Source organism: Saccharococcus thermophilus, assembly GCF_011761475.1.
In the GTDB taxonomy this organism is placed as follows: Bacteria; Bacillota; Bacilli; order Bacillales; family Anoxybacillaceae; genus Saccharococcus; species Saccharococcus thermophilus.
In genome coordinates this window covers 2762742-2878084 of sequence record NZ_JAASRS010000001.1, presented here as the reverse complement: position 1 = coordinate 2878084, position 115343 = coordinate 2762742, and the positions used below count along the sequence as shown (strand labels likewise).

The following is a 115343-nucleotide window of genomic DNA, read 5'->3' as shown; positions in this document are numbered from 1 at the left end:
GCTATTATCATTTATTTACAATCCAGCAACTCCATCAATAGATAAAAGAAAAATATTTATATTATTGGAAAATAAAAGATAAAAACGGTTTTACGCACTGTAAGACCGTTTTTTATTATTGTTCCTTCTATTTCGATAATTTTAATTTTTTATAATATTATATTGTCTTATAAAAAAATGCATGGCATAATTTTAATTAAAATAAAAATATTTCATCAATTCAACAGGGATGGGAGGTGAAATAATGGCAGGCGCACGTGTGCTGGAAGTGAAAGGATTAAAAACGTCCTTTTTTACCGATGAGGGAGAAATTCCTGCCGTAGACGGCGTGGATTTTTACATAAATGAAGGAGAAATTTTAGGAGTCGTTGGCGAATCAGGATGCGGAAAAAGCGTCACTTCGTTGTCCATTATGGGGTTATTGCCAAAAGGCATCGGGCGTATTGTCGATGGCGAAATCCTTTTTAAAGGCGAAAACCTTGTTCATGCTTCGGAAAAACGAATGAAGCAAATCCGCGGCAATGAAATTGCCATGATCTTTCAAGAGCCAATGACCTCCTTAAATCCGCTGTTTACGATTGGCAATCAGTTGGTCGAGGCTATTCGCATACATACGAACATAAATAAAAAGGAAGCGAAAACAAGAGCAGTGGAAATGTTAAAACTTGTAGGCCTGCCGCGCGCGGAGCAAATCATCGACGAATATCCGCACCAACTCTCCGGCGGAATGCGCCAGCGCGTCATGATTGCGATGGCGATGGCATGCCGTCCGGCGCTGCTGATTGCCGACGAACCGACTACGGCGCTCGATGTAACGATACAGGCGCAAATTTTGGCGTTGATGAAAGAACTGAATAAAAACTTTCGCACTTCAATCATGATGATTACGCACGATTTGGGGGTTGTCGCGGAAATATGCGACCGTGTGATTGTCATGTATTCGGGAAAGATTGTGGAAGAGGGAGATGTACGGACTATTTTCAAAAACCCAAAACATCCGTATACGATCGGTTTGATTCAATCGGTCCCGGATATTCGTGACAAAAAGGAACGGTTGTATTCGATTCCGGGCAATGTGCCGAAGCCGGGATCGGTTCGCCAAGGCTGCCGGTTTGCGGCAAGGTGCGAGCATGCTTTTGACCGTTGTTTCCAAGAAGATCCGAAACTATATGAAGCAGAAGAACGCGGCCATCGCGTCCGTTGTTTTTTGCCGCTCGGAGAGGAGGAACAAAATCGTGAGCGAGCCGCTGTTGCAAGTGAAAGGGCTTAAAAAGTATTTTCCGATTACGGGAGGAGTGTTTGGCAAAAAAGTTGGCGAAGTGAAAGCAGTCGATGATGTTACTTTTACCGTCTATAAAGGGGAAACGCTTGGCATTGTCGGGGAAAGCGGCTGCGGCAAGTCAACGACAGGGCGGATGCTACTTCGTTTAATTGAACCGACAGCAGGGTCGATCGTTTTCGAGGGAAAAGAAGTAACGACATTGCCGAAAGCAGAATTACGAAAAATGCGGCGCGATATGCAAATGATTTTCCAAGATCCTTTCGCCTCGTTGAATCCGCGCCATACGGTGGAAAAAATTTTGGAAGAGCCGCTGATCGTACACGGAGTAGGTTCCAAAGAGGAACGAAAAAAACGCGTTCGGGAAATGCTGGAAGTGGTTGGGCTTGGATCGTATCACGCCAAGCGCTATCCACATCAGTTCAGCGGTGGGCAGCGGCAGCGCATCGGCATCGCGCGCGCTTTGATGACAAATCCAAAGTTGATTATCGCCGATGAGCCAGTATCAGCGCTGGATGTGTCGATTCAGGCGCAAGTGTTGAATTTGCTTGAAGACTTACAAAAAGAATTTGGGCTTACCTATATTTTTATAGCCCACGATCTAGGAGTTGTCCGCCATATCAGCGATCGCGTCGGGGTCATGTATTTAGGGCGCCTCGTCGAATTGGCGGATAGCGACAAATTATACCAAGCGCCGAAACATCCGTATACGCAGGCGCTGCTTTCCGCCGTGCCAATTCCAGACCCAGAGTATAAGAAAGAACGCCAACTTTTATCAGGCGATTTGCCAAGCCCGGCCAATCCGCCGCAAGGATGCGCGTTTCATACGCGTTGCAGCGCTTGCATGGATATTTGCAAACAAAAGCGGCCGGAGATGAAAGAAGTAGAAAAAGGGCATTACGTTGCTTGCCATCTATATGAGATGGATGGCAAACAACGAAATGATAGAAATTTCATTTAAGGGGGAACAAAGGATGAGGAGAAAAACATGGATGACATTGCTCGCTTTGATGCTTGCAGTGTCGATGGCGCTTGTTGGCTGCGGGAAGTCAGAAACAACAAGCGGAGGCGCAAAAGGAAAATCATCTCAAGACACGCTCGTTTATGGGCGCGGCGGCGATTCTGTCTCGCTTGACCCGGCTACGGTCACGGACGGGGAATCGCTAAAGGTAACGAAAAATATTTTTGATACACTGCTAGACTATAATGACGAAGATACGACGGTAAAACCGGCATTGGCGACCGAATGGACGATTTCCAAAGACGGACTGACCTATACGTTTAAGCTCCGCAAAGGGGTGAAGTTCCATGATGGAACGGATTTCAACGCCCAAGCGGTTGTCTTTAACTTTGAACGTTGGGCCAACGGCAATGCGGACAAATTTCCGTATTATGGCTCGATGTTCGGCGGTTATAAAAACGATGAAAGCCATGTCATTAAAGAGGTAAAAGCATTGGACGATTACACGGTTCAATTCGTGTTGAAACGTCCACAAGCTCCATTTTTGAAAAATCTTGCGATGACGCCGTTTGCGATCGCCAGCCCGGCGGCGATTAAAAAATATGGCGACAAGTTTGGCGAGCATCCAGTGGGAACCGGACCATTCGTGTTTAAAGAATGGAAGCGCAACGAGCGCATCGTTCTCGAAAAAAATAAAGATTATTGGGAAAAGGGCTATCCAAAGCTAAATCAATTAATCTTTGTTTCGATTCCAGATAACTCTGCCCGTCTAAACGCATTGTTAAAAGGTGAAATCGATTTGATGGAAGATTTGAATCCAACCGATTTGAAACAAATCGAAGGAAATAAAGATTTCCAAATCTTCAAACGACCGTCGATGAACGTCGGTTACGTCGGGTTGACGGCGACGAGAGGACCGTTGAAAAACAAATTAGTCCGTCAAGCATTAAACTATGCGGTGGACAAAAAGGCGATTATTGACGCGTTCTACGCCGGCCAGGCGGAACCGGCGAAAAACCCGATGCCGCCAAGCATTCCTGGCTATAATGATGCCATTAAAGATTATCCGTTTGATTTAAACAAAGCGAAAGAACTGCTCGCAAAAGCAGGATATCCAAACGGATTCGAAATGGAATTATGGGCGATGCCAGTGCCGCGTCCATATATGCCGGACGGGAAAAAAATCGCAGAGGCACTGCAAGCGAATTTTGCAAAAATTGGTGTCAAAGCGAAAATCGTTACGTATGAATGGGCTACTTACTTAGAAAAACTGGCCAAAGGAGAAGCGGATGCGTTCTTGCTTGGCTGGACCGGCGATAACGGTGACGCCGACAACTTCTTGTACGCGCTGCTCGACAAAGACAGCATCGGCAGCAACAACTATACGTATTACTCCAATGATGAGCTTCATAAAATTTTAGTCGAGGCGCAAACAATCAGCGACGAAAATAAACGAAATGAACTGTATAAAAAGGCGCAAGAAATTATTAAAGAGGATGCACCATGGATTCCGCTCGTTCACTCGACACCGCTGCTTGCCGGCAAAGCAAACATTAAAGGCTTTAAGCCGCATCCAACCGGTTCCGATAAATTTACAAAAGTCGAATTCGAATAATGATATGCGGAGGGGAAAGGAGTGCATCCTCCCCTCTTTTTCATGATCGGCAAAAGGAGGGACAGTGCGTGCTTTCATATGCAGTCAGAAGAATACTCATGGTCATCCCTGTATTGTTTGGAATGTCACTTGTCGTTTTTTTCATGATTCGCGCGATACCTGGCAATCCCGCGCAAGTCATTTTAGGACAGAAAGCAACGAAGGAAGCGGTTGCCGCGCTAACGCATAAGTTAGGATTAGATCAACCTTGGTATGTGCAGTACATCAAATATTTAGGCGGCCTGTTGCATGGAGATTTAGGAGAGTCGATCCGCACGGGTGCCGCGATATCGGATGAAATTTGGCCGTATTTGGCGGCGACGTTGGAGCTGTCGCTTGTTGCGATGATCATCGCGGTTGTCATAGGAGTTAATGCTGGCATTATTAGCGCATGGTTTCAAAATTCCTGGTTTGACTATATCGCGATGGTCTTAGCGCTTATCGGCGTTTCGATGCCGATTTTCTGGCTTGGCCTGATGGAACAGTGGGTGTTTTCGATTCAATTAGATTGGCTTCCGACATCGGGGCGTGAAGAAGTGCGAAATCCGATTGAGCCGATTACCCACTTGTATTTGCTTGATACGCTCTTACAAGGAAATACGGAGCAGTTTATGCAAGTCGTGCAACATTTAATTTTGCCAAGCGTCGCCTTAGCGACGATTCCAATGGCAATTATCGCGCGGATTACGCGCTCGAGCATGCTCGAAGTAATGAAATCGGATTACATCCGCACGGCAAGAGCAAAAGGGTTAAGCATGTTTTGGGTCGTGTACAAGCACTCATTGAAAAATGCAATCATTCCGGTGTTGACCGTTATTGGTTTGCAAACAGGCCTGTTGCTTGGCGGCGCGATTTTAACGGAAACGATTTTCAGCTGGCCTGGCATTGGCCGCTACATTTACGATGCGATAGGCTATCGCGATTATCCGGTTATTCAATCGGGAATTTTAGTGATCGCCACCATTTTTATTTTTATTAACTTAATCGTTGATTTGCTTTATGCGGTGATCGATCCGCGCATTAAATATAACTAAGGAAGGGGGAAGCGGATATGGCCGAACTAGCACGCAGTCAAACACCGATGCATACGGTGCAAGAGCAAACCGAGTCTACTTCCCTGTGGAAAGAAGGATGGCGCCAATTTCGCAAAAACAAAATCGCTCTTGTCGGACTGGGCATCGTCGTCTTTTTTATCTTGCTGGCGATTTTTGCTCCACTGCTGGCGCCTTATGACTTTAAAGATCAAAATTTAGCAGAGCGGCTGCAGCCGCCGTCATCGAAACATTTATTTGGAACGGACGATTTTGGAAGGGATATTTTCTCGCGTGTCCTTTACGGGGCGAGAATCTCGCTGTGGGTCGGCTTTTTCTCTGTGCTTGGCTCAGTCATTGCCGGCTCGCTGCTCGGCATCATTGCGGGGTATTACGGGCGCTGGATTGACGGCATTATTTCGCGTTTGTTTGATATTATGCTCGCCTTTCCAAGCATTTTGCTAGCCATCGGCATTGTCGCCGTGCTTGGACCGTCTTTGCAAAACGCATTAATTGCGATAGCGGTCATTAATATTCCAAACTTCGGACGTTTGATCCGATCGCGCGTTTTAAGCATTAAGCAAGAAGAATACATCATGGCGGCGAAAGCGATCGGGATGAGTGATATGCGCATTTTGTTCCATCACATTTTGCCGAACAGCATGGCGCCGATTATCGTGCAAGGGACACTGGCGATTGCGACGGCCATCATTGAAGCGGCCGCCCTTGGATTTTTAGGATTAGGGGCGCAGCCGCCAAATCCAGAGTGGGGGAAAATGCTTGCCGATTCAAAAGACTTTTTGACACAGGCGCCATGGACGATGATTTTTCCGGGACTAGCGATTATGCTTACCGTGCTTGGCTTTAACTTAATGGGCGACGGATTGCGCGATGCGCTAGACCCGCGCATGAAAAGCTAACGAAAAAGGCTATCTCCCCAGCGGAGATAGCCTTTTAGTCATTGGTTAAATTTTTCAATAAGGAAGAATCATGATGATAATGATGGAAGCTGTCAATAAGCTTATCAAGATGTTCCAATTGCTCGCTATAATCGATAATCGTGCCGATCAAGGAGAAAAGATAGTATTCGTTCGATTGGTGATGATGCGCGTAAAACGCCTCGATTAATCGTATTCTCTCTTGATGCGCTTCATCAGCGGTTTCCGTGCGTGGCTGATGTTTTACTTTACCAATAAACTTTAGAAGTAGTTGTTCATGATAATAGAGAAGACAGTCTAACTGCGAACGGATTACTTGCTGAAATTCACACGGCATGTGATACAGTTCGTTTTCAAAGCGATGAAGAAGTTTTAATGTATCGAGCGCTCGGTTAGCCGCGACGATCATTTGCCGGTATAACACGAGCTTTCGCGATTTTTGGAAGCGGTTTTTGCGGAAATAGGTGCGCTCTTCTTTGTACATTAAGTAAAGATGTTCAAGCTTCGTCATATTTTCTTTTATTTTTTCAATATCTTCTTTTAAAATATGATGCTCCGATGCGTGTCTGATATGGACTCGAATCCACTTTAAAATGTTTTCCGTGTTTTCGCTAATTTTCTCATATAGTTTCTTTTCATATTTTGGCGGAAGAAAGATTAAATTGACAATAAAGGCAGCAAATATGCCAAGCATAATGGTGAGAAAACGGATAACGGCAAATTCGATGAACTGTTTATCTGTATATTCCATAATCGCGATAACCGTCACTAACGCCACCGAGATGGTAGATTCAAGGCGCATTTTTAAGCAGAGGGCGATAACAATCATGAGCGTAAGGCCGATAATAAATGGATCGCGTCCCAATAACAGGACGGCGATGATCGCAAAGACGGCCCCAATGATATTCGCCTGCACTTGTTCGACCAATGAAAGGTAAGAGCGATAGATCGTCGGCTGCATCGCAAACACAGCCGAAATTCCCGCAAATACGGGAGAAGGGAAGTGTAGTAACGTTGCGAGGAAAAGCGCTAATGTAACGGCGATTCCCGTTTTAAAAATGCGGGCACCGAGCTTCATAATATCTCAAACCTTTCCTCCTTCATTATCGTAAACAATTAGTACTATACACGCTTTTTATATATGATATCAAGAAGGAAATATACATGGAAAATATGGTGACCCCCCTTCTAAGTGCTTCGCGTGATAGAAGGGGAATGTGTCCGGGGATTTTGGTTCAAAAATCGGAAGGAGAGGTCGATGGATACGTAAGAAATGGGGAATAAGGGCAAATCCAAAAAGAGAGCATCCCACCAATGCGGGATGCTCGTTTCATCATTCTGTCGAAATCGAAGGATCAGCTTGTTCTTTCGTCGGCATGACTTGGAAGAAATGGTCTTCCGGTTTTTCAAGAAGCGGCTGTAATGATTGCGCTTCTTCGTGCTGATCGTGTTCTTTCAATAGTTCAATGTATTTCGATAGTAGCTCTTGTACATCCGCTTTTCCGCGCTCGCTCAATGGCTCGAGGCGTACTTGCGCTCCTTTGGCGATACGGCGTTCTAATGCCGTTTTCGTTAAGCCCATTTCGGGCTGATGGCGCAAGTAGACGACACCGCCGGTCATGCCGGCGCAAATCCATGGGCCTGGGTCGCCAAGGACGAGACCGCGGCCATTTGTCATGTACTCAAAGGCGAATCCTTTAATATTCGCGCGCGCGCCGATGTTTCCGTGTTCTTCTTCAGGAAGCGGGGCGGTTACTTGGCCGCCGATAATCATATCCGCACCGGAGAGGCGGATACCGGCGCGTGCATCGGCGTTTCCTTGCACAACGAGAAGTCCTTTTTGTGCGCCGTATCCAAAGCCCTTGCCAACAGACCCATTATAAAATTTTCCGTCTTTTCCTTTTGCTTTAAAAATCAAGATGCTACCGCCGAGAGCCGTTTTTCCGACGCCGTCTTGGCCGCCGCCGTCAACATGGATATGAATGCCGTGAGTGTTATAAGCGCCAAGGCCGTTGCCTGGGATCGAGCCTTTCATATAGCGCAAGGTGACGTTCGGTAATTTTTTGTACGAACCATCAAGACGTCCGCGCACACGATGACACGAAACACGACTGCCGAGAACGCGCTGTTCTGACGTGATGGTCGTAAATTCACGGGAGCGATGCAAATCTTCCACATGATAATCGAGATATTCTGCTCCGGCTGCCACGAGCAACTCTGGTTCTTCCGCGCTTGCGGCCGCTTCTTTTTGCGCCAGCTGCGCGACTTCGAGCACTTTAAGCAAGTTTGCCAGATTCATTTGCTCTAGCCCTCTTGTTTGCTCTAATAAGTCGGAGCGGCCGACAATATCTTGCAGACGGGTAACACCGAGGGATGCCGTCAATGCTTTTAGCTCATTTCCGAAGGCGGTGAATAAGTTGACTAATCCTTGCACGGCCGCATCGAATTGCCGTGGTACGAAACGGCGCAATCCGTGTTCTTTTGCTTGCGCTACCGATTCAATTTGCGTGGCGATTCCGACATGGCACGTATCTAAATGACAGCCGCGGCACGTCGTACAGCCGATCGCGATCATCGATAGCGTGCCAAAGCCGATGCGGTTGGCCCCAAGCAGCATCACTTTAAGAACGTCCAGCGCGCTTTTGATGCCGCCGTCCGCCCAAATTTCGACTTTGTGTCGTAAACCAGCTTCTATGAGCGCGTTATGGGCCGCTTTTACCCCGATTTCTACCGGCAGGCCGACATGCTGAAGGGCGTGGATGCGAGCTGCTCCAGTGCCTCCGTCAAAGCCGCTTAGCGTAATAATGTCCGCTCCTGCTTTGGCGATGCCGACGGCAATTGTTCCGATGTTTGGCACAACTGGGACTTTAACGGCGACCTTTGCCTTGTCGTTTGCCGTTTTTAACTCGGCAATCATTTGTGCTAAATCTTCGATCGAATAAATGTCATGGTTATTGGACGGTGAAATTAAGTCGGAACCGATTGTCGCGTTCCGTGCTTCGGCGATTTTTGCCGTCACTTTTGAACCCGGCAAATGCCCGCCTTCGCCCGGTTTTGCTCCTTGGCCGATTTTAATTTCGAGTAGATTCGAAGAGTTCAACAGCTCCGCGTTGACCCCAAAGCGGCCGGAGGCGATTTGCTGGCCGCGAGTGCGCGGGTATTTGCCGAGCATATCTTTAATTTCGCCACCTTCGCCGTTTAAGCTGACCATGTTCAGCCGGTCTGCCGCTTCCGCATAAGCGCGGAACGCTACTTCATTTTGCGAACCGAACGACATCGAAGCAATGACAAACGGCAGGCTATGTTCACCAACGCTAATATCGACTTTCTCTATTGGAACCGGTGCGTTGGATTTCTTGATATCTAGCAAATGACGGATCGTTGTCGGCGTTTCGGTTTCAAGCTCGTTCATTTTTTCTCGATAGTTATCATACGATCCTGTTTGTGCGACTTCTCCGATCGCTTTCCAAATGCGCGGAAAGAGGTGGAACGTTTTTCCTGGTTTTGCGTTTTCATTCGCGTAGTCTTCCGCGCGTGCGATGGCGTCTCGTTTCAGCGCTTCGAAATCGTATTGCAGCGAATCCGAACCAAAGAAGTTGACGATGTTTAACACATCGGCAATGTCATCATGCAGACCAATTGATGAGAAGAGACGGCTATATCCGCGCAATTCGTGAATGCCAATCGTCGAAATCACTTTTTCTAATCCTTTATTGAGCGCTTTAAATAGGTTAACAACAGGTGTAATCGACTCTTCTGACGCAACCGTCGCAAACATGAGATACGGGCTGATAGCGTTTGCTCCTAATCCATAGGCGACGACAAAATCATGAAGGGAGCGAATCGCTCCGGAACGAAGCAAAAGCGAACAGTCGCGGCGCAGCCCTTGTTTCGCTAACGCTTGATCGATGGCCGATGTGATAAGCAGTGGGTCAATCCATAAGTTTCCGTTTTGATGTGCCTCTGCATCATCAATAACAAGCAAGGTTTTGCCGGAACGGATCGCCTCACATGCTTCGGTAGAAAGACGCTCTAGCGCCTGCGGGATGTTTTCTTCCGCCGTAAATGTCGCGGACAGGATGTGTGCTAATTGTTTTTCTTGGAACGAATGGACGATTTGATCGTACGAAGGATGATGTAATTCTGTCGCACAGTCGTTTCCGATTTTTCCTTCGATGAGAATCGGCGAGCTAAGCTCGATGGCGTAGGATGTTTCTGTTTGAGCAAAAAGAGACGGCCGTTTGCCAATCACTGTTCTTGTTGAGAAATGTTCCATCTCACGGTCGCGGTCAATGGCTGGATTGGTGACAACAGCGACGCTTTCTTTAATGAAGTCAGCAAGATTTTTGCGATTCGGATCAATCGCTGCCAGCGGCGCGTCATGACCGAGCGAGCGAATCGGTTCCGCCCCTTTTTCCGCCATTTGTTCTAAAAGCTGAATGTGTTCTCTGTCCCAGCCGAACGCGGCATATTGACCGTTATGCACTTTTGTCAGCGCTGAAGCAAATAGGTGATTTTCCAGTTTCGGAACATCGAGGCGGTTCCGGAAGTTAGTAAGATCAAACCGTTTCGAAAAACGGACATATACTTCTTCCTGGAACTGTTCGTATTCCAACACTTGAATGGCCCCGCTGCCAGACCACATTAGGCCGATTTTTTCCCCTGGCGCAAGCGGTTTTGGTTCACCGGTATATTCACACGTTGGAATAATTCCCGGTTCTGATGTAAACACAAACCGCTTTTCCGTTTCTAATTTCCAAAGCGGCCGCAAACCAAGGGCATCGACGCTGAATACTGCTTCATCCCCGTAACGGGAGATAATTGCCGCCGGTCCTTGGGCGAAATGCCCCCATGCTTCGCGGATGTACGTATACAAATCTTGAAGATGCTCCGGATATGCTTTCATTTCATTCACAATAGGCGGGAACAATATATCCATCGCTTCAAATAAGCTATAGCCATAGCGGCAAATGAGCGTTTCGATCGTCCGGCTTAGGTCTTGGGAGTCGCTGCCGTCTTTTGTCAGCGGAACGCCGATCATCGCTGCTTCTTCGCGCAGCTTTGCGATCGTGTTGATTTCTCCGTTATGTCCTAATACGCTAAACGGCTGAACGCGGAAAAAGTTAGACAGCGTATTGGTCGAGTAGCGGTTATGTCCTAATGTCATGGTCGATGCGATAAACGGATGGGCTAAGTCATGATAGTATTTTGGCAAAATATCTCCGGCTCCCATCACTTTATAGACAACGTGGAAATTGCTTAAAGAGGCAACGTGGACATTTTCATCTTGCTCGATGTCAATAAGCAGGTCAAATAACCGTTTCGAAAGATGCACATTGTCGTTTGGCAGCAAGGCGATTTGCCAAAATACCGGTTCTTGTTGAAGTGCGATTGGTCCTAATGCGCTCGAAGAAGTGACGCGGTCCGATTCAAAAATCAATGAGAAACCATGATGTTTACAAAGCTGTTTGATATGTGATTTCATATAATCTATGTCTGCAGACCGATGAATGAAAAGATGACCGACGGTAAAACTTTCGTCGTTTGCTATTTCTGGATTTTGACCGGCGTTTGCGAGTTTTTCCATCCAAAGTTTTCTTGGAATATCCATATGGATGCCGACGCCGTCTCCCTCGCCATTAATAAATCCGGCGCGATGATTCATTTTGACAAGCGCATCAATGCATGTCATAATGTTATCTCGGGTTGGAATACGTCGTTTTTCGATAGCGGCGACAATGCCGCAAGCATCATGCTCCGCTTGATGGAAGTTTTTAAAAAGGTTAGGGTTCCAACGCTGTTTCATACGTAAGTGGCGCTAAAGCGGGAAAACTCCTGCTTTTCGCCATTCACCTCCCGTGTTCAACATAAGCAGCAAGTTTTGGTCTTAATTTTCAGAATTTATAACCTATCATATCATGCTTGCATATTCAAATCAATTATTTATTCATTTTTTAGATTTCATATTCACCATGTTATGATGTTTATTTGTAAGCGTTTTCAATAACTTAACAACAATCCCAGGAGGGTATTCCTCCTGGGATTGTTGCATAATTATTCATTTTTTAATTGCTTAAATGCATTTTCCACCGCTTTGAGCGTATATTCAACGTCTTCTTCGGTATGAGCAAGCGTAACAAACCATGCTTCATATTTGGAAGGAGCGAGGTTAATGCCTTGTTTTAACATGAGTTTAAAGAACTTCGCGAACATTTCTCCATCGCTTCGTTGTGCTTGTTCATAGTTTTCGACTTTTTCTGTGGTGAAGTAGACGGTGAATGCGCCTTTCAAACGGTTGATCGTTATAGGGATGCCGTATTTGTTTGCATGAAGAAGTATGCCTTCTTCCAGCATCGCGCCGAGCTTATCAAGGTATTCGTACACGCCGTCTTGCTGCAGCACTTCAAGGCAGGCGATACCGGCAAGAATCGATGCTGGGTTTCCCGCCATTGTCCCTGCTTGGTATGCCGGACCGAGCGGCGCGACTTGTTCCATAATGTCTTGGCGACCACCGTATGCGCCGATTGGCAGACCGCCGCCAATAATTTTTCCAAGCGCGGTTAAATCGGGTTCGATACCTAATAAATTTTGCGCCCCGCCATACATAAAGCGGAATGCCGTAATCACTTCATCGTAAATGACGAGCGCTCCGGCTTGATGGGCAATTTCATTGATTGCCTCTAAAAAGCCTGTTTTTGGCGTAACGATCCCAAAGTTTCCGACAATTGGTTCCACAAGCACCGCGGCTACTTGGTCTCCCCATACGTCCATTGCTTGTTTGAACGAGTCGACATCGTTGTACGGTACAGTAATTACTTCTTGGGCGATGCTTTTTGGCACGCCGGCGGAATCTGGGGTTCCTAACGTTGATGGACCGGAACCGGCAGCGACAAGGACTAAATCAGAATGCCCGTGGTAACAGCCGGCAAATTTGACGATTTTATCGCGGCCCGTATAAGCGCGCGCCACGCGAATGGTCGTCATGACCGCTTCTGTTCCTGAGTTGACAAAACGCACTTTTTCTAAGGATGGAATCGCTTCTTTCAACATTTTCGCAAATGTAATTTCATGCGGTGTCGGTGTACCGTAAAGAACGCCAGTTTCCGCGGCACGCTGAATCGCTTTCGTGATGTGCGGATGAGCATGGCCAGCAATAATCGGTCCATATGCCGCCAAATAGTCAATATATTTATTGCCATCGACGTCCCAAAAATAAGCGCCTTGCGCGCGTTCCATGACGACTGGCGCCCCGCCGCCGACCGCTTTGTACGAGCGGGAAGGGCTGTTGACGCCGCCGACGATATGCTGCAATGCCTCTTGATACAGTTGTTCGGATTTTGTAAATTGCATCGTTCCAAGCCTCCTGTCATTTCATTGCCGGCTTTTATTTTAACATAAAGCATACTATTTGTTTCATGTTTTCATTTCGGATAAACTATTGCCTATGTGGAGGGAGTGTAACATGAACGCCATTGAAGTAGAGAAACTGCGAAAAGAATTTAAATCGCATTTGAGTCGCTCTGGCTTAGTTGGAGCGTTTCGCGATTTATTTACACGAAATTATCAAATCATCCGCGCTGTCAACGATATTTCGTTTACCGTAAAACAAGGAGAAATGGTTGGCTATATTGGCGAAAATGGCGCGGGGAAATCGACAACGATTAAAATGCTTACGGGAATTTTGACGCCGACATCCGGAAAAGTGCTCGTCAACGGCATGAATCCGCATAAAGAGCGGGAAGCGTTCGTGCGGACCATCGGAGTTGTATTCGGGCAGCGCTCGCAACTTTGGTGGGATATCGCCGTACAAGAGTCGTTTCGGCTGTTGAAAAAAGTGTACCGTGTATCGGATAAAGACTACAAGGAACATATGGAACATGTCATTGAAACGCTCGATATCGCTCCGCTGTTGGACAAGCCGGTTCGCAAGCTATCGCTTGGACAGCGGATGCGCTGTGAGCTGGCTGCCGCGCTTATTCATAACCCGCCGCTTTTATTTTTAGATGAACCGACGATTGGCTTAGATGTGCTTGTAAAACTGAAAATCCGCCAGTTTTTAAAAGAAATTAATGAGAAATACAACACAACTATTTTATTAACGACCCATGATATTTCCGACATCGAAGCGTTATGTGAACGCGTGATTATGCTCGATGAAGGAAAAATCATTTACGATGGTTCGCTTAAGCGTCTCAAAGAAAACTGGGGAGAAGGAAAACAAATTCAATTTACGTTCGCAAACGAAATTACATTAGATGCTTTAAAGGAATTGACGGACGGTTTACAAGTAACATGGAAAAAAGGGGAGCAAGCAAACGTCTGGACAGCAAATATAGCGCCATCGCTGTTGCCAGAAGTCATTAATCGCGTTGTTTCCCGCTATTCGATTCAGGATATGAACATTAACGAAATTTCTACAGAAGAAATTATCCGCAACATCTATGAAGAAGGTGTTGTGCATGGATAAATATATTGAAATGATCCGCATCCGCTTTTTAATGATGCTTGCCTACCGGACAAATTATTACACCGGTATTCTCATTTACGCCATTAATATCGCGGCGTACTATTTTCTTTGGTCGGCGATTTATGGCGGCAAATCGACGATGCAAGGAATGTCGATGGAGCAAATGACAACGTATGTCGCCATCTCATGGATGGCGCGGGCGTTTTATTTTAATAATATCGACCGTGAAATCGCCATGGAGATTAAAGAAGGAAGAGTGGCGACAGAGCTTATCCGTCCTTACAGTTATCTTGGAATGAAAACGATGCAAGGATTAGGGGAAGGAATCTTTCGTTTGTTGTTTCTTTCGCTTCCGGGAATTTTTCTTGTCGCTTTATTTTTGCCTCTCCGTTTTCCAACCGATGTTCATACATGGATGTTTTTCGCCTTGTCGATTGGGTTCAGCTTTATTATTAATTCGGAGCTGAATTTGCTTGCGGGCATCATCACATTTTTTACCCTTAACAATGAAGGGTTATTGCGGGCAAAGCGATTTGTGATCGACTTGTTTTCCGGGCTTATTTTGCCGATCAGCTTTTATCCGGATTGGGCGCAAGAGGTAATGAAATACTTCCCGTTTCAAGGGATCAGCTATATTCCAAGCATGATTGTGACAGAAAGCTTTCAAGGGCAGGCAATTATCCATGGCCTTTTGTTTCAGCTTGTATGGTGCGTGCTGTTGCTCATCCCGATTCAGTTATTGTGGCGAGCGGCGAAAAAACAGCTTGTCATTCAAGGAGGGTGAGTCGTGTTTTACGTATCGATCTTTTTTCAATATATGGCGCAGTACATGAAAACAAAGTTGCAATATCGCGCTGATTTGCTTGTCGAGTTTATTTCTGATTTGATGTCACAGGCGGTCAATCTTGTTTTTCTTCTCGTCGTGTTTGGGCATACGTCATTATTGCACGGCTGGACGCGTGATGAAATTTTATTTATTTACGGATTTTTCTTAGTCCCATATGCGGTGTTTGGAGCATTTTTTAACGTGTGGGATTTTAATGAGCGCTATATTGTGCGTGGAGAAATGGACCGTGTATTGACACGCCCGGTGCACAGCTTGTTTCAAATTATTCTCGAACGCATGGAGTTAGAGTCGCTTCTTGGCGGGGTAACAGGCATGATCATTATGGTGTATGCGGGTGCGCGCTTGCATCTTTCGCTGCATTGGTATGATATTTTTATGTTTATTTTGTTTGTACTAGGTGGAACGTTTATTTATGCGGGAGTATTTGTGTCATTGGCGACCATTAGTTTTTGGGCCGATGCTCGTACATCCATCATGCCGATGATGTACAACATCAGCAACTACGGGCGCTATCCGATTGATATTTATCATCGCGCCATCCGTTATATTTTAACGTGGATTTTGCCGTTTGCGTTCGTTGGCGTGTATCCGGCGTCCTATTTTCTCGGCAAAAAAGAATGGTACGGATATGCGTTTTTTACTCCAGTCATGGGCATCATCTTTTTTGCGATTTCCGTGTTTTTGTGGAACGCAGGGGTAAAACGATATCGAGGTGCAGGGAATTAAAAAGAGGGAGAATCCGAAAGGAAGTAAAAATTCCTTAAAGGGATTGCCCTCTTATTTTTTATGAAAATGAGTATATGTAGTATGTATTATGGTTAATATAATGACAGACCATTTTTTTCGTTTATTGGATTGCTTGCTGGAACTGAATGTAGTGATACAAAAATACTGTTGTGCGGCCAAAATGTTACTCACATTTCGCACCCTCTCGACGAAAATCGGGAGGATTTTTTCGTTCCGATGTCGAATGAATCCTTGACACACAAGGAACGTAAAGGAGTTTTTCACTTATGAACGTTCAAGTCAAAAAGGTCTATCGCAATTCTTATTTGAATATAATAAGTGCCCTATTCAAGAAACTGGGTCTGCCTCAATTGATTGACCATCTCGTGCCCGTCGATCCGCAGTGCCAAACGCGAGTCAGCGATGCCGTTCAGGCCATCCTCTACAATGTGTTTGACGGCCGGCAAGCCCTTGTTCACTTGGAACATTGGGCTCAGGAGGTCGATTGTGAGAAACTCATCCGTCCCGATCTCCATCCTTCCTGGTTGAACGACGATGCGTTGGCCCGTCATCTCGATCGCCTGTATGAGGCTGGCATTCACAACGTCATCAGCACTTGCTTGATTCATATTTATCGAAAAGAAGGCCTTTCCCTCCGAGCCTTCCACGCCGATACGACGGACAAGACCGTTTACGGCGCGTATGAATCGGCCTCGTTAGAGGCCTTACAAATCACACATGGCTACAACCGCCATCATCGTTGGCAAAAACAGATCGGTTTCGGACTGGTCGGCAACGAGGACGGCATCCCGTTTTACGGCGATGTGCACGATGGCAACCTGCCCGATAAAACATGGAATCCCGAGGTGCTGTCTCGTGTCCATGAACAGCTGAAGCAGGCCAAAATCGAAGACGAATGGATTTACGTGGCCGATTCCGCCGCGATGACGAAAGAGACCCTGGCGCAAACCAAAGCGGCCAACGCCTTTTTGATCACCAGAGGCCCTTCGTCGCTCCGGATCGTGAAAACCGCGCTGGCCGAAGCGGATGCTGAGGACACGACGTGGAGCGATCCCTTTACGTTGGCGGAGAGAAACGGCGCCACGTACCGGGTATGGGAAACGGCCTCGACGTATGAAGGCCACCCCGTTCGGCTGATCGTTGTTGAATCGAGCGCGCTCGACCAGCGAAAAGGAAAGACGCTTGAAAAAGAACGAACCAAAGAAGCGGAGCTTCTTCGCGAGGAACAAGCCCGTTGGGAGCGTCACCCCTTCTCCTGCCGGGAAGATGCCGAACAAGCCTTGGCGTCCCTCAAGGCGTCCCTTCGCCCCCGGTTTCATCGGGTTGAGGCCGCGGTCGAAGAGATCGTACGCCTGAAAAAACGGCGCGGACGGCCGAAAAAAGGGGCGGAACCCGAGGTGGAGACGCTGTATTTCTTGCACCTTGACGTCGAATTCGACCAAGACGCGTGGGAACAGGCGAGACGGAAAGCGTCCCGGTTTGTCCTTGTCACGACCGTTCCGAAGGAATGGAAGGGCCAACCCATGGATGCCCAAGAGATCTTGAAGCTGTATAAAGGGCAGATCTCGGTGGAAATGAACTTCGCTTTTTTGAAAGATCCGTTTTTCACGGATGAGATTTACGTCAAAAAACCAGAACGGGTCGCAGTATTAGGCTATTTGTTTCTGTTGGCCTTGGCTATTTACCGCGTTTTTCAGCGCCGAGTGCGTCAGTTTATTACTCCAGAACACCCGTTGAAGGGTCCTGGAGGCCGCAAGCTGACCCGGCCGACGGGACAGGCGATTTTTCAGCTGTTTCAATATGTGAACGTCGTCCTGTTCAAGCTGCCGGATGGGCGCATCCAACGCTCACTGGATCGCTCCCTTACCCCTGATCAGCGAAGGATTCTGCAGGGATTGGGCATGGATGAGAGCATCTACGTGTAACGTGATACGGAACGACCAGCGATGGTAAAAAAAGGATTGCCATCGCTCGTTGTGTTGGTCAAAAAGTTATTCTGAAAAACTAAATAAAAAATCCTTTGTTTTGACCTTGTTAGGGTGCGAAATGTGAGATGTTAACAAAAAAGACAAATTTCTCTTATAGTTGATACTTGATAAAGTTTGTGAAATAATGCACAATATATTTGTGAATAATTTCACAAACTAATTTTGGGAAAGGATGACAGACAACGATGAAAAGACAATGCATGAATCGAGTGGCACTTATAGGAACAGGATTCGTTGGGGCCAGCTATGCATTTGCCCTTATGAATCAAGGAATCGCGGATGAATTAGTGTTGATTGATGTGAATAAAGAGAAGGCGGAGGGCGACGTGATGGACTTAAATCACGGAAAAGTATTTGCGCCGAAGCCAATGAATATATGGCATGGAGATTATCAAGATTGTCAAGATGCCGATTTGGTGGTAATTTGTGCAGGTGCTAACCAAAAGCCAGGGGAAACAAGACTCGATCTCGTTGACAAAAACATGAATATCTTTAAAACGATTGTCGATTCTGTCATGAAATCAGGTTTTGATGGAATCTTTCTTGTCGCGACGAATCCAGTAGATATTTTAACGTATGCCACTTGGAAATTTAGCGGGTTACCGAAAGAACGAGTGATTGGCTCGGGAACGATTCTGGATACGGCAAGATTCCGCTTTTTGCTAAGCGAATACTTTCAAGTAGCTCCGACTAATGTACACGCGTATATTATCGGAGAGCATGGGGATACAGAATTGCCTGTTTGGAGCCATGCGGAAATTGGAAGTGTTCCAATCGAACAAATATTGTCGCAAAACGATCGCTATAGAAAAGAGGATTTAGAAAATATCTTCGTCAATGTTCGTGATGCGGCATATCAAGTTATTGAGAAAAAAGGCGCAACGTATTACGGCATTGCGATGGGACTCGTCCGCATTACACGTGCTATTTTGCACAATGAAAATGCTATTTTAACCGTTTCTGCTTATCTAGATGGTCAATATAATGAGCAAAACGTTTATATTGGTGTACCTGCTATTATCAACCGAAACGGTATTCGCGAGGTAATGGAATTGAAGTTAAATGAAACAGAACAACAGCAATTTCATCATAGCGTAACTGTATTAAAAGACATTCTTTCGCGTTATTTTGACTTAGAATAACAACAGGTGATCATTGTGTGGATACAACATTACAATCCTTTTCATAACGTATATCTTTCTGCGTTTATTGCGGCGCTTCCAATTGCTTTATTTTTACTATGTTTAACAGTGTTTAAGATGAAGGGAGTAAAAGCTGCTTTTCTCGCTCTTTGTTTCGGTTTAGTGACAGCTGTTTGTTTTTTTCATATGCCGGTTTCAAAGGCGATTGCCGCTTCCATCTATGGAATCGCGAACGGTTTATGACCGATTGGCTATATTGTGATCATGGCTGTCTGGCTATATAAAATTGCTGTGAAAACAGGGAAGTTTGATATTATCCGTGGGAGTATCGCAAACATTTCTGAGGATCAGCGGCTTCAACTCTTGCTCATCGGCTTTTGCTTTAACGCATTTTTAGAAGGTGCTGCGGGATTTGGCGTTCCGATTGCCATTTCGGCTGCTTTACTTGCTGAACTCGGATTTCATCCATTAAAAGCGGCTGCTCTTTGTTTAATTGCCAATGCTGCATCTGGCGCGTTTGGAGCGATTGGGATTCCGGTTATTGTCGGAGCGCAAATGGGAGATTTAACTCCGATTGAGTTATCTCGTACACTTGCTTGGGTTTTACCGTTTATCACGTTTCTTATTCCTTTCTTATTAGTGTTTATTTTAGATAAATGGAAAGGTATTAAAGAAACATTGCCTGCTCTTTTAGTGGTAAGCGGAAGTTATACCATTGTACAGGCATTGACAATCATTGTGCTCGGTCCGGAATTGGCCAATATTTTAGCGGCGCTTGTCAGTATGGGGGCATTAACTATTTTCTTAAGAAAATGGCAGCCGTCACATATATATCGAGTGAATAAGGATGAGAAAGTTGTTGAAAAATCTAAATACAGCTTGAAAGAAATCATCAATGCGTGGTCTCCTTTTTATATTTTAACGGTAATCGTTATAATATGGAGTCTGCCGGGTTTTAAAGCACTGTTTGCTGAAGGTGGAGCGCTTCATAAAACTACGCTTTTGTTTAAAGTGCCATTTTTGCATGGGGAAGTCGTAAAAACTCCTCCGGTGGCACCGGCACAGACGGCATTAGATGCAATATTCAAGCTGGATCTTGTATCAGCAACAGGTACAGCGATTTTATTAGCGGTGCTGTTGACAGTGATGTTCAGCAAAAATATTACGTTCGCTGAGGGAATACAAAGTTTAAAAGAAACATGTAAAGAACTTTCGATTCCTGTATTGACTATTTGTTTTATCATGGGGTTTGCCAACTTAGCCAACTATGCGGGTTTATCCTCTACGATTGGTTTGGCATTAGCGAAGACAGGGGATGTATTTCCGTTCGTTTCCCCGTTATTAGGATGGCTCGGTGTGTTTATTACAGGATCTGTCGTAAGCAACAATGCTTTATTTGGCCATTTACAAGTGGTTACAGGGGCTCAAATAGGGACAAGCTCTTCGTTATTGCTTGCTGCCAATACTAGCGGGGGAGTGATGGGAAAACTCATCTCTCCGCAATCCATCGCCATTGCAACTGCTGCAGTGCAAGAAACTGGAAGAGAATCTAACTTGTTTAAAATGACGATTTATTATAGCTTGATCCTGCTGTTGTTTGTGGGAGTATGGACATACGTTCTTTCGATCATAGGAATGTAGATAATTATAGCTTGTTATTAAGTTAAGCACGGTGTATAGATAAAAAAGATATATTCTGCGGCCTTTTTCCGAATCTATGTACTGGGAAAAGGCCGCATTTAATTTACATTACTTGCTCCACCTTTTTCGTGTAAAGCGAACGAATCAAGAAATAGTAACCAAGTTGAACAACGAAAAAGACGCTAATGACAAGCACGCTTGTTTTCACGACAGATCCGGACACCATGTTTTGCAGCATTTTAAAAGCAAAGCCGGCATGGACGGTGGCAACGGCAAACGGAATGAAAAAGAGAATCGCTACTTGCTTCGCCGCGATTTGTTTCATTTCTCTTAATGTCAAACCGAGTTTGGATAGCGCTTCGTATTGCTTGCTGTCCTGTTCCAAATCGTTATAAAGCTTAAAATATAAAATGCTGTCGGCTGCCAAAAAGAAGAGAACGCTGACGAAAAAGCCGATGAATAGCATTAAGGAAAAGATTTTCTTCATCTCGTAAAAAAATTCAAAACGATTAACAAAATCGACGTCGTCATCTGTTTTTAAGGAGCGGTTTAACTTCTTGATGATGGAAGTTTCTTTTTCCCAATTTTGATATGATGCGCCGAAGTAATATTGAATCGCTTCTTTTGTAGCAAATTGACGCGCTGTCGCAAAGACATGATCGGGAACGACTAGCATGTATCCGGCGAATGCAGAAGGATTGATGACCGGCTGGTAAATCGGTTTTGTCAATGAAACGGTTATCGTTTTAACGCTATGTTGGGCGGCAAACGTAATTTGTTTTCCTTGAATTGGCTCGTAGCCTTTATCAGGTGTAGGATGCATATACGCTGCTGTATTTGCTGGCAGCGATATATGCGGCTGACCGGTCAAGTCCGCGAATCGATTGTAATCTGTTACACGCATAAGAACAAGGTTTTGCATTGCATAATCCTTAGGTTTCTTCGGATTATATGCCCGGATGAAAGCGGCCTTATGACTTTTGAAAGGGATATGCTCATCACGCAAAGCATTTTTCAGTATTTGCAATTTGTTTTCAAAGGCTTTCGGTTCTTTTTTCGATATAAGCGCAATCGCATGCGGAAATCGCGCTTCTGCTTCTGCTTTTTTGCCAAAATAAAGGTTGGCAAGCACCCCGGTAGAAGTAAAGGCCACCGCTGTTAAAATCGTCACCATGCTTAAAATTCTTGCGTTATCTTTCAGTTTATATGTCAGTTCTGCGGCGGTAATTAAGTTTGTGCCGCGATAATAAGAGTGTTTCCGCTTTTTATAATATCGCAGCAGCCCGATGCTCGCTTGCGTATATAGAAAGTACGTTCCAATCATGACGAGCAACAAAATGGGAAGGACGCGTTTCATCATTTGCATGATGTTGGAGGTATAGGCTAAATAGTATCCAATCGCCAGACAGATAACGGCGAGCAGCGAAAGCCAGATCGAGTAGACAGGCGGTTTTTTCGGCTTTTTCGCTGACTTTAATAAATCAATAATTTGTGAAGAACGGATCGTGATGAGCGTTATAATCGTAATCGCTTCAAATGTCGCGAGAAACACGGCCGCGGTAGAGGCGAACGCTTTCCAATGGATATAGTAAGATAGCGGCGATGGCAAGTCTAAAATAACGGAAAACATCATGAAAAAGATTTTTGTCAGTAAGGCGCCAAATACCATTCCTGTTGCAATCGAAAGCAGGGCGATGATCGAGTTTTCGATTATGATTAATTTATTCAGCTGACCGCGCGTAATGCCGAGCAACGTGAGCAAGCCAAAATCTTTTTTACGCAATTTTAAAAACGAGCTTGTCGAATAAAAAATGAAAAATACAGCAAAGAGAAAGACGATGACTTCAGCGGAAAAGATTCCTCTTCTTACTGATGGACGAATCGTTCCATTTACCACATCGGGATGGAAAATAAATGCAGCGTACATAAAAAAGACAGTGACGGCGAAAGTGCTGCTCAAAAAATAAGCGGCATATCGGCCAAAGTTACGTCTCACATTATGAAGGGCGAACTGTCGAAATGTCATTGACGTCCCCTCCTAATAGTGACAGCATGTCGAGAATATCTTGAAAAAACGCCTGCCGGTTATGTCCTTTGCGTATCTCTGTGAACCATTTGCCGTCTTTGATGAAAATAATGCGCTCACAATAGCTCGCTGCAAAAGGATCGTGCGTAACCATCATGATGGAAACGTTCTTTTCCTGATGCAATGCTGTTAATGTTTCCATCACATCTTTTGAAGATTTTGAGTCCAGATTCCCGGTCGGCTCATCGGCAAAAATAAGCAGCGGTTCATGAATAATCGCCCGTGCAATTGCAACGCGCTGCTGCTGTCCGCCTGAGACTTCGTATGTCCGCTTATCGAGAATCCCTTCAATACCTAAAGTGGCAGCGACCGTTTGCAATCGCTGTTCCATTTCTTTAACGGGAATTTTGTCCAATGTAAGTGGAAGAATGATATTTTCCCCAATGGTTAACGTGTCTAGCAAGTTGAAGTCTTGAAATACAAAGCCGAGCTTCCGTCTGCGAAGCAAAGCAAGTTCTTTTTTCGACAGCCGCGATAGATTTTTCCCCTCCACCAACACTTCTCCCGTAGTAGGCTGGTCGATGGTGGCCAAAATATTAAGCAAGGTTGTTTTTCCGCTTCCGGATGGCCCCATGACTCCGACAAATTCCCCTTTTTCAATCGATAAACTGAAATTATCTAACGCCCGGTGCGCAGCCGATTGGCTGGAACGATATATTTTCGTAATCGAGTTGGCTTGCAGGATCGTCATAAAAAGCCCTCCTTTATTGTTCTATTGTCGATTATACGGAGGGAGAACGCGTGAACATATCGATTTTCCTTACAATGTCCGCTTGTTTTCTTACATTTTTGTCACATTGTAAAAAGTGATCGTGACGGTCGTTCCTTTTCCTTCTTCAGAAGAAATGGCAATTCCGTGGCCAAGATGGTCAACAATTTGTTTGACAAGGTATAATCCCATTCCGGTGGATTCGCGAAACCTGCGCCCATTCATTCCAGTGAAAAAAGGTTCAAATACGCGTCCGATATCTTGTTTTGGAATGCCGACTCCAAAGTCTTGAACGGACAAAAATACGTTGTTTTCGCGTTGAACAGCAGAAAGCAAGATTTGGTTGCTGACGTTTTTTGAATATTTGATGGCATTGGTGACGATTTGGCTAAGAGCGAACTGAAACCATTTTTGATCCGTTTCTACGAAAATCGTTTCGGGAATTTCCACGATGGGGTGAATGCGATTGCGAATCAAAGAGCGTTTGTAATGTTCAATGACATGGTTGACCATTGTTTTCAGCGGCAGCCGCTTTACATGAAAATCGTGGGAAAACCGCTTTATTCGTTCCGAATACAGGGCCAGCTCCAATCCATGCTGCAATCGTTCGAGTTCTTCGCGCATGCTATTAACAAACTCCCGGTCGGATTGGTCTTGAATGTCAAAGTTTTGCAAAAGCAAATCCATGACAGAAACCGGCGTTTTCATCTGATGAACCCATTGGTTCATAAATAATGACGTATCGTCCATTTTTTTATGCAATATTTGTATTTCTTGTATGTAATAACGATATTGCGAGTGGAGAAGTTTTTGAAAAGCAAGCAGTAGCGGAGACCCGCTAAAAGGGTGCGTGCTTGTGTCTAACTGCCGCAAGTTGGACGATAAAAAACGATATGCATGGGATTGCCGCCAATAACGCCATGCTAAAAACATTACAATGCACACAAAGCTGATAACAAAAAGATAAGCAAACATGCCAAAAGATGGATGAAAGGATTGTTCGAGCATATATAAATACACAATCGATAGCAAAAATACAGCGTGAAGGAGATGAAAGACGGTCAGCGGAATATGTTCGCGCAAAAACAATTTCATTATGAATCCCTCCATGTTTCTACTAATTTATAACCGACTCCGCGAACCGTTTCAATTGCTTGTTCGATTCCAATTTGCTGCAGTTTTTTGCGAACGCGTGTAATATTGACGGATAGTGTATTATCGTCGACAAATTCCGTACCATCCCACAATGACTCGAGCAGTTCTTCGCGAGATACAATTTTTCCGGATTTTTTCGCCAACCGTTCTAATAAAGTAAACTCCTTTTTTGTTAGCTCGATCGTTTTCTCTTTCCATTGAACGACATGTCGATCATATAACAAGTACAATCCTGATACTTCATATACATGGGGCTCTGCAGGAGCAGCATAAGGACCGTATGTTCGCCGCAGTAAACTTTTGATTTTTGCCATGACCAGATCAAAATGAAACGGCTTGGTAATATAATCATCTCCGCCGTTTTCAATGGCCATAATTTGGTTCATTTCATGGCTGCGCGCGGAGATGAAAATAATGGGGCAAAGGGAAATCGTGCGGATTTGCCGGCACCAATAAAAACCGTCAAATCGAGGCAGATTAATGTCGAGCAGTACAAGATGAGGCTGACATTTTATAAATTCCTTTTTTATGTCGTCAAACTGTTCCGCAATATGTGCTCGATATTCATATTTCTCAATATGCTCTTTGAGCATGGAGGCGATTTTATCATCATCTTCGACAATCAAAATCGTATGCATCGTTTTCTCCCCCTTCATCCATTTTCTTCTTGTCTTTATTATACTGAATCCATCTTCAGTGGAATAATGAGCTTTTTCCTTTCGTAATATTTAGTTACGGACAAGTGTGGGGTGATGGTGATGGAGTATGCATTCCTCGGGATTATTACGACAGTATTGATTGCAAGCATTACGTCTATTTGGACGACAAGCGCAAAAGCGGCCCGTCGCATTTCCTTAGAACATTTATTTGTCCTTATTCAGTGGTATATCACGATGATGCTAGGTTTTGGGCTTATATATATGGTGCTTCAACTGAATGGGCATAACGTATTTACCCCATCCGCGAATGGAGCAGCGAATGAATGTTTTTCTATACTTCAAGATAGCCTTTATTTAAGTGGAATCACGTTGTTGTCAGTTGGATATGGAGACGTTACACCAATGGGGATTGGAAGATGGATTGCTATCATTGAAGCTTTGTTAGGTTATATTATGCCTGCTGTGCTTGTTGCTCGAACAATGCTGGACGAGGACAGCGCTAATCGTTGCAATTGATCGTCCCTTTCGTTACTCTAAAAGCGAAAGAACAATTATATTGGAGGGAAAACGATGTCATTGCAAGTTGGGCAACTAGCACCGGATTTTACATTGCCGGCAAGCAACGGGGAAATGGTTTCCCTTTCGGATTTCCGCGGCAAACATGTCGTATTATATTTTTACCCGAAAGATATGACGCCGGGATGCACGACAGAAGCATGCGATTTTCGCGACCATCACGAGCAATTTGCCAAGTTGAACGCGGTCATTTTAGGAGTGAGTACCGATTCACTCGAGCGGCATAAAAAGTTTATCGAAAAGTACGAACTGCCGTTTCTGCTGCTTGCCGATGAACATCATGAAGTAGCAGAAATGTACGGCGTTTGGAAGCAAAAGAAAAATTTTGGCAAAGAATATATGGGCATCGAGCGGTCTACGTTTATTATCGATCGTGACGGCAAGCTCGTAAAAGAATGGAGAGGCGTCAAAGTAAAGGGCCATGTCGAGGAGGCGCTCGAGTATATCTCTAAAAATTTGCATTAACGTACCGTTAATCTAGGTAAAAGTCCATACACAACAAAAAAGGCTGCGTATGATGGTTATTAACCTCCTCAAATGAATGAAAAGGCGACATCAGAGGCTGTCCCAAAAGGTCGGTAAAACGACCTTTTGAGGACAGCCTCCTGCTTTTGTTTTTACATTATTTGTCTATTTTTTACTTTCTCAAAGGATCTGCTTCTTCTTATCCCCGTATTTATCCCCGTATGTTCTCCCTTTTTCTTTTTATTGGGTGGACGGTGGCCGCCCACTTTCTCAAATTGTGGGCAGCACAAATAAGCCCCCATTCCACGGTAATTTTTGGGAGCCCTCTTAACAAAAAGCGCTGGAATTGCTGGTTATGCTTGATTTGCCCAAACACCGGCTCGTTTTCGATTTGCCGTCTTCGATATGTCGCCGCCCCTTCTTCCGTGGACAGCCGTTCCCGAATCTCCTGCCGTTGTTGTTGATTCTTCAAAGAAACGCGGATGGTTTTCGTGTCTTTGCCTTTGGCGCATGCCGTTTGAAACGGGCATCCGGCACATGCCGTACAACGATACGTCCGTTTGACGGTAACGTACCCGTTGTCGGTCGTTTCCTTCCGTTCATACACAAACACCAACCGTTCCCCTTTGGCGCAAATCCACTCATCCAGCTCCTCATCATACGTCATGTTCTCGATTCGGCCGATCTCTCTCGCCCACGCTTTCGTTTGTTCCCGGTCCAGCGTGTTGTACTTGATCAGGGCGACGATCTTCTTTTTCTCGCAGTACGTGTAGTTCTCCTCACTCCCATAGGCGGAATCCGCAATGGCCCGTTTGGGCATTGGTCGTCCATAGGCGGCCAATTGCTCCAAATGTGGAATGAAACATCCGGCATCCCCCGCCCGTTGATGCACGCTAAACCCAACGATAAATTGGTTTTCTGTTCCTATTTGTACATTGTATCCCGGTTTTAGCTGCCCATTTTTCATATGGTCGTCTTTCATCCGCATGAATGTCGCATCCGGATCCGTTTTCGAAAAGCTGTTCCGTTCGCCCAACACTTCTTTGTATTCTTCATACTTCTTCTTACGGGGGAGAAGATCTTGCTCCAATTGCCGTTTTGCTTTCTTTAACGTGCGATTCTTCGGCTCTTTCTTTAGGCGTTCTTCCACTTGTTCGATTACGGCTTCGATCTTTTCGGACGTAATCGGTGAAGCTTCCAGTTTTTCTTGAAAATCCCCTTCTTGTTCCGCCTCTTCATCTTCTTTCGCCACCTGTTCGATCGAGGCAACGATTTGCCGGAATTTCTCCTCCAGCTTCTGATCGTACTTTTCCGTTGATTTGCGCCAAACGAACGTGTATTTGTTGGCATTGGCCTCGATTTTCGTTCCATCCAGAAAGTAATCCTCTAGTTTGACGAACCCTTCTTGACGCAGAAGATCAACAATGGAGAAAAACGTTTCGTAAATGACGTCCTTCATCCGTTCCGAGCGAAATCGGTTGATCGTGCGGAAATCCGGTGTTTGATGGCCGGATAGCCACATAAAGTAAATGTTTTCTTTCAACTGCTTGGCGATTTGGCGAGAGGAGTAGATCCGATTGGCGTAGGCATACAGGATGACTTTCAACATCATTTTCGGATGATAGGCTGGGCGGCCTCCACCAGGATAGAGGGAAACGAGCAGAGCCGGATCCATTTTTTCCACTGCCAGATCCACGATCCGGCAAAGATGATGTTCCGGAATGAGAATTTCAAGATCCATTGGCAAAATGAGTTGATCTCGGTTATAATAAATGTACATAAGAAAACCGTCCTTTCTTGGTAGGGTTGTGGTGACTTTATTATACCAAAAGAGGAACGGTTTTCTTATTTTTTTTCGAAAAAAAGGAGGGTGTCCGAAAAGCGAACGCTATGCGAACACTTTTGGGACACCCTCATTTTTTTGCTAAAAAATATGGCAAGTTCATATATTAATGATACGAATATTGACAAATAACACGAAATACTTGTAGACTAATTATAAAAATTATAAAATAATAATTCTTTTTATTTTTTTAGAAAGAGAGGTGCATGACGGTGTCTGACAACCAGCAGTTAAAAGAAGCGCTTGATATGTTAAAGCAGACGGGAATACGCATCACTCCGCAACGTCATGCGATATTGGAATATTTGATTAATTCGATGTCACATCCGACGGCAGATGAAATATATAAAGCGCTGGAAGGAAAATTTCCAAACATGAGCGTAGCAACCGTCTATAATAATTTGCGCGTTTTTAAAGAGATCGGGTTGGTGAAAGAATTGACATATGGTGATGCATCAAGCCGTTTTGATTTTGTCACGTCAAATCATTACCATGTTATTTGTGAACAATGCGGCAAAATTGTTGATTTCCATTATCCAGCGTTGGATGAAGTGGAGCAGCTTGCCGCACATGTAATCGGATTTAAAGTAGATCATCACCGTATGGAGATCTACGGAACATGTCCGGATTGCCAGAAAAGCGGACATCGCCAACATTAAAAAGCTGATAGCGAGAAAGCGGCTATCAGCTTTTTCTTTTTTTTCTGTTATACTTTTCATCAAACTCTTTACCCTCTAATTTCGGATCCAATGTTAACGGCTCACTGCAAAACATACATAAATCCACCCTGCCAAGCATTTTTGTCACTTTGCCGCAGGACGGGCATACAACTTGCACGGCTCTTGTCGACAATGTTCCAATCCAGAAATAAACAATGCTGCTGGCGATCAGGAAAAGAAGGCCTAAGATCATAAACAGAGTCATCACTAAAGGAGAAGTACGGAAAAAAATGCCTATATACATGACGATGACGCCGACAAAAATTAAACTTAAGGCAAAGGTGCGAATTTTGTTGATTTTGCTCGAATATTTAATGCCCATTGCTTGTCCCTCCTATATACACCACTATACCATAAAGCGCGGAAAATACGTAATTTTAACCCGTGGTGCTAGTTGAGTTTTAACACTCAACTAGCCCAAGAACAACAAGGGAGTAAGCCAGTAAAATACCATCCAGCGCCGTTTCAAATCCAGAAACCGAGTTCGCTCGAATCTCGGTGATCCGATACGAATCGACTAAAATCGAAAACACGGTTTCCACCACTTTACGTTTTCGCTTCATCCACTGTTTCCATGCGTCCGATTGGCGAATTCGCTGATTTTTTCGAACGGGCGTCCAAAAAGCGACCCGGTGCTCTTCGTACAGCTTCTTTTGCAGCTTTTGGCTGATATACCCTTTGTCACCGAGGTTATACGGATGTGGAATTTGCGTCATGACGGTTTCAGCGGCCACCCGGTCGTGACAAGACGCTTCGGTGACAACATATCCCATCGGAAGCCCTTGGTCGGTGACCTGCAGGTGAAGTTTCAACCCATAGAAAGTGATCCTTTTGGAAGCACAATAGCCAATATCGGCAATTCCACGGAATCGTTTGACGCGATGCATTCGAGCTGAATGACACAGCTCGATCGGCAAGCTGTCCACGACCGCATACGCATGGTGTTGCCCGCGCTTGGCCAACTGGTGTCGAATCCACTTGATCGCAAAGCTAAGCGCTCGGCAGCGACGGTTGTACCGAGAACGCTCAGGGAACAAGGCCTTGGGAAACAAATTCCCAATCACAAACCGGTGCCAAGCCCGTTCGGAAGTGAAGCCCAACAACTTTCCAAGGACATGGATGGTGATGATGACTTCGTCTTTCTGTTTCAACAAATGACGATTTCGACGTTGAAGATGAATCTGGATACTCGATAGTTGAGCCGATACAAAAAGCAAAATCGATGCATATTGTTTTTGAAGTTTGACACGATCTGTTGTAAAATGAAAGTGCTCTTGCATGGGAACTTCTCCTTTTGATGTTTGGTTGCACTTTCATTTTAAGGAGATCCTCATGCAAGGGCTATTTTTATGCTTGTCTGATTTTATCTAGCACCACGGGTGTAATTTTAATATTTTTCTTCCTATGCATGTTTTTGTTTCGTTAGGCAAAACAATAAAGAGGATTTTTTTTGTTTTTGTCGAATAATCAACGACAGCATAAAGGAGATGGAGGAAATGGATATGGAGGATTTGCTTCGTCCCATCTACCAAAAATGGGCTAGCCGCCGGGATACATTAGGAATTTTAATGATTGAAAAGAAAGCAAATAATTCGGCAGTCACTGATACGTTTGATACCGTTTTATTAGTAGTTACCATTGATGGGTCTACTCCCGTATTTATGAAGCATTATGCGTTAGGGGAAGAAAAAGCGGCTTTATATGTAGTTAGTGAAGCGCAGCTAAATGAATGGCTTCTTCTTGGTTCCCATCGAAAAGTGATTGACTGGATATTCAACGGGAAAGTTTTGTTTGACCGAAATGATTATATACATCATCTACGAAACCGTATGAAGGAATTTCCAGAAGAAACGCGGCAATTAAAAATGGGATTGGAATTTGCAAAGTTGATTCGCCGCTATATAGATGGAAGGGCGTTTTTTCATGCAGGGCAACTGTTAGATGCATATAATCATGTTATTCATGCCTTACACCACCTAGCAAGACTGGCAGTTATCGAACAAGGGTTTTATCCAGAAGTAACGGTATGGAATCAAATAAAACAAATAGATGCACAAATTTACAAGTTGTATGAAGAGCTTGTGAGCGGCGAAGAACCATTGCAAAAACGGTTAGAGCTTTTATTTTTAGCAAGCGAATTTTTGATTCATTCGCGAATTTCATCAGGAGCTGCCCATTTGTGCAAAGTGTTAGGTGAAAAAGAAGGAGCATGGAGCATTGCCGAAATTGTGCAGCATCCGGCGCTTTCCCCGTATTCTGTAGATCTTATTATCATGTTGGAATATTTAGTGGAGAGAAAAATTTTGTCCGTAGAAGAGATACCGACAAAAAGTCGTCATATATATCATCGTTATTATTCAATGCAAAACAAATAGTAGGAGGAGAAATATAGCTGGTGGAAGATGATTTTGTTTTTGAAAACATGGCAGCCTTGCTTTTAACCGGTAAAAGGGCTGTTTATTTTTTTGTTATCATGAAAAAAATAAATAAAAAATGTTATTGACTTGTAAAAAAAGAGATGATATATTATGAAACGTCGCCGCAATCGAGGTTGTTGCGAGACGTCAGTAAAAAACAGTTGACAACAAAGAATGGAAATATTACAATAAAAAAGTCGCTTTGACGGAATGTTCCTTGAAAACTGAACAAAACGAAGCGTCCACATAGAAAAGCTGAAGCGCCGCGATCAGCTCTCGAAGCCAAATGTTCTTCACCCGCAGAAGTGCTTGCACTTCGAGGGGGAAGGTTATTTGGCAGAAGAGAGCTAGGCGCTGAAGCTAGACAGTATGAAACCGAAGGCGCAGGGCACCTTACGGTGCAGGCGCTGAAGCTTATGAAAATAAGCCAATCAACTTTCTATGGAGAGTTTGATCCTGGCTCAGGACGAACGCTGGCGGCGTGCCTAATACATGCAAGTCGAGCGGACCGAATAGGAGCTTGCTCTTGTTCGGTTAGCGGCGGACGGGTGAGTAACACGTGGGCAACCTACCCGTAAGACCGGGATAACTCCGGGAAACCGGAGCTAATACCGGATAACACCGAAGACCGCATGGTCTTCGGTTGAAAGGCGGCTTCGGCTGTCACTTACGGATGGGCCCGCGGCGCATTAGCTAGTTGGTGAGGTAACGGCTCACCAAGGCGACGATGCGTAGCCGGCCTGAGAGGGTGACCGGCCACACTGGGACTGAGACACGGCCCAGACTCCTACGGGAGGCAGCAGTAGGGAATCTTCCGCAATGGACGAAAGTCTGACGGAGCGACGCCGCGTGAGCGAAGAAGGTCTTCGGATCGTAAAGCTCTGTTGTTAGGGAAGAAGAAGTACCGTTCGAATAGGGCGGTACGGTGACGGTACCTAACGAGAAAGCCCCGGCTAACTACGTGCCAGCAGCCGCGGTAATACGTAGGGGGCGAGCGTTGTCCGGAATTATTGGGCGTAAAGCGCGCGCAGGCGGTCCCTTAAGTCTGATGTGAAAGCCCACGGCTCAACCGTGGAGGGTCATTGGAAACTGGGGGACTTGAGTGCAGAAGAGGAGAGCGGAATTCCACGTGTAGCGGTGAAATGCGTAGAGATGTGGAGGAACACCAGTGGCGAAGGCGGCTCTCTGGTCTGCAACTGACGCTGAGGCGCGAAAGCGTGGGGAGCAAACAGGATTAGATACCCTGGTAGTCCACGCCGTAAACGATGAGTGCTAAGTGTTAGAGGGGTCAAACCCTTTAGTGCTGCAGCTAACGCGTTAAGCACTCCGCCTGGGGAGTACGGCCGCAAGGCTGAAACTCAAAGGAATTGACGGGGGCCCGCACAAGCGGTGGAGCATGTGGTTTAATTCGAAGCAACGCGAAGAACCTTACCAGGTCTTGACATCCCCTGACAACCCTAGAGATAGGGCGTTCCCCCTTCGGGGGGACAGGGTGACAGGTGGTGCATGGTTGTCGTCAGCTCGTGTCGTGAGATGTTGGGTTAAGTCCCGCAACGAGCGCAACCCTCGACCTTAGTTGCCAGCATTCAGTTGGGCACTCTAAGGTGACTGCCGGTGACAAACCGGAGGAAGGTGGGGATGACGTCAAATCATCATGCCCCTTATGACCTGGGCTACACACGTGCTACAATGGGCGGTACAAAGGGCTGCGAACCCGCGAGGGGGAGCCAATCCCAAAAAGCCGCTCTCAGTTCGGATTGCAGGCTGCAACTCGCCTGCATGAAGCCGGAATCGCTAGTAATCGCGGATCAGCATGCCGCGGTGAATACGTTCCCGGGCCTTGTACACACCGCCCGTCACACCACGAGAGCTTGCAACACCCGAAGTCGGTGAGGTAACCCTTTTGGGAGCCAGCCGCCGAAGGTGGGGCAAGTGATTGGGGTGAAGTCGTAACAAGGTAGCCGTACCGGAAGGTGCGGCTGGATCACCTCCTTTCTAAGGATGATAAACGTGATTAGTGGGCGCGGAGTTTTGTTCAGTTTTGAAGGAATGTTGGTTATTCCTTCAAATGTTTTGCGCCTGCGTCTTCTAGTGAATTCGAAGAAGTTGGATTCCTCGGCGCAAGGCAGCAAAGAAGCTGATTCAAGGCAGTAGCCTTGTTCAGTTTTGAAGGAACATGTTATGTGTTCTTTCAATCAGTTTCGTTCCTTGAAAACTAGATAACCGAAAAGAAAAGCGGAGGCGCCGCGGTTAGGCGCCGAAGTTAGACAAAGGAAGAAGCCGAGAAGCGCTGTTGGTTAAGTTAGAAAGGGCGCACGGTGGATGCCTTGGCACTAGGAGCCGATGAAGGACGGGGCAAACGCCGAAACGCTTCGGGGAGCTGTAAGCAAGCGTTGATCCGGAGATGTCCGAATGGGGGAACCCACTGTCCGTAATGGGACAGTATCCATACCTGAATCCATAGGGTATGGAGGGCACACCCGGGGAACTGAAACATCTTAGTACCCGGAGGAGAAGAAAGCAATAGCGATTCCCTGAGTAGCGGCGAGCGAAACGGGAACAGCCCAAACCAAGAGGCTTGCCTCTTGGGGTTGTAGGACCACTCACATGGGAGTGACAAAGGAACGGGGTAGACGAAGCGGTCTGGAAAGGCCCGCCAGAGAAGGTGACAGCCCTGTAGTCGAAACTTCGTTCCCTCCCGAGTGGCTCCTGAGTACGGCGGGACACGGGGAATCCCGTCGGAAGCAGGGAGGACCATCTCCCAAGGCTAAATACTCCCTAGTGACCGATAGTGAACCAGTACCGTGAGGGAAAGGTGAAAAGCACCCCGGAAGGGGAGTGAAAGAGAACCTGAAACCGTGTGCCTACAAGTAGTCAGAGCCCGTTGATGGGTGATGGCGTGCCTTTTGTAGAATGAACCGGCGAGTTACGATGACGTGCGAGGTTAAGTCGAAGAGACGGAGCCGCAGCGAAAGCGAGTCTGAATAGGGCGTTCAGTACGTCGTCGTAGACCCGAAACCAGGTGATCTACCCATGTCCAGGGTGAAGGTAGGGTAACACCTACTGGAGGCCCGAACCCACGCACGTTGAAAAGTGCGGGGATGAGGTGTGGGTAGGGGTGAAATGCCAATCGAACTTGGAGATAGCTGGTTCTCCCCGAAATAGCTTTAGGGCTAGCCTCAAGGGAAGAGTCTTGGAGGTAGAGCACTGATTGAGCTAGGGGCCCTCATCGGGTTACCGAACTCAGTCAAACTCCGAATGCCAATGACTTATCCTTGGGAGTCAGACTACGAGTGATAAGATCCGTGGTCGAGAGGGAAACAGCCCAGATCACCAGCTAAGGTCCCTAAGTGCACGTTAAGTGGAAAAGGATGTGGAGTTGCCCAGACAACCAGGATGTTGGCTTAGAAGCAGCCATCATTTAAAGAGTGCGTAATAGCTCACTGGTCGAGTGACTCTGCGCCGAAAATGTACCGGGGCTAAACGTGCCACCGAAGCTGTGGGATGACCGTTGGTCATCGGTAGGGGAGCGTTCTAAGGGCGTCGAAGCGAGACCGGAAGGACTCGTGGAGCGCTTAGAAGTGAGAATGCCGGTATGAGTAGCGAAAACAGAGGTGAGAATCCTCTGCACCGAAAGCCTAAGGGTTCCTGAGGAAGGTTCGTCCGCTCAGGGTTAGTCGGGACCTAAGCCGAGGCCGAAAGGCGTAGGTGATGGGCAACAGGTAGAGATTCCTGTACCACCTCCTCACCGTTTGAGCGATGGGGGGACGCAGGAAGGTAGGGCGAGCAGGCTGCTGGAATAGCCTGTCCAAGCGGTTAGGCTGCCAGATAGGCAAATCCGTCTGGCGCAAAGGCGGAGCCGTGATGGCGAAGGGACCATCGGTCCCGAAGTCCCCGATCCTACACTGCCAAGAAAAGCCTCTAGCGAGGTGAGAGGTGCCCGTACCGCAAACCGACACAGGTAGGCGAGGAGAGAATCCTAAGGTGCGCGGGAGAACTCTCGTTAAGGAACTCGGCAAAATGACCCCGTAACTTCGGGAGAAGGGGTGCTCTCTTGGGTGAATAGCCCGAGGGAGCCGCAGTGAAAAGGCCCAAGCGACTGTTTATCAAAAACACAGGTCTCTGCGAAGCCGAAAGGCGAAGTATAGGGGCTGACACCTGCCCGGTGCTGGAAGGTTAAGGGGAGCGCTTAGCGCAAGCGAAGGTGCGAACCGAAGCCCCAGTAAACGGCGGCCGTAACTATAACGGTCCTAAGGTAGCGAAATTCCTTGTCGGGTAAGTTCCGACCCGCACGAAAGGTGTAACGACTTGGGCACTGTCTCAACGAGAGACCCGGTGAAATTATACTACCTGTGAAGATGCAGGTTACCCGCGACAGGACGGAAAGACCCCGTGGAGCTTTACTGCAGCCTGATATGGAATTTTGGTATCGCTTGTACAGGATAGGTGGGAGCCTGGGAAGCCGGAGCGCCAGCTTCGGTGGAGGCGCCGGTGGGATACCACCCTGGCGGTATTGAAATTCTAACCCGCACCCCTGATCGGGGTGGGAGACAGTGTCAGGTGGGCAGTTTGACTGGGGCGGTCGCCTCCCAAAAGGTAACGGAGGCGCCCAAAGGTTCCCTCAGAATGGTTGGAAATCATTCGTAGAGTGCAAAGGCACAAGGGAGCTTGACTGCGAGACGGACAGGTCGAGCAGGGACGAAAGTCGGGCTTAGTGATCCGATGGTTCCGTATGGAAGGGCCATCGCTCAACGGATAAAAGCTACCCCGGGGATAACAGGCTGATCTCCCCCAAGAGTCCACATCGACGGGGAGGTTTGGCACCTCGATGTCGGCTCATCGCATCCTGGGGCTGTAGTCGGTCCCAAGGGTTGGGCTGTTCGCCCATTAAAGCGGTACGCGAGCTGGGTTCAGAACGTCGTGAGACAGTTCGGTCCCTATCCGTCGCGGGCGCAGGAAATTTGAGAGGAGCTGTCCTTAGTACGAGAGGACCGGGATGGACGCACCGCTGGTGTACCAGTTGTCCCGCCAGGGGCACCGCTGGGTAGCTATGTGCGGAAGGGATAAGCGCTGAAAGCATCTAAGCGTGAAGCCCCCCTCAAGATGAGATTTCCCATCGCGTCAAGCGAGTAAGATCCCTCGAAGATGACGAGGTCGATAGGTCCGAGGTGGAAGCGTGGCGACACGTGCAGCTGACGGATACTAATCGATCGAGGACTTAACCACACGAAAAGCGGAGGTGCCGCGCTTAGCTCTCGAAGCCAAATGTTCTTCGCCCGCTGAGGTGCTTGCACCTCAAGGGAGAAGGTTATTTGGCGCAAGAGAGCTAGGCACCGGAGCTAGACATCATGAAAAGCGTAGGTACCTCCGGAGCTAGACACCACGAAAAGCGCAGACGTCTGGCTTCTTCCAAACAGACGGTTATCTAGTTTTGAAGGAATGAAATCCTCTTGACAATGAATATAGTTCCATTATAATAAAATTTGTCCATCGTTTGCCTAGTGACTATAGCGGAGAGGAAACACCCGTTCCCATCCCGAACACGGAAGTTAAGCTCTCCAGCGCCGATGGTAGTTGGGGCCAGCGCCCCTGCAAGAGTAGGTCGTCGCTAGGCAAGTTTATATGGAGGATTAGCTCAGCTGGGAGAGCACTTGCCTTACAAGCAAGGGGTCGGCGGTTCGATCCCGTCATCCTCCACCACGATTGTATGACTGATTTGGCTCGGTAGCGACGAGCAATACTTCCATGAATATGCTACGAGTTGTCCTGACGCATCTAACATCATTGAATCAGCTAGAAGAGGAAGGGACACAGAACATAAACTTAGCTAGTAGAGGAAGAGGCAACGAATAAAAGTTCGAAAATGTATATGGCTCGGTAGCTCAGTCGGTAGAGCAAAGGACTGAAAATCCTTGTGTCGGCGGTTCGATTCCGTCCCGAGCCACCACTTAAATATATCCTATGCCGGCTTAGCTCATTGGTAGAGACGAGCCTAAGCTTCTGTGAATATGCTACGAGTTGTCCCGACGCATCCACTTCTGTGAATAAACTGGTAGAGGAAGGGACACAAAAAAATTAAGGGTATATATCAATGTTTTTTATGCCGGCTTAGCTCAATTGGTAGAGCAACTGACTTGTAATCAGTAGGTTGCGGGTTCAAGTCCTGCAGCCGGCATCCCTATAATGTACGAGCCATTAGCTCAGCAGGGGAAGCAACGAGCCTAAGCTTCGATGAATCTGCTGCGAGTTGTCCCGACGCATTTGACACCTTTGAATTCGCTAGTAGAGGAAGGGACAACAAAAATACTGAGTGTCCTGATTTCATATATGAGCCATTAGCTCAGTCGGTAGAGCATCTGACTTTTAATCAGAGGGTCGGAGGTTCGAGTCCTCCATGGCTCACCACTTTGCGGGTGTGGCGGAATTGGCAGACGCACCAGACTTAGGATCTGGCGCCTCACGGCGTGGGGGTTCAAGTCCCTCCACCCGCATACTTAGGTGTATGCGGAAGTAGTTCAGTGGTAGAACACCACCTTGCCAAGGTGGGGGTCGCGGGTTCGAACCCCGTCTTCCGCTCCACCATTCGCCGGGGTGGCGGAATTGGCAGACGCACAGGACTTAAAATCCTGGGGTAGGTAACTACCGTGCCGGTTCGAGTCCGGCCCTCGGCACATGCGCTCGTAGCTCAATTGGATAGAGCATCTGACTACGGATCAGAAGGTTAGGGGTTCGAATCCTCTCGAGCGCGCCATAGCGGGAAGTAGCTCAGCTTGGTAGAGCACATGGTTTGGGACCATGGGGTCGCAGGTTCGAATCCTGTCTTCCCGATTTTAGTGAATATGGGGCCTTAGCTCAGCTGGGAGAGCGCCTGCTTTGCACGCAGGAGGTCATCGGTTCGATCCCGATAGGCTCCACCATTTCATTAACTAGTTCATGGCGGCGTAGCTCAGCTGGCTAGAGCGTACGGTTCATACCCGTGAGGTCGGGGGTTCGATCCCCTCCGCCGCCATTATAATGGACCTTTAGCTCAGCTGGTTAGAGCAGACGGCTCATAACCGTCCGGTCGTAGGTTCGAGTCCTACAAGGTCCACCATATTTTCAATATGTTGGAGGAGTACCCAAGTCTGGCTGAAGGGGTCGGTCTTGAAAACCGAGAGGCGCCACAAGGCGCGCGGGGGTTCGAATCCCTCCTCCTCCGCCATAAAGGAAATGGACAACTGTTTTGGTTTTGTATCGTCGCGGGGTGGAGCAACGAGCCTAAGCTTCTGTGAATATGCTACGAGTTGTCCCGACGCATCTAACATCGTTGAATCAGCTAGAAGAGGAAGGGACAGCGAAAGAATCCACTCCGAGTTGCCTCGACGCATTTGACACCTTTGAATTGGCTAGTAGAGGAAGAGGCAACGAATTTAATTAAGCCATTCTAAATTCAATTATTTTTATCGTCGCGGGGTGGAGCAGTCCGGTAGCTCGTCGGGCTCATAACCCGAAGGTCGCAGGTTCAAATCCTGCCCCCGCAACCAATATGGTCCCGTAGTGTAGTGGTTAACATGCCTGCCTGTCACGCAGGAGATCGCGGGTTCGAGTCCCGTCGGGACCGCCATTCCAAAATTCTCTATGTCGGCTTAGCTCAATTGGTAGAGACGAGCCTAAGCTTCTGTGAATATGCTGCGAGTTGTCCCGACGCATCTACATCTGTGAATAAACTGGCAGAGGAAGGGACACAAAAAAATTAAGGGTATATATAAATGTTGTTATGCCGGCTTAGCTCAATTGGTAGAGCAACTGACTTGTAATCAGTAGGTTGCGGGTTCAAGTCCTGCAGCCGGCACCAGAATGTGGCGACTATGGCGAAGTGGTTAACGCACCAGATTGTGGCTCTGGCATTCGTGGGTTCGATTCCCATCACCCGCTTTCTTGGGCCTATAGCTCAGCTGGTTAGAGCGCACGCCTGATAAGCGTGAGGTCGGTGGTTCAAGTCCACTTAGGCCCACTATTGCATTTTATCTTGTAGTAAGTTAAACTATAGTTAAGTTCGTTTTATCCCGTAATCGCTTACCGATGAAGAATACATCCATGAATCCACTCTGAGTTACTTTGACGTGTCTAGCTTCTTGGAGATGGCTAGCAGAGGAAGAGGCAGAGGATACGCTAAAGGCGATCTGTTGTTACGTTTTATTATTCCGCAATAGCTCAGCGGTAGAGCAACCGGCTGTTAACCGGTAGGTCGTAGGTTCGAATCCTACTTGCGGAGCCATACGGAGAAGTACCCAAGTGGCTGAAGGGGACGGTTTGCTAAACCGTTAGGTCGCAGTTTTGCGGCGCGCGGGTTCAAATCCCGCCTTCTCCGCCATCGAACATGGCCCGTTGGTCAAGTGGTTAAGACACCGCCCTTTCACGGCGGTAACACGGGTTCGAATCCCGTACGGGTCATCAAAGCACCGGAATAACTGGTGCTTTTCTTCTTTTCTCCTTTATGTATAAAATAGGAATAGCAGGAAAAACGAAATTTGTCGAATTTTGCGTTTTATCGTTGCAATATCTTACATTGTCTGTTATAATAATGTTAGTTTCATTTAAAAAAAGAAACATGGTACTGCGGGTTCGATTTTCATTACCCGCTCCATTACAAATAATGGTTATGGGGACAACGCAGTGTTTCGTTTCTAAAAAAGAACGAGGCATTGCGTTTTTTATTTTTTGTATTTTTATATTAATAATTTAAACGTTGCTTCTCCGCCATGAATTTGAAAAAACATGTTTTTCATTGACCCCAATATTCTTTCACATTGTTCTCGTGGCGTAGAAGGCAATAAATAGACAATTTGCAAGGCGTTTTTTGTTTCTTTTGTTACAGCGGTCCGCTCGGAATCGACAATCGGACTGCCGAAAGGTCCGCGCATATCTTTCGACACGAGTTTGCGGGAAAAGTTGACGGTGCGCCCATTAATCGCCATATATTCATCTTGCTCGGTTCCGATATCAATTGTAATAGGTCCTTCCAGTTTATCGAGGTCATAAATCCCGATTGGAATTTTATAATACAGCGAAAAGAAATTATTTACGTCGGCTGCGGAATGAATCGTTGAGATAAAACTTTTCTTCTGAATCCGCCGATATAAACTCTCAGAAGAAGGACGGTATCTGCTTGGGTCCGTACCAATGGTTTTAAAGACTTTACGCCATTCCGCTAACTCAGGAATATCGGCAATAGCAGTTTCCTGCAGATCAAAATAAATCGATTCTTGAAATAATTGGAGTCTTCCTTTTAGCATTTGCGGAGAATCGTCCACGACGATATGATGATAACGGATAATCCCAACTTTAAATTCGGGGATTATTTGTTTAAGCGTGTTGGCAACAATCGCTTCCATGCATTCTCACCTCGGATTTTTTTCTTTTATTGTAACATAGATCACGAGATTGGATGAAAGGAGGGCTTGCGATGAATGTGGTGGCACTTAAACAGGAGATTATTGCATATAGCAAAACAATTGGAATTGATAAAATCGGCTTTGCCAGCGCAGATCCGTTTGTGGAGCTAAAGGAGCGGTTACGCCGCCAGCAGGAATTAGGATATCAATCGGGATTTGAAGAGCCGGATATTGAAAAGAGAACAAATCCTTCCTTGCTTTTGCCGGAAGCAAAGTCGATTATTGCCATTGCTTTGGCGTATCCATCGAAAATGAAAAACGCTCCCCGCGGCACGAGGACGGAAAGAAGAGGAATTTTTTGCCGGGCATCATGGGGGAAGGACTACCACGATATTTTGCGGGAGCGTCTTGAAAAATTAGAAGCATTTATTTTGGAAAAAGTACCACAGGCCCGCGTCAAATCCATGGTAGATACGGGGGAACTGGCAGACCGCGCTGTTGCCGAGCGCGCAGGGATTGGCTGGAGCGGGAAAAACTGTTCCATTATTACTCCCGAGTTTGGCTCCTTTGTTTATTTAGGAGAGATGATTACCAATATTCCATTTCCCCCCGATGAACCGATTGAGAGCCGCTGCGGTACGTGCACAAAGTGTATTGATGCTTGCCCGACAGGAGCGCTTGTGCAAGGCGGACAGTTAAATGCGCAGCGATGCATCGCATTTTTAACGCAAACGAAAGGCTTTTTAGCCGATGAGTTTCGCGATAAAATTGGAAACCGTTTATATGGATGCGATACGTGCCAAATGGTTTGTCCGGAAAATAAGGGAAAAGATTTTCACTTACACCCAGAGATGGAACCAGATCCGGAAGTAGCAAAACCAAAGCTAATCCCGCTTTTGCATATCAGCAACCGCGAATTTAAAGAAAAATTTGGTCCGATTGCCGGATCGTGGCGCGGGAAAAAACCGATTCAACGCAATGCCATTTTAGCTTTAGCACATTATAAGGATAAAACAGCTATCCCGCATTTGTTAAAGTTATTAAGAGAAGACAGCCGTCCGGTCATTCGCGGTACGGCAGCATGGGCGCTCGGAAAAATTGGCGATACAAGCGTAATTGTGGATTTACAAGAAGCGAGCCAAACAGAAACAGACCCGGAAGTTCTTGCCGAAATAGAAAAAGGACTGCAATTGTTGCAAGCATCGAAAGAATAGGGAAAATTTCGCTCCTCCGTCACATAAGGTAGTAAAAAAAGAAAGTGGGGAGCGGCGTGAAAAAGCAACTACAACATTTGCTTACAAAGCGGGCGCAGCTATTTGTTTCCATAAGGGACGATATGATGGAAGAAGCGGTGGAGAGAAAACGGCAGCTATGTGAAAAACGCGGGGCGGAAATGGTTCGTTGTACGATCCATTGCCAAGTTGTAGGCAGGCATGTAATGGAAAACGAAGCAAGGCTTACTTATCTCGCACATTATCAGTTTTTGATCAAGCATGGCAGCAAGATGTATGTGGAGGAGCAAATAGAGGAAAGACAGGCGTATTTTATGCACGGAGAATTAATAAAGGATGAAAAGGTGAGCAAAGCGGATGAGAGAATGGATTCTCCGCGTTTAGAACGCGAGATGCCAGTGGATGAACGAATTTCGTATGAATATAATCGGGCAAAGGCGGTGCGTTATGCGGAAACATGGTGGAACAACTACAATCCAGCGTTTCCACGGTTTGAGGTAGATTGCACGAATTTTATTTCCCAATGTTTATACGCAGGTGGAGCGCCGATGACTGGATATCCAAATCGCGCCAAAGGATGGTGGTGCAAAAACAACAATTGGAGCTATAGTTGGGCGGTGGCAAATTCTTTCCGTTGGTACTTAAGCGGATCACGTGTTGGATTACAAGCGGTTGAAGTATCGTCACCAGAACAATTGATGGCTGGAGATGTTATTTGTTATGATTTTCAAGGGGACGGCCGTTTTGATCATTCGACGATCGTTGTGGCGAAGGATAAAGATGGGATGCCGCTAGTAAATGCACATACTACCAACAGCCGCATGCGTTACTGGTCGTACGAAGATTCTAGTGCGTACACACCAAAGATTCGCTACAAGTTTTTTCATATTATCGACCGAAAATAATCAAATCGTTTGAGGTGAAGCAACTATGCCACTACATGTAGTATTGTACCAGCCAGAAATTCCAGCAAATACGGGAAATATCGCCCGTACCTGTGCAGCAACAGACACAGCGCTTCATTTGATTCGTCCGCTCGGCTTTTCAACGGATGATAAAATGCTAAAGCGTGCAGGGCTCGACTATTGGCCATATGTTAATATTTCTTATTATGATTCATTAGATGAGTTATTTGAACAGTATCCGCACGGAGAATTTTACTTTATTACGAAGTTTGGCAAAAAATACTATGATTCCTTTGATTTTAGCGATACCGAAAAAGATCTTTTCTTTGTGTTTGGCCGGGAAACGACGGGATTGCCGAAAGATTTGCTGGAGGCGAATATGGATCGTTGCCTGCGCATTCCAATGAACGACAAAGTCCGCTCCTTAAATTTATCCAATACAGCGGCGATTTTGGTGTATGAAGCATTGCGCCAGCAAAAATTTAACGGTTTATTTTAATGAAAAAAACGACCTTCTGAAACGGAGGTCGTTTTTTTCCGCGTTAATTTTTTACGCCTGGCTTATCTTCATAACCAGCTGTAAAGATGGCAGTTAAGAAAGCGATCATGACGCCTAATACAAGCAATGTACGCATCCCTGCTTCCTCCTTTATGAAATGATGGCTCCATCTCTCATTATAGCGAATATGACAAGCGTTGTGAATGGAAGCACGGTTGGAACCATGTGACAAAATTTTTTTTGCAACGAATGATACAGGACATCCTTGCATACATTGTAATAATCCTGCTGTTAGACATCAAGGATAAGGAGGTCCTTTATGGATATTTTAAAGAAAATTGCACGATATCGGGAAGAAGAAGAGCGGTTAAGATGGGAAGGAACGTTTGCGGAGTATTTAGAGATTTTGAAAGAAAAGCCTTGGATTGCTCAGTCCGCACATTCACGCGTTTATAATATGATTAAAGATGCAGGAGTAGAGGAAGTAAACGGAAGAAAACGGTATAAATTTTTCAGCAATCAATTGTTTGGATTAGAAGAAGCGCTCGAACGTCTGGTGGAAGAATATTTCCATCCAGCGGCAAAACGGTTGGATGTGCGCAAACGGATTTTGTTACTAATGGGACCTGTCGGTGGTGGAAAATCAACGCTTGTTACATTGCTAAAACGGGGGCTAGAGGAGTATTCGAAAACAGAACGCGGTGCCGTATATGCGATTAAAGGCTGCCCGATGCACGAAGATCCGCTTCATTTAATTCCCCATCATTTACGTGACGATTTTTATAGGGAATATGGGATCCGCATTGAAGGAGAACTTTCACCATTGAACATGATGCGATTGGAAAAAGAATATGGCGGGCGTATTGAAGATGTCATGGTAGAGAGAATTTTCTTCTCGGAAAATAAACGCGTTGGCATCGGGACGTTCAGCCCATCGGATCCGAAATCCCAGGATATTGCGGATCTTACAGGAAGCATTGATTTTTCTACCATTGCCGAATATGGTTCAGAATCAGATCCACGAGCTTATCGGTTTGACGGAGAGCTAAATAAAGCTAATCGCGGAATTATGGAATTTCAAGAAATGTTAAAGTGTGATGAAAAGTTTCTCTGGCATTTGCTTTCCTTAACGCAGGAAGGAAATTTCAAAGCAGGACGATTTGCGTTAATAAGCGCTGATGAATTGATTATCGCCCATACGAACGAAACGGAATATCGCTCGTTTATCGCCAATAAAAAGAATGAAGCGCTTCATTCACGGATTATTGTCATGCCGATTCCGTATAACTTGCGCGTATCGGAAGAGGAACGGATTTACGAAAAAATGATTCGCGAAAGCGATGTCGCCGATGTGCACATTGCTCCGCATACGCTGCGAATTGCCGCTATGTTTACGATTTTAACAAGATTAAAAGAATCGAAACGGCCGGATGTCGATCTCATCAAAAAAATGCGTCTGTATGACGGGGAAATGCTCGAAGGATTTAATGAAGTTGATGTCGAGGAATTGAAAAAAGAACATCCGGATGAAGGAATGAGCGGAATTGATCCTCGCTACGTCATTAACCGGATTTCCGCCTGCATCATTCGCAAAGAAGTTCCATCGATTAATGCGCTAGATGTACTGCGCTCGCTCAAAGAGGGGCTTGACCAGCATCCATCCATTTCGAAAGAGGATAAAGAGCGGTATTTGAACTTTATTTCACTCGTGCGAAAGGAATATGATGAAATTGCGAAGCAAGAAGTGCAAAAAGCATTTGTCTACTCGTATGAAGAGTCGGCGAAAACATTGATGGACAATTACTTGGATAATGTAGAGGCATATTGCAATAAAACGAAGCTGCGCGATCCATTGACAGGCGAGGAAATGAATCCAGATGAAAAGCTGATGCGTTCGATCGAAGAGCAAATCGGCATTTCCGAAAATGCGAAAAAGGCATTCCGGGAAGAAATTTTGATTCGTATTTCTGCCTATGCACGGAAAGGGCAAAGATTTGATTACAATTCACATGAACGGCTGCGGGAAGCGATTCAAAAGAAATTATTTGCTGACTTAAAAGATATTGTAAAAATCACCACTTCTACAAAAACTCCAGATGAGCAACAGTTAAAGAAAATTAATGAGGTTGTGGCACGCTTGATTGATGAATATGGCTATAATTCCACGTCTGCCAATGAACTGCTCCGCTATGTTGGCAGCCTGTTAAACCGCTAGCATGCCTAAAGCCATTAGGCATGCTTTTTTGCACCTCATTTTGACATAAATGCAGAAGAAATCGGGATTGTCCACTTAAAATTGAGTTTGTAACTTTCGTAATAATTTGTCAATTATTTTGATTTTTTGCATAGGATAGAGTAAACAAACTGTCACTTATCCATTATGTTTTTTGACGCCAACATCAGTATATGCTGAAAAGAAAAAAGTGTGAAAATTATTTTGGATGAGGAGGGGAAAAAATGAAAGGAAACTTTGTTGTATCGAAAGAAGACTGGTCCCTCCACCGGAAAGGACATGATGATCAAAAGCGTCACCAAGAAAAAGTCAAGGAAGCGATTAAAAATAATTTGCCGGATTTAATTACCGAAGAAAGCATTATTATGTCAAACGGACGCGACGTGATTAAAATTCCAATCCGTTCTTTAGATGAATATAAAATTCGTTATAACTATGAGAAAAATAAACATGTCGGCCAAGGGGATGGAGACAGCCAAGTTGGCGACGTGGTGGCAAAAGAAGGAGCTGGGGAGGGACAGGGACCTGGAAAAGGGCAAGAAGCTGGCGACTTGCCAGGTCAAGACTATTATGAAGCAGAAGTATCGCTGATGGAATTGGAGGAAGCGCTGTTCAGCCAATTAGAGCTGCCGAATTTAAAAAGAAAAGAAGCGGATCAAAACGTTGTACAACACATCGAATTTAATGATATTCGCCGTACTGGTTTAACAGGGAATATCGATAAAAAACGAACGATGCTCGCCGCATTTAAGAGAAATGCGATGAATGGCAATCCAAGTTTTTATCCGATTTATCGTGAAGATTTAAGATTTAGAACGTGGAATGAAGTGGTAAAACCAGAGTCGAAAGCAGTTGTTCTTGCGATGATGGATACGAGCGGTTCCATGGGATTATGGGAAAAATATATGGCACGCAGCTTCTTCTTCTGGATGACCCGCTTTTTACGTACAAAATACGAAACCGTAGAAATCGTATTTATTGCACATCATACGGAGGCAAAAGTAGTTACCGAGGATGAATTTTTCACCAAAGGGGAGAGCGGCGGTACGATTTGTTCCTCCGCCTATCGAAAAGCGTTAGAGCTGATTGAAACGCAATATTCACCATTGCGCTATAATATTTATCCGTTCCACTTTTCTGATGGAGATAACTTAACATCGGATAACGCTCGTTGTGTCAAACTTGTTCAAGAACTAATGGAAGTGTCCAATATGTTTGGGTATGGCGAGGTAAACCAGTACAATCGCCATTCAACACTAATGTCTGCTTACAAAAACATTAAAGATGAAAAATTCCGCTATTATGTTCTCAAACAAAAATCTGATGTATTTCATGCGATGAAAACGTTCTTTCGCAAAGAAGAAAGTATGCAATTTGTATAATCTCCTACGAACAGATGATAGGAGATTTTTCTTTTGATTGGACTTTGATTTAAGGATGGCGAATCACACTGTTCCTGACACCAAAACAGAACAAAAAAAGAGAAAGCACTGGCAAGATCCTGGCAATAATGTTAGCGACAAAACAAACATTAAGGAAGTCTCCTTTCTATATCACTAGGATTACCAGAATTTAAAATTCTTAAACAAGAACTTCTTTTCTATGGTTATACGGTTCAAGGTTTGCTGACATAAGAAAAGGTCCCGTTTGCGTACAGAAACGGGACACATTTTCTTTTTAAAAAAAGTGGTTCATCACCAAATTTTGTGATTTAGTGACAAAAAAGAGAAAGCACTGACGAGATCCTGGCAATAATGTTAGCGGTGAAATAAACATTAAGGAGGTCTCGTAAGTGCTTTCTATACCACTAGGATTGCCAGAATTTAAAGTTATTAAACAAGAACTTCTTTCCTATGGTTATGCGATTCATGTAGAGAAAACAGAGACACAGGAACGTTGCCCTCATTGTGGGTTTGCCACTTCCTCTGTCCACGACAGACGGACAAGAAAAGTACGGGATTTGGCGATTTTCCATCAACCGGTGTACTTGTTCGTAAAGGTAAAGCGCTATCGGTGCTGGAATTGTTCCCAAGTGTTTTCCGCCTCTTTGGAATCGATTCCACCCAATCAACACTACACCAATCGATTTTGTGAGTACTTGTATGAACTTTGTGAAGGCTCCACCATTCAAGAGGTTAGCCGAAAGCACCGCATCCCATATACGACATTGGAACGCATCTATTACTCCATCGCATCGAAAAAAGCAAAAGAGCGCCAAGCAGCAAAGGGGGCATCTTTTCAGGAAGGGATGGTGCTTAGCTTAGATGAAATCGCGGTAAAAAAGGGACATCAGTATGAAACCGTATTGATGGATGCCAAAGCCGGATCGGTCATGGGAATGCATGCCGATCGCCAATGTGACTCCGCCATCAACTTGTTGAGCCAAAATGTCCTGTCGAAAGAAATGGTCCAAACGGTGATTCTTGACATGTGGGAACCTTATCATAAGGCGGTTCGTGCCCTGTTTCCATCTGCTTCGATTGTCATCGATAAGTACCATGTGGTTCAAAAAGTGACACAAGCCTTGGATCAAGCAAGAAAGGAATTTTCTCCATTGAAAAAGGCTCGATATCTTCTCTTAAAAGGATGTGAAAAGCTTCGTAAGGACCAACGGCTTCGATTAGACGATATCTTGGAGGAGTATCCGGCACTTTCCATTGCTTATTATCTGAAAGAGTTGTTTCGGGATTTTTACCGAACCGATGGATATAACGAAGCAAAGGAACGCTTGGAAGAATGGATTAAGTTAGCCAAACAGAGCCCTTTTGCTTCTTTTCAGGAAGCAGCCAACACGCTTGAAAGGTGGAAGGAGCCTATTCTTTCCTACTTTTTGTGCCCATATACAAATGCCCGGATCGAGGGGACGAATCACAAGATCAAAAACATCAAACGCCGGGCATATGGCTATCGAAATCTAGAACGGTTTCGTTTGCGTGTATTTCTGGAGTGTACAGGGAACACTACAGGTAGTCAGGCTGCTTAAGCGCTCCCTTCTTCCGCTATCGGTATGATAGTTGGTAGAATGGAACCCGTCAAGGAAAGCACTTGACTGTTTCCATTCTACCAACTTCGTGGTCTGTATGCGGAAGAAGGATACTGACTGATGAACCTATTTCATCCAGCTAACATGTTTCTAGGATTGAGTAGAAATCACAGAAAATGGTGAAGACCCAAAAAAGTATTCAATTGGACGAGCTGGTAGATTCATTGGAGTCTGCCGCTTCTCCGTCTGGCTTTGCTGAATCCGTTTTTCGTATCGTTTCAATCATTGCTAAAGCAGGCGCAAGCTCTTCTTTGTCTTTTGGCGTTTGAATCGTCACCAGCATAGGAACAGGGCTGCTTGCAGCGATGACATGAACCGTCATGTTTTCCGAGTGTGCTGTATACCAAGCGGCTCCTTTCAATGGTTCTGGAAGATTTGCGCTGTCCTGGCGAACGGCATCGGAAGACACTGCCTGTGCTTGTTCTTCAGCTAGTTTCGCATAATCTATTCCGTTCCCTTCCGCATGAAGGAGGCGGATTCTGACCAAGCTGTTATTTTGCATTAACACATCGGAATGCGGCTCTTCGGCGTCAAGCTCCCAACCTTTTAGTACATATAAGGAAAAGCCTTGGTTGTCGCTTGTTTTTAAAGAAGCAGTTTCTTTCACTTCTTTTCCATCAGCCATATAAGATAATTGCATTTCGGAAGGACGCGCTTCTTGTTGTTTGTTTTCTTTTGCATTAGCGGCACCGTTTTTGGAGGTGCTGTTTTCGTTTTTAGAAGAAGGTTGTGCTGTCTTTGATTGCTCTGTATGATTCGATTGCGTCGTTTCCGTTTGGTTTGTGCCGTTATTAGAAGGATTCGGTTGTTTTACTTCGTTTGTTTCTTTCGTTCCGCATCCTGAAACAAGAGCGATCACCGTGATGGCAGTTATCAATGGTTTCCAAGTTAATTTCATCCATCATTCCCCCTTACATTATATATCACTTATTATACCAGTTCGAATCATGAAGGAGGAATGTTAAGGCGATAAATGTTTTTTGCTACAATAATTAATTAGAGATTAGTAGTGCAAGGGAACGCGTTTGTGTCATGCATAATTTTTTTACAATCGCTGCGAATAGATTGCAAAAGTCATTGACGCCTCCACCATCGCTGCTTTTATTCCATACGTCTGTCCATAGTTTTTACGAAGTTCTACTGTTGCATGAACAATGTTTTAAATGGATCGTTTTTATTATAATATTCCCGCTTTGCTTTGGGATTGGCTTCTAAAGCTATATAGGCTCCAATCCATTCCACCGCGCATAGAAACAAAATCGACAATATTCCGCTTATCATTGTTTTTTTCCTCCTTTATGTTGTTTGAGGATACAATAATGTATGAAACGCGTTTCAATACAATAGTTTTTTGAAAAAAGGTGATAAGATGGCAAATATCCGCGAAATCGCCAAAGAAGCAGGGGTTTCCGTGGCAACGGTGTCAAGAGTGCTAAACGGCTATCCTTACGTGCGGGAAGAGAAAAGAAATGCGGTATGGGAAGCGGTAGAAAAATTAAATTACACGAAAAACATTAATGCGGTTCATTTAGCGAAAGGAAAAACGTCGATTGTTGGGGTCATGCTTCCCTACGTGAATCACCCGTATTTCGGCGCCGTATTGGAGGGAATATCAAAAGAGGCGCTTCGTCACCGGTACCACCTTTTGTTATTTCAAACGAATTATGATGTGGAAAAAGAATTAGAGGCGCTTGAGATGATGCGGATGAAACAAGTGGACGGGCTGATTGTTTGTTCGCATGTGGCAGGCTGGGAAATCATTGCACAGTATAAGGAAGATGGACCGATTGTTTTATGCGAGGATGTCGGCGATCAAGATTTTTTGTCCGTCTACATTGACCATTATGAAGCGTTTGCTAAGGCGTTGCGCTATTTAATTCGGAAAGGGCATCGGCACATCGGTTATTGCATTGGAAGAACGACAGGGACAAACAGCAAAGCTCGGGAAACGGCATATTATGACACGCTGCGGCAAGTTGGCGTCGAGCCGCGAAAAGAGTGGATTTTTGATCATTGTTTATACGTCGAAGACGGAAAGCGGGTGATCCAGCAATGGATAGGGATGTCCGAAAAGCCGAGCGCGCTGCTTGTATCGAGCGACCAAGTGGCGGCAGGCATTGTGTTGTGGGGGAGAAAAGAAGGGGTGAAGATCCCTGGTGATCTTGCGATTGTCAGTTTTGATAATCACCCAATTTCGGAACCGCTTCAGATCACAACAATGGAGTTGCCGCTTGCGTTGATGGGAACGAAGGCCTTTCGTCTCATTTATCATTACATCGAAACGGGGAATATCGTGAAGAAAAAGGAAAAACTGCCTGTCCGTTTCATGGAACGCTCATCGGTATAAGAACATGGCAGCTGTTTCCCTTATATGTGTTTCATTATGTATCGGTTTACTGGGCGTCCAATTCCGCCATATTGAACGTCGAGAGTGACTTTCCCTTTCTTTTCTAAGTATTCTAGATAACGGCGTGCTGTTACTCGCGCGATACCGACTCCTTCGGCCACTTCTTCCGCGGAAACCGGGCTTGTTTGTTTTTGGAGATAATGTACGATTTTTTGCAATGTCACTTCGTTTAAGCCTTTTGGCAGTTCATAGTGCGGCGTAGATGTTTGCTGTTCCGCCGTTTGCAAAAGAGCATCCAACTCTTTCTGGGTTAGCGTTTCTTTTTCGGCTAACGTTTGGCGAAAGGCATGGTAATTTTCGAGCGCCTGTTTGAGGCGTTCAAATTTAAACGGTTTCATAATGTAGTCAAAAGCGCCGTTTTGCAATACACGGCGTACGGTATCGATGTCACTTGCTGCGGTGATGGCAATGACATCGACTTCATATCCTTCGGAACGAATTTCTTTCAATGTTTCAAGACCATCCTTGTGAGGCATGTAAATATCGATAATCACTAAATCGGGATGAAGTGCGCGAATTAATTGTATCCCTTCCATACCATTTCCAGCGATGCCGATCACATGAAACCCTTTCACTTGTTCGATGAACTGACGGTTTACTTCCTGTACCATCGGATCGTCTTCAATAAGCAGTACGCGATGCATTTTTCCCCCTCCCTACATGTCAAAAGTAATCGTAAAAATGGTTCCTTTTCCTTTTTCCGATTTTACCTCAATATGCCCCTTTCCTTTTTCTACAATATGTTTTACCAAATATAAACCGAGGCCTCGCCCATTTTTGCCTTTCGTTGAAAACCCTTCTTCGAAAATACGATCGAGATGTTCTTCTTCAATGCCTTGGCCGTTGTCCTCGACTGAGAGAGAGCAAATTTCGTCATTTTGTTCGATACTGACGTATATTTCTTTTTCTCTATCGGTAATGCCGCGAAAAGATTCAAATGCGTTTTCAATTAGATTTCCGAGAATCACGACGAAATCATGATGGTCTAGCGCAGCCGGAAAGGCGTGCAGGCGGCTATGACGGTCGATGATGACGCGAATGCCTAGTTCTTTGCCGCGCCGGATTTTGCTAAGAAGAAGACCGGAAATACTTTCGTCCTTAATATGTTTGCTTAAAAACCGGGTCAGTTCTTCCTGTTCTTCTGTCACTTGAAATACGTATTCAAGCGCTTTTTCTTGATATCCTAATTGAATTAATCCGGCGATCGTATGTAGTTTATTCATATATTCATGGTTTTGTACACGCAAGGCATTGACAAACGCTTTAACACCTGTCAACTCTTCGGCCAGTTTCTTCACTTCGGTACGATCTTGGAAAATAGCGATGGCACCAACTGTTTTGCCGTTTACTCTAATTGGAATGCGATTGCTCCAAATCGTTAAGTTTCCTATTTGTAATTCTTTGTTATAAATAGGTTGATTAATTTCTAATATTTCAGGTAGACGTGTGTCTGGAATAATAGCACGAATTGGTTTACCGATAACGTCTCCTTCGATGCCAAACATCCGTTTAGCCCGGTCATTAAAAATCGTAATTTTTTCATCACTATCGATCGCGATGACTCCTTCATGCATGGCGTTAAATGCTTCGGTACGCTCGACAAGGAGCTTGGCAATTTCATGCGGTTCAAGCTGAAACATTTGCCGCTTGATATGAGAAGCAAGCAACCAAGCGCCAATACCGCCAATCAATAAAGAAAGGCTTATCGTAATGAAAATTTCTTCCTTTACAGCACCGATCGCTTCAAAAAAGGTTGGCAGCCGGTACGCGGCGATCACGACCCCAATTTGTTGGTGATCTTGACTCATAATCGGGACGAATGCACGAATGACGGTGCCAATTTCGCCGCGCGCTTTCGATGTGTAAGTATGTTCGGCGAAGGCAGGTCCTTCATCAGCGCCGTGAGAAACACGGCCAATCATTGATGGGATCGGGTGGGAAAGCCGGATTTTATTCATATCGAGCACAACAATATAGTCGGCGTTGTGAATAATGCGGACGCGTTCGACAATGATGTTGATCGAAGCGCGTTCTTTTTTGCTTCCCACTATATGCGATTTAATTTCAGGCAGTTCCGATACCGTACGTGCGGTTAACAAGGCGCGTTGCTGCAGTTCTTCTTCTTTCGTATGGAAGAAATCACCGATAACAAATATCCCGCTTAACAGCAAGGAGAAACTGACGATAAAGAAAATTAAGATCGTAATTTTCCAACGGATCGATAACCGATGCATTGTGCTAGACCTCTTTTGCGGCAAAGGATGAATATATTTGTATTTATTTTAGCATTTTCACAACAATATGATAAAATTTGAATAAAACAATCTCGGAAACGGTGTGGAAAATGAAAAAGCGATGGTGGTTGGCGTTTCTGATTTTGCCGTTTTGCATCGTCAGCGTCGTGTGGCTAGAAACGCAACATTTTCATAAAGAAAATATAGTGTATGACGATGAGCAAAAAGGGTTGAAAAAACAAATTGTCATTTATTTTAGCCACGTAGTGGCAGAAGATACTCCGAAGGGACTGGCAGCGCAAAAGTTTGCTGAGCTGGTAGAGAAAAAGACGAATGGACGGGTAAAAGTAGAAGTATTCCCGAACGGCTCGTTGTATTCCGATGACGAGGAAATCGATGCATTGTTGCGCGGAGACGTGCAAATGATTGCCCCTTCGTTTTCCAAAGTAACGGAATTAATTCCTGAATGGCAAGTGCTAGATTTGCCGTTCTTATTTCATGATTACAGCGATGTGGAACGGACGTTTACTGGAGAGGTCGGAGCGCAGCTTTTGGCAATGCTAGACCAAAAAGGAATTAAAGGATTAGCGTTGTGGAGCAACGGGTTTAAGCAAATGATGAGCACGACCCACCCGCTCATTCATCTTGACGATTTTCGCGGACTGCGCTTTCGCATCATGCCGAGCGCAGTGATTGAAAAACAATTTCGTTTGTTAGGCGGCGAACCGATTGCTGTTCCTTTTGACCACGTGTACCGATCTTTAGAAAAGCACGAGTTTGATGGGCAAGAAAACACCATTTCCAATATTTACTCAAAAGACTTTTACAAATTCCAGCCATATATAACGATCAGCAATCATGGGTATCTGGGTTATGCGGTGATGATGAATAAATCATTTTGGGAAAGCTTGCCGAAAGATATTCAGCAAAAAATAACCGAAGCTATTCAAGAAACAACAAAATGGAATTTGCGCGAATCGCAAAAACAAAATGAACTGCAGTTGGAAAAAATGAAGAAAAATAGGAATGTCTATATTTATGAGTTGTCAAACGAGGAAAAAGAGAAATGGAAGAAGAAATTTGCCCCGTTGTATCAGCAGTTTAAGGAAGAGTTTGGCGACAAACTGCTTCGTGAAATCCAACAAAAATAAAACGGAAAGCGGCCTTTCAACATAGGGCCGCTTTTTTGCAAGACCAAAAAGACCAAAAAGACCATTATTACCATAATATTTTTATTTTCTGAACATTACAGTAACATGATATTTGAAAGCGTTATCAAGACAACGAAAGGAGAGGGGAGAAATGCGGAGCAAGTTTAAAAACTTAACCGTGCAAGTCATTCTTGGAATTATATTAGGAATTATCGTTGGTTTTTTATTCCCTGAATTTGGCGCAAAATTGAAAGTGCTGGCGGATGCATTTATTAAGCTAATTAAAATGGTGATTGCGCCGATTATTTTCTTCACGGTTGTCATCGGAATCGGAAACATGGGGGATTTGAAAAAGGTTGGCCGCATTGGGGGAAAAGCGCTCATTTATTTTGAAATCGTCACGACGTTTGCGCTAGCGATCGGAATTATTGTTGTCAATGTGATTAAACCAGGGGTAGGGTTTAATATCCATGCCGTAAAAGGCGGCGATATATCGCAATATACGAAACAGGCGGAAGAAGTAAATCATGGCGTTATTGAATTTTTGCTCAATATCATTCCGGATAACGTCGTTGGAGCGTTAGCGAAAGGCGAATTATTGCCGATTTTATTCTTTGCCGTCCTATTCGGTCTTGCTGCGGCGGGATTAGGGGAAAAAGCAAAACCGGTTATCGCATTATTTGAACGTTTAGCAGATATTTTCTTCGGTGTTGTTAATATGGTCATGAAAGTATCGCCAATTGCTGCGTTCGGCGCGATGGCGTATACGATTGGCACGTTTGGAATCGGTTCGTTGGTATCGTTAGGAAAATTAATGGGTTCTGTATATATTACGATGGCATTGTTTATCTTTGGTGTGTTAGGTGTGATCGCCAAGTTTTATGGATTTAATATTTTTAAATTTATTGCTTATATCAAAGAAGAAATTTTGCTTGTGCTTGGCACTTCTTCTTCGGAATCGGCACTGCCAAGGTTGATGGAACGTCTTGAAAAATACGGCTGCTCGAAATCGGTTGTCGGGCTTGTTGTGCCGACTGGATATTCATTTAACTTGGATGGAACGTCTATTTATCTTTCGATGGCAGCTATGTTTATTGCGCAAGCTTACGGTATTGATTTAAGTATTTGGCAAGAGCTTACGTTGCTCGGAATTTTAATGCTTACTTCCAAAGGTGCAGCGGGAGTGACAGGTTCAGGATTTATTACACTTGCTGCAACGCTGGCCGCCTTCCCAATGATTCCAGTAGAAGGAATCGCTTTGTTGCTCGGTGTTGACCGCTTTATGTCGGAAGCGCGCGCCATTACGAACATTATTGGTAATGCAGTAGCAACAGTTGTTGTTTCCAAAATGGAAAATGAATTCCATCCTTCTGAAGAACAGAGCACAGAAAGAACAGAGATGATCATTGCCAAGTAAACAGACAGTATTCTATATGCTTTTCTGCCGACGGGTTATCCCTTTCGCTTTCATAGCGAACGAAAGAGGAGGGGGTTTTTCCAGCCAATGGCAGGAAAGCATCCTTTTTTGTTGTTGACAATAAACCCAAAATTTTTATATAATAAATCTCGAATTCAAGATTTATTAATTAAATATTTTGACAGTCTTAAAGGAAGAATGAATGAAAGAAAAAAACCGGACAAATTACTATTTGGAAAGTTCCAACAAGACTGCCAAACGCACAGAGAGCGAAAAATTGTACAAAGGAGAGAAGGCATCATGGCGAATGTAAAATTGGCGATCATTTATTACAGCTCTACAGGTACGAACTATCAATTAGCAAAATGGGCAGAAGAAGCGGCGAAAGAAGCAGGCGCGGAAGTAAAAGTAGTCAAAGTTCCTGAACTTGCGCCAAAAGAAGCAATTGAATCGAATCCAGCGTGGAAAGCGCATGTAGAGGCAACGAAAGATGTTCCGACAGCTACGTTAGCCGATCTTGAGTGGGCGGATGCAATTATTTTCAGCGTGCCGACTCGCTTTGGCAATATACCTTCCCAATTAAAACAATTTTTAGATACAACTGGCGGATTATGGGCACAAGGAAAGCTTGCTAATAAAGTGGTTAGCGCAATGGCATCCGCAGGAAACGCTCATGGCGGCCAAGAACAAACCATTTTGCAGCTATATACGTCAATGTACCACTGGGGTGCGATCGTAGTAGCGCCTGGATATACGGATCCGTCTATTTTCGCGGCAGGTGGAAATCCGTACGGAACGAGTGTAACGGTCGATCAAAATGGAAAAATGGTAGAAGATGTAGAGGCAGCCGTGAAACATCAAGCGCGCCGTACTGTTCAAGTTGCGCAATGGGTGAAAAACGGAATGCAGCAATAAAAGATGAGGTCTTCCCTCATCTTTTTTTTGCATATGGTTGCATTCTTCTTCCTGCACCAACATAATAAAATTAAATAAACTGGAGAAAGGGAGAGGAAAGATGAAACATTTGCAAGACCGAGTGACATTACATAATGGGGTGCAAATGCCGTGGCTTGGACTTGGGGTTTATAAAGTAAAAGAGGGAGAAGAAGTAATCAATGCGGTGCGTACCGCGTTGGAAATTGGATATCGCCATGTGGATACAGCGGCATTTTATCAAAATGAAGAAGGGGTAGGAAAAGCGGTTCGTGAATCAGGGATTCCGCGTGAGGAATTATTTATTACGACAAAAGTATGGAATTCCGACCAAGGATACGAAACAACTTTAAAAGCGTTTGAAACAAGCCTGAAAAAGTTAGGTCTTGACTATGTTGACTTATATTTAGTACATTGGCCGGTCAAAGGGAAATATAAAGAAACATATAAAGCATTAGAAAAATTGTATAAAGATGGGCGTGTGCGGGCGATCGGTGTAAGCAACTTCCAAATCCATCATTTAGAAGACTTAATGGCCGATTGCGAAATTAAACCGATGGTCAACCAAGTGGAATATCATCCGCGTTTGACACAAAAAGAGCTTCATGCTTTTTGCAAGCAGCATGGCATCCAGCTTGAAGCATGGTCGCCGCTGATGAGAGGGGAAATTTTACAGGAACCGACGATTGTTGAAATTGGCAAAAAGTATGGAAAAACGCCTGCTCAAGTCGTGTTGCGCTGGGATTTGCAAAACGAAGTCGTCACCATTCCAAAATCCGTAACGCCAGCGCGCATTAAAGAAAACGCGGATATTTTTGATTTTGCGTTAACCGCTGAAGAAATGGCGAAAATCGACGCGCTCAACATGAACAAACGAATCGGTCCAGATCCGGATAACTTCGATTTTTAATAATGAGAAAAAGGGGCTTTTCCATTGCGGGGAAAGTCCTTTTTTGCAAAACTCCATTGTTTATGCATGTAGACTCTATAGTTGCCTGTAAATTGGATTGTTTGACGTATGAATCGCCGGTAAAGTACAATAAATATTAGTATAAACATTTTTTATGATGCAGAAATAACGGAGGGGGCTGTCATGCTGCTATTCCATCCGATGGATTTTTTCATTCTCATTGCGTTTGGCATTTCGCTATGGGCGCAATTGAAAGTATCAAGCAACTTTAACACTTGGTCTCAAGTTCCGGCTTCTTCTGGATTATCGGGAGCGGAAGTGGCACGGATGATTTTAGATCGCAACGGTCTTTATGATGTACCGGTAGAGGTGATCCCGGGAAGACTAACGGATCACTATGATCCGATCTCGCGTGTGGTCCGCTTGTCGGAACCGGTATATTATGGCCGCTCTATTGCTTCGATTTCGGTAGCCGCGCACGAGGTCGGCCATGCGGTGCAACATCAGCAATCGTACGGTGCGCTAGTGCTCCGCCATCGCATGTTTCCAATCGTAAACTTTGCATCCGGAGTGGCGCCGTTTTTATTGCTGATCGGATTTTTGCTTCATCAATTTTCGCTGATTGGCTTAGGGATTATTTTCTTCTCCTTTGCCGTTGCTTTTCAAGTCATTACGTTGCCTGTAGAGTTTAACGCAAGCTCGCGGGCGAAAAAATTTATGTTAGCCGAAGGGATTATTTACTCGGATGAAAAGCGCGGCGTCAATAAAGTACTAGGGGCGGCTGCACTGACGTATGTGGCAGCAACGCTCATTTCCGTGTTAGAATTGTTAAAATACGTGTTAATTTTTACGCAAAGTAATAATGAAGAATAACGGAATGAACTTAAACTTGTCTGTAGGAGGTGTGATCCGGGCGCGGGACTCGCGTCCGGAAACCAGTTGGACATAGCCAGTTTATTTTTAGTGGCAGTGCTTATTGCATGTACCGCTTTTTTTGTAGCTTCAGAATTTGCGATTGTAAAGGTTCGCAGTTCGCGCATTGATCAACTAGTGAGCGAAGGAAATAAACGGGCGATTGCTGCCAAAAAGGTTATTTCCAACCTTGACGGTTATTTATCCGCTACTCAATTAGGCATTACCATTACTTCATTGGCTCTTGGTTGGCTCGGTGAACCAACTGTAGAGCATATATTAACGCCGCTGTTTGAACGTCTCCGTCTGTCGGCATCGCTTGCGCAAGTGTTATCTTTCGTGATCGCATTTTCGTCGATTACTTTTCTTGAAGTAGTACTTGGGGAGTTGGCTCCGAAAACGTTCGCTATTCATAAAGCGGAATCGCTTGCGTTATTCACGGCACAGCCGCTTATTTTGTTTTATAAAGTGATGTATCCAATTATTTGGACGTTAAATTCCACGTCCCGTTTCGTCACTAAACTGTTTGGGCTGCGACCGGCATCAGAGCATGACCTTGCTCATTCTCAAGAAGAGCTGCGCCTTATTTTATCGGAAAGTTATAAAAGCGGCGAAATCAACCAGTCGGAATACCGCTATGTCAATAATATTTTTCGCTTTGACGATCGCGTGGCGAAAGAAATCATGGTGCCGCGCAAGGAAATTGTCGCCTTGGATATCAACAAAAGCGTAAAAGAGAATTTGGAAATCATCAAGGAAGAAAAATATACTCGCTACCCGGTTATTGATGGCGATAAAGACCATGTGTTAGGGCTGATTAACGTTAAAGAAGTGTTTACGGACTTGGTAACCAATCCATCCGAAGAAAAACAAATGAAAGATTATATCCGCCCCATCATTCAGGTGATTGAATCGATTGCTATCCATGATTTGCTGGTGAAAATGCAGAAGGAACGCATCCATATGGCGATTTTAGTCGATGAATACGGCGGTACATCAGGACTTGTCACGGTCGAAGATATTTTAGAGGAAATTGTTGGGGAAATTCAAGACGAATTTGATGTAGATGAAATTCCGTTGATCCAAAAAGTCGATGAAACACATACGATTCTCGACGGAAAAGTGCTGATTAGCGAAGTCAATGATTTGTTTGGGCTCTCCATTGATGATGATGATGTCGATACGATAGGCGGTTGGATTTTAACGAAGCATTATGATATTAAAGCAGGCGACAGCGTGGAAATTGATGACTATTTGTTTACGGTAAAAGAGATGGACGGACATCATGTAAAGACGGTAGAAGTGGTAAAACAGGAGAAAACAGAAGAAATAACAGACGATGAGCTTAATGAAAAGGAGAAATTACACTTGTAAGGCAGACGTCAGAGGTAGAACGTCTGCCTTTTTTTGTTAACGATCATAAAACGATGCGAGGTCAAGATCATAAAACGATGCGAGGTCAACGGGAAAGTCATAAGCGGGGGCGAGGCAGGAAACCGGTTCATTGATAAAGGGATGGAAAAACGACAATTTCACCGCATGGAGCGCTTGGCGATGAAATGTTTCTTTTCCGCCGTACAAAACATCTCCGACCAATGGATGGCCGATGTAACTCATATGGACGCGGATTTGATGTGTGCGTCCAGTATCAAGGGAAAGCTCCACGAGCGACGTTTGTGTGTCCGGAAACGTATGTAAGACGCGATAGTGTGTTACCGCCTTTGCCCCCGTTTTGGACACACGCCGTCTTGTCGGGTGATGGCGGTCGCGCCCGATCGGGGCGGATATCGTTCCGGATTGCTTTTTTACTAGTCCATGGACGAGCGCTACATATGTTCGTTTAATTTCCCGTTTTTCGAGCATTTGATCCAGCGTCGTTCCGGCAAGCATATGTTTAGCAAACAAAATCGTTCCCGATGTATCACGGTCTAAGCGGTGGATATGACGCACTTTCGTGAAAATTCCTTGCGCCTGCAGATGGAAAGCAACCGCGTTCGCTAACGTACCCGTTTGAGAAGGTTCGGAAGGATGGATGTCCGTTCCAGCGTCTTTATTAATAATCAACAGATGTTCATCTTCCCATAAAACGGAGAGCTCCCGATATTCAGGAAGAATAGCGGAATGCTCAGGTTTATAAAGATAGAGCTGCAAACGGTCATTTTCTTGCAGCGGCGTTTGCCATGCCACTTCTTTTCCGTTTAGTTTGACTCCTTTTTCCATGCGCAGCTGATGGGCAAATTTTTTTGACGTGTACCATACTTCCTTTAGCAATGACTCAATCGTAAGTCCTTTCCAAACCGAAGGAATGATACATTCCAACCAGTCACCTTTTTTTGACCACATCGTTTGCCTCACTCCAAATTTTCAATAGCGTGGAAACACTTTCTATCTCTATGCATGCGTAATGTATGATACACTCATAGTATCTCTTTATTCGCATAGAGCGCAAGCGTTATGGAGTGAAAAGGTGGTATGAACATTGAAAATTGTTTACGCCGTAACCAAGGAACAAGAAGAATATATGAATTATTTAGTTCATTATTTTTACACCAACATTTTTCCGTATTATTTTCCCGACGAACAGATTCAAGAGTTTGAAAATTTGCAAATTCTTTCGCTCGATGGAGAACATGTTACATATAATGGAACGATGAAGGAAGCGTTTCAAATTATTTCCGCTCTGCAATCATTGATTACGATTATTGAACATATTGGAGAAAGCGGCGATTGTGAGCGGTACCGTTACTTATTTGAACGAAATATCGACATTCTTAGGCGGCACGGCATTACATTTCCGTTTATGATTGAGCAGTTTGCGAACAAACGGCGCTACCCGTGCAGCGCGTATTTTCCATCGCCGGGCAAATGGTTAATGTAATTGGGAAGAAATGCTTGCAGAAATGCACAAACGAGGAATCAAGTTAGTGATGGATTTAGTCGTCAATCATACGTCAGATGAGCATCCATGGTTTATCGAATCAAGAAAATCCAAAGACAATCCATATCGCGATTATTATATTTGGCGGCCTGGGAAAAACGGAAAAGAACCGAATAACTGGGAGTCAAATTTTGGTGGTTCAGCTTGGGAATATGATGAAACGACGGGAGAATATTATTTGCATCTTTTTTCAAAAAAACAGCCTGATTTAAATTGGGAAAATCCGAAAGTGCGACGCGAAGTGTATGAGATGATGAAGTTTTGGCTTGATAAAGGCGTCGACGGCTTCCGCATGGATGTCATTAATATGATTTCAAAAGTTCCTGAATTACCGGACGGAAAACCGCAAAGAGGAAAAAAACACGCTTCAGGAAGCCGATATTATAGGAATGGTCCGCGCGTGCATGAATTTTTGCAGGAAATGCAACGCGAAGTGTTATCGAAGTATGATATTATGACTGTTGGAGAAACGCCAGGAGTGACACCGAAAGAAGGCATTTTATATACCGACCCATCCCGTCATGAGTTAAACATGGTGTTTCAATTCAAGCATGTCGGTTTAGATTCAGGGCCTGGAGGAAAGAGGAGCTGACAGAAATTCGCTTGCGTCCATGGGAAGCGCGCGTGTATAAAATCCATTTGTCATAAAACGTTTCTTTTTTCCGATGCCAATACAAAGCGATACAAACAATATTTTCTACCTATATCCTCCCGCAAATCGGCCACAATAATCGGTGAAAGGGGAGGATCACATTGAATAACAACAGCAATAAAGTTCAAGACGTTATGACGAAAAATGTAGCGACAGTTTCTCCTAACCAAACGGTGCAAGAAGCTGCGCAAATCATGAGCCAAAAAAATATCGGCGCGCTTCCAGTAGTGGAAAACGGGCAAGTAAAAGGAATGATTACCGACCGTGACATTACGTTGCGTACGTCGGCGCAAGGAAAAGATCCGGCTTCCACTCCTGTATCGGAAATAATGACCAATCGCGTGGTCACTGGTACGCCGAATATGAGCGTGCAAGAGGCAGCAAATGTGATGGCGCAACATCAAATTCGTCGTTTGCCGATTGTCGAAAATAACCAAATTCAAGGAATTGTCGCTTTAGGTGATATTGCGACAAACAGCGCTTCCGATCAAGCGGCAGGACAAGCATTGACAAACATTTCTGAGCCATCGCAGCCACAAGGGTAAAAAAAGGAAGGATGTCTCTTTTTTTGAGACATCCTTTTTCTTTTCGAAGGTATATTGTATGATGATAACGAATACATAAAAAGAACGTATTGATTTGGAGGGATGTTGCCGTGGATTGGAAAAGCAAATATGAGCAATGGATGGCATACGAGCAGTTAGACGGAGAATTAAAGCGTTTATTGCAAGAACGTCAAGACGATCTAAAGTGGCTCGAGGATAGCTTTTATAAAGATTTAGAATTTGGCACTGGCGGCATGCGCGGAGAAATCGGTCCGGGCACAAACCGGATGAACATCTATACCGTACGGAAAGCATCAGAAGGGCTGGCGCGGTACATAGAATCGTTTGGCGAAGAAGCGAAAAAACGCGGTGTGGTCATTGCCTATGATTCGCGGCATAAGTCGCGGGAATTTGCGATGGAAGCGGCGAAAACGTTGGCCACTCACGGCATTCAAACGTATGTATTCGATGAACTGCGGCCGACGCCGGAGCTTTCGTTTGCTGTTCGCTATTTACACGCTTTTTCCGGCATTGTCATTACCGCCAGCCATAATCCGCCGGAATATAATGGATATAAAGTATACGGCGAAGACGGGGGACAGCTTCCTCCAGAAACGGCCGATATGGTGATTCGCTATGTCAGTGAAGTAGAAAACGAACTAACTATTTACGTAGAAGGGGAGACAACATTAAAAGAAAAAGGCCTCATCCGCATCATCGGCAAAGAAGTGGACGATGCCTACATCAACGCGGTAAAAACGATTTCCCTTCAGCCGCAACTTGCTGAAGAAGTCGATGTCAACATCGTGTTTACACCGCTGCACGGCACGTCCAATCAGCCGGTGCGCCGCGCGCTAAAGGAGCTTGGCTACCGCAATGTCTTCGTCGTCAAAGAGCAAGAACAGCCTGATCCGAATTTCTCTACCGTAGCCTCGCCAAATCCGGAGGAACACGCAGCATTTGCCTTAGCAATAGAACTCGGCAAACAAGTCAATGCCGATTTGTTAATCGCGACCGATCCGGATGCCGACCGGTTAGGAATTGCCGTCAAAAATGAACAAGGCGAATATGTGGTGCTTACCGGAAACCAAACGGGCGGTTTGCTCTTGCACTATTTATTATCACAAAAGAAAGAAAAAGGAATATTGCCGGAAAACGGCGTGGTGCTAAAAACGATTGTCACCTCCGAATTCGGGCGTGCGATTGCGCAGTCGTTCGGGATGCATACCGTGGATACATTAACCGGATTTAAATTTATCGGCGAAAAAATCAAAGAATATGAACAAACAGGGCAATATACGTTCCAATTTGGTTATGAGGAAAGCTACGGTTATTTGATCGGAGATTTTGCCCGTGACAAAGATGCGGTGCAGGCAGCGGTATTGGCCGCGGAAGTATGCGCATTTTATAAAAAACAGGGCATGTCTTTGTATGAAGGATTACTACAATTGTTTGACCAATACGGCTATTATCGCGAAGGACAGCAGTCATTAACGTTAAAAGGAAAAGAAGGAGCAGAAACGATTCAGGCAATTTTAACATCGTTCCGCAACGTCCCTCCAACAGAAGTAGCAGGAAAAAAAGTAACCGTGATCGAGGATTATAAAACGAAAGAACGGATCCATACGTTGACGGGCGAAAAAACAATGATTACCCTTCCAACTTCCAACGTATTAAAGTATGTATTGGAAGATGATTCATGGTTTTGCTTGCGTCCTTCGGGAACGGAGCCAAAAATCAAAGTGTATTTCGGCGTGAAAGGGAATTCGCTAGCCGACAGTGAGGCAAAGTTGCAACAACTTTCCAACGCGGTAATGAAACGAGTCCATCATTTTCTCGGCACTACTTCGCTATCTTAATCATAAACGAACGGACGCGTACAGAAAGGATAATGCCACATGCTAGCAAACCAAGTAGCGATTGTCACAGGAGCTTCGCGCGGAATCGGAAAAGCTGTTGTGTTTCAATTGGCGGAAGAAGGAGTTAAATTGGCGCTTGTAGGAAGTTCTGAAGGGGTTTATGAGACGGAAAAAGAGCTAAAGGAGAAAGGATTCCCTTACGTGAAGGCGTTCCAAGTGGACGTTGCCAATGAACAGCAAATGCAAGAGATGGTTGCAGAGGTATTACAAGCGTTTGGGCAAATCGATATTCTCGTCAACAACGCAGGAATCGGATTTTTTAAAGAAGTGGAAGAAACGACCGTTGAAGAATGGGAACGCATTTTTGCCGTTAATGTTCAAGGAGTGTTCATCGGAGTAAAAGCCGTGCTTCCGCATATGAAAGAAAGGAAATCGGGAACGATTATTACCATTTCTTCGGATGTCGGCCGTTACACGATTCCGAACGGAGCGGCATACACTGCGACCAAATATGCTGTTCAAGGTTTTTCTGGTTCGCTTGCGCAGGAAGTAAGAAAATACGGCATTCGCGTTGGTACGATTAACCCAGGAATGGTTGATACGTACTTTGCTAATTCGATCCAAGGCGTTCCGGAAAAACGCGATTGGCTGAAAGCCGAAGATGTCGCAAAAGCGGTTGTGTATATGGCAAGCGCTCCAAAGCATATGCTGATCGATGAAATCGTCCTTCATCCGCTAATTCAACAGTATCCTATTGCATAAGGCGAAAAAGACAATGCCGAAGGCCGGCGTTGTCTTTGATGATTACGGAAAAAACGGTCAAAACGCATGTATCCAATATACTTGCCAAGTTAAATCTTGCCGATCGTACCCAAGCGGCTCTCTATGCCGTAAAACATCTCAGACTTTAGTTGTATCGCGGCTCCGGCTATTTTCGTACGCAAAGATTCCCCGATTTGCCGACGAGAGAAGCCATTCCTTTGATTACACTATAATCAGAAAAACAAGGAACAAAGGAGAGAAAATCATATGCATATCGTTGTCGTGAACGGAAGTCCGCGCAAATCGGGGAGAACGGGAATCGTCGCTAGACATATTGCAAGGCAATACAGGGCGCCACTTATTGATTTGAGCGAAGAAACGATCCCGCTATATAACGGGGAGGCAAACCAAGAAGAATTGCCCGGCGTCCTTCATCTGCGCCGGCAAATGCAACAGGCAGATGGCATTATTCTTTGCTCGCCTGAGTATCACGGCGCCATGAGTGGAGCGTTAAAAAACGCTCTTGATTTTTTAAGCAGCGACCAATTTGAGCACAAACCAGTTGCTCTTATTGCGGTAGCAGGGGGAGGAAAAGGTGGAATCAATGCCTTAAACAATATGCGGACGGTGATGCGCAGCCTGCATGCGAATACCATTCCTAAACAGCTGGTTTTAGATCCTCCTAGTTTTGCTGGTGATCATTTAACGAAGCCGGCAGCTTTGCAGGTGGATGATATTCTTTCCGAACTCGAGCGTTATATCAATGCAGCCAAGTGGTGGAGGGGGCGACCATGAACCGCCTGTATCGGGATCGCCGGTTATATTTGTTGCTCGTTGCGAATTTGTTTTCTTCCGTTGGAACAGGAATCACGATGACGGCGGTTCCCTGGCTGCTCGTGCAAAAACCTGACGGAGGAACGTGGTTTGTCTACATGTCCACAACGATGACAATCATCATGTTTTTATTGACGCCGTATGTCGGCATGTGGATTGATCATATGTCCCGAAAAGCTATGTTAATGCTTGGAGAGGCAATGGGACTGGTGATTGCCGCTATGATGGGATAAATGGGGATTTTTCTTATATATCGATGGGAAGACGGATATGATAAGTAATGGGGAATTGGGCAGGGCCAACTCCCCGTTTTTTTGATCATGAATAGAAGCATGCGTACTGCTCTGTCCCCGTTTTTTGTTCACTTACTTCAAGAGCATGGTCAATGTAGCGCAGCAAAGCAGTCAATCGCTCCTGAATCACGGAATAATCATGTTCGAAGTTGTAAGCGTGAAGAAATTTCTCGATTTTTTTCGAAAGCAAATCATCTTGTGTGCGCACCATTAAAATGAGCAAGTTATCCCATTCGGAACGGTGCGTGTAATACAACGCTTTATCATAATCAAACGTATTCAATGGGCCTGCCTCCTTTATCGAAGGAGTTACTGTTAGTGTATGATGCTCGGGCTGTTTTTTACACTGTAAATGTTGCACAGGTAGGCAAAAAATAAATTATCACTGAAATAAGCGGGCGAAAGCAAAAATATTAGAATTTTGCGACAAAAAACAACCTCCTCAAAGTAAGGGAATGGTGAAAATGGAAAAGAGATTAGGCAAATGTGCAAAATGATCGCTGCTATAGGGTTAATTGTTGGCGTTTCCTTATTTTATTAATTTTTTATCACAAGCGCTTACCATTTTTTTATGATTATCAGTTTAGGGATTATTGGTGCGTCCATGTCTATGTTTGGTTAAAGAAGTAAAACACCGACACAAAATGCCGGTGTTTTACTTCTTTTTTTGCTGATAATACCAATAAAAGGTGAGCAGGCAAATGAGGAGAATAAACACGATGATAAAAAAAGTGCGATATTCATCCATATATTGTTTAATTAAAATCCATTTTTTCCCTAAATAATTACCAATCGTAAGAAAGGTGAAGATCCAGACAAACGCTCCGCTATAAGCGTATAACATAAATTTTTTTCGACTGTATGCGTTAAAACCCGCTAAAAATGCGGCGAGATGACGGATGCCAGGGATAAAATAGCAAATAAACAACACCGATGGCCCTAGTTTGGCAAATAAAGCTTTCGTTTGTTCCACTCGCTTTTCTGTAATATGTATTTTCGGACCTATTTTCTGCAAAAACGGCACTCCTAACACTATTCCTAAGTAGTAGCTGATAGAGATGCCGATAATTGCGCCAAGAAAGCTGCAAGCAAAAGCAATAGGATAGGACATCGAACCAGTGGAAATGCGGTAACCAACGTATGTCAACAACAGTTCATCGGGAATTGGCACTCCAACAATTCCTAACATAAGCACAATCATGATGCCAATATAGCCAAAATGATGAATAAAATAGTGCAAATAATGTTCCACTGTACCACCACGCTTTGTTTATTTTGTTCAGGTCCATTATAAACAATATGGATAGCGGAGGGAAATTGCTTTTGTCCATTCGGGCAAAAACGCGGCAGACACGAAAGCGCAGTGGCAAAAAGAGGCATTCATGCCACTTGCCTCATCGGTGGCGTAAAAGAAAGTTCCATTTTCTATTATCCATTATAAAAAACCGTCTTATTCCTGTTTTATTGCGGCGTTTTTGTCATCAAGCGACGATCGTGGTGTGAAGTTCGTCTCGAGTACGTATCAAAACTCCTTGAAAAAGTGCTATTAGATATTTTTGAATTGGCAAGGAAGAAAAAGAAATTTAATCCTTCCGAAAGAGGGAGTATTACATTACCAAAAAGGCATCCTGCCCGAATTTGTTTGCAGCGATTCTCCATAAAATACCTGTTTTAAAGCATCCCGCCGATCTTCCGTTTCCCCAAAATTAATAGCTTCTCACGTAAATGATTGCATAAATGTAAAGTTGATGTGTATTTGAGTAATTTGGAATTGCATCATTCAATCGATGAACACGGAATCCCAATTCGTTCTTTTAAATTGGTGAGTTTGTTGATACACGTGGGTGCTGTTATATTTCTAAGTACTTAATCTTAAGCAATTCTCATAAAATGGCTGTAGATTCTTGCGAAGAGGTGATGAAATAATTGATTGACTATCTCGATTTACTGTTGTACGGAAATATTGTTTTACTCGGATTAGTGTACATATATCTGTTTAAAATTCGAAAATTAATTGGCTTTCAATTAGGAATGAATATTTCGATGATGGCAGGAGGATTTTTGGCGATAGCGACGGGAGTCATTTTAATTTATCAATTCCCGTTGTATTTTGTGCCAGTCAATTCCAGTCATTATTGTCGGGTTTCTTTCAAGGTGTTGTTGGGGGAATGATGGGGACGATGCTCAGTGCTGCTATCCAAAATCCTTACTTGTGCAGTCTGCCGTCCTCTTATATCAATAATATTGAACAAAATATGATTGCTTTTAGTCTTTTTGCAACGGCTGTTATGTTAATAACAATGGGATTATTGTATTATTCATTAAAAGTTTAAGAGGAGGTTATTGGTTAATCAACACGCCTGGCAGTTTAATTATGCCATATGGAAAACATCCCGTGTGAAGCAAAAGGAGTTTTCTACATCATTAGGACAAATCATTTGGCTCGTCAATGGCTTGATGAAGGATATGATACATACGATGTATCAAATCTCCTTTCCCCTCATACATTGTGATAAGAGGAAAGGAGGAGGAGATGCGTATGCGACAAGGTGAATTGAAGGAGTTGGAACGGGCGATTGCTGAGATTACGGAAATCGCTGAAGGATTTGGGTTGGACTTTTATCCGATGCGTTATGAAATTTGTCCAGCGGATATTATTTATACGTTTGGTGCGTACGGCATGCCAACAAGGTTTTCGCACTGGAGCTTTGGCAAGCAGTTTTACAAAATGAAGCTGCAGTATGACCTGGGATTAAGCAAAATTTATGAGTTGGTGATTAATTCTGATCCTTGTTACGCATTTTTATTAGATACAAATACGTTAATCCAAAATAAACTAATTGTCGCGCATGTATTAGCGCATAGTGACTTTTTTAAAAATAACGTGCGTTTTAGCAATACAAAGCGCGATATGGTCGAAAGCATGGCTGCGACCGCCGAGAGAATCAAACATTACGAACACCAATATGGAAAATTGGAAGTAGAAAAATTTTTGGATGCCGTGCTGGCAATTCAAGAGCATATCGACCCGTCACTGCTTCGTCCAAAATTATCGTGGACGTGGGAAGATACGGAAATATATGAAGAGGAAGAGCCGCCAAAAAAATCGACGCCATATGACGATTTATGGAAGTTGGATGAAAAAGATCGTCCGGCTCCGCCTCCTCGCAAAAAGCGCAGGAAGTTTCCGCCGCAGCCGGAAAAAGACGTATTGTTGTTTATTGAAGAATATAGCCGTGAACTGGAAGACTGGCAGCGCGATATTTTAACGATGATGCGCGAAGAAATGTTATACTTTTGGCCGCAGCTTGAGACGAAAATCATGAACGAAGGCTGGGCAACATACTGGCATCAGCGCATTTTGCGGGAAATGGACTTAACAAGCGACGAGGCGATTGAATTCGCCAAATTAAACGCCAATGTCGTCCAACCATCTCGTACAGGTATTAATCCATATTATTTAGGGTTGAAAATTTTTGAAGACATTGAAGAGCGTTGGAACAACCCAACGGAGGAAATGAAGAAACATGGGGTGAAGCCAGGATCAGGCCGTGAAAAAATTTTTGAAGTGCGCGAATTGGAATCCGATATTTCGTTTTTGCGCAATTATTTAACGAAAGAGTTAGTGATGCGTGAAGATATGTATTTATTCCAAAAACAAGGAAAAGAGTATAAAATTGTTGATAAAAACTGGGAGCACATTCGCGATCAACTCGTCAGTATGCGTGTCAATGGCGGATTTCCATACATTACAGTAAATGATGGAGATTATATGCGCAACGGTGAGTTATATTTAAAACATTGGTATGAAGGACTGGAATTAGATATAAAATATTTAGAAAAAGTGCTTCCGTATATTTATCAGCTGTGGGGGCGTCCTGTTCATATGGAAACAATCATTGAAGAGAAGCCTATATTATTTACGTATGACGGGAGAACGGTGCATCGAAAGTATATATAAAATCAATAAAAAGGAGCTGCTCATGAAGGCAGCTCTCAGCTTGTCGACAAAGTCGAGTAGGGAAATTCCTACTCGACATTTTTTATATTCGTTAGTTGACATTTGTAAAGAATTTGATTACCATAAGAATTGGTTAAATACATATACATGTATATGTAAATAAAATATTTCATTTCGTAAAAATTATAAAGAGAAAAAACAAGGAGGAATTCATGATGAAAGTAGCAATTATCGCAGCTAACGGTAGTTTATTTGACGCATACAAAGTATTTAATATTGCCACAGCGGCAGCAGCATCAGAGGCAGAAGTTGGCATTTTCTTCACATTTGAAGGGTTGAATCTCATTCATAAAGAAGCACATAAAAACTTACCGCTTCCAGAAGGAAAAGAGCATTTTCAAGAAGGATTTCAAAAAGCGAATGTTCCGTCAATCGAAGAGCTTGTAAAAATGGCGCAAGAATTAGGTGTGAAACTGATTGCGTGCCAAATGACGATGGATGTCATGGGTCTTGATAAAGATCAATTTGTCGATGGAATTGAAGTCGCTGGCGCGGCGACATTTTTGAACTTTGCGAAAGACGCCGACATTACGTTGACGTTCTAGTGGAGGGATGAAAGTGAAACGAGTTACGGTATATACGACAACGACATGTCCGTATTGTGTAATGGTAAAAAACTTTTTACGGGAACAAGGCGTTCCGTTTGAGGAAGTCAACGTGCAACGGGACCCAATCGCTGCTCGGAAACTTGTTGAAACAACAGGGCAAATCGGAGTTCCGCAAATCGAAATTGATGGCCAATGGGTAATTGGCTTTGACCCGGACGCCATCATGCAATTGTTGCAGCGCTAATGAGGCACGGGACGTAATTCCTGTAAAAGAACCCGTTTCCAAACGGTGTGAAACGATTCATTTTGGATGTACGCAACAAAGAGGAATTCGATGATTGGAAACGGAAGGAAAGAAGCATATACGATTGAAAGTGCGTCAAACGAATATAGAAAAATTTCAACCAGATAAAGAACAACGGGGAATGGAAAGCGATCCAAACCGTTGTGCGGTTTGCTAAAAATGCATCAGCAAGAAAAAGCTTCGGATTATGGATTCCGAAGCTTTTTGATTATAATAATAAATTAAAGAATACAGGAGGATTTATGAATGGCAGGGCATCGTTTTCATCCAACCGTATACGGCATATTGCTAACATATTGAGGCAACAGTGGTTGTCTCAATACATGTCGGGATGATGAACGATACATCATTCATCCATATATTGTTAAAATAAAACAGTTGCTAATATACCTATTAGGGTATATAATAAGCGGGGATAACAGTAATGGATCGAGGTGATCGCCATTTGTATATCATTGGCCTGATTATTTTCGGTTTATTATTCATAGCATTGTATCGCCGTTATTATCCGGTAAACAATGTTCCATGCATAGATATAGCCGATAAACGAATCAAGGATATGGTTGTGTTAGATATTCGTGATTATAATGAAGCGACAGAACCGCCTATTGCTAATTCGCTTCATATTCCGTATGCTTATTTAAAACGGCACTTTTCTAATATTCCGAGTAAATCGATTCATCTTATTGCAAACGATGAAATCGAAAAAAATTTAGGTATACGTTTTTTACGCCGTCACGGTTTTGACGTACGAAGCTATTCAATCATCCATTGTCCTTGTCGAGAAAGGGGAAATGAAAAATGGAATACAATAAAGAAATCAAAAACCGCTTAAGACGGATTGAAGGACAAGTGAAAGGTGTTCTTGGCATGATGGAACAAGGAAAAGATTGCAAAAGCGTTGTCGCGCAGTTATCGGCGGTACGCAATGCGATTGATCGCGCCATTGCGGTCATTGTAAGTACCAATTTAGAAAATTGTCTGCGCGAAAGCATGGAAAAAGGAGAAAAAACGGAACATTTAGTCAAAGAAGCAGTAGAGCTATTAGTAAAAAGCAGATAAGTCAACTCTTCAAAAAGGGTTGACACATTCTTTTATCTGCACTAATATACCTATAGGGGTAATAGTAAAATAATAAGGAGGTTATCCATCATGAATGTCAATAAAGTATTAGATGCAAAAGGATTAGCTTGTCCAATGCCAGTTGTAAAAGCGAAAAAAGCGATGGATGAATTAACATCAGGGCAAGTGCTCGAAATTCAAACAACGGATAGAGGATCAAAAAACGACTTGCCGGCATGGGCGAAAGCAAGCGGCCATACGGTTATTGACATGAAAGAAGAAAATGACGTATTGACGTTTTGGATTCAAAAAGGGTAATTTTTTAGCTGTCCATATACCTATATAGGTATATGTGTATGGAAGGAGGGGACTTAGTGTCGCAACAAAAGAAAAAAACAACGATTATTTTATTTAGCGGCGACTACGATAAAGCGATGGCAGCTTACATCATTGCGAACGGTGCCGCCGCTTATGACCATGACGTCACGATTTTCCATACGTTTTGGGGATTAAACGCATTGCGAAAAGACGGGCATATTTCGGTGAAAAAAGGGTTTTTGGAAAAAATGTTTGCCAAAATGATGCCGCGTGGAGCGGATCGCATGGGGCTTTCCCGCATGAACTTTGGCGGCATCGGACCAAAATTAATCAAACACGTTATAAAAAAGCATAACGCGATGCCGTTGCCACAATTAATCGAAATGGCAAAAGAACAGGGGGTTAAATTAGTCGCGTGTCAAATGACTGTTGATTTATTAGGGCTGAAACCAGAAGAATTGATCGATGGCATTGAGTTTGCTGGAGTGGCAACGTATTTGGCAGATGCGTCAGAAGGAAACATAAACTTATTCATTTAAAGGTGATTACGAATGACACAAACAATAATGAATGTCGTTTTATTCCTATTGCTCGCTTGGTTTATTGCAAGCCGCGTCATTCCACCGCGTGGAGTACGGATGATTACGACAACAGAGCTAAAGAAAGAATTAGGAAAAAAAGACGTTCAATACGTAGATGTACGTACTCCCGCGGAGTTTCGTACAAACCATATTCGCGGATTTAAAAATATTCCGCTTCATGAACTGCCAAAACGCGCGAATGAATTATCCAAAGAAAAAGAAGTGATTGTGATTTGCCAAAGCGGAATGCGAAGCACAAAAGCCAGCAGACTATTGAAGAAACTTGGATTCCAATACGTAACAAACGTAAAAGGCGGAATGAACGCTTGGTCATAAAAAGGAGGGGATTGTTGATGAAACAATTAACGGCAAAAGAAGTAGAAAAACTTCTTCAAGAAGGAAAACAGCTGAACATTATCGATGTTCGTGAAGTGGATGAAGTGGCGGCCGGGAAAATCCCTGGTGCGATCAATATTCCGTTGGGATTGCTCGAATTTCGCATGCATGAGCTGGATAAAAACAAGGAATATATCCTTGTTTGCCGTTCGGGAGGAAGAAGCGGGCGCGCAGCACAGCTGTTGGAAAGCCATGGATATCATGTGATCAATATGATCGGCGGCATGCTGGAATGGGAAGGACCTGTGGAATAATTAAAACGGCAAAAGGAGGAATGCAGCATGATTCGAGTAAATATGACCATTGATGCAAAAGGATTATCTTGCCCAATGCCAATTGTAAAAACAAAAAAAGCGATCAATGAGTTACAACCGGGACAAGTGCTCGAAGTACAGGCAACCGATAAAGGTTCGAAAGCCGATATTAAAGCATGGGCGGAAAGTACCGGCCATCAATATTTGGGAACCATTGAAGAAGGAAACGTGCTAAAACATTATATTCGTAAAGCAAGTGACCATGAAACAAAAGACGAAGCAACATATCCTCATGTGATTTCCAACGAGCAGCTGGCGGAAAAAATAAATGATGACTCTGTGGTCATTGTAGATGTCCGCGAGCCAGCGGAGTATGCGTTCGGACATATACCAGGCGCTGTGTCAATTCCGCTTGGAGAATTAGAAGACCGCATCAATGAGCTGCCGAAGGATAAAACGATTTATGTGGTTTGCCGTACTGGAACGCGCAGCGATTTAGCGGCACAAAAATTAACCGAAAAAGGATTTGCTAATGTATGGAATGTCGTCCCAGGCATGTCGAAATGGGAAGGACCGCTCGATACAGCTCAATCCTGATTGAGCGGTCTTTTTAAAAAATAAAATATACTATAGGGGGTATGAAAATGGCAGTAAAAGAAATGACGGTGCAAACATTGACAGAAAAAGTATTAAATAAAGAACATCTCGTTATTTTCGACGTACGCAACGAAAGCGATTTTCATGATTGGAAAATTGAAGGGGAGAATTTTGAATATATTAATGTTCCATACTTTGAGTTGATTGATGGTGTAGATTCGGTGATCGACCGCCTTCCAAAAGACAAAGATGTTGTCGTCGTTTGCGCCAAGGGCGGTTCAGCGGCGTTTGTGGCAGAACAATTAGTAGAAGCAGGATTTGACAATATTTATACGCTCGTTGGCGGCATGAAAGCGTGGAGCGAACATCTCCACAAAGTAAAAGTATATGAAGATGACAAGATGAAAGTATATCAATTCATTCGTGTCGGAAAAGGGTGCCTCTCTTACATGGTGATTTCCGGAAACGAAGCGCTTGTCGTTGATCCATCGCGGTTTATTGATGTATATGAGCAAGTCGCACAAGAAGAAGGAGCAGCGATTACGCATATCGTCGATTCCCATTTACATGCAGATCATATTTCCGGCGGAAAAGCGTTGGCGGAACGTACAGGTGCGACATATTACTTGATGAAAAGCGAAGGAGCGGTGTTTGATTTCGAACCGCTGGAAAAACATGACCGCATTGATTTTGCGCAAGTACAATTAGAAGTATTGGCGGTGAAAACGCCAGGACATACGCCGGGAAGTGTTTCCTTCTTCGTAAACAATCAACTGCTTTTCTCTGGAGATACGATTTTTGTCGGCGGACTCGGACGCCCGGATTTAGGCGGAAAAGCGGCGGAATGGGCCGCGGATTTGTATGACACGGTATACGAAAAAGTGGCTGCGATTGCGGATGATGTCATCGTTCTGCCTGCCCATTACGCTAATTTGGATGAAGAAATGAACAAAGCGGGATATATCGGCGACACATTAGGCAATATTCGCACCCGCAACGACATGATGCAGCATAAGCAAAAACAAGAATTTATCGATATTGTTGTTCAAAACGCAAACACAGAGACACCGCCAAACTTTGAAGACATCGTAGCGATTAACCGCGGGCTGAAAGCGGTCGACATGGAACAACAGCAAGAACTCGAAATCGGTCCAAACCGTTGCGCGCTGCATCATACTCACAATCATTAAAATACGAATCGCAAAGAGGGTACAAGCAAAATGTGCCCTCTGATTTTTGCGGATGGTAAGGAGGAAGTAAGGGGATGGACGTTAATTTTATGATTGTCATTTTTCTTATCGGCTTTATTGGTTCGTTTATTTCTGGCATGGTTGGTATTGGTGGGGCCGTTATTAAATATCCGATGCTGCTTTATCTTCCGCCGCTATTTGGGCTTGCTGCGTTTAGCGCCCGTGAAGTGTCGGGAATTAGTGCAGTCGAAGTGTTATTTGCGACGATTAGCGGTGTTTGGGCATATCGAAAAAGCGGTTATTTAAATAAAACGTTAATTCTTTATATGGGGATTAGTATTTTAATCGGCAGTTTTCTTGGCGGGTTCGGTTCGAAAATGATGAGCGAAGGAACGATTAATATCGTGTATGGTATTCTCGCCGCGTTGGCTGCTGTTATGATGTTTGTTACGAAAAAAGGCATTGACGATATTCCAAGCGATCAAGTGACTTTTAACAAATGGCTGGCCGCTGCATTAGCGCTTGTCATTGGGGTTGGTTCAGGAATCGTCGGAGCAGCGGGAGCGTTTTTGCTAGTACCTATTATGCTTGTTGTGTTAAAGATTCCAACACGAATGACGATTGCCTCTTCGCTGGCGATTACGTTTATTTCGTCTATTGGTTCGGCGTGTGGAAAAATCACGACGGGGCAAGTGGAACTGATTCCTTCCATCATCATGGTTATTGCCAGCTTAATCGCCTCTCCTTTAGGAGCAAAAATGGGGCAAAAAATGAACACAAAAATATTGCAAGTTATTTTAGCGGTGTTAATTTTGGCGACGGCCGTAAAAATTTGGGTCGGTATTTTATAATTTTTCTCTTCAAGTATGGATCGTTTATTTCAAATGTATAGTTTGCTTCAAATCGCCCACACTAGCTGATGAAAATGTCAAGGAGGGGGTGGGCATCGATGAAGGAAGTATTGCAACGTGTCAAAGAAAAGCTGGAACAATCGTTTGATCAACCGGTTGCTTACGATTTGGAACAATGTCTTCGTGAACTCGAACAGTTAAAGGCGACGGCAGGCGACAAACAACAAATGATGGAAGATGTCATTCGCGCTGTCACCCACGCGAAAAACGCGCAAGCACAGCTTGCCAATGTGGGCGACGAGTCGGCAACAAACGCTTTTGCCGAAGCGTATCGGGCGCTCGATCAAGCGATTGAATCTTACAGTAACGTAGATAATGATCCGGTGTGAATAGGCGAGGATTTCCTTGCCTATCTATGAGCAAAATGTTGGCGGAAAAAAATTTGTTTCCTTTCGTTTGGGAAGGAGATCCACAAAGAGGAAAGCCTAGACAGAAAAAAATCTTCGACACAATCTTGTCGCAATTTCGATGAAAATTTGACACAATTTTTTTCTTACTGTAAGATGAGAGTTGGGAGGATTCAAACTTTTTCTAAGGAGGAACTAAAATTGAAAGCGCTTACCTATCTGGGACCAGGAAAAAAAGAAGTAATGGAAAAGCCAAAACCGAAAATTGAAAAAGAGACGGATGCGATCGTTAAGGTTACAAAAACAACGATTTGCGGAACGGATTTGCATATTCTTAAAGGAGATGTTCCAACTGTAGAAGAAGGCCGGATTTTAGGCCATGAAGGTGTAGGAATTATCGAAGAAGTTGGTTCAGCAGTAAAAAATTTTAAAAAAGGCGATAGAGTGTTGATTTCTTGTATCACTTCCTGCGGAAAATGCGAAAATTGTAAAAAAGGGTTGTATGCCCATTGTGAAGATGGAGGCTGGATCTTAGGACACTTAATTGATGGAACCCAAGCAGAGTATGTAAGAATTCCGTACGCGGACAATAGCCTTTATCCAATCCCGGAAGGTGTAGATGAAGAGGCTCTCGTCATGCTTAGCGACATTCTTCCGACAGGATTTGAAATTGGTGTATTAAACGGTAAAGTTCAGCCTGGACAAACAGTCGCCATTATAGGAGCCGGTCCCGTAGGTATGGCAGCGCTATTAACCGCTCAGTTTTATTCCCCTGCAGAGATCATTATGGTTGACTTAGACGATAACCGTCTAGAAGTTGCCAAAAAATTTGGTGCCACCCAAGTGGTGAATAGCGGTGACGGCAAGGCGGTTGAAAAAATTATGGAATTAACCGACGGAAAAGGTGTAGACGTCGCGATAGAAGCCGTCGGAATTCGACCAACATTTGATATTTGCCAAGAAATTATAAAAGCAGGCGGCCATATAGCCAATGTAGGTGTTCATGGAAAAAGTGTTGAGTTTCATATTGAAAGATTATGGATACGTAACATTACGTTAACAACCGGTCTTGTCAATACGACTTCTACACCGATGTTATTAAAAACGGTGCAGTCGAAAAAATTGAAACCGGAACAATTAATTACCCATCGCTTTGCCTTTTCAGACATTATGAAAGCCTATGAGGTATTTGGCAACGCGGCCAAAGAAAGGGCATTAAAAGTCATTATTTCCAACGACTAAGCTTTCTTTTGTTCCACAAAAACAATTTTTGTTTTTGATCATTAGAACCCGTATCATTGCCCATTATGCAATGATACGGGTTTCTTTTTCGATACCATGGCTCATCCATTTTTGACTTAGTTCCTGTCATGGACCGAAAAAACCCCTACAAAAGTTCTGACTTGCATTTGTTTATATTTTCTTCCGTCATCCATCATCGAAAAGTTTTGATAAGATTCGTTTGGTGGCACATGCACCTACAATTATATCCCCTTATTTGTCGATTTCCATTCTTCATAAAAATAGGTGTTTTTATAAAACACTTGTCCAATCAAATGACAGGAGATCGGAATGTTATGGATTATAATGACTATGTAAAGAGGAGATTAATATGTTGGCAGATCGAATTATTTTGACAGGTAAGAAATATCTGGGGACTCCGTATGTATTTAATGCTCCATCCTATCGAACAGATATGTTTGATTGTAGTTCATTTACCCAGTACGTTTTTGGTGTGAACGGCATTCCTCTTCCTAGAAACTCCCGGCAACAATTCTTAGTAGGCACTCCTGTTCCCTTACATCGGATTCAAAAAGGTGACTTATTGTTTTTTACGACAGAAAAAAGAAAGAAAAGAAACGGGGTTGCTAAAATCGGACATGTTGGGATCTATATGGGAAACAATCAAATGCTTCATACGTACCGCCAAGGAAAAAAAGTAACCATCACAGAATTGAACTCATATTGGGGGAAAAAGATTATTGGTGCCAAGAGAGTGTTGTAAATTTCAATTTTAAATGGAAAGGCTATGTTAAATAATTTGGTGATAGTAGGGATAAAAGGGAGTATCATGAATTGATACTTCCCTTATTATTCCATTCAATTTAGAAGCTCTAAAGTACGGTAGCATCTATCCAAATTCCCTAAATCTTGTGGATGTTATGGTAAAATTACACTATTGTGCATAAGTATGTGCAGTTATACATACGGTAAATAGAGATTAAATTCATACTAACGTGACTGTTCCAGTAAATCCCACCCTACATAAGCCACTATATTGCCTTCCTCGTTGTTCTCCAGTTTATTGCTTCTTTTTCCCATCGGTTTAAGATGGCAAAGCGGTGATTTTTGGGAGAGAATCCACACTTCAGCGAAGCGGATAATGATGTTCTTGAGTGGTTACATTAAGCATGCGGAAGACAAGATAAAAACGCAAAAGATAAAACCACTGCTGGTATGGACCTCAAGAAAGTAAGCCCTGCGCTGATTGCTGTTTAGGAAATGCAGGGGTTGTGACCACAATTCTCGAAACGGACGCCTAGAGCGATAAATAAATAATCGCTTACAAAGCTAACAAGTGTTAGCTGAATTATTCGCGGTAGCTGATTTTTCCAAAGTTAGCAGAACAATCGTCCAATGTCAAAACAAAAAATCGTTCTATTTAGGTTATAAAAGCCTTGTGTAGGATCAAACCAATATCAGACAGAAAGGCGGTAATCAAACGTGATACGTGATATTGATTTGCAATCGATCCAAGAAGTAAGAAACTACCTTGAAGAAGCTAAATCAGCACAAAAAATCGTTGAAAAGATGACACAAAGCGAGGTTGATCAAATTGTTGAAAGCATGGCGAATGCAGCAAGAGAGAAAGCGAAACGATTGGCGGTTATGGCGGTAGAAGAGACCGGCTTTGGCAATGTTCCCGATAAGGTGGCAAAAAATCTGTTCGCCGCCAACGACGTTTACAACGCCATCAAAGATATGAAATCAAAGATATGAAAACGGTTGGGTGATTCGTCGGGATGAACAAAATCGCGTATGGGAAGTCGCTCACCCTGTAGGGATCGTCGCTGGAATCGTCCCATCTACCAATCCTACTTCAACAGCAATCTTTAAATCGCTGATCGCAGTGAAAGCAAGAAATGCCATTGTTTTTAGCCCTCATCCATCGGCTGCAAAATGTACGGCGGAAGCGGCAAGAATCATGCAAGAAGCGGCAGAGCGAGCAGGGGCTCCAAATAGCAACATTGTTCAGTTGGATATCATAATTATTTTATTATCCAAATTAAAATTGTTGCTGCAGAATTCCAGATTTCATTGTAAGAAGATAGGGTATTGTAGATTTTTTAGAGATGTGCTAATCTATCCATACAAGAGGCATAAACCTTCGTATTTGGATAATTTGCTTATATATCGTATACTAGAGTCGGGTTCATGTCTTTTTTTATTTTATGTTAGTCAGTTTGCTCAAATACTCAAGTTATACATAAATAATAATATATTTTGACGAACTTGGAGGTAGCAATGGAACTGTTAGAAGTATTTAAAGCCTTATCCAATGAAACAAGGCTGCAGATCGTACAGTGGTTAAAAAATCCTGAACTCCACTTTCCAAAACCACAACACGGGGATATACACGAAGATGGAGTTTGCGTGAGCGACATCCATAAAAAAGTGGGATTGTCACAATCTACCGTGTCCCTTTACCTGTCTATGCTGCAAAACGCCGGATTGATAAAAGCAAAACGAGTTGGGCAATGGACTTATTATAAAAGGGATGAGGAGAACATCAAAAAATTGATCGAATTGTTATCTAGAGATTTATAGACCAATCTCTCGCCTAAAAGTATATAAGCCACCAAAGCCGACGACTTGAGTCGTCGGGATGAAGTGGAAAACGGCTTTGAACCGAGCCGACAGGGCGCTAAACACTAATGAGGTGTTTGTCTATGATACTTAACGGAACAAGAGTGAGTGCCTGCACGCACAGGTATAGGAAAAACTCTTTAGTGCGTCAGAACCTGCCATTTTAGTTCATGCAGAGATTTTGCACTTGAATCCCTTTTATTTTTATATTATTATATCTATAGTTCTAGATATTTATAAATATAGATTTGCTTTAGATCTCTTTTATTTTTGTACATTATATTGATAATTCTAGATATTTATAAAAATAGATTAAATAAATAAGAATGATGATGAACCGATTTGGTAAACATAAAATTCGCGCATACCGTCTGACTCTTGTGTTGTTCTTTCCTTTGGCGCACAAAGAACAGTGTTGCAGAGACAGGCATTGAAAAACGAATGGAACTGGTAAAAAGAATGTAGATATGGAGGAACGATAATGAACCGATTTGAAAACCATAAAGGATATTCACGCATGTTTAAGGAAGATCATCTCACTCTCGGGCTGTTCTTTCCTATAGAATCATACGAGGGCAGCATTCCAAAGATGGATATTGAAAAACAAATGAAACTGGCAAAAAGGGCAGAAGAGCTCAATTTTGCCGCATTGTTTGTCAGGGATGTTCCATTACATGATCCTTATTTTGGGGATGTAGGCCAAATTTATGATCCTTGGGTCTATCTAGGATATATAGCTGCCCATACGGAAAAGATTGCTTTGGGTACTGCAAGTATTATTCTCACCTTGCGCCATCCTTTGCATGTTGCCAAAGCAGCTGCTTCCGTCGATAGACTATCCGGCGAACGCTTGATTCTCGGGGTGGCGACCGGGGATCGCCCTATCGAATTTCCAGCTTTCTCCGTTGATCCTGAACAGCGTAGTGCTTTGTTTCAAGAAGCTGTAATGGTAATGAAGAAAGCGTGGAAGGAGAGCTTCCCGGTGATCGAATCGCCGAGAGTCCATATGTCGAACGGGGACCTTTTGCCGAAACCGCGTTTGTCGGACATTCCGATGCTGGTAACTGGCCACAGCTCTCAGTCCGTGGAATGGATTGCTGAAAACAGCGATGGTTGGATGTATTATCCTCGAAACTTGAGATTCCAAGCGGAACTAATTAAAAATTGGCGCTCTCATACCGATCAGTTTAAACCGTTCACTCAATCCTTATATGTAGATTTGACGGAGGACCCAAATCATCCGCCAATCCCTATTCATTTAGGGTTCCGAGTCGGACGCAATATACTCATTGAATTCCTTGAAAGTCTTAAAAGTATTGGCGTCAATCACGTGATTATCAACTTAAAATATGGCCATCGTCCTGTTGAAGAAGTGATTGAAGAATTAGGAGAAGAAGTTGTTCCACACTTTCCGGCGTTAACTGAGAAGTGATTTAGGGAAATGAAATATTAAGAACTCGCGTGATTCCGTTCTAATCAATCTTAAGACCGGAATCGCCGGTTCTTGGATGTTTTGTGCGGATGGCTATACTTGTTAGTCTACTAGTCTTGGTTTGAGAGAAATGGAGTCTCTTAAAGTTTTATGGCAACTCAAAAATGCCACGAGGACAATGGAAAACATTCAGGAGTTGTATGTCTCAAAAGATGATAGTTCGATCATGAAGAGAGAAGAATTGAGATTGTACAGGACAAAAGCGACGAAGAATACTAAGCATATGTGAAAACCTGTCCATCGAAATTTTGCACTTTTATGTAACCGCTTTATGTAACCGTTGTCAGTTTTGTGTAGTCGATAATTGCCCCATTTTTGCCATGAAAGGCGGGTACTATTGAACGCCAAGTGGTCACCACTTAGAGGAGGTGATGGCAGGACGCAAAAGATAACGTTGCTGCTCACACGAGCAATATTGACATGACAAAATTATTCTACCAGTTATAGGAAATTATAAAAAATAAAATCATAAAAGGAGAGGAATTAAAAGTGTTACGTGATATTGATTTGCAATCCATCCAGGAAGTAAGAAATTACCTTGAAGAAGCTAAAGAAGCGCAAAAATTCTTGCAAAAATGACGCAAGAAGAGATTGATAAAATTGTTGAAAGCATGGCGAATGCGGCAAGAGAAGAAGCGGCACGCTTAGCGGCTATGGCGGTAGAAGAAACTGGTTTTGGTAATGTTGCAGATAAAACGACGAAAAACCTTTTCGCAGCGAATGACGTTTACAACTCTATCAAAGATGTGAAAACTGTCGGGGTTATTCGTCGCGATGAAGAAAATCGCGTATGGGAAGTTGCTCAACCTGTAGGGATCGTTGCAGGTATCGTCCCATCCACAAACCCAACTTCAACAGTTATTTTTAAATCATTGATCGCAGTTAAAGCAGGAAACGCTATTGTTTTCAGTCCACACCCAGGGGCTGCAAAATGTACGGCAGAAGCTGCAAGAATTATGCAAGAAGCAGCAGAGCGCGCTGGAGCACCAAAAGGTTTGATTTCTTGCCTTACTCAACCAACATTGCCTGCAACAAATGAGTTAATGAAACATAAATTAACAGGCGTCATTCTTGCAACAGGCGGTCCTGGTTTGGTGAGAGAAGCTTACAGTTCTGGAAAACCGGCATATGGCGTAGGACCTGGTAACGTACCAGTCTATATCCATGAAAGTGCAAATATCGCAAAAGCTGTTGAACTAATCATCCAAAGTAAAACTTTTGACAATGGAACAATTTGCGCTTCCGAACAAGCTCTTTTAGTTGATGAGTCTATTAAAGAAAAAGTTGTTGCTGAGTTAAAACAACAAGGCGCTTACTTCTTAAATAAAGATGAAAAACGTAAAGTTGAATCCGTTATTATGGTAAACGGTGCATTAAACGCTAAAATCGTTGGTAAGGCTCCACAAGTAATTGCGGAAATGGCAGGTATTGAAGTTCCTGCTGACGTAAAAGTGCTTGTTGCGGAAGAAACAGGAGTGGGTAAAGAATATCCATTCTCCATCGAAAAGTTGTCTCCAACTCTAGCATTCTATACTGTAAAAGGTATGGAAGAAGCAAGCGAGCTTGCACAAAAAATTCTTGAAGCAGGCGGACTCGGTCACACAGTTGGAATTCACGCTGAAGACGAAAAAGTAATTGAAGCATTCGTAATCAATAAACCAGCAGGACGTATTATTGTAAATTCTGGTACAACATTTGGCGGAATTGGTGCTACAGTAAATGGTGTAAATCCATCCTTGACACTTGGATGTGGCGCTATGGGTAACAATGTTACATCTGACAATGTTACAGTACATCATTTGTTCAACATTAAACGTGTTGCATTTGGAGTTCGCGAGATGCCAAAAAAGGATGAAATCGCACAAAAAGAACCTGCATTAACGAAATAATAAAGCAGGAAAGTATATATAACAAACCCAGTGATAAGCTGGGTTTGTTATATTTTTTGGCCGATTGTTACTTCTATAGAGTAGATTTTAAAAAAGTTGAAATTGCCGAGTAGCTAGCCATTGCGGGGGATATGAGATAAACGTTGAACCGAAATGAACAAGGTGTTAACTACCTATTATTTGATCCTGCAAAGTGGAAAATGCGGCTTTCATTGTAGTATCATGGGTGTTGATTATCCAGCGCTTTACTGTTGAAACGAACTGGAGGGAAGAAAAATGGCGAAAGAAAAAACCAACGCAATGCGTATTCTTGATAAGAAGATGATTCCTTACAACGTTATTACTTACAACAGTCAGGACGGAAAAATCGATGGCATATCTGTTGTCCAAAAAATTGGGAAAGACCCGCAATTGGTATATAAAACATTAGTCACACAGGGGAATAGCGGAAACATTTATGTGTTTGTCATCCCTGTAGAATCGGAGCTGGATTTGAAAAAAGCCGCGAAAATAACAGGAGAGAAGAATGTCGCGCTGGTGCCACCGAAAGATATACAAAAGTTAACGGGTTATATTCGCGGAGGGTGTTCGCCGATAGGGATGATAAAACATTATCCGACCTTTATCGATTCCAGTGCTTCTCAATTTGAGCATATCATCGTTAGCGGCGGCAAAATCGGCGTACTAATTGAACTTAGCGTAGAAGCTTTACAAAGCGTAACAGAAGCTACGTTTCATGAAGTGGTAAAATAAACGCCTAAAACCACTGACCGTTTTCCATTTTTCCCGAAAAGTTTCCTTCTCTAAACGAAGGGAAGGGGAAGATGAATCGGGAGTTTTTTGTATAAAAATGACATACAAGCGTTTTTTCTATGCAAAAACTTCTTTGCTGGAGATAATAAGAAACTCCCACCTCTTCATGGAATGAAGGTGGGAGTCGTTCATTATTTTTTACATCTTCCGGCGGCATATCTTTATTAGTGTTTTGTACCAAATACGGAAGAATACAATTTATAGCCGCCATCTAAATTTTTCGCGCGGAAACCGTTGTCGCGCAAAATTCGTGTCGCTAAATATCCACGTAAGCCGACTTGACATGTTACGTAAATGGTTTTGTCTTTCGGAAGTTCCGCTAAACGTTCGCGCAGTTCATCAAGCGGAATATTTATAGCACCATGAATCGTTCCACGTGCGACTTCTTTTGGTGTACGAACGTCAATGAGCGTGCCCCCGTTTGCAATGATTTCATCAATTTCATGCCATTGTACAGTTTCCACCATTCCATCGAGGATGTTCGAAGCGACGTAACCTGCCATATTCACCGGATCTTTTGCGGAAGAAAACGGCGGTGCGTAGGCAAGTTCTAAATCAGGTAAATCACGAACTGTTAAGCTGCCTTTAATAGCGGTTGCGATGACATCAATACGTTTGTCGACACCTTCTTTCCCAACAGCTTGTGCACCATAAATTTTGCCTGTTTCTTTGTCAAAAATCAGTTTCAATGTCATTTGGGATGCATTTGGATAATAACTTGCATGGCTCATTGGATGAACATGGACAACTTCATATGGAATGCCAAGCTGTTTTAAGGTTTTTTCATTATTTCCTGTTGTTGCAACGGTTAATTCGAAAATTTTTACGATGGCGGTTCCTAATGTGCCGTTGTATTTCACATCGAGTCCATGAATATGGTCGGCTACTAGGCGACCTTGACGATTAGCTGGCCATGCAAGAGGGACGAACGTCTCAAAACCGTGGATGTAGTTTTTTACTTCGATAGCATCGCCGATGGCGTAAATGTTCGGATCCGATGTTTGCAAATATTCATTGACTTTGATGGTGCCGCGCACCCCAAGCTCCAGTCCGGCGTTTTTCGCTAATTGACTTTCTGGCTGCACCCCGATGGCCAAAATAATCATATCGGTTTCAAGCGTGCGGCCGCTATTTAGAATAATGCGTCGGCCGTTGTCTTCGAAAGCTTTCACGCCATCTTCCAAAATCAAATTTACGCCATTTTCTTGCATATGCGCATGAACGATCGCTGCCATCTCATAGTCAATCGGTGCCAGCACTTGATTCGCCATTTCCACAAGCGTTACGTTCACTCCGCGTTTGATTAAGTTTTCTGCCATCTCGACACCGATAAACCCTCCGCCAATGACTACGGCGCTTTTTGGTTTTTCGTGATCGATATACGCTTTTATTTTATCTGTATCAGATAGATTGCGAAGCGTAAATAACGCGTTGGTTTCATGAATTCCAGGAATTGGCGGTATCATCGGCTTTGCGCCAGGTGACAAAATTAATGTATCGTATGTTTCTTCGTATTCCTCGCCAGTGCGTATATTTTTGACTGTAACAGTTTTACGGTCACGATGAATCGCTGTGACTTCGCTTAAATTGCGAACATCAATACGAAAACGCTTCGCCATTCCTTCAACCGTTTGGACTAATAGTTTGTTTCTATCCGTAATGACTTCGCCGATATAATACGGCAAGCCGCAGTTAGCAAACGAAATGTATTCGCCTCTCTCAAACATAATAATTTGGTATTTTTCGCTTAATCGACGTAAACGGGCCGCTGCGGTGGCTCCCCCTGCTACCCCGCCGACAATCACAATTTTTCTCATGAACATTCCCCTCCATTATTTGGTTGCGAAGTTGCATTTACATATAGATGGCTATTATTGCAAGTTTGAAAGGTCTTATCTGTTTTTGTATTGATTGATTCTTTAAATATATACCCTATACGGTATATTAAGGATAGTTATTGTTTTTGTCAATGATGTTCACATTTATTTCATATACTGTAGTACGTAAGAATGATTTTACGCAATCAATGGAAGCGGCGATTGACTTGCATGGGGAAATATCCGAGCTCATAATGAAAAATGAAGGCTCTTTTTTTCGCTGAAAATGAGTACGCAAAAGACAAAAATATGATATCATTCCAAAATGGACAAAATAAGACATCTTTGAATTTATAGAGGAGGAACTCGATGATTAAACGCATTGCAACTGTTGCTATTTATGTAGAAGACCAGCAAAAAGCAAAAGAGTTTTGGACAGAAAAAGTAGGGTTTGAAGTGGTCGCTGAACATCCAATGGGGCCGAATGCCTTCTGGTTGGAAGTAGCTCCAAAAGGGGCACAAACAGCATTAGTCATTTATCCAAAATCGATGATGAAAGACTGGAATGAAAGAAAGCCGTCTATTGTGTTTGAGTGCGATGATGTGCTAGGTACATATGAAACGATGAAAGCTAAAGGTGTGGAATTTTTAGGAGAACCGCAAAAAATGCAATGGGGCACATTTGTACAATTTAAGGATACAGATGGAAATGAATTCCTTATAAAAGACTAAATCCTATTTGCTATACTGCCATAATTATGGCAGTATTTTTTTATAATGGCAGCTGTGAACTACTATCCCATATTTTATGTATCTAGGCGGTGTTATTTTCATCGGTTGAACCAAAACCCTCGATGCATTTCCCCCATGCGTAGCATTAGACGGGGAGGTTCGCTTTATTTGTTGACTTTATGGTATGTTGTAACTATAATAGTTACAAGAGGAGGAGCATGATGAAAATAAGCAGCCGTTTTACTGTTGCAGTTCATATTTTATCCTTGCTGGCATTAGAAAAAAACGCGCATTGCACATCAGAATGGATTGCCGGAAGCGTCAATACGAATCCGGTCGTTGTTCGGCGCGTGATTGGGCAGCTAAAAAAAGCAGGATTCGTTCAAGTCCGTCCGGGGACAGGAGGAGCGTTTCTTACGAAGGATACGCAAGAGATTACTTTGCTTGACATCTATCGGGCAGTCGAAGTAGTAGAAGAGGGAGAGCTGTTTCAAATTCATGAACATCCCAACCCGCAATGTCCGGTAGGGGCCAATATTCAAGCCGTTCTTGAAGTCATCCTCCATCGGGCGCAAGCGGCAATGGAAAACGTTTTGCAAGAAATCCGCCTGCATGATATTGTGACGACATTAGCGCAAAAAATCGCAGCGAATCGTCCATAATTTTTTTTAAACTAGTTGTAACTATAATTGTTACAGCTATGTTTCCTCCTCACTATAATGATGAAAGGGGTTATTTTTGATGAAAATTGCATTGTTTGGCGCCACTGGAATGATCGGTCAGCGCATTTTAGCGGAAGCTTTATCAAGAGGACATGAAGTGACCGCGATTGTCCGCGATCCGGCTCGTTTGAATAAAGAACATGACCGGTTGCATGTCGTTGTCGGCGATATTTTTGACGAAAATAGCGTTGCTCAAGCTGTTCACGGTCATGATGTCGTCATTAGTGCGTTCGGTCCAAAAGCAGGAGAGGAGAAGACATTAATAGAAGCGACTCATTCGTTAATCAGTGGTGTAAAAAAATCAGGAGTGAATCGTCTTATTGCCGTCGGCGGAGCTGGTAGCTTGGAAGTTGCTCCTGGAGTTCAGCTTGTGGACACACCAGATTTCCCTGATTTTATCAAGCCAATTGCGCTTGCCCATCGTGACGTGCTAAACATTTATCTTCAAGAAAAAGAATTGAATTGGACAAACGTAAGCCCAGCAGCGATGATTGCACCAGGAGAGCGGACGGGAACGTATCGGACGGATACCGATCGGCTTGTTGTCGATGCAAACGGCGAAAGCCGGATTTCTGCGGAAGACTTTGCGGTAGCAATCCTCGATGAAGCCGAAAACCCGCGCTTCAGCCGGATGCGGTTTACCGTTGGCTATTAAAGATGGAGGGTTATCCTAATGAACGATATCATTCATCCTCAAACAACGATCGGACATGTTCATCTTATCGTATCCAATTTGGAACGTTCGCTTCGTTTCTATACAGAAATCATCGGCTTTCGCCTATTAAAGCAAAATCCATACGAAGCGGTATTAACCGCGGATGGAGTTACTCCGTTAGTGGTAATCGAGGAAAAAGCGGATGCGGTGCCGAAGCCGCCGCGGACAACGGGACTTTATCATTTTGCGATTTTAGTTCCTGACAGAAAGAGCCTCGCGCAGTCGCTGCTTCATTTATTGGAGAGCGGTTATCCGCTGCAAGGAGCATCCGATCATTTGTTCAGCGAAGCAGTCTATCTCGCTGACCCGGACGGAAACGGCATCGAAATATACGCCGACCGCCCGATGGAAAAGTGGGAGAAGACGGCAAATGGAGAATATAAAGCGGTAACGGAGCCGTTAGATGTGAACAATTTGCTGGCGCAAGCGGGAACGGAAGCGTGGTCGGGGCTTCCAATGCATACGCGGATTGGCCATATTCATCTCCACGTCGCCCACATCGAAGAAGCTTATGCTTTTTATGTGCAAGGATTAGGCTTTGAACCGACGACACGTATGGGAACGCACGCGTTATTCGTTTCCGCGGGCGGCTATCACCACCATATCGGTCTGAACACATGGGCTGGAGTCGGGGCGCCAAAACCGCCAGCGAACGCCGTTGGATTGCGCGTATTTTCGATTGTGCTGCCAAATGAAGCGGAACGAGAGAAAGCGGTGGAACGGCTCCAACATATCGGCGCATCGGTGCGCCGAAGCGAAAATAGCATATTGACAAGCGATCCGTTTGGCAACGAAATCGAGCTGATCATTCAGTATATATAAGTTAAACTTGAAAATTCTACTTCTTGTGATCCATTTTTTCGACTACGCTTATGCGTGACGAAGGCAAGTCATCGACTTGCCTCCGACAGTCGGAAAAATCTCTTGATAAAAAGTGCAAAGAACCAAATATCAAGTTGCATTTATATAGTTTTATGCGCTTTTTCTATGAAGGCAGATTGTATGACATATAAAAGAGAGTGTTCACCTGTTAGCGGTGCAAACACTCTCTTTCTATATACTTCGCAAGTTCTTCCGGTTTTTGCGAGCCAAGGTACAAACCGTTTCCGTCCGTCAGCTCGATCCATATTCCCTTCTTTCCTTTCATTGTGTAAGCACGCCTTTTTTTTAAGTTCCAGCGAATTCCTCAGCCGCCGTAGGACATAGGATGATAAGGCTGGACTTGAACGCTTTTGATTTGTTGATACGGAATAACGCGGGAGCAGAATGGGAAAAAACGAATGACGAGTCCTTCTTTTTCCGTTTTTGTGACTAGTTTCAGCGACAAAAAGAAGAGCGGAAAACAAATGCCGAACAATAAAAACAAGCCCCACATTCCTGTATCGCTTGCCGGCTTCGCGCCAAATGGGATCCCAAATATGATTTGCTGGATAAATCCGTACCACATAACAGCGGCGACGATAAGGATAAGCGCGTTCGCATACCAAGGCGGACGCTGCACCTCACGCATGGCTATTGCTCCTCCTTTCTTTTCTCTTCCTTAATCATCATATTCTTCAAGAACATAAAGAACTCCTTTTATTTGCTGGAAGCAATCGGAAGTGTTACAATAATGACGAATGAGAGGATAAAAAGTTTTCTAAGGTTCCGTGGCTGCACGGCGGCCAGTCTGCGACCTCGTGTACACGGAGAAAAGCCCGGGAGGATATCGATTCGATATTTCTTCGCGGCTTTTTTATTTTGCAAACAAGGAGTGATGAACATGGCATGGGTATACTTAGTCATTGCCGGCATTTTCGAAGTGGTATGGGCGGTTGCGTTAAAATATACGATGGGATTTACGCGGCTTGCGCCGTCCATCATTACGGTTTTCGGTGCGCTTGCCAGCTTTTATTTTTTATCGGTGGCGACAAAAACGTTGCCGATTGGAACCGCCTATGCGGTATGGACGGGAATCGGGGCGATGGGAGCGATCATTGTCGGCATGCTGTTTTTAAACGAGCCGGTCAATGTGCCGAGGATTGTCTTTTTATTATTTATCCTTGTCGGAATAATCGGATTGAAGTTCACGTCAGGGCAGTAAAAAAGCAGGGGAGCGCCCTGCTTTTTTATCATTCATTTCTAGCAGGAAGGGAAACGTGCCAATTCTCATTTAGATAAGATACAATTACCGTTTTTAACGTTACTGTCAATTGTTTCGGCATTTTATTCATTCCATCTACTATTGTATTTCTTTTTATGTTGTACATCATGGTGTTTTTGTCATAGTGAATGATCGGTGTCTCTGAAAAGTCTTTTGTGTTTATTGTGTAAACACGTTGTTTTTCATCGCTCAGTTCGAAATACATAAATGAATAAGTGTTTTCTTCTGTCTCTAATATACCTGCTTGTTTTCTTTTATCCAATCTTAACTGATGAAGCGTAAGCGTATTTCCTTTATAGCGAAGAGAAATCGGCTGTTTTTTCAATTCGTCCACAGAGAACGTCATCGATTGATTTGGGAATTCCACTCTTTCGATCCCGCGAAATACAAATGTATATGTTCCTTTTGGTGAAAACGGGAGGAACGAATAGCGCCAGCGGACGATATTTGGATGTCGGGAAGGAAGTTCTTCTTTATAAACAAATACCGCACTTTTTGATTTTTCGATGTCCCATCTTGGTAAAGTTGTAGCGGCAATATTTCCTTTGCTATCGACAATATCAAATAGCGGCTGATAAAACATTTGGTCCCCAAGCCAGTATTCTGGGTGGCTTTCTGGCCGTTCTTTTCCTTCCTCCGTCCACGATGTTTCTATATCAATGCTTGTTAATGTAGGAGAATGGACGAGATTTTTTATGGTGACTTGCAATCCGTCTTTTGTTACATACGTTTTGTTGATCGGGATTGTTTTTGTAGCCATCATGCTTTTATTCATATTAACTGGAATTTTAAGTTTCCATTCTCCTTCGACCGTACCGATCTGATGAATATCGATATGAATAAAAAGCCGCTTTGCCTCGCGGGCTTTATCGTTTAATGCGAACATAAGATCAGCGTGATGGCCGTGAGGGAATACTCGATCAATAGATTGCGAAACCATTCTTCCCGTTTTTGTTTGATATGTTGTATTGGTGGATACGATCTCCCCTTTCTCGTTTGTAATGTAAAATGCGTTTAGACCCTTCACAAAATACATTGTTTGTTCTGGTCCCCATTGCTCTTTCGCAAAAAGAATGGTTGGGTCGATAAATTTTCCATTTTTGTTTTCAAGACTATACGTAAAGATAAGACGATTCGTATCCGCCATTATTTCTTTGATTTTAAGCGTAATGCCGTGATCGGTGACAGAGGCTTCTGTTGTTTCGGAAAATCCTTCTTTCGCAGCGGTTTGCAAGCCTTCATCCAGTTCAGGGCGGATGAAAAAGGATTTAATGTAGGCGGCGAATGATGGAGAAATGTAAGCCCCCGCTGAAATTCCGATGACGACGGAAGCGGCAGCAATCGTTAGCCATTTTCTCCATTTTGATTTACGGGTGAGTTTCCGCTTTTGCTGCTGTTCCATTTGGAAAGGCAGTTCTTTGGCAAAGGTAAAAACGCTTTCCGGAACTTGGATATGATCCATTGATTTTTCGATTTTCCGTTTCCAAAAATCATCTTGAAAACTCATCGAAGTTCCTCCTTCCGCTCTTCTTGATATGCTTGATAAAGCAGATTTCGAGCTTGAAACAGCCGCGATTTCACCGTGCCTTCTTTGATTTGGAGAAGCTCGGCAATCTCGCTAATCTTCATGTTTTGATAGTAATAAAGCACAAGAATAACGCGATATTTCATGTCGAGCTTAAGAATATGCGCCAAAAGCTCCTGCTCCTCTTCTTTGCTGATCACTTCGTCAACGGGCAAGTGATGGGAATTCGATAAAAACGGAAGCATATCGCTGATTTCGGTATATTGCCTTTCTTTTCCGAGTTTGCGCGCCAAATCAATGGCGCGGTGTGTGACAAGCCGGTAAAACCATGACGAGAAATGGTGAATTTCCTTATCTTCGCTGATTGCGCGATAGGCTTCGAGCAAACTGTTTTGTATGGCGTCTTCGGCGTCGTGATGTGAGCGAAGTATCGTAAAAGCGAGCCGGTACGCTTTCGTTAGATGCGGGGAAACAAGCAGATAAAAAGCATCTTTGTTTCCTTGTCTGCACTGCGCCAAAAGATGTTGTTCATCATGCATACAACCATCCTTTCTTTTGTCAGAGTTTTATCTGCATATAAGGCGAAGTCGAAGAAGAAAAGGTTCAATTTTTTATTATGCATTAAAAAAGACTGCTGACGAAATGCAGCAGTCTGGGTTACTTTTCAAACCCATATTCCCGTTCTACTTTGCACACCCGGACTGAATAGCGCTCGTACCATTGCTGCTTTCCTTTTTCTTGAGCGATTTGGTGTGCCGCGTGCACCTTCCATTGTTGAATCGCTTCAAGAGAGTCCCAGTACGAAACGGTGATTCCGACGCCGTTTTCGTCGCGGACGCTGTCGACGCCAAGAAAGCCAGGCTGTTGGGAAGCTAGTTCCACCATTTGTTTCGCCATCGCATCATATCCGTGGTCTCCTTCAGTGCGCTCCGAGGTGAAAATCACTGCGTAATATGGCTTTTCCATCGTTTTTCCCCCTATCCTTTCATATATTCTTGCCGCTTCACGGTGATTTTGACATCTGACAAAAGGAAAATGCTTGTTAAAATAATCGTTAAGCCGCCGATCATGCCAACCGTGATTTTTTCGTGAAGGAAAATCATTCCCCAAATGACACCGAAAACAGGGACGAGAAAGGTAACGCTTAACGTTTTGGTTGGCCCGACGTTTGCTAGCAAGTAAAAATAAAATAAGTAAGCAATCGCCGTGCAAAAAACGGCCAGCCCCAATATCGAATACACGACGAGCGGCGATACTTGTTTCGTTGGAATGCTAAAGGCTGCCAACGGAATGAGCACGGCAGCGGCGCCTAGTTGCTGCCCAATCGACAACGATAAGGAAGAAACTCCCGTAAACGCTTTTTTGGCATACACACCGGCACAGCCGTATGAGAACGCGGCCAAAATCGACAGTAACGCGGAAAAAACGGTTTGCATCGACAGCGGAACAGGGCTCCAACCAACTAATACAAACACGCCGACCGTGCCGAGGACGATGCCAATCCATTTTTTTGCATAAAGCGGCTCGTGAAGAAACCATCGCGAAGCAAGCGCGGTAAACAACGGCGTGGTCGAATTCAAGATGGCCGCTACGGAAGCCGTTAAATGCAGCGTGGCAGCGGCGATGAGCGTAAATGGAATGGCCGCGTTCAGCGCCCCGACGATAAGATATTCCTTCCAATAAGCTTTCAGCTCTACGCTTTTTTTAAACATCCATACATACAATAACAGCACGATGCCGGCGATCAGGACGCGTAATTCAATTGTTAGAACAGGACCGATGGCAGGGGCAGCGATGCGCATAAATAAAAAAGAGGCTCCCCATAACGCGGCGAGGAGAAACAGTGCTGTAAACTCTTTTGCGTTCATTAGATATGCCTCCAGTATATCTTTTTCTGAATTATATCATTTTTTCTATCGGTAGGAGAGATGTTTCGCAATAACGGCTATTGTTGTACATGTTCATAACAATTTTGGTTGACAATATATATAAAGATTGAATATCATTAAGCTGTAAAGCAAAATATATATTTTCTCTGTTAAAGGGGAGTAGCTTTAACAGCAAAGTCGTCAGTTCAGGGCAACGCCCTCGGCTTTGTTGGCAACGGCAACGTTGTTAGCGAGACCTTTACCAATGTTGGTAAAGGTCTGTTTTTATGAAAGGGCCTTTACCAAATCGGTAAAGGTCTTTTTATTTTCGCGGAGAAAGGGAGGAATGATAGGTGGAATTTTTAACAGCGCTTTTATCGATTGTTATTATTGATCTTATACTAGCGGGCGACAATGCGATCGTCATTGGCTTGGCGGCGCGAAATTTGCCGAAGCATCAACAGAAAAAAGCAGTCATTTGGGGAACGGTGGGCGCGGTGGTGATCCGCGCGCTGGCGACATTGTTTGTCGTCTGGTTATTAAACGTTCCGGGACTGCTATTAGTCGGCGGGATTTTGCTTGTCTGGATTGCCTATAAGCTGCTTGTTGAGGAAAAAAGCCATGACGTCGAAGCGGGGGGCAGCTTATGGGAAGCGATTCGCACCGTTATTATCGCCGATGCGTTAATGGGATTGGATAACGTGCTGGCGGTAGCAGGAGCCGCGCACGGAAGCTTCTTATTAGTTATATTAGGATTATTAATTTCCGTGCCTATTATGGTATGGGGAAGTACGTTAACTTTGAAATGGATCGAGCGTTTCCCAATAATGATTACCATCGGAGCGGGAGTGCTTGCATGGACGGCCTCGAAAATGATTGTGGAGGAACCGTTTTTAGATCAGTACTTTGCCAATCCGGTTGTAAAATACGGATTTGAAGTTCTTGTTATCGCTGGGGTGATTGCCGCTGGCACGTTAAAAAAGAAGAAGAGTGAAAACAAATTAGAAACAAAAGCCGCCAACGGATGATTGGCGGCATTTGCTTATAACTCATCAAATCCGTTATCGATATTCACTTTTGTATATTGCCGTGATTTTTGTTCAAAGAAATCCGATTTTCCGAGGTCGACTTCTTCATACGCTTTAATCCAGCGCAATGGATTTGTTCGATAGCCGTCAAACGGACGGTTAAAGCCAAGCTGATGGGCGCGGACGTTAGCGTAAAACTTGATGTAGGCGCTCAAATCATGCATATCAATGCCATCAATATCGTTGCCGATGATATGATTGGCCCATTCGATTTCCAGATCCGCTGCTTTGATGAACGTTTCTCGCACAAATTGGGCAAGTTCCGGTGTATTGTATTCCGGGTATTCGTTCAGCACTTCTTTAAAAATTTTGGCGAACAGGTCGACATGAATATGCTCGTCCCGATTGATATAATTAATCATCGTGCTTGTCGCGACCATTTTTTGATTGCGCGCCAAATTGTAAAAGAAAGCAAAGCCGGAGTAGAAAAACAATCCTTCTAAAATCACGTCATAGACAATCGATTTTAACAAGTTTTCCACGTTCGGATTTTCGGCAAACGATTTGTAGCCGTTTGTGACAAAATCGTTTCGTTTGCGCAAAATCGGCTCGTTCCGCCAAAATTCAAATACTTCGTCCTGTTTGCTTTTCGGCACAAGGCTCGAAAGCACGTAAGAATACGAATGGTTATGAATAACTTCTTGCTGGGCAAGCATGATCATGAGCGCGTTAATGCTTGAATCGGTAATATAATCGGCGACTCTGCCGGCGTAGTCCGTTTGAATGCTGTCAAGCAGGGCGAGCAGGCCGATAATTTTCAAAAACGCGTCTTGTTCGCGCTCGGATAGCAATGGAAATTGCTTGACATCTTGCGACATATTGATTTCAAACGGCGTCCAAAAGTTTGCCAGCATCCGTTTATATTTGGCGTAAGCCCAAGGATATGCGATATCATCCCAATTTAAGACGTTTGAGCTTTTGCCGTTAATGATTCGCGTTGAGCGGTTGGGTGCTTCCGGATCCATGATGACTCTTTTTGTTAATGCATGTACCATGTTTTTCCCCCTTAACTTGCGCAGGATTCGCATTCATCGATCGCGCTGGAAGTGGAACGGACGTAATACGTTGTTTTTAGTCCCGACTTCCAGGCGGTGAGATGAAGGTCTAACAGTTCTTTCGCTTTAATCGTGTTCATGACATAAAAGTTGAATGAAATCGCCTGGTCGATATGGCGTTGGCGTGCTGCGTTCTGCTTGATGCTCCAATGCTGGTCGATATGGTACGCCGATTTATAGTACCATGTTGTTTTTTCATTTAAATCAGGTACCGTGACCGGAATTTTGTAATCTTTCTTTTCTTCCGCGTACACTTTTAAAAAGATCGGGTCGATGCTCGCGGTGCTGCCGGCGATAATCGAGGTTGAAGCGTTTGGCGCGACCGCCAGGACGTAACCGTTGCGCATGCCGTGTTTGGCGACTTGTTGTTTCAGCGTGTCCCAGTCGACGTTGTCGTTGCGGCGGTAGCCGCGCTTGTCAAAATAGGCGCCCGTCTGCCAATCGGAGCCTGGAAATGCGGGATAACTGCCTTTTTCCTTCGCCAATTCCATGCTTGCTTGGATCGCTAAATAGGCGATTTTTTCGTACAGCTTGTTGGCATATTCGACCGCTTCTTCCGATTCCCAGCGCATGCCTTTTAATGCGAGCAAATGGTGCCAGCCGAACGTGCCGAGTCCGACGGCGCGGTATTTTTGATTCGTCAGCTGCGCTTGCAGGACAGGGATGCTGTTTAAGTCAATGACGTTATCAAGCATGCGCATTTGAATCGGGATGAGCCGCTCAAGCACGTTGTCGGTAACGGCGCGGGCAAGGTTAATCGACGACAAGTTGCAGACGACGAAATCGCCGGGGATTTTCTCAATGATAATTTTTCCGTCTTTCGTATATTGCTTTTCGACAACGGTCGGGCTTTGATTTTGCGCGATTTCCGTGCAAAGGTTGCTGCAGTAAATCATGCCGAGATGCGCGTTCGGGTTTTTCCGGTTTACTTCGTCGCGGTAAAACATAAACGGTGTGCCCGATTCCAATTGGCTGCGCATGATGCTTTTCATTATTTCAATCGCCGGCACTTTTTCTTTTGAAAGCCGCTCTTCATGAACGCATTGCCAATATTTTTCGCGGAAGCTGCCGCGCCCTTTTTCTTCATCGTAAAAGTCCTCAAGGCTAAATCCCATCACTTTGCGCACTTCATGCGGGTCAAACAAATACCAATCGCCGCGTTTTTCGACTTGCTCCATAAATAAATCCGGGATGCAGACCCCCGTAAATAAATCGTGCGTTCTCATTCGTTCATCGCCGTTATTTAATTTCGCATCCAAAAAAGCAAAAATGTCTTTATGCCAGACGTCTAAATAAACGGAAATAGCGCCTTTGCGCTGCCCTAATTGATCGACGCTGACGGCGGTGTTATTAAGCTGTTTCATCCATGGAATCACGCCGGAGGAAACGCCTTTAAAGCCCTTGATGTCGCTGCCGCGGCTTCTGATTTTGCCGAGATAGACGCCGATTCCGCCGCCCGATTTTGAAAGGTTGGCGATGTCGGTATTGCTGTCGTAAATGCCCTGCAGGCTGTCATCGACCGTATCGACAAAGCAGCTCGACAGTTGTCCGCAGCTTTTGCCGGCGTTTGCCAAAGTCGGTGTGGCAACGGTCATGTACAAGTTGCTTAACGCCCAGTACGCTTCTTGGATAAGGGCAAAACGGCGCTGCTTTGGCTCTTTGGCCATTAGCGTCATCGCGATGATGAGAAACCGCTCTTGCGGAAGCTCATACAAGTTGCGTTCGTAGTCGCGAGCAAGGTAGCGATCGGCGAGTGTGCGCAAGCCGATATAGGTAAACAGCTTGTCTTTTTCCGGATCGATGAGTTTGGCGAGTTCCGTGATTTCTTCTTTCGTATAATTTTCCAAAAGGAAACGATGATACACTCCCTTTTCGACAAGTGCAGCAATTAAATCATAAAGGCTGCCGTAACGTTGAGCTTCGTCGTATCCGCGCTGCTTTGCCGCTTCTTTATATAATTGTTTTAAATAAATGCGGGCGCAGACAAACGTCCATTCCGGTTCCGTTTCGCTAATATAGGAAAGCCCCTCGAGTATGAGATAATGAAAGAACTGCTCGACAGAAATGGCCTCTTTATGTTCGATCACACGGATGATGCGTTCGATATAGCCATCTGTCCGTAAGTGCGGAAAATCGCTTGTCGTGCGGCGGATAAAGGAAATAAGTTTCTCGCGGGAAAATGGCTCGGCTTGTCCATTTTCTTTCGTAATCATCGTATTGCTTGTTTGCAACGCCATCGTTTTCTCCTCCTTGTCGTCCATAAAAAAATCCACTCGGGTCAACGAGTGGATGAAACGACAGCATAAAAAGGGGAGGTGAAGCCCTTTTCCACCATCGTTTCATCTTCTCGCACCCCGGAGAACATGAAACGCAACCAAGCAAGGCAGGTCTCCTGACTCGTGCTTCTTCCTACTTTGGATCCTTCCCATACGCGCGCCCAAACGAGCTTGCGCATACAGTGGATGTTCCATTTCGTCCGCACATACAGTTGCGGGGGCAGTTCTGGATTCGCACCAGATTCCCTATTAAGTCCGAACGGACACCATTGCTTGTGGTTTCACTATATATAGTTGCTTGTTAAACAAAAAACACAATATATAGTATTTTGTTATTGTTGGTATAAGCATATAATAAAACGCTGGAAAATTCAACTATGATTTTACGGCGAAAAGAAAAATGAGAAATGCTGTTTCGTTGTCCAAGCATTTCTCATTGGCGCGGGGGATGGAATTTTAGCAATAAAATTTGAAGCAGCCGCCCGATGCATATCCCGGGAATGACAAACAGCATCGGCAGCCAAATAGGACCGAAAAATATGCCCAAAAATGTGACGCTTGATGAAAGCATCAAGCCGACGGTAACGAAATAGGCGGAAAACACAAACGGCAGGAACGAGTAAGGGGTTTGCCCTCCGCCCGCATCTTTGAACGCATCCCACATCGCGTAAAAATATAAACATGGATAAAACATGAGCCATTGAAAGTCAATGATGTTGGCGGCCTCATGAGTATTCCCTAAAAAACTTAACCGGATGGCCTCATTAAACCGCGATTGCATGTTAATAAGAAACTCCAAAAAGATAAATAAAGTGCCTTTAAAATATTTTCTGTTTAAAAGTTGCCCAAATCCAGGCAGGGCAATGCTCCATAACAACCGTTCCATTGCTTTCACGTTTTCTAACCCTTTACTAAAATAATTTGTTCGAATGTCGCATTGTTTGTTATTGCGACGAAAAAAAACGAAGCAAAAACGAAACTTCCATACCCTTAATGTTTACTTTAATTACATTATTTAGCAAAAAAACGTGATTTTATGCTTTTTTTAAATAATAATAAAGCGAATGTTTCTTACTTTTTGTAAATATATGGATTTATGGCATGAAATGCTTGTCCATTATATTATTGGTTAGCGTAAATCCAAAAATATTCTTTAAATTTTTCAGAATAATTAATATAATATTAATGTAATGAATTTTAATAAACAACAAAGGGGGAAAAAATGTGAAGGGGCTTAAATCCGTTTTGCTTTGGGGTCTTATTTCTGTACTTGGAGCAGCAGGGTTTGCGGTCCTCGCATTAAGCCGTGGCGAAACGGTTAATGCGATTTGGCTGATTGTTGCCGCTGTATGTACGTATGCGGTAGCATACCGTTTTTATAGCAAGTTTATCGCCCGCAAAGTATTTGAGCTCGATGACAATCGCAAAACGCCTGCCGAGATATTTAACGACGGAAAAGATTATGTGCCGACGAACAAATGGGTGTTGTTCGGCCATCACTTCGCAGCTATTGCCGGCGCCGGACCGCTTGTTGGACCGATTTTGGCGGCGCAAATGGGATATTTGCCGGGAACACTTTGGATTGTGATCGGTGTTGTTTTAGGCGGAGCCGTGCAAGACTTTGTTATTTTATTCGCTTCGATGCGCCGCAACGGCAAATCGCTTGGCGAGATGGTAAAAGAAGAAATCGGCCCTGTGACAGGCTTCATTGCTGCGCTTGGTATTTTAGGAATCATGATTATTTTATTGGCTGTTTTGGCGCTGGTTGTTGTGAAAGCGCTTGTAGGAAGCCCGTGGGGAATGTTCACCATCGCCGCGACGATTCCGATTGCGATTTTGATGGGCATTTACATGCGCTTTATTCGTCCGGGACGCGTGGGGGAAGCTTCTTTACTCGGATTTGTTCTGCTTTTGCTTTCCCTCGTCGCTGGACAGCATGTAGCACAAAACCCAACGTTAGCGGAAATTTTTACATTAAAAGGCGAAACGATCGCGATCTTGATGATCATTTACGGATTTGTCGCATCGGCATTGCCGGTATGGCTATTGCTTGCGCCGCGTGACTATTTAAGCACGTTCTTAAAAATCGGCACGATCGTCGGCCTTGCGTTAGGCATTTTAGTCGTAGCGCCAGATTTGCAAATGCCGGCGTTAACGAAATTTGTCGACGGCACTGGCCCGGTATTTGCGGGGAACTTATTCCCATTCCTGTTTATTACGATCGCTTGCGGTGCTGTATCGGGATTCCATGCGCTTGTTTCTTCCGGTACGACGCCAAAAATGATTGAAATCGAGAGCCATGCCCGCCCGATCGGCTATGGCGCGATGTTGATGGAATCGTTCGTCGCTGTCATGGCGATGGTGGCAGCATGCGTGCTGACCCCGGGAGCATATTTTGCCATCAACAGCCCGGCTGCTGCCATCGGTCAAGATGTAGTGCAAGCAGCGAAAGTCGTATCGTCATGGGGATTTACCGTTACGCCTGACATGCTGTCAGAGCTTGCGAAAAATGTCGGCGAGCAAACGATTTTATCACGTACTGGCGGGGCGCCAACATTGGCGATTGGAATGGCGGTTATTCTCTCGAAGGTGATCGGCGGCAAAACATTAATGGCGTTCTGGTATCATTTCGCGATTTTATTTGAAGCACTCTTTATTTTAACGACGATTGACGCTGGCACACGCATCGGCCGCTTTATGATTCAAGATATTATGGGCACTTTCTACAAACCGCTTGGCAAAACGGATTCGCTGGTTTCCAATATTATCGCAACGACGCTGTGCGTTCTTGCTTGGGGATATTTCCTATACCAAGGGGTAGTCGATCCGCTTGGCGGTATTAATACGTTGTGGCCGCTGTTCGGAATTGCCAACCAAATGCTGGCGGGAATTGCGTTACTATTCGGCACGACGGTGCTGTTCAAAATGGGTAAAAAAGCGTACGTTTGGGTAACGCTTATTCCGACGATTTGGCTTTTAGTTGCCACGCTCACCGCGGGATACCAAAAGCTGTTCCACAGCAATCCAAAAATCGGTTTTCTCGCCCATGCCAATGTGTTTAAAGATGCGTTAAACCAAGGCAAAGTTTTAGCGCCAGCGACAAATGAGGCGCAAATGAATCAAATTATTATGAACGACTATATCGACGCAACGCTTTGCGCGATTTTCATGCTTGTTGTCATTGCGATGTTGATTTCTTCTGTAAATACGTGGATTAAGGTATTGCAAAACAAACATGTGTCGTTGAAAGAGGCACCTTATATTCCAAGAGATGGAGGAAATGAGGTTAAACATTATGCGTAAGTGGCTTCATACGATTCTGTCCTACCGCAAGCAATTTCTTGATTTACTTGTCGGCGTTCCCAATTATGAGAAATATGTCGAGCATATGAAAACACACCATCCAGGAGAGCCGATCAAATCAAGAAAAGAGTTTTTCTGCGAAGTGCAGGAAGCGCGTTATAACGGGAAGGGTGGAAAAGTTTCGCGTTGCTGCTAAGCTGATAAGAAGGGAAAAAGGGGAAGGGCACGTTCCCCTTTTTCCTTTTATAACGTTTGTTTTATGTTCGGCAGTCATGCGGAAATGAATATCGTATTTTTGCAAGGGGGAATACATAGATGCGCATTCTTGTTGTCGGCGCCGGTGCGGTCGGCGGTTATTTTGGCGGAAGATTGCTGGAAAAGGGAGTGGACGTGACGTTTCTTGTCCGTGAGCGAAGAAAAAAACGACTGCAGGAGCAGGGGCTAGTGATTCGTAGTGTTCACGGCGATGCGGTGCTATCTCCGAAGCTGATTGTAACGGGCGAGCAGGACGAGCCGTTTGATGTCGTCATTTTTTCCAACAAAGCGTACCATCTTCCGGAAGCAATTCGCGACGCGAAACCGTATGTAGGCGAAACAACGCTGATTTTGCCGCTGTTAAATGGCATGGCGCATATGGACTTGCTTTGGGAGGAATTTGGAAAAGATAATGTGCTCGGCGGGCTTTGCTTTATTGAAACAACATTGAATGAACATGGGGAAATCGTGCAAACGAGCGCTTCCCACGATGTTCGCTTTGGCGAATGGTCCGGGGAGCGGACGGAGCGCGTTCTTGCGTTGGAACAATTATTTTCCGGCTGCAACGCCCGTTTCCGTTTAAGTGAGCACATTGCGACAGATATGTGGAATAAATATTTATTTATTGCAACGATGTCGGGAGTGACGACGTTGTTTCGCGCGCCGATTGGCCCAATTCGTTCTGGAAAGTACGGGCAAGAAATTATTTTCGGATTGCTAAAAGAGATTGCAGCCGTGATGCGGGCGCATGGAGCACCAATTGCCGATAATATCGGAGAAAAACAACTGGTGCAATTAAACGGAATAGAAGCGACAATGAAGTCATCGATGCAGCGCGATATGGAAAAAGGGCAGTTGATTGAAGCCGACCATTTGCAAGGTTACTTGCTTTCGTTGGCGAAACAATACGAAACCGAAACACCGCTGTTAAAAGTGGTATACCATAATCTAAAAATTTATGAGGCGAATCTCTCCAAAACAAAGTAAGAAATGGAAAAAGCGCAGCCTTCCGATATGTGTCGAAAAGAAGGCTGCCTTCTTTTTTGCAAAAAAGATTGTATATCGCTATCATGTAGTGTACAGTTAGTACTAAAAACGTATGCACAAAAAGAGGGGGATGCAGCCTTGAAGAAAGCTTGGTGGAAAGAAGGAGTGGCGTATCAAATCTACCCAAGGAGCTTCATGGATGCAAACGGGGACGGAATCGGCGATCTCCGCGGTATAATCGAGAAGCTTGATTATTTAAAAGACCTTGGAATCGATATTATATGGATATGCCCGATTTACAAGTCGCCAAACGCCGATAATGGATATGATATCAGCGATTACTATGCGATTATGGAAGAGTTCGGGACAATGGAAGACTTTGATTTATTGCTTGAGGAAGTTCACCGGCGCGGCATGAAGGTAATTTTAGATTTAGTCATTAACCATACAAGCGATGAACATCCATGGTTTATCGAATCGCGTTCATCACGGGACAACCCGAAGCGGGATTGGTATTTTTGGCGCGATGGAAAAAACGGCCGAGAGCCGAACAACTGGGAAAGTATTTTTGGCGGCTCCGCCTGGGAGTACGATGCGAAAACCGGCCAATATTATTTGCATATCTTTGATGTAAAGCAGCCGGATTTGAACTGGGAAAATGAAGAAGTGCGCAAAGCGCTTTATCAAATGATTAACTGGTGGCTCGATAAAGGCATTGACGGCTTCCGCGTTGACGCGATTTCCCACATTAAGAAAAAACCGGGATTGCCGGATTTGCCGAATCCGAAAGGGTTGGATTATGTTCCGTCTTTTGCTGGCCATATGAACCAAGAGGGGATTATGGATTATTTAAGAGAGTTGAAAATGCAAACGTTTGCGCGTTATGATATTATGACGGTCGGGGAAGCGAACGGCGTGACTGTCGACGATGCCGAACAATGGGTCGGCGAAGAAGACGGCATTTTCCATATGATTTTCCAATTTGAACATTTAGGGTTATGGCACAAAGGAACGAATGGCGGCGTAGATGTGCGCCAATTAAAGCGCACGCTTACGAAATGGCAAAAGGGACTCGAAAATTGCGGCTGGAACGCGCTGTTTTTGGAAAACCATGATCAACCCCGCTCCGTTTCGACATGGGGAAATGACAGGGAATACTTGGTCGAAAGCGCCAAGGCGCTCGGCGCACTCTACTTTTTGATGCAAGGAACGCCTTTTATTTATCAAGGCCAGGAAATCGGCATGACGAACGTCCAATTTCCGAATATTGAAGACTACAATGATGTCGCCATTAAAAGAATGTATCAAATCGAACGGGAAAAGGGCCGCTCCCACGAAGAAATTATGGAAGTGATTTGGAAAACGGGGCGCGACAATTCGCGCACGCCAATGCAATGGTCCGACGCGCCAAACGCTGGGTTTACGATGGGAACGCCATGGATGAAAGTAAACGAAAACTATAAGACTATTAATGTTGAGGCACAATTGCGTGACCCGAACTCCGTGCTTTCGTTTTACAAAAAAATGATTCAGCTTCGCAAAACGAACGAAGTGTTCGTTTATGGAACGTACGATTTACTTTTAGAAAAGCATCCGACAATTTATGCGTACACAAGAACGCTCGGAGGCGAAAAAGCAGTCATTATTGTTAATCTGAGCGACCAACCAGCGCTGTACCGTTATGACGGCATCCACTTAAGCACCGAAAACTTAGTGTTGCAAAACTATGACGTAAAGCCGCATAAAAACGCCACCCGCTTTAAGCTAAAGCCTTATGAAGCGCGTGTATATTTGCTGAAATAGATAAAAGCTGCCGTTCATTGCGGCAGCTTTATTTTGCTTTTGCGTAGACAGCACTGGCGCCTGTCATATCTTTTAGTTTGGTAACTGGAGAGAGACAGAGAATTAAGGCGGAGGCGGCAAATCCATTAGAGAACAGCTATTTCAGCTTCAAATCAAGTAGCAATTTGACCTAACCGCTTCAGCGTACTGTAGACCGCTGACTCGAACTCGATGAAGCCCAAGTACGAAGCAACATCTTGGTATGGGAAAATTTGAGAAGCCCAAAATCCGCCAATGCCGTTCTCGCGGTCGATCCAGTAGAACAGGTTGGCCAGTCCTGCCCACATTAATTGGCCTGCTGGACGACCTGTAGGGATAGGATCCTCGTTTACCTGGAATGTATAAGCCCATGACTTTTGCACGCCAGGGTAGAACTCACCGTCATTAGCTAGTGATGGATCGGACGAGATCCAACCGCCGCTTTTCAATGCGCCAAGTCCGTTCTGAGACATTTGCGCGACCGTTTCCGGTTTGAGTACGCCCGCACCGTCATTCAGGATCATCCGGATAAACTTCATGTATTCACCAATGCTGGCATACAAACCATGTCCTCCCATGTCCATTTCAGGAGATTGTGGCAGGATGAGATCAGGTAGTGGCGTGATATTGCCATCCTGGGATCGGCTGTGGATGGTTGCACGACGTTCTGCCATCGACGGCGTCAGCGTGAATCCTATGTCGGTCATGCCTAAGGGGGCAAAAATATGCTCAGCCATCACTTCGCCCAGTCGCTTACCGCGTACGGCTTCGACAACTTTGCCAACCCAGTCGATGTTGACACCATAGTTCCAGCGTTCGCCTGGCTCGAATAGCAGCACACTCTTAATCGAGTCAAAGGTACTAGTGAGGATGGAAGGTATTCCCTTTGCCTCACGATATCTTCGATCCTCATGACTGAAGAACTCGTAACCGAAGCCAGCGGTGTGGAGCATCAGCATGTTGATCGTGATGTCGGTTCTGGGTTCTCTTAGTTTCGGTTGCCCGTTAGCGTCAAACCCTTCGAGAACCTTAATCTCGGCAATCTCAGGCACATACTTTTTGACCGGATCGTCGAGATTTACTTTTCCTTCCTCGACCAATTGCATCAATGCCGTGCCGGTGATGGCCTTAGTGGTCGAGAAAAGGGCAAACACTGTGTCGGTGGTCATCGGCGTTTCCTTTCCGAACTCGCGTACTCCAGCTGCGCCCTCATAGATGTTGCCCTCTCGGTCTGTTATCATTGCGACCACTCCGGGTACGCCTCCAGCCCTTCTTACAGCATTATCCAAAACTTGGTCAAGAGTATCCTTGAGAGCATTTTTAATTTCTTGCCTTATCATATCTTACCATCTCCCCCTCATGGGTTTTTATTATTTTTGATAATTTTATTTATTTTCTAAATATTTAATTTTTCAAAATCGAATGTATCATGCTTAGGCTGGGCTTGTCAAATTTTTAGGTTTTGAATTTTTGTGATAGCTATGCCTGCGACGATTATTCTGGCACAAGTGAGCTAGTAATAATGTGTTGTCTATATTAAGCAGGATTTTTTGGATGGATATAGAATATGTGCAAGAAAAGGAGGAGAAATTATGGATGACATTCGCTACCCAATTGGCAGATTTGAAGCTCCGACCACATTTCGAAAAGAAGATGTGAAACAATGGATTAATGATATTCGCCAAGTACCTAGCGCATTGCGGGAGGCCATCAGCGGACTGAACGAAGAACAGCTGAACACGCCGTATCGCGATGGCGGGTGGACGGTTGCTCAAGTTGTGCATCATATCGCCGATGCGAGCATGAATGCGTTTTTGCGCACAAAATGGACACTGACGGAGGATGTTCCTTCGATTAAACCGTTTGAGGAAAATGATTGGGCAAAGACGCTAGAAGCCCGTTCACTACATGTCGAGCCATCGTTGCAATTGCTCGAAGGCCTTCATGAGCGGTGGGCGTATCTACTAGAGTCACTGAGTGACGATGATTTTCAACGGAATTTTTATCATGAAGGTACGAAAGAGAATGTCCCTTTATATGTGTTAATCGCCATGCACGCATGGCATGGCAAACATCATACGGCGCAAATTGTCTCGTTGCGACAACGCAAAGGATGGAACTAAAAGCTGTCTGGGCAGGCAGCTTTTTTATCTTAATATAAGGAGAAAAACTTATACTGAAAATCGCTGAGCTGCCTCGCACATATAGTATATATTGAGGGAAAATGGCTTAATGAAATAGCAATGAAAAAATAAGGTGAACATATCTTATAGATTTCCGATAAGCTTTTCGCATAAAAAATTTTATCTATTTATGTTACACTAAACTGTATTGAGTGTTCGGTGTGAAATACACGATTGGAGGGAGTTTACAGTGGGTGAACCACAAAGTCAAACAATAGATGCGGCTAAGGAAAAAATTTGGACGAGAGATTTTGTCCTCATTTGCTTAGCCAACTTTTTTGTGTTTCTTGGCTTTCAAATGACATTGCCGACCATTCCGCTGTTTGTCGAGCATCTTGGCGGCAATGACCAGCTGATCGGTTTAGTGGTCGGGATTTTCACTTTTTCCGCCCTGATCATGCGCCCGTTTGCCGGCCATGCGTTGGAAACGCGGGGGCGGCGTTTTGTCTTTTTGCTAGGGCTCGCGATTTTCGTCATTTCCGTAGGTTCCTATAGCTTTATTACGAGCATTTTATTGTTGTTTATGATGCGGGTCATTCAAGGGATCGGCTGGGGGTTTTCTACGACGGCCGCGGGTACGATTGCGACCGATATTATTCCGGCCAGCCGCAGAGGTGAAGGAATGGGATATTACGGATTGTCAGGAAATTTAGCGCTGGCGTTTGGACCGTCGTTAGGATTATTGCTTGCCGGCGTGTTGTCTTTTAGCAAGCTGTTCTTGATTTGCGCTGCTTTAGGAATAGCTTCGTTATTGTTTGCGGCGAATATTACATATAAAAAAATCACGCAACCGCAAATTCAGGCCCATAATAAATGGGATATTTATGAAAAAAGCGCTCTAATACCATCGATTTTGTTGTTCTTTCTTACCGTTACATTTGGGGGAATCGCTTCCTTTTTGCCGTTATATACAGCGCAGAAAGGCATTTCCGGAATCTCGCTGTACTTCTTGCTCTATGCACTTGCCTTAATGGTGACAAGAACGTTCGCCGGGCAGCTCTATGACCGAAAAGGGCATAAAGCGGTGTTTATTCCGGGGGCAGCGCTTATTTTGCTGGCGATGCTGCTGCTTGCCTGGTTGCCAAACAAATGGATTTTGTTTGCCGCGGCCGTGTTTTACGGCTTTGGTTTCGGCACGGTGCAGCCGGCGCTGCAGGCGTGGTCGGTAGAACGGGCGCCGAAACACCGCAAAGGAATGGCCAATGCGACTTTCTTCTCCTTTTTTGATTTAGGAGTGGGAGTCGGTGCGATGGTATTCGGCCAAATCGGCCATTTGCTCGGATATCGCAGCATTTATCTCACCGCGGCGCTGTCGGTTTTTATGTCCCTCCTTTTTTATTTATTTGTTTTGAAAAAGGAGAAAACGGCTGTGTACGGACAGCGTTGATCAAGAAAAAACGCTTAGGTGATTTTCCCTAAGCGTTTTTTCTTATCTGCGCGAATGCACTTCATAAATCGCAAATTTTAAATAGTCGCCCTCATCGGCGGCGAGCAGCTTCGGATGGTCGTAGCCGGCGCCGTTCCAGTATACTTGCCGTAAAATTTTCTTCGCGTCAAACGCCGCTTCGGCGACCATCTCTTCGAACATATGAGGGCGGACGTGATACGAGCAGCTCGATGTAACGAAAAAGCCGCCGTCTTTGACAAGTTTTAAACCGTTTAAGTTAATGTCTTTGTAGCCGCGCAGCGCCTTCGGGACCGCGTGCGCCGATTTGGCGAACGCCGGCGGATCGATGATGACCACATCCCATTGTTTTCCGTCGCGAACCGCTTCACGCAAATAGTCAAAGGCGTTAGCGACAACAAATTCGACGTTCGTAAAGCCGTTTAAGGCCGCGTTGCGTTTCGCTGTTTCAATCGCGTGTTCGGAAATATCGACCGCGGTGACGTGTTTTGCTCCGTATAAGCAGGCGTTCAGCATAAACGAACCGATATGGGTAAAGCAGTCGAGCACCGTCGTGTTGCTGTCAATGAGCGGTTTAATTGCCGCGCGATTTTGTCTTTGGTCGAAGAAAAATCCTGTTTTTTGCCCATTTTCAATATCGACGATATATTTGACGCCGTTCTCTTCAATCAGCACTTCCGTTTCCGCTTCACCGTACCAAAAGCCTTTTTCCTGCTTGAGTCCCTCGAGTTCGCGGACGTACACGTCATTGCGCAAATAAATAGCCCGCGGCTGAAACACTTCCAGTAAGCCGCGCAAAATCCAGTCTTTGCGTTTTTCCATGCCGAGGGAAAGAATTTGCACAACAAGCACGTCTTCGTACTTGTCGACGATCAACCCCGGCAAAAAGTCTGCTTCTCCGTAAATAGCGCGGCATGAGCGGACGCCAGGAATCATTCGTTCGCGATATGCCCATGCTTGACGGATGCGCTCAATAAAAAATTGCTCATTTAACTCATCCTCGGGATTTTGTGTCAACACGCGCACAATCATTTGCGATTTCGGGTTAATATAGCCTTTGGCTAAAAAGTAGTGTTGATGATTGTATACATCGACGAAATCTCCCGGTTCAAAATCACCTTCAATATGATCGACTTCGCTTTGAAAAATCCATGGATGCCCTTGCTCAAGCCGTTTTTTCCGGTTTCGCTTTAAAAATACTTTTGCCACATTCTCCACTCCAATATGATGTAGTCATTTGCGTTTTTAATGATACCGAATTGTGGGCAAAGACGCAATGAAGACAACGTTTGCCGGCATTTGGCAAGATTATTTTTGGAGATATCGAATACGGCAATGATTGGGGGATAGGAAAAAAGGGTTGACAATGCTTTTCCTCGTGATATGATAAACTCAAACAAGAAAATTTCATAACGGACGCATCCACTAGGGGGGCCTTTAGAAAGGCTGAGATCAAAGTGTGCCTTTGAGACCCTTAGGACCTGATCTGGGTAATACCAGCGTAGGGAAGTGGAGCAGCGCAGTCGCGGATCGATATTTTGCTGTAGTTTTGCCGGCTCGTATGCAACGCCACTTTCTTTACGCTCTTGTAAAGGAAGTGGCGTTTATTTTTTTTGGAAAAGAGGGGGAGAAGAGGATGTCATTTACAAAAGAAGTGAGGAAAAAGGCGGACCCGATCTGGCAGGCAAGTTTTCATCACCCGTTTGTAAAGGAATTGGGAGAAGGGACGCTGGATTTAACCCGTTTCCGCTATTATGTGATGCAAGATGCTTATTATTTGCGCCATTTTGCGAGAGTGCAAGCGATTGGGGCAGCGAAGTCTACGGATCTAGCGACAACTGCAAGGCTGGCGCATCATGCGCAAAGCACATGCGAAGCGGAATTGTCGCTGCATGAGACATTTGCCGAACTGCTCGGCATTACCGAAGAAGAAAAAGCGGCCTTTATCCCGGCGCCGACCGCCTACGCCTACACGTCCCATATGTATCGAGCGGCGTATGAAGGGCATTTAGGCGATGTCATTGCCGCGATTTTGCCGTGCTACTGGCTTTATTATGAGATTGGCGAAAGATTAAAAGATTGCAAGCCAGCTGAGCCGATTTATCAAAAATGGATTGGTACGTATAGTTCGGATTGGTTTCGCAGTTTAGTAGAAGAGCAAATCGCCCGTTTGGATGCGATCGCCGAAGCGGTCACGGAAGCGGATCGCAAACGGATGGAGCAGCATTTTCTTATCAGCAGTGAGTATGAGTACGAATTTTGGGAAATGGCTTATCGTTTAGAAACATGGCCATCGGCAAGAAAGGAGATTCAAGCGTATGTCCACAACAACTAAAGGATTGAAACTCGCTGATATTTTAACAACGATTGTGATTGCGGTGGTATTCGGCATCATTTATAAAGTTTGGGGACCGCTGTATGACTTTGTGAAAGTGTTTGGTTTTCATCTTGATCAATTGATTTATGGCATGTGGTTTATCGCCGCGTCAGTGGCTTATTTGCTCATTCGCAAGCCAGGCGTTGCGCTTTTAGCGGAAATTGCCGCTTCTTCCGGTGAATTGATCATGGGATCGGAATGGGGGCTTGAAGTGCTTATTTACGGAGTAATTCAAGGACTGTTGGCGGAAGTGGTGTTTGCGGCATTTCGCTATAAAAGATTTGACGTATTGGTGGTGTCGCTTGGAGCGATTGGCGCGACCATCGGCTCGCTAGTGATGGATTTTTACAAAGGATACATTGGGGCGTTGGCACCTTGGAATATGGCGCTATTCTTGATTGCCCGCTTTGTCGGCGCGGTGGTGATTTCCGGATTTTTCGCCGTTTCGCTAGTAAAAGCGTTAGAAAAAACGGGGGTCACGCAAATGTTGCGCCCGGCTTCGAAAGATGATTATGATGCGCTCGATCGCTGAAAAAGGTGGCGGTGAAGCGATGAAACCGATCGTTGCTGTAGAGCGGCTCCGCTTAAAATTTCCAGGCAAAGATACGCTGTTATTTAAAGATTTGTCACTTACCATTTACGAGGGAGAAAAGGTATTACTGCTTGGTCCTTCCGGATGCGGCAAATCGACGTTATTGCAAGTGTTGTCTGGATTGATTCCGCATTCGATCGACGTGCCGATGAAAGCGGAGCGCCTGCAGCTTCCAGCAAACTGGGGATATGTGTTTCAGGATCCGGATGCGCAGTTTTGCATGCCGTTTGCGGATGAGGAAATTGCTTTTGCTCTTGAAAACATCGGCGTGCCGCGAAGCGAGATGCACCATCGAATCCAAACGCTGTTAGAAAAAGTCGGGCTGTTTATTGAGCCACATACCGATATTCACACGCTATCAGGTGGGATGAAACAACGGCTGGCGCTGGCGTCCGTATTGGCATTGGAGCCGGATGTGCTGTTTTTGGATGAGCCGACGGCGATGATCGATGAGGAAGGAACAAAAGAGATTTGGCAGACGGTGAAACGAATCGCTAAAGAGAAAACGGTCATTATTGTTGAGCACAAAATCGATCATGTGATCGATTTTGTGGACCGCATCGTTTTATTTAACGATGACGGAGAAATTATCGCCGATGACAAGGCACAAACAGTGTTTGCCAACTATAAAGACATCATCGCTTCTCAAGGAATTTGGTATCCGGGCGTATGGGAGGAATATATGGTAAAGCGGCAGCGCCGGAAAACGGAAAGCAGCGGGGAGAAAAGGATATATCTCCGCCAATTTCAAGGTTATCGCTCCAATGAGGTGAAAATCCGTGTGGAAGAAGCGACCGTGCATGCAGGGGAATGGATTGCTGTCACGGGCAAAAATGGCGCCGGAAAAAGCACGCTCTTGCATGCACTCATGAAATTGATTCGCACCGATGGAACGTATGAGCTGTATGGCAAAGACAGCAAGCAGCTTAAACAGCTGCACCGTTTGCTTGCCTTTGTCTTTCAAAATCCGGAATTTCAGTTTGTCACTAATTCCGTACGCGAAGAGCTTGCTTATTCGCTTCGTTTGGAAAAACGGAAAGAGGAAGAGATTGCCGAAACGGTGGAAGGGCTGCTGCGGCAATTTCATCTTTATGAGCAGCAAGACCAGCATCCATACCAGCTTTCCATGGGACAAAAACGCCGTTTAAGCGTCGCTGCTTCGATTGTAAGCGGACAGCAAATTTTTCTTCTTGATGAACCGACGTTTGGACAGGATGCGAAAAATACGTTTGCGCTTCTCGAATTGCTAGAGTCGTATCGCAGACAAGGGACAACCATCATTATGGTCACCCATGACGAAAACATTGTGAAGCATTTTGCCACAAGAAGATGGGTGATTGAAGACGGACGACTGGTAAAAGAGGAATGGATTCCGTCGCATTCATCGACAACGGCCGCGCTGCTCGTGTAGGGGGAACAGCTGATGAAGTGGAATATTGTTTATCGGGAAACATGGCTGCATCATACGAACCCAACTTTAAAATTGATCGTGCTCGTGTTTCTTTTTATTGCCGTATTGTTCGTTCATAATCCAAACGTGCTAATTAATTTTTCGCTTGCGCTTTTATTGCTGTTTATGCTGTATACCGGCTACCCATGGAAGTTTTTGCTGCTATTGTTTTTGCCGTTTTTTCTGATCTTTGTTTCGACCGCTTCTTCCATGATGATGTTTGGCGAAGGAACGAAAACATGGTTTCGTTGGGGACTGATCCATGTGACGGAAGAAAGCTTTTTGCGTGGCGTGCATCTAGGCTTCCGCGCGCTTTCCTTCGCTCTCCTTGGCCTTTTATTTTCCTTAACGACGAGGCCGGTCCGTTTGTTTTATTCGCTGATGCAGCAGCTAAAATTAAAGCCGAAATACGCCTATAGCTTTTTGGCGGCCGTGCGCTTGCTTCCGATTATGCTCGAGGAGTTTCAGACCGTGCATAATGCGTTAAAAGTGCGGGGAACGGCGAGCCACGGATGGATGGAAAAAATAAAGCGCTATGCCATTCCGCTCCTGTCGCAAAGCATCCGCCGCGCTCAGCGCATCGCGGTCGCGATGGAAGCGAAGCGTTTTTCTAGCAGTACAAAGCGGACGTTTTACTATGAAATCGGTTTTAGCAAGTATGATATCGCGCTTGTCGCTCTATTCGCCTTGGTAGCGGCAGCGGCTTATTACACCGGCGTGCATTACCCATATATTCCAGTTACCGATGTACGCTAGAAAGCAAGGGATGACAATGACCAAACAACTTCATCTCATTTCGACGGGAAAACAGCCTGTCGAACAGTTTGCATCCATTTGCGCCCACGTTCATCCGTATGTCGATGCGATTCATGTGCGGGAAAAAAGGAAAACGGCGCGCGAGGTTTCTGCGTTTGTTGCCGCTCTCATCGGCAATGGAGTGCCGCCGCAGAAAATCATCATCAATGACCGCGTCGATGTGGCGGTCGTGTATGGGGTAAAAGGGGTGCAGCTTGCGTACCACAGCTTATCCGTCAGCCAAGTAAAGCGCCATTTTCCTCGACTGGCTGTCGGCTGCTCGGTCCATTCGCTTGACGAGGCCAAGGAAGCAGCGAAAAGCGGCGCGGATTTTTGCATCTATGGCCATATTTTTCTGACCACGAGCAAATCAGGGATGGCGCCGCGCGGGGTCGACTCGCTGCAAGCTATCGTTGCCAGTGTAAACATTCCCGTCATTGCGATCGGCGGCATTCATGCGGGGAATGCGGCGCAAGTGCTGCAGGCGGGTGCCGATGGGATCGCGGTGATGTCGGCGGTGTTTTTGGCGCGAGATCCTGTTGCGGAAGCAAAGAAGCTCGCTCATATAGTCAAACAAACATGGCCAATGAATGGGGGAGAGGAATGTTGATAGAACGTCATGATTACGATGTATTAGTGGTTGGCGGCGGAATTATCGGCGCATCGATTGCGTTTCAACTGGCAAAACGCCGATTTCGTGTCGGCGTGCTCGAAAAAGAGAGGATAGCAAGCCAGGCGTCCAGCGCAGCGGCGGGAATGCTTGGAGCACAGTCGGAATTTTCCGAAGAGAGCCCGCTAATTCCGCTCGCGCTAAAAAGCCGGGCGCTCGTTCCGGCGCTTGCCGAAGAATTAAAAGAACTGACTGGCATCGATATTGGGCTTGTCGAAAAAGGGATGCTGAAAGTGGCGGTGACCGAAGAAGAAGCCGCCGCGCTTCGCCGCCATTACGAATTTTGGCGGCAGAAGGATGATCGGCTGCGCTGGCTCTCGGCAGATGAGATGAGGGAAATCGAGCCGCATGTTTCCCACGGTCTTGCGGCAGCGATGTATATTCCCAAAGACGGACAAGTAAGCGCTCCCGATTTTGCGCTTGCGTTGGCGAACGCTTCGATGACCTATGGGGCAAAGTGGCATGAGTACACCGAGGTGATGCGTTTAGGAAAGCTAGGCGATTCGTATGTAATCGA

100 protein-coding genes, 20 tRNA genes, 3 rRNA genes, 6 pseudogenes and 2 riboswitches (2 of these 131 cut by a window edge) are annotated in these 115343 nt (G+C 44.5%); of the genes and pseudogenes, 100 read left to right on the top strand and 29 right to left on the bottom strand.

Annotated features, from left to right (window positions below):
* The 6 genes from BDD39_RS14945 to nikC all read left to right on the top strand — a co-directional run.
* Positions 1-41 carry the 3' end of an ABC transporter transmembrane domain-containing protein gene (locus tag BDD39_RS14945; protein ID WP_166911876.1) on the top strand. The gene continues 1708 nt to the left of window position 1, outside the view, so 41 of the gene's 1749 nt are visible here — the last part of the coding sequence; the start codon falls outside the window, past its left edge; the stop codon is at positions 39-41.
* Positions 42-244: 203 nt separating this feature from the next.
* Positions 245-1270, top strand: a complete 1026-nt coding sequence (locus BDD39_RS14940) for an ABC transporter ATP-binding protein (RefSeq protein ID WP_208404418.1) — start codon at positions 245-247, stop codon at positions 1268-1270.
* On the top strand, positions 1236-2240 hold the full coding sequence (locus BDD39_RS14935) for a dipeptide ABC transporter ATP-binding protein (protein ID WP_166911872.1): 1005 nt from the start codon (positions 1236-1238) through the stop codon (positions 2238-2240). Before BDD39_RS14940 ends, BDD39_RS14935 begins: the two co-directional genes overlap by 35 nt.
* A 13-nt stretch (positions 2241-2253) precedes the next feature.
* The gene (locus BDD39_RS14930) at positions 2254-3855 is read left to right on the top strand and encodes an ABC transporter substrate-binding protein (protein ID WP_166911870.1); all 1602 of its coding nucleotides are present in this window, start codon (positions 2254-2256) and stop codon (positions 3853-3855) included.
* Positions 3856-3923: 68 nt separating this feature from the next.
* Positions 3924-4928: an ABC transporter permease subunit gene (locus BDD39_RS14925; RefSeq protein WP_166911868.1), complete on the top strand. Its 1005-nt coding sequence runs from the start codon at positions 3924-3926 to the stop codon at positions 4926-4928.
* Positions 4929-4945: 17 nt separating this feature from the next.
* Positions 4946-5845 carry a nickel transporter permease gene (nikC, locus tag BDD39_RS14920; protein WP_166911866.1) on the top strand — a complete coding sequence of 300 codons (900 nt, stop codon included), beginning with the start codon at positions 4946-4948 and terminating at the stop codon, positions 5843-5845.
* A gap of 34 nt (positions 5846-5879) precedes the next feature.
* Here nikC and BDD39_RS14915 read toward each other — a convergent pair whose 3' ends face one another.
* The 3 genes from BDD39_RS14915 to BDD39_RS14905 all read right to left on the bottom strand — a co-directional run bounded on the left by BDD39_RS14915 (position 5880) and on the right by BDD39_RS14905 (position 13213).
* Positions 5880-6941 carry an FUSC family protein gene (locus BDD39_RS14915; RefSeq protein WP_166911864.1) on the bottom strand — a complete coding sequence of 354 codons (1062 nt, stop codon included), beginning with the start codon at positions 6939-6941 and terminating at the stop codon, positions 5880-5882.
* A gap of 255 nt (positions 6942-7196) precedes the next feature.
* On the bottom strand, positions 7197-11669 hold the full coding sequence (locus BDD39_RS14910) for a glutamate synthase-related protein (protein WP_166911862.1): 4473 nt from the start codon (positions 11667-11669) through the stop codon (positions 7197-7199).
* Between the two features lie 248 nt (positions 11670-11917).
* Complete coding sequence (locus BDD39_RS14905) at positions 11918-13213, bottom strand: glutamate-1-semialdehyde 2,1-aminomutase (RefSeq protein ID WP_166911860.1); 1296 nt, start codon at positions 13211-13213, stop codon at positions 11918-11920.
* A gap of 112 nt (positions 13214-13325) precedes the next feature.
* On the opposite strand from BDD39_RS14905, the gene BDD39_RS14900 reads away from it, so the two are divergent.
* From BDD39_RS14900 to BDD39_RS14875, 6 genes and pseudogenes are all read left to right on the top strand, one after another.
* Positions 13326-14330 (top strand): ABC transporter ATP-binding protein, encoded by a 1005-nt coding sequence (locus BDD39_RS14900; RefSeq protein ID WP_166911858.1) that lies wholly within the window; start codon positions 13326-13328, stop codon positions 14328-14330.
* Positions 14323-15114, top strand: a complete 792-nt coding sequence (locus BDD39_RS14895; protein WP_166911856.1) for an ABC transporter permease — start codon at positions 14323-14325, stop codon at positions 15112-15114. Before BDD39_RS14900 ends, BDD39_RS14895 begins: the two co-directional genes overlap by 8 nt.
* Before the next feature lie 3 nt (positions 15115-15117).
* Complete coding sequence (locus tag BDD39_RS14890; RefSeq protein ID WP_166911854.1) at positions 15118-15903, top strand: ABC-2 family transporter protein; 786 nt, start codon at positions 15118-15120, stop codon at positions 15901-15903.
* A gap of 287 nt (positions 15904-16190) precedes the next feature.
* Positions 16191-17849 (top strand): IS1634 family transposase, encoded by a 1659-nt coding sequence (locus BDD39_RS14885; RefSeq protein ID WP_015863777.1) that lies wholly within the window; start codon positions 16191-16193, stop codon positions 17847-17849.
* A gap of 248 nt (positions 17850-18097) precedes the next feature.
* The gene (locus BDD39_RS14880) at positions 18098-19054 is read left to right on the top strand and encodes an L-lactate dehydrogenase (protein WP_166911852.1); all 957 of its coding nucleotides are present in this window, start codon (positions 18098-18100) and stop codon (positions 19052-19054) included.
* Positions 19055-19069: 15 nt separating this feature from the next.
* Positions 19070-20695, top strand: a pseudogene (locus BDD39_RS14875) (L-lactate permease).
* A gap of 103 nt (positions 20696-20798) precedes the next feature.
* Here the strand turns inward: BDD39_RS14875 and BDD39_RS14870 are convergent.
* From BDD39_RS14870 to BDD39_RS14855, 4 genes are all read right to left on the bottom strand, one after another.
* Positions 20799-22721, bottom strand: a complete 1923-nt coding sequence (locus BDD39_RS14870) for an FtsX-like permease family protein (protein WP_166911850.1) — start codon at positions 22719-22721, stop codon at positions 20799-20801.
* Positions 22693-23472 carry an ABC transporter ATP-binding protein gene (locus BDD39_RS14865; RefSeq protein ID WP_166911848.1) on the bottom strand — a complete coding sequence of 260 codons (780 nt, stop codon included), beginning with the start codon at positions 23470-23472 and terminating at the stop codon, positions 22693-22695. The genes BDD39_RS14870 and BDD39_RS14865 overlap by 29 nt, the downstream gene beginning before the upstream one ends.
* Positions 23473-23562: 90 nt before the next feature.
* Entirely contained in the window at positions 23563-24585 is a 1023-nt protein-coding gene (locus BDD39_RS14860) for a HAMP domain-containing histidine kinase (RefSeq protein WP_166911846.1), read from the bottom strand.
* Positions 24585-25283, bottom strand: coding sequence for a response regulator transcription factor (locus BDD39_RS14855; protein ID WP_166911844.1), 699 nt, complete (start codon positions 25281-25283; stop codon positions 24585-24587). The genes BDD39_RS14860 and BDD39_RS14855 overlap by 1 nt, the downstream gene beginning before the upstream one ends.
* Positions 25284-25403: 120 nt before the next feature.
* Here BDD39_RS14855 and BDD39_RS14850 point away from each other — a divergent pair, with 120 nt between their 5' ends.
* On the top strand, positions 25404-25820 hold the full coding sequence (locus BDD39_RS14850; protein WP_166911842.1) for a potassium channel family protein: 417 nt from the start codon (positions 25404-25406) through the stop codon (positions 25818-25820).
* Positions 25821-25874: 54 nt separating this feature from the next.
* Positions 25875-26345, top strand: coding sequence for a thioredoxin-dependent thiol peroxidase (gene bcp, locus BDD39_RS14845; protein ID WP_166911840.1), 471 nt, complete (start codon positions 25875-25877; stop codon positions 26343-26345).
* Positions 26346-26556: 211 nt separating this feature from the next.
* Here bcp and BDD39_RS14840 read toward each other — a convergent pair whose 3' ends face one another.
* Positions 26557-28125, bottom strand: a complete 1569-nt coding sequence (locus tag BDD39_RS14840; RefSeq protein WP_166909013.1) for an IS1182 family transposase — start codon at positions 28123-28125, stop codon at positions 26557-26559.
* A gap of 269 nt (positions 28126-28394) precedes the next feature.
* Between BDD39_RS14840 and perR the strand changes: the two genes are divergently transcribed.
* Entirely contained in the window at positions 28395-28847 is a 453-nt protein-coding gene (perR, locus tag BDD39_RS14835) for a peroxide-responsive transcriptional repressor PerR (RefSeq protein ID WP_166911838.1), read from the top strand.
* Between the two features lie 25 nt (positions 28848-28872).
* Here the strand turns inward: perR and BDD39_RS14830 are convergent, their stop codons facing one another.
* Both BDD39_RS14830 and BDD39_RS14825 read right to left on the bottom strand, forming a co-directional pair.
* On the bottom strand, positions 28873-29229 hold the full coding sequence (locus BDD39_RS14830; RefSeq protein ID WP_166911836.1) for a YgzB family protein: 357 nt from the start codon (positions 29227-29229) through the stop codon (positions 28873-28875).
* 79 nt (positions 29230-29308) lie between these two features.
* Complete coding sequence (locus tag BDD39_RS14825; protein WP_166907142.1) at positions 29309-30187, bottom strand: IS982 family transposase; 879 nt, start codon at positions 30185-30187, stop codon at positions 29309-29311.
* A gap of 222 nt (positions 30188-30409) precedes the next feature.
* Here BDD39_RS14825 and BDD39_RS14820 point away from each other — a divergent pair, with 222 nt between their 5' ends.
* The 24 genes from BDD39_RS14820 to BDD39_RS14705 all read left to right on the top strand — a co-directional run bounded on the left by BDD39_RS14820 (position 30410) and on the right by BDD39_RS14705 (position 39757).
* On the top strand, positions 30410-31282 hold the full coding sequence (locus tag BDD39_RS14820; protein WP_166912442.1) for a nucleotidyltransferase-like protein: 873 nt from the start codon (positions 30410-30412) through the stop codon (positions 31280-31282).
* Between the two features lie 480 nt (positions 31283-31762).
* A 16S ribosomal RNA gene (locus BDD39_RS14815) occupies positions 31763-33319 on the top strand.
* Positions 33320-33619: 300 nt separating this feature from the next.
* Positions 33620-36550, top strand: a 23S ribosomal RNA gene (locus tag BDD39_RS14810).
* A gap of 271 nt (positions 36551-36821) precedes the next feature.
* A 5S ribosomal RNA gene (gene rrf / locus BDD39_RS14805) occupies positions 36822-36938 on the top strand.
* The 16S, 23S and 5S rRNA genes sit together here with 20 tRNA genes alongside, the layout of an rRNA operon.
* Positions 36939-36948: 10 nt before the next feature.
* A tRNA-Val gene (locus tag BDD39_RS14800) sits at positions 36949-37024 on the top strand.
* A 171-nt stretch (positions 37025-37195) separates the two neighbouring features.
* Positions 37196-37271 (top strand) — tRNA-Phe (locus BDD39_RS14795).
* A gap of 155 nt (positions 37272-37426) precedes the next feature.
* Positions 37427-37499 (top strand) — tRNA-Thr (locus BDD39_RS14790).
* A 154-nt stretch (positions 37500-37653) separates the two neighbouring features.
* Positions 37654-37729: transfer RNA gene (locus BDD39_RS14785), tRNA-Lys, on the top strand.
* A 4-nt stretch (positions 37730-37733) separates the two neighbouring features.
* Positions 37734-37815: transfer RNA gene (locus tag BDD39_RS14780), tRNA-Leu, on the top strand.
* A gap of 13 nt (positions 37816-37828) precedes the next feature.
* Positions 37829-37903, top strand: a tRNA-Gly gene (locus BDD39_RS14775).
* Positions 37904-37909: 6 nt separating this feature from the next.
* Positions 37910-37995 (top strand) — tRNA-Leu (locus BDD39_RS14770).
* Between the two features lie 3 nt (positions 37996-37998).
* Positions 37999-38075 (top strand) — tRNA-Arg (locus BDD39_RS14765).
* Between the two features lie 3 nt (positions 38076-38078).
* Positions 38079-38152, top strand: a tRNA-Pro gene (locus BDD39_RS14760).
* Between the two features lie 13 nt (positions 38153-38165).
* Positions 38166-38241 (top strand) — tRNA-Ala (locus tag BDD39_RS14755).
* A gap of 18 nt (positions 38242-38259) precedes the next feature.
* Positions 38260-38333 (top strand) — tRNA-Met (locus tag BDD39_RS14750).
* Positions 38334-38340: 7 nt separating this feature from the next.
* Positions 38341-38417, top strand: a tRNA-Ile gene (locus BDD39_RS14745).
* Between the two features lie 15 nt (positions 38418-38432).
* Positions 38433-38525, top strand: a tRNA-Ser gene (locus BDD39_RS14740).
* A 245-nt stretch (positions 38526-38770) separates the two neighbouring features.
* Positions 38771-38847 (top strand) — tRNA-Met (locus tag BDD39_RS14735).
* Between the two features lie 4 nt (positions 38848-38851).
* Positions 38852-38927: transfer RNA gene (locus tag BDD39_RS14730), tRNA-Asp, on the top strand.
* 155 nt (positions 38928-39082) lie between these two features.
* A tRNA-Thr gene (locus BDD39_RS14725) sits at positions 39083-39158 on the top strand.
* Positions 39159-39243: 85 nt separating this feature from the next.
* Positions 39244-39317: transfer RNA gene (locus tag BDD39_RS14720), tRNA-Ile, on the top strand.
* Positions 39318-39506: 189 nt separating this feature from the next.
* Positions 39507-39581: transfer RNA gene (locus BDD39_RS14715), tRNA-Asn, on the top strand.
* 3 nt (positions 39582-39584) lie between these two features.
* Positions 39585-39677 (top strand) — tRNA-Ser (locus BDD39_RS14710).
* An 8-nt stretch (positions 39678-39685) separates the two neighbouring features.
* Positions 39686-39757 (top strand) — tRNA-Glu (locus BDD39_RS14705).
* A gap of 275 nt (positions 39758-40032) precedes the next feature.
* Here the strand turns inward: BDD39_RS14705 and BDD39_RS14700 are convergent.
* The gene (locus tag BDD39_RS14700) at positions 40033-40698 is read right to left on the bottom strand and encodes a B3/B4 domain-containing protein (protein WP_166911834.1); all 666 of its coding nucleotides are present in this window, start codon (positions 40696-40698) and stop codon (positions 40033-40035) included.
* A gap of 71 nt (positions 40699-40769) precedes the next feature.
* Between BDD39_RS14700 and queG the strand changes: the two genes are divergently transcribed.
* The 6 genes from queG (at position 40770) to BDD39_RS14670 (ending at position 48550) form a co-directional block, all read left to right on the top strand.
* Positions 40770-41912 carry a tRNA epoxyqueuosine(34) reductase QueG gene (queG, locus tag BDD39_RS14695; RefSeq protein WP_166911832.1) on the top strand — a complete coding sequence of 381 codons (1143 nt, stop codon included), beginning with the start codon at positions 40770-40772 and terminating at the stop codon, positions 41910-41912.
* 56 nt (positions 41913-41968) lie between these two features.
* The gene (locus BDD39_RS14690) at positions 41969-42835 is read left to right on the top strand and encodes an amidase domain-containing protein (protein ID WP_166911830.1); all 867 of its coding nucleotides are present in this window, start codon (positions 41969-41971) and stop codon (positions 42833-42835) included.
* A gap of 25 nt (positions 42836-42860) precedes the next feature.
* The gene (trmL, locus tag BDD39_RS14685) at positions 42861-43334 is read left to right on the top strand and encodes a tRNA (uridine(34)/cytosine(34)/5-carboxymethylaminomethyluridine(34)-2'-O)-methyltransferase TrmL (RefSeq protein ID WP_166911828.1); all 474 of its coding nucleotides are present in this window, start codon (positions 42861-42863) and stop codon (positions 43332-43334) included.
* Positions 43335-43653: 319 nt separating this feature from the next.
* A complete protein-coding gene (locus tag BDD39_RS14680; protein ID WP_166911826.1) occupies positions 43654-45549 on the top strand; it encodes a PrkA family serine protein kinase in 1896 nt (631 codons plus the stop codon).
* 242 nt (positions 45550-45791) lie between these two features.
* Entirely contained in the window at positions 45792-46949 is a 1158-nt protein-coding gene (gene yhbH, locus BDD39_RS14675; RefSeq protein ID WP_166911824.1) for a sporulation protein YhbH, read from the top strand.
* Between the two features lie 410 nt (positions 46950-47359).
* Positions 47360-48550 (top strand): ISL3 family transposase, encoded by a 1191-nt coding sequence (locus BDD39_RS14670; protein WP_166907890.1) that lies wholly within the window; start codon positions 47360-47362, stop codon positions 48548-48550.
* A 199-nt stretch (positions 48551-48749) separates the two neighbouring features.
* Here BDD39_RS14670 and BDD39_RS14665 read toward each other — a convergent pair whose 3' ends face one another.
* On the bottom strand, positions 48750-49508 hold the full coding sequence (locus BDD39_RS14665; protein ID WP_166911822.1) for a hypothetical protein: 759 nt from the start codon (positions 49506-49508) through the stop codon (positions 48750-48752).
* A gap of 239 nt (positions 49509-49747) precedes the next feature.
* Entirely contained in the window at positions 49748-49891 is a 144-nt protein-coding gene (locus tag BDD39_RS14660; protein WP_166911820.1) for a hypothetical protein, read from the bottom strand.
* 88 nt (positions 49892-49979) lie between these two features.
* Here BDD39_RS14660 and BDD39_RS14655 point away from each other — a divergent pair, with 88 nt between their 5' ends.
* A complete protein-coding gene (locus BDD39_RS14655; protein ID WP_166911818.1) occupies positions 49980-50957 on the top strand; it encodes a LacI family DNA-binding transcriptional regulator in 978 nt (325 codons plus the stop codon).
* A gap of 20 nt (positions 50958-50977) precedes the next feature.
* On the opposite strand, the gene BDD39_RS14650 is transcribed toward BDD39_RS14655, so the two are convergent.
* Both BDD39_RS14650 and BDD39_RS14645 read right to left on the bottom strand, forming a co-directional pair.
* Positions 50978-51661 (bottom strand): response regulator, encoded by a 684-nt coding sequence (locus BDD39_RS14650; RefSeq protein ID WP_166911816.1) that lies wholly within the window; start codon positions 51659-51661, stop codon positions 50978-50980.
* A 12-nt stretch (positions 51662-51673) separates the two neighbouring features.
* The gene (locus BDD39_RS14645) at positions 51674-53251 is read right to left on the bottom strand and encodes an ATP-binding protein (protein WP_166911814.1); all 1578 of its coding nucleotides are present in this window, start codon (positions 53249-53251) and stop codon (positions 51674-51676) included.
* Between the two features lie 110 nt (positions 53252-53361).
* Between BDD39_RS14645 and BDD39_RS14640 the strand changes: the two genes are divergently transcribed.
* The 6 genes from BDD39_RS14640 to BDD39_RS14615 all read left to right on the top strand — a co-directional run bounded on the left by BDD39_RS14640 (position 53362) and on the right by BDD39_RS14615 (position 59948).
* The gene (locus BDD39_RS14640; RefSeq protein WP_166911812.1) at positions 53362-54402 is read left to right on the top strand and encodes a DctP family TRAP transporter solute-binding subunit; all 1041 of its coding nucleotides are present in this window, start codon (positions 53362-53364) and stop codon (positions 54400-54402) included.
* Positions 54403-54553: 151 nt separating this feature from the next.
* Entirely contained in the window at positions 54554-55819 is a 1266-nt protein-coding gene (locus BDD39_RS14635; RefSeq protein WP_166911810.1) for a dicarboxylate/amino acid:cation symporter, read from the top strand.
* 300 nt (positions 55820-56119) lie between these two features.
* Positions 56120-56734 carry an NAD(P)H:quinone oxidoreductase gene (wrbA, locus tag BDD39_RS14630; RefSeq protein WP_166911808.1) on the top strand — a complete coding sequence of 205 codons (615 nt, stop codon included), beginning with the start codon at positions 56120-56122 and terminating at the stop codon, positions 56732-56734.
* A 100-nt stretch (positions 56735-56834) separates the two neighbouring features.
* A complete protein-coding gene (locus BDD39_RS14625; RefSeq protein ID WP_166911806.1) occupies positions 56835-57662 on the top strand; it encodes an aldo/keto reductase in 828 nt (275 codons plus the stop codon).
* Positions 57663-57848: 186 nt separating this feature from the next.
* Positions 57849-58535 carry a zinc metallopeptidase gene (locus BDD39_RS14620; RefSeq protein WP_166912440.1) on the top strand — a complete coding sequence of 229 codons (687 nt, stop codon included), beginning with the start codon at positions 57849-57851 and terminating at the stop codon, positions 58533-58535.
* Positions 58536-58601: 66 nt separating this feature from the next.
* The gene (locus BDD39_RS14615; protein WP_166911804.1) at positions 58602-59948 is read left to right on the top strand and encodes a hemolysin family protein; all 1347 of its coding nucleotides are present in this window, start codon (positions 58602-58604) and stop codon (positions 59946-59948) included.
* Between the two features lie 36 nt (positions 59949-59984).
* Here BDD39_RS14615 and BDD39_RS14610 read toward each other — a convergent pair whose 3' ends face one another.
* Positions 59985-60917, bottom strand: a complete 933-nt coding sequence (locus BDD39_RS14610) for an RluA family pseudouridine synthase (protein WP_166911802.1) — start codon at positions 60915-60917, stop codon at positions 59985-59987.
* A 136-nt stretch (positions 60918-61053) separates the two neighbouring features.
* On the opposite strand from BDD39_RS14610, the gene BDD39_RS14605 reads away from it, so the two are divergent.
* From BDD39_RS14605 to BDD39_RS14570, 8 genes and pseudogenes are all read left to right on the top strand, one after another.
* On the top strand, positions 61054-61452 hold the full coding sequence (locus BDD39_RS14605; RefSeq protein ID WP_166911799.1) for a YhcU family protein: 399 nt from the start codon (positions 61054-61056) through the stop codon (positions 61450-61452).
* Positions 61451-62095: pseudogene (locus BDD39_RS14600) on the top strand (alpha-amylase family glycosyl hydrolase); the annotation flags it as partial. The gene BDD39_RS14605 and the pseudogene BDD39_RS14600, both read left to right, overlap by 2 nt.
* 203 nt (positions 62096-62298) lie before the next feature.
* Positions 62299-62709 (top strand): CBS domain-containing protein, encoded by a 411-nt coding sequence (locus tag BDD39_RS14595; RefSeq protein WP_166912438.1) that lies wholly within the window; start codon positions 62299-62301, stop codon positions 62707-62709.
* Positions 62710-62819: 110 nt separating this feature from the next.
* A complete protein-coding gene (locus BDD39_RS14590; RefSeq protein ID WP_166911798.1) occupies positions 62820-64568 on the top strand; it encodes a phosphohexomutase domain-containing protein in 1749 nt (582 codons plus the stop codon).
* A 39-nt stretch (positions 64569-64607) separates the two neighbouring features.
* The gene (locus BDD39_RS14585) at positions 64608-65330 is read left to right on the top strand and encodes an SDR family oxidoreductase (protein WP_166911796.1); all 723 of its coding nucleotides are present in this window, start codon (positions 64608-64610) and stop codon (positions 65328-65330) included.
* 26 nt (positions 65331-65356) lie between these two features.
* A pseudogene (locus BDD39_RS14580) lies at positions 65357-65479 on the top strand (LuxR C-terminal-related transcriptional regulator); the annotation flags it as partial.
* 118 nt (positions 65480-65597) lie between these two features.
* On the top strand, positions 65598-66125 hold the full coding sequence (locus tag BDD39_RS14575; protein ID WP_166911794.1) for an NADPH-dependent FMN reductase: 528 nt from the start codon (positions 65598-65600) through the stop codon (positions 66123-66125).
* Positions 66122-66397 (top strand): MFS transporter, encoded by a 276-nt coding sequence (locus BDD39_RS14570; protein WP_208404416.1) that lies wholly within the window; start codon positions 66122-66124, stop codon positions 66395-66397. Before BDD39_RS14575 ends, BDD39_RS14570 begins: the two co-directional genes overlap by 4 nt.
* An 85-nt stretch (positions 66398-66482) precedes the next feature.
* Here the strand turns inward: BDD39_RS14570 and BDD39_RS14565 are convergent, their stop codons facing one another.
* Complete coding sequence (locus tag BDD39_RS14565) at positions 66483-66740, bottom strand: YhdB family protein (RefSeq protein ID WP_166911792.1); 258 nt, start codon at positions 66738-66740, stop codon at positions 66483-66485.
* 372 nt (positions 66741-67112) lie between these two features.
* Entirely contained in the window at positions 67113-67709 is a 597-nt protein-coding gene (locus tag BDD39_RS14560) for a DedA family protein (RefSeq protein ID WP_341801471.1), read from the bottom strand.
* A 674-nt stretch (positions 67710-68383) separates the two neighbouring features.
* On the opposite strand from BDD39_RS14560, the gene BDD39_RS14555 reads away from it, so the two are divergent.
* The 21 genes and pseudogenes from BDD39_RS14555 to ybaK all read left to right on the top strand — a co-directional run bounded on the left by BDD39_RS14555 (position 68384) and on the right by ybaK (position 84987).
* Entirely contained in the window at positions 68384-68629 is a 246-nt protein-coding gene (locus BDD39_RS14555) for a hypothetical protein (RefSeq protein ID WP_166911790.1), read from the top strand.
* Positions 68630-68996: 367 nt separating this feature from the next.
* Complete coding sequence (locus BDD39_RS14550) at positions 68997-70418, top strand: SpoVR family protein (RefSeq protein WP_166911788.1); 1422 nt, start codon at positions 68997-68999, stop codon at positions 70416-70418.
* A 215-nt stretch (positions 70419-70633) separates the two neighbouring features.
* A complete protein-coding gene (locus BDD39_RS14545; protein ID WP_166911786.1) occupies positions 70634-71023 on the top strand; it encodes a DsrE/DsrF/DrsH-like family protein in 390 nt (129 codons plus the stop codon).
* A 13-nt stretch (positions 71024-71036) separates the two neighbouring features.
* Positions 71037-71270: a glutaredoxin domain-containing protein gene (locus tag BDD39_RS14540; protein WP_166911784.1), complete on the top strand. Its 234-nt coding sequence runs from the start codon at positions 71037-71039 to the stop codon at positions 71268-71270.
* Between the two features lie 484 nt (positions 71271-71754).
* Positions 71755-72165: a sulfurtransferase gene (locus BDD39_RS14535; RefSeq protein WP_166911782.1), complete on the top strand. Its 411-nt coding sequence runs from the start codon at positions 71755-71757 to the stop codon at positions 72163-72165.
* On the top strand, positions 72132-72392 hold the full coding sequence (locus tag BDD39_RS14530) for a metal-sensitive transcriptional regulator (protein WP_166911780.1): 261 nt from the start codon (positions 72132-72134) through the stop codon (positions 72390-72392). Before BDD39_RS14535 ends, BDD39_RS14530 begins: the two co-directional genes overlap by 34 nt.
* 90 nt (positions 72393-72482) lie before the next feature.
* Positions 72483-72710, top strand: coding sequence for a sulfurtransferase TusA family protein (locus BDD39_RS14525; RefSeq protein WP_166911778.1), 228 nt, complete (start codon positions 72483-72485; stop codon positions 72708-72710).
* A gap of 56 nt (positions 72711-72766) precedes the next feature.
* On the top strand, positions 72767-73249 hold the full coding sequence (locus BDD39_RS14520; RefSeq protein WP_012749267.1) for a DsrE/DsrF/DrsH-like family protein: 483 nt from the start codon (positions 72767-72769) through the stop codon (positions 73247-73249).
* Between the two features lie 12 nt (positions 73250-73261).
* Complete coding sequence (locus tag BDD39_RS14515) at positions 73262-73627, top strand: rhodanese-like domain-containing protein (RefSeq protein WP_166911774.1); 366 nt, start codon at positions 73262-73264, stop codon at positions 73625-73627.
* A 17-nt stretch (positions 73628-73644) separates the two neighbouring features.
* Complete coding sequence (locus BDD39_RS14510; RefSeq protein ID WP_166911772.1) at positions 73645-73941, top strand: rhodanese-like domain-containing protein; 297 nt, start codon at positions 73645-73647, stop codon at positions 73939-73941.
* 27 nt (positions 73942-73968) lie between these two features.
* A complete protein-coding gene (locus BDD39_RS14505) occupies positions 73969-74538 on the top strand; it encodes a sulfurtransferase TusA family protein (protein WP_017436640.1) in 570 nt (189 codons plus the stop codon).
* Between the two features lie 47 nt (positions 74539-74585).
* Entirely contained in the window at positions 74586-75728 is a 1143-nt protein-coding gene (locus BDD39_RS14500) for an MBL fold metallo-hydrolase (RefSeq protein WP_166911770.1), read from the top strand.
* Positions 75729-75802: 74 nt separating this feature from the next.
* Positions 75803-76579 (top strand): sulfite exporter TauE/SafE family protein, encoded by a 777-nt coding sequence (locus BDD39_RS14495; protein WP_166911768.1) that lies wholly within the window; start codon positions 75803-75805, stop codon positions 76577-76579.
* A 98-nt stretch (positions 76580-76677) separates the two neighbouring features.
* A complete protein-coding gene (locus BDD39_RS14490; protein ID WP_166911766.1) occupies positions 76678-76968 on the top strand; it encodes a hypothetical protein in 291 nt (96 codons plus the stop codon).
* Between the two features lie 219 nt (positions 76969-77187).
* Complete coding sequence (locus BDD39_RS14485) at positions 77188-78228, top strand: zinc-dependent alcohol dehydrogenase family protein (protein WP_166911764.1); 1041 nt, start codon at positions 77188-77190, stop codon at positions 78226-78228.
* A 373-nt stretch (positions 78229-78601) separates the two neighbouring features.
* Positions 78602-78991: a C40 family peptidase gene (locus tag BDD39_RS14480; protein WP_243846041.1), complete on the top strand. Its 390-nt coding sequence runs from the start codon at positions 78602-78604 to the stop codon at positions 78989-78991.
* Between the two features lie 719 nt (positions 78992-79710).
* Positions 79711-80236, top strand: a pseudogene (locus tag BDD39_RS14475) (aldehyde dehydrogenase family protein); the annotation flags it as partial.
* Between the two features lie 275 nt (positions 80237-80511).
* Complete coding sequence (locus BDD39_RS14470) at positions 80512-80814, top strand: ArsR/SmtB family transcription factor (RefSeq protein ID WP_166911760.1); 303 nt, start codon at positions 80512-80514, stop codon at positions 80812-80814.
* Positions 80815-81334: 520 nt separating this feature from the next.
* Complete coding sequence (locus BDD39_RS14465) at positions 81335-82285, top strand: LLM class oxidoreductase (protein WP_166911758.1); 951 nt, start codon at positions 81335-81337, stop codon at positions 82283-82285.
* A gap of 549 nt (positions 82286-82834) precedes the next feature.
* A pseudogene (locus BDD39_RS14460) lies at positions 82835-84234 on the top strand (acetaldehyde dehydrogenase (acetylating)).
* A gap of 276 nt (positions 84235-84510) precedes the next feature.
* Positions 84511-84987: a Cys-tRNA(Pro) deacylase gene (ybaK, locus tag BDD39_RS14455; protein WP_166911756.1), complete on the top strand. Its 477-nt coding sequence runs from the start codon at positions 84511-84513 to the stop codon at positions 84985-84987.
* A 224-nt stretch (positions 84988-85211) separates the two neighbouring features.
* Here ybaK and cdr read toward each other — a convergent pair whose 3' ends face one another.
* Entirely contained in the window at positions 85212-86864 is a 1653-nt protein-coding gene (gene cdr, locus BDD39_RS14450; protein WP_166911754.1) for a CoA-disulfide reductase, read from the bottom strand.
* A gap of 369 nt (positions 86865-87233) precedes the next feature.
* On the opposite strand from cdr, the gene BDD39_RS14445 reads away from it, so the two are divergent.
* The 4 genes from BDD39_RS14445 (at position 87234) to BDD39_RS14430 (ending at position 89855) form a co-directional block, all read left to right on the top strand.
* Entirely contained in the window at positions 87234-87596 is a 363-nt protein-coding gene (locus BDD39_RS14445) for a VOC family protein (protein WP_166911752.1), read from the top strand.
* A 221-nt stretch (positions 87597-87817) separates the two neighbouring features.
* Positions 87818-88258, top strand: coding sequence for an Rrf2 family transcriptional regulator (locus BDD39_RS14440; RefSeq protein ID WP_166911750.1), 441 nt, complete (start codon positions 87818-87820; stop codon positions 88256-88258).
* A gap of 79 nt (positions 88259-88337) precedes the next feature.
* Entirely contained in the window at positions 88338-88973 is a 636-nt protein-coding gene (locus BDD39_RS14435) for an NAD(P)-dependent oxidoreductase (RefSeq protein WP_166911748.1), read from the top strand.
* An 18-nt stretch (positions 88974-88991) separates the two neighbouring features.
* Positions 88992-89855, top strand: a complete 864-nt coding sequence (locus BDD39_RS14430) for a VOC family protein (RefSeq protein ID WP_166911746.1) — start codon at positions 88992-88994, stop codon at positions 89853-89855.
* Positions 89856-90219: 364 nt separating this feature from the next.
* Here BDD39_RS14430 and BDD39_RS14425 read toward each other — a convergent pair whose 3' ends face one another.
* Positions 90220-90543, bottom strand: a complete 324-nt coding sequence (locus BDD39_RS14425; RefSeq protein WP_243846040.1) for a DUF6141 family protein — start codon at positions 90541-90543, stop codon at positions 90220-90222.
* 252 nt (positions 90544-90795) lie between these two features.
* On the opposite strand from BDD39_RS14425, the gene sugE reads away from it, so the two are divergent.
* Positions 90796-91116 (top strand): quaternary ammonium compound efflux SMR transporter SugE, encoded by a 321-nt coding sequence (gene sugE, locus BDD39_RS14420; RefSeq protein ID WP_166911744.1) that lies wholly within the window; start codon positions 90796-90798, stop codon positions 91114-91116.
* Positions 91117-91144: 28 nt separating this feature from the next.
* Here the strand turns inward: sugE and BDD39_RS14415 are convergent, their stop codons facing one another.
* The 4 genes from BDD39_RS14415 to BDD39_RS14400 form a co-directional block, all read right to left on the bottom strand.
* Entirely contained in the window at positions 91145-92683 is a 1539-nt protein-coding gene (locus BDD39_RS14415) for a DUF4179 domain-containing protein (RefSeq protein WP_166911742.1), read from the bottom strand.
* Positions 92680-93240, bottom strand: coding sequence for an RNA polymerase sigma factor (locus BDD39_RS14410; RefSeq protein ID WP_166911740.1), 561 nt, complete (start codon positions 93238-93240; stop codon positions 92680-92682). Before BDD39_RS14410 ends, BDD39_RS14415 begins: the two co-directional genes overlap by 4 nt.
* 118 nt (positions 93241-93358) lie before the next feature.
* The gene (locus tag BDD39_RS14405) at positions 93359-93667 is read right to left on the bottom strand and encodes an antibiotic biosynthesis monooxygenase family protein (protein ID WP_166911738.1); all 309 of its coding nucleotides are present in this window, start codon (positions 93665-93667) and stop codon (positions 93359-93361) included.
* Between the two features lie 11 nt (positions 93668-93678).
* Positions 93679-94569 (bottom strand): DMT family transporter, encoded by an 891-nt coding sequence (locus BDD39_RS14400; protein ID WP_166911736.1) that lies wholly within the window; start codon positions 94567-94569, stop codon positions 93679-93681.
* Between the two features lie 353 nt (positions 94570-94922).
* Here BDD39_RS14400 and BDD39_RS14395 point away from each other — a divergent pair, with 353 nt between their 5' ends.
* A complete protein-coding gene (locus BDD39_RS14395) occupies positions 94923-95597 on the top strand; it encodes a YjbE family putative metal transport protein (protein WP_166911734.1) in 675 nt (224 codons plus the stop codon).
* Between the two features lie 14 nt (positions 95598-95611).
* On the opposite strand, the gene BDD39_RS14390 is transcribed toward BDD39_RS14395, so the two are convergent.
* The 3 genes from BDD39_RS14390 to BDD39_RS14380 all read right to left on the bottom strand — a co-directional run bounded on the left by BDD39_RS14390 (position 95612) and on the right by BDD39_RS14380 (position 99883).
* Positions 95612-96652 carry a ribonucleotide-diphosphate reductase subunit beta gene (locus BDD39_RS14390; protein ID WP_166911732.1) on the bottom strand — a complete coding sequence of 347 codons (1041 nt, stop codon included), beginning with the start codon at positions 96650-96652 and terminating at the stop codon, positions 95612-95614.
* An 11-nt stretch (positions 96653-96663) separates the two neighbouring features.
* On the bottom strand, positions 96664-98949 hold the full coding sequence (locus tag BDD39_RS14385; RefSeq protein ID WP_166911730.1) for a ribonucleoside-diphosphate reductase subunit alpha: 2286 nt from the start codon (positions 98947-98949) through the stop codon (positions 96664-96666).
* 128 nt (positions 98950-99077) lie between these two features.
* A riboswitch (cobalamin riboswitch) is annotated at positions 99078-99275 on the bottom strand.
* Positions 99276-99421: 146 nt separating this feature from the next.
* Entirely contained in the window at positions 99422-99883 is a 462-nt protein-coding gene (locus BDD39_RS14380; protein ID WP_166911728.1) for a hypothetical protein, read from the bottom strand.
* 329 nt (positions 99884-100212) lie between these two features.
* Here BDD39_RS14380 and BDD39_RS14375 point away from each other — a divergent pair, with 329 nt between their 5' ends.
* From BDD39_RS14375 to BDD39_RS14360, 4 genes are all read left to right on the top strand, one after another.
* Positions 100213-102291, top strand: coding sequence for a carbon starvation CstA family protein (locus tag BDD39_RS14375; protein WP_166911726.1), 2079 nt, complete (start codon positions 100213-100215; stop codon positions 102289-102291).
* Positions 102284-102487 (top strand): YbdD/YjiX family protein, encoded by a 204-nt coding sequence (locus tag BDD39_RS14370; RefSeq protein ID WP_017435755.1) that lies wholly within the window; start codon positions 102284-102286, stop codon positions 102485-102487. Before BDD39_RS14375 ends, BDD39_RS14370 begins: the two co-directional genes overlap by 8 nt.
* 119 nt (positions 102488-102606) lie before the next feature.
* Positions 102607-103533: a 2-dehydropantoate 2-reductase gene (panE, locus tag BDD39_RS14365; RefSeq protein ID WP_166911724.1), complete on the top strand. Its 927-nt coding sequence runs from the start codon at positions 102607-102609 to the stop codon at positions 103531-103533.
* Positions 103534-103671: 138 nt separating this feature from the next.
* The gene (locus BDD39_RS14360; RefSeq protein ID WP_166911722.1) at positions 103672-105336 is read left to right on the top strand and encodes a glycoside hydrolase family 13 protein; all 1665 of its coding nucleotides are present in this window, start codon (positions 103672-103674) and stop codon (positions 105334-105336) included.
* Positions 105337-105488: 152 nt separating this feature from the next.
* On the opposite strand, the gene acmB is transcribed toward BDD39_RS14360, so the two are convergent.
* Positions 105489-106694 carry a methyl acetate hydrolase AcmB gene (gene acmB / locus BDD39_RS14355; protein WP_166911720.1) on the bottom strand — a complete coding sequence of 402 codons (1206 nt, stop codon included), beginning with the start codon at positions 106692-106694 and terminating at the stop codon, positions 105489-105491.
* Between the two features lie 252 nt (positions 106695-106946).
* Here acmB and BDD39_RS14350 point away from each other — a divergent pair, with 252 nt between their 5' ends.
* Positions 106947-107477: a YfiT family bacillithiol transferase gene (locus BDD39_RS14350; RefSeq protein ID WP_166911718.1), complete on the top strand. Its 531-nt coding sequence runs from the start codon at positions 106947-106949 to the stop codon at positions 107475-107477.
* Between the two features lie 250 nt (positions 107478-107727).
* Complete coding sequence (locus tag BDD39_RS14345; protein WP_166911716.1) at positions 107728-108924, top strand: MFS transporter; 1197 nt, start codon at positions 107728-107730, stop codon at positions 108922-108924.
* 42 nt (positions 108925-108966) lie between these two features.
* On the opposite strand, the gene BDD39_RS14340 is transcribed toward BDD39_RS14345, so the two are convergent.
* A complete protein-coding gene (locus tag BDD39_RS14340; protein WP_166911714.1) occupies positions 108967-110151 on the bottom strand; it encodes a methyltransferase domain-containing protein in 1185 nt (394 codons plus the stop codon).
* A 208-nt stretch (positions 110152-110359) separates the two neighbouring features.
* Positions 110360-110467, top strand: a riboswitch (TPP riboswitch).
* Between the two features lie 111 nt (positions 110468-110578).
* Here BDD39_RS14340 and tenA point away from each other — a divergent pair.
* The 7 genes and pseudogenes from tenA to thiO form a co-directional block, all read left to right on the top strand.
* On the top strand, positions 110579-111277 hold the full coding sequence (tenA, locus tag BDD39_RS14335) for a thiaminase II (protein ID WP_166911712.1): 699 nt from the start codon (positions 110579-110581) through the stop codon (positions 111275-111277).
* Positions 111261-111851 (top strand): ECF transporter S component, encoded by a 591-nt coding sequence (locus BDD39_RS14330; protein ID WP_166911710.1) that lies wholly within the window; start codon positions 111261-111263, stop codon positions 111849-111851. The genes tenA and BDD39_RS14330 overlap by 17 nt, the downstream gene beginning before the upstream one ends.
* Positions 111852-111945: 94 nt before the next feature.
* Positions 111946-112293: pseudogene (locus BDD39_RS16800) on the top strand (ABC transporter ATP-binding protein); the annotation flags it as partial.
* Positions 112279-113322, top strand: coding sequence for an ATP-binding cassette domain-containing protein (locus BDD39_RS14325; protein ID WP_425057548.1), 1044 nt, complete (start codon positions 112279-112281; stop codon positions 113320-113322). The pseudogene BDD39_RS16800 and the gene BDD39_RS14325, both read left to right, overlap by 15 nt.
* A 12-nt stretch (positions 113323-113334) precedes the next feature.
* Positions 113335-114117 (top strand): energy-coupling factor transporter transmembrane component T family protein, encoded by a 783-nt coding sequence (locus BDD39_RS14320; RefSeq protein WP_166911706.1) that lies wholly within the window; start codon positions 113335-113337, stop codon positions 114115-114117.
* 16 nt (positions 114118-114133) lie between these two features.
* Positions 114134-114766, top strand: coding sequence for a thiazole tautomerase TenI (gene tenI / locus BDD39_RS14315; protein ID WP_166911704.1), 633 nt, complete (start codon positions 114134-114136; stop codon positions 114764-114766).
* A protein-coding gene (thiO, locus tag BDD39_RS14310; protein WP_208404413.1) for a glycine oxidase ThiO crosses the window boundary here: on the top strand, positions 114760-115343 show its 5' portion. 556 nt of this gene lie beyond the right edge of the window; only the first 584 of its 1140 coding nucleotides appear in the window; its start codon is at positions 114760-114762; its stop codon lies off the right edge, out of view. Before tenI ends, thiO begins: the two co-directional genes overlap by 7 nt.

What these genes read in the sequence shown, in the direction of transcription:
- BDD39_RS14915 (WP_166911864.1), bottom strand. Translation starts at nt 6,941, where the DNA reads ATGAAGCTCGGTGCCCGCATTTTTAAAACGGGAATCGCCGTTACATTA.
- BDD39_RS14410 (WP_166911740.1), bottom strand. Translation starts at nt 93,240, where the DNA reads ATGCATGATGAACAACATCTTTTGGCGCAGTGCAGACAAGGAAACAAA.
- BDD39_RS14500 (WP_166911770.1), top strand. Translation starts at nt 74,586, where the DNA reads ATGGCAGTAAAAGAAATGACGGTGCAAACATTGACAGAAAAAGTATTA.
- BDD39_RS14445 (WP_166911752.1), top strand. Translation starts at nt 87,234, where the DNA reads ATGATTAAACGCATTGCAACTGTTGCTATTTATGTAGAAGACCAGCAA.
- BDD39_RS14610 (WP_166911802.1), bottom strand. Translation starts at nt 60,917, where the DNA reads ATGTGGTCAAAAAAAGGTGACTGGTTGGAATGTATCATTCCTTCGGTT.
- BDD39_RS14820 (WP_166912442.1), top strand. Translation starts at nt 30,410, where the DNA reads ATGGAGGATTTGCTTCGTCCCATCTACCAAAAATGGGCTAGCCGCCGG.
- BDD39_RS14855 (WP_166911844.1), bottom strand. Translation starts at nt 25,283, where the DNA reads ATGCATACGATTTTGATTGTCGAAGATGATGATAAAATCGCCTCCATG.
- wrbA (WP_166911808.1), top strand. Translation starts at nt 56,120, where the DNA reads ATGGCGAATGTAAAATTGGCGATCATTTATTACAGCTCTACAGGTACG.
- queG (WP_166911832.1), top strand. Translation starts at nt 40,770, where the DNA reads ATGAATGTGGTGGCACTTAAACAGGAGATTATTGCATATAGCAAAACA.
- BDD39_RS14635 (WP_166911810.1), top strand. Translation starts at nt 54,554, where the DNA reads ATGCGGAGCAAGTTTAAAAACTTAACCGTGCAAGTCATTCTTGGAATT.
- BDD39_RS14370 (WP_017435755.1), top strand. Translation starts at nt 102,284, where the DNA reads ATGCGTAAGTGGCTTCATACGATTCTGTCCTACCGCAAGCAATTTCTT.
- BDD39_RS14940 (WP_208404418.1), top strand. Translation starts at nt 245, where the DNA reads ATGGCAGGCGCACGTGTGCTGGAAGTGAAAGGATTAAAAACGTCCTTT.
- BDD39_RS14885 (WP_015863777.1), top strand. Translation starts at nt 16,191, where the DNA reads ATGAACGTTCAAGTCAAAAAGGTCTATCGCAATTCTTATTTGAATATA.
- BDD39_RS14470 (WP_166911760.1), top strand. Translation starts at nt 80,512, where the DNA reads ATGGAACTGTTAGAAGTATTTAAAGCCTTATCCAATGAAACAAGGCTG.
- BDD39_RS14680 (WP_166911826.1), top strand. Translation starts at nt 43,654, where the DNA reads ATGGATATTTTAAAGAAAATTGCACGATATCGGGAAGAAGAAGAGCGG.
- panE (WP_166911724.1), top strand. Translation starts at nt 102,607, where the DNA reads ATGCGCATTCTTGTTGTCGGCGCCGGTGCGGTCGGCGGTTATTTTGGC.
- BDD39_RS14840 (WP_166909013.1), bottom strand. Translation starts at nt 28,125, where the DNA reads ATGTACATTTATTATAACCGAGATCAACTCATTTTGCCAATGGATCTT.
- acmB (WP_166911720.1), bottom strand. Translation starts at nt 106,694, where the DNA reads ATGATAAGGCAAGAAATTAAAAATGCTCTCAAGGATACTCTTGACCAA.
- BDD39_RS14570 (WP_208404416.1), top strand. Translation starts at nt 66,122, where the DNA reads ATGAACCGCCTGTATCGGGATCGCCGGTTATATTTGTTGCTCGTTGCG.
- BDD39_RS14515 (WP_166911774.1), top strand. Translation starts at nt 73,262, where the DNA reads ATGACACAAACAATAATGAATGTCGTTTTATTCCTATTGCTCGCTTGG.
- BDD39_RS14510 (WP_166911772.1), top strand. Translation starts at nt 73,645, where the DNA reads ATGAAACAATTAACGGCAAAAGAAGTAGAAAAACTTCTTCAAGAAGGA.
- BDD39_RS14430 (WP_166911746.1), top strand. Translation starts at nt 88,992, where the DNA reads ATGAACGATATCATTCATCCTCAAACAACGATCGGACATGTTCATCTT.
- bcp (WP_166911840.1), top strand. Translation starts at nt 25,875, where the DNA reads ATGTCATTGCAAGTTGGGCAACTAGCACCGGATTTTACATTGCCGGCA.
- BDD39_RS14850 (WP_166911842.1), top strand. Translation starts at nt 25,404, where the DNA reads ATGGAGTATGCATTCCTCGGGATTATTACGACAGTATTGATTGCAAGC.
- tenI (WP_166911704.1), top strand. Translation starts at nt 114,134, where the DNA reads ATGACCAAACAACTTCATCTCATTTCGACGGGAAAACAGCCTGTCGAA.
- BDD39_RS14350 (WP_166911718.1), top strand. Translation starts at nt 106,947, where the DNA reads ATGGATGACATTCGCTACCCAATTGGCAGATTTGAAGCTCCGACCACA.
- BDD39_RS14625 (WP_166911806.1), top strand. Translation starts at nt 56,835, where the DNA reads ATGAAACATTTGCAAGACCGAGTGACATTACATAATGGGGTGCAAATG.
- BDD39_RS14505 (WP_017436640.1), top strand. Translation starts at nt 73,969, where the DNA reads ATGATTCGAGTAAATATGACCATTGATGCAAAAGGATTATCTTGCCCA.
- BDD39_RS14640 (WP_166911812.1), top strand. Translation starts at nt 53,362, where the DNA reads ATGAAAAAGCGATGGTGGTTGGCGTTTCTGATTTTGCCGTTTTGCATC.
- BDD39_RS14905 (WP_166911860.1), bottom strand. Translation starts at nt 13,213, where the DNA reads ATGCAATTTACAAAATCCGAACAACTGTATCAAGAGGCATTGCAGCAT.
- nikC (WP_166911866.1), top strand. Translation starts at nt 4,946, where the DNA reads ATGGCCGAACTAGCACGCAGTCAAACACCGATGCATACGGTGCAAGAG.
- BDD39_RS14415 (WP_166911742.1), bottom strand. Translation starts at nt 92,683, where the DNA reads ATGAGTTTTCAAGATGATTTTTGGAAACGGAAAATCGAAAAATCAATG.
- BDD39_RS14325 (WP_425057548.1), top strand. Translation starts at nt 112,279, where the DNA reads ATGAAACAACGGCTGGCGCTGGCGTCCGTATTGGCATTGGAGCCGGAT.
- BDD39_RS14660 (WP_166911820.1), bottom strand. Translation starts at nt 49,891, where the DNA reads ATGATAAGCGGAATATTGTCGATTTTGTTTCTATGCGCGGTGGAATGG.
- BDD39_RS14330 (WP_166911710.1), top strand. Translation starts at nt 111,261, where the DNA reads ATGTCCACAACAACTAAAGGATTGAAACTCGCTGATATTTTAACAACG.
- BDD39_RS14490 (WP_166911766.1), top strand. Translation starts at nt 76,678, where the DNA reads ATGAAGGAAGTATTGCAACGTGTCAAAGAAAAGCTGGAACAATCGTTT.
- BDD39_RS14525 (WP_166911778.1), top strand. Translation starts at nt 72,483, where the DNA reads ATGAATGTCAATAAAGTATTAGATGCAAAAGGATTAGCTTGTCCAATG.
- BDD39_RS14385 (WP_166911730.1), bottom strand. Translation starts at nt 98,949, where the DNA reads ATGGCGTTGCAAACAAGCAATACGATGATTACGAAAGAAAATGGACAA.
- BDD39_RS14830 (WP_166911836.1), bottom strand. Translation starts at nt 29,229, where the DNA reads ATGGGCATTAAATATTCGAGCAAAATCAACAAAATTCGCACCTTTGCC.
- yhbH (WP_166911824.1), top strand. Translation starts at nt 45,792, where the DNA reads ATGAAAGGAAACTTTGTTGTATCGAAAGAAGACTGGTCCCTCCACCGG.
- BDD39_RS14435 (WP_166911748.1), top strand. Translation starts at nt 88,338, where the DNA reads ATGAAAATTGCATTGTTTGGCGCCACTGGAATGATCGGTCAGCGCATT.
- trmL (WP_166911828.1), top strand. Translation starts at nt 42,861, where the DNA reads ATGCCACTACATGTAGTATTGTACCAGCCAGAAATTCCAGCAAATACG.
- BDD39_RS14545 (WP_166911786.1), top strand. Translation starts at nt 70,634, where the DNA reads ATGAAAGTAGCAATTATCGCAGCTAACGGTAGTTTATTTGACGCATAC.
- BDD39_RS14585 (WP_166911796.1), top strand. Translation starts at nt 64,608, where the DNA reads ATGCTAGCAAACCAAGTAGCGATTGTCACAGGAGCTTCGCGCGGAATC.
- BDD39_RS14465 (WP_166911758.1), top strand. Translation starts at nt 81,335, where the DNA reads ATGAACCGATTTGAAAACCATAAAGGATATTCACGCATGTTTAAGGAA.
- BDD39_RS14825 (WP_166907142.1), bottom strand. Translation starts at nt 30,187, where the DNA reads ATGCAAGAGCACTTTCATTTTACAACAGATCGTGTCAAACTTCAAAAA.
- cdr (WP_166911754.1), bottom strand. Translation starts at nt 86,864, where the DNA reads ATGAGAAAAATTGTGATTGTCGGCGGGGTAGCAGGGGGAGCCACCGCA.
- BDD39_RS14390 (WP_166911732.1), bottom strand. Translation starts at nt 96,652, where the DNA reads ATGGTACATGCATTAACAAAAAGAGTCATCATGGATCCGGAAGCACCC.
- BDD39_RS14655 (WP_166911818.1), top strand. Translation starts at nt 49,980, where the DNA reads ATGGCAAATATCCGCGAAATCGCCAAAGAAGCAGGGGTTTCCGTGGCA.
- BDD39_RS14535 (WP_166911782.1), top strand. Translation starts at nt 71,755, where the DNA reads ATGGATCGAGGTGATCGCCATTTGTATATCATTGGCCTGATTATTTTC.
- BDD39_RS14550 (WP_166911788.1), top strand. Translation starts at nt 68,997, where the DNA reads ATGCGACAAGGTGAATTGAAGGAGTTGGAACGGGCGATTGCTGAGATT.
- BDD39_RS14930 (WP_166911870.1), top strand. Translation starts at nt 2,254, where the DNA reads ATGAGGAGAAAAACATGGATGACATTGCTCGCTTTGATGCTTGCAGTG.
- BDD39_RS14895 (WP_166911856.1), top strand. Translation starts at nt 14,323, where the DNA reads ATGGATAAATATATTGAAATGATCCGCATCCGCTTTTTAATGATGCTT.
- BDD39_RS14595 (WP_166912438.1), top strand. Translation starts at nt 62,299, where the DNA reads ATGACGAAAAATGTAGCGACAGTTTCTCCTAACCAAACGGTGCAAGAA.
- sugE (WP_166911744.1), top strand. Translation starts at nt 90,796, where the DNA reads ATGGCATGGGTATACTTAGTCATTGCCGGCATTTTCGAAGTGGTATGG.
- BDD39_RS14495 (WP_166911768.1), top strand. Translation starts at nt 75,803, where the DNA reads ATGGACGTTAATTTTATGATTGTCATTTTTCTTATCGGCTTTATTGGT.
- BDD39_RS14860 (WP_166911846.1), bottom strand. Translation starts at nt 24,585, where the DNA reads ATGAAATTGTTTTTGCGCGAACATATTCCGCTGACCGTCTTTCATCTC.
- BDD39_RS14645 (WP_166911814.1), bottom strand. Translation starts at nt 53,251, where the DNA reads ATGCATCGGTTATCGATCCGTTGGAAAATTACGATCTTAATTTTCTTT.
- BDD39_RS14425 (WP_243846040.1), bottom strand. Translation starts at nt 90,543, where the DNA reads ATGCGTGAGGTGCAGCGTCCGCCTTGGTATGCGAACGCGCTTATCCTT.
- BDD39_RS14665 (WP_166911822.1), bottom strand. Translation starts at nt 49,508, where the DNA reads ATGAAATTAACTTGGAAACCATTGATAACTGCCATCACGGTGATCGCT.
- BDD39_RS14880 (WP_166911852.1), top strand. Translation starts at nt 18,098, where the DNA reads ATGAAAAGACAATGCATGAATCGAGTGGCACTTATAGGAACAGGATTC.
- BDD39_RS14400 (WP_166911736.1), bottom strand. Translation starts at nt 94,569, where the DNA reads ATGAACGCAAAAGAGTTTACAGCACTGTTTCTCCTCGCCGCGTTATGG.
- perR (WP_166911838.1), top strand. Translation starts at nt 28,395, where the DNA reads ATGACGGTGTCTGACAACCAGCAGTTAAAAGAAGCGCTTGATATGTTA.
- BDD39_RS14575 (WP_166911794.1), top strand. Translation starts at nt 65,598, where the DNA reads ATGCATATCGTTGTCGTGAACGGAAGTCCGCGCAAATCGGGGAGAACG.
- BDD39_RS14865 (WP_166911848.1), bottom strand. Translation starts at nt 23,472, where the DNA reads ATGACGATCCTGCAAGCCAACTCGATTACGAAAATATATCGTTCCAGC.
- BDD39_RS14900 (WP_166911858.1), top strand. Translation starts at nt 13,326, where the DNA reads ATGAACGCCATTGAAGTAGAGAAACTGCGAAAAGAATTTAAATCGCAT.
- BDD39_RS14700 (WP_166911834.1), bottom strand. Translation starts at nt 40,698, where the DNA reads ATGGAAGCGATTGTTGCCAACACGCTTAAACAAATAATCCCCGAATTT.
- ybaK (WP_166911756.1), top strand. Translation starts at nt 84,511, where the DNA reads ATGGCGAAAGAAAAAACCAACGCAATGCGTATTCTTGATAAGAAGATG.
- BDD39_RS14650 (WP_166911816.1), bottom strand. Translation starts at nt 51,661, where the DNA reads ATGCATCGCGTACTGCTTATTGAAGACGATCCGATGGTACAGGAAGTA.
- BDD39_RS14320 (WP_166911706.1), top strand. Translation starts at nt 113,335, where the DNA reads ATGAAGTGGAATATTGTTTATCGGGAAACATGGCTGCATCATACGAAC.
- BDD39_RS14440 (WP_166911750.1), top strand. Translation starts at nt 87,818, where the DNA reads ATGAAAATAAGCAGCCGTTTTACTGTTGCAGTTCATATTTTATCCTTG.
- BDD39_RS14870 (WP_166911850.1), bottom strand. Translation starts at nt 22,721, where the DNA reads ATGACATTTCGACAGTTCGCCCTTCATAATGTGAGACGTAACTTTGGC.
- BDD39_RS14530 (WP_166911780.1), top strand. Translation starts at nt 72,132, where the DNA reads ATGGAATACAATAAAGAAATCAAAAACCGCTTAAGACGGATTGAAGGA.
- tenA (WP_166911712.1), top strand. Translation starts at nt 110,579, where the DNA reads ATGTCATTTACAAAAGAAGTGAGGAAAAAGGCGGACCCGATCTGGCAG.
- BDD39_RS14910 (WP_166911862.1), bottom strand. Translation starts at nt 11,669, where the DNA reads ATGAAACAGCGTTGGAACCCTAACCTTTTTAAAAACTTCCATCAAGCG.
- BDD39_RS14405 (WP_166911738.1), bottom strand. Translation starts at nt 93,667, where the DNA reads ATGGAAAAGCCATATTACGCAGTGATTTTCACCTCGGAGCGCACTGAA.